76 protein-coding genes, 1 pseudogene and 2 riboswitches (2 of these 79 cut by a window edge) are annotated in these 80,766 nt (G+C 67.9%); of the genes and pseudogenes, 37 read left to right on the forward strand and 40 right to left on the reverse strand.

Annotated features, from left to right (window positions below; translation table 11 throughout):
• The 3 genes in view from KX816_04015 to KX816_04025 are tightly spaced (at most 50 nt apart) and all read left to right on the forward strand, a layout consistent with a single transcriptional unit that may run on beyond the window.
• Window positions 1-253, forward strand: the end of a protein-coding gene (locus KX816_04015) for a ligase-associated DNA damage response exonuclease (protein QXQ07219.1). Its footprint begins 749 nt before the window's first position; 253 of the gene's 1,002 nt are visible here — the last part of the coding sequence; its start codon lies beyond the left edge, outside the window; its stop codon occupies window positions 251-253.
• 50 nt (window positions 254-303) lie between these two features.
• Entirely contained in the window at window positions 304-1,221 is a 918-nt protein-coding gene (locus KX816_04020) for a sulfite exporter TauE/SafE family protein (GenBank protein ID QXQ07220.1), read from the forward strand.
• Window positions 1,218-1,976, forward strand: coding sequence for a TIGR02186 family protein (locus tag KX816_04025; protein ID QXQ07221.1), 759 nt, complete (start codon window positions 1,218-1,220; stop codon window positions 1,974-1,976). Before KX816_04020 ends, KX816_04025 begins: the two co-directional genes overlap by 4 nt.
• 125 nt (window positions 1,977-2,101) lie before the next feature.
• Here the strand turns inward: KX816_04025 and KX816_04030 are convergent, their stop codons facing one another.
• A complete protein-coding gene (locus KX816_04030) occupies window positions 2,102-4,021 on the reverse strand; it encodes a potassium transporter Kup (protein QXQ07222.1) in 1,920 nt (639 codons plus the stop codon).
• A gap of 228 nt (window positions 4,022-4,249) precedes the next feature.
• Between KX816_04030 and ald the strand changes: the two genes are divergently transcribed.
• Window positions 4,250-5,347: an alanine dehydrogenase gene (ald, locus tag KX816_04035; GenBank protein ID QXQ07223.1), complete on the forward strand. Its 1,098-nt coding sequence runs from the start codon at window positions 4,250-4,252 to the stop codon at window positions 5,345-5,347.
• Between the two features lie 60 nt (window positions 5,348-5,407).
• Here ald and KX816_04040 read toward each other — a convergent pair whose 3' ends face one another.
• Complete coding sequence (locus KX816_04040) at window positions 5,408-5,764, reverse strand: hypothetical protein (GenBank protein QXQ07224.1); 357 nt, start codon at window positions 5,762-5,764, stop codon at window positions 5,408-5,410.
• 68 nt (window positions 5,765-5,832) lie between these two features.
• On the opposite strand from KX816_04040, the gene KX816_04045 reads away from it, so the two are divergent.
• Window positions 5,833-6,483: a DJ-1/PfpI family protein gene (locus tag KX816_04045; protein QXQ07225.1), complete on the forward strand. Its 651-nt coding sequence runs from the start codon at window positions 5,833-5,835 to the stop codon at window positions 6,481-6,483.
• 57 nt (window positions 6,484-6,540) lie between these two features.
• Here the strand turns inward: KX816_04045 and KX816_04050 are convergent, their stop codons facing one another.
• From KX816_04050 to KX816_04065, 4 genes and pseudogenes are all read right to left on the reverse strand, one after another.
• The gene (locus tag KX816_04050; GenBank protein QXQ07226.1) at window positions 6,541-6,864 is read right to left on the reverse strand and encodes a hypothetical protein; all 324 of its coding nucleotides are present in this window, start codon (window positions 6,862-6,864) and stop codon (window positions 6,541-6,543) included.
• Between the two features lie 58 nt (window positions 6,865-6,922).
• The gene (locus tag KX816_04055) at window positions 6,923-8,320 is read right to left on the reverse strand and encodes a UdgX family uracil-DNA binding protein (protein ID QXQ07227.1); all 1,398 of its coding nucleotides are present in this window, start codon (window positions 8,318-8,320) and stop codon (window positions 6,923-6,925) included.
• 18 nt (window positions 8,321-8,338) lie between these two features.
• The gene (locus KX816_04060) at window positions 8,339-9,580 is read right to left on the reverse strand and encodes a putative DNA modification/repair radical SAM protein (protein QXQ07228.1); all 1,242 of its coding nucleotides are present in this window, start codon (window positions 9,578-9,580) and stop codon (window positions 8,339-8,341) included.
• Window positions 9,581-9,655: 75 nt separating this feature from the next.
• Window positions 9,656-9,754 (reverse strand): annotated as a pseudogene (locus tag KX816_04065) (VPLPA-CTERM sorting domain-containing protein).
• 839 nt (window positions 9,755-10,593) lie between these two features.
• On the opposite strand from KX816_04065, the gene KX816_04070 reads away from it, so the two are divergent.
• Window positions 10,594-10,959, forward strand: a complete 366-nt coding sequence (locus tag KX816_04070) for a BlaI/MecI/CopY family transcriptional regulator (GenBank protein QXQ07229.1) — start codon at window positions 10,594-10,596, stop codon at window positions 10,957-10,959.
• A complete protein-coding gene (locus KX816_04075; GenBank protein ID QXQ07230.1) occupies window positions 10,956-12,509 on the forward strand; it encodes a hypothetical protein in 1,554 nt (517 codons plus the stop codon). Before KX816_04070 ends, KX816_04075 begins: the two co-directional genes overlap by 4 nt.
• A 419-nt stretch (window positions 12,510-12,928) precedes the next feature.
• Here KX816_04075 and gatB read toward each other — a convergent pair whose 3' ends face one another.
• The 9 genes from gatB to KX816_04120 form a co-directional block, all read right to left on the reverse strand.
• A complete protein-coding gene (gene gatB, locus KX816_04080) occupies window positions 12,929-14,389 on the reverse strand; it encodes an Asp-tRNA(Asn)/Glu-tRNA(Gln) amidotransferase subunit GatB (GenBank protein ID QXQ07231.1) in 1,461 nt (486 codons plus the stop codon).
• A gap of 9 nt (window positions 14,390-14,398) precedes the next feature.
• On the reverse strand, window positions 14,399-14,788 hold the full coding sequence (locus KX816_04085; protein QXQ07232.1) for a GtrA family protein: 390 nt from the start codon (window positions 14,786-14,788) through the stop codon (window positions 14,399-14,401).
• Window positions 14,788-15,438 carry an HAD hydrolase-like protein gene (locus tag KX816_04090; GenBank protein ID QXQ07233.1) on the reverse strand — a complete coding sequence of 217 codons (651 nt, stop codon included), beginning with the start codon at window positions 15,436-15,438 and terminating at the stop codon, window positions 14,788-14,790. Before KX816_04090 ends, KX816_04085 begins: the two co-directional genes overlap by 1 nt.
• Before the next feature lie 155 nt (window positions 15,439-15,593).
• Entirely contained in the window at window positions 15,594-17,141 is a 1,548-nt protein-coding gene (locus KX816_04095) for a DDE-type integrase/transposase/recombinase (protein ID QXQ07234.1), read from the reverse strand.
• Between the two features lie 114 nt (window positions 17,142-17,255).
• Window positions 17,256-18,236 (reverse strand): UbiA family prenyltransferase, encoded by a 981-nt coding sequence (locus KX816_04100; protein ID QXQ07235.1) that lies wholly within the window; start codon window positions 18,234-18,236, stop codon window positions 17,256-17,258.
• A gap of 14 nt (window positions 18,237-18,250) precedes the next feature.
• Entirely contained in the window at window positions 18,251-19,759 is a 1,509-nt protein-coding gene (locus KX816_04105) for a hypothetical protein (protein QXQ07236.1), read from the reverse strand.
• A 58-nt stretch (window positions 19,760-19,817) separates the two neighbouring features.
• Window positions 19,818-21,293 carry an Asp-tRNA(Asn)/Glu-tRNA(Gln) amidotransferase subunit GatA gene (gatA, locus tag KX816_04110; protein QXQ07237.1) on the reverse strand — a complete coding sequence of 492 codons (1,476 nt, stop codon included), beginning with the start codon at window positions 21,291-21,293 and terminating at the stop codon, window positions 19,818-19,820.
• On the reverse strand, window positions 21,293-21,595 hold the full coding sequence (gene gatC / locus KX816_04115) for an Asp-tRNA(Asn)/Glu-tRNA(Gln) amidotransferase subunit GatC (protein ID QXQ07238.1): 303 nt from the start codon (window positions 21,593-21,595) through the stop codon (window positions 21,293-21,295). The genes gatA and gatC overlap by 1 nt, the downstream gene beginning before the upstream one ends.
• Window positions 21,596-21,752: 157 nt before the next feature.
• Entirely contained in the window at window positions 21,753-23,426 is a 1,674-nt protein-coding gene (locus tag KX816_04120) for a D-aminoacylase (protein QXQ07239.1), read from the reverse strand.
• A gap of 455 nt (window positions 23,427-23,881) precedes the next feature.
• Between KX816_04120 and KX816_04125 the strand changes: the two genes are divergently transcribed.
• The 9 genes from KX816_04125 to ppdK all read left to right on the forward strand — a co-directional run bounded on the left by KX816_04125 (window position 23,882) and on the right by ppdK (window position 34,584).
• Window positions 23,882-24,325: a hypothetical protein gene (locus KX816_04125; GenBank protein QXQ07240.1), complete on the forward strand. Its 444-nt coding sequence runs from the start codon at window positions 23,882-23,884 to the stop codon at window positions 24,323-24,325.
• A gap of 527 nt (window positions 24,326-24,852) precedes the next feature.
• Window positions 24,853-25,950 carry an alpha/beta fold hydrolase gene (locus KX816_04130; GenBank protein ID QXQ07241.1) on the forward strand — a complete coding sequence of 366 codons (1,098 nt, stop codon included), beginning with the start codon at window positions 24,853-24,855 and terminating at the stop codon, window positions 25,948-25,950.
• A 28-nt stretch (window positions 25,951-25,978) separates the two neighbouring features.
• The gene (locus KX816_04135) at window positions 25,979-27,127 is read left to right on the forward strand and encodes a DUF3089 domain-containing protein (GenBank protein QXQ07242.1); all 1,149 of its coding nucleotides are present in this window, start codon (window positions 25,979-25,981) and stop codon (window positions 27,125-27,127) included.
• The gene (gene ruvX, locus KX816_04140; GenBank protein QXQ08392.1) at window positions 27,127-27,591 is read left to right on the forward strand and encodes a Holliday junction resolvase RuvX; all 465 of its coding nucleotides are present in this window, start codon (window positions 27,127-27,129) and stop codon (window positions 27,589-27,591) included. Before KX816_04135 ends, ruvX begins: the two co-directional genes overlap by 1 nt.
• A gap of 96 nt (window positions 27,592-27,687) precedes the next feature.
• Complete coding sequence (locus KX816_04145; GenBank protein ID QXQ07243.1) at window positions 27,688-28,029, forward strand: hypothetical protein; 342 nt, start codon at window positions 27,688-27,690, stop codon at window positions 28,027-28,029.
• 4 nt (window positions 28,030-28,033) lie between these two features.
• Window positions 28,034-28,897 (forward strand): glycine--tRNA ligase subunit alpha, encoded by an 864-nt coding sequence (locus tag KX816_04150; protein QXQ07244.1) that lies wholly within the window; start codon window positions 28,034-28,036, stop codon window positions 28,895-28,897.
• Entirely contained in the window at window positions 28,897-31,287 is a 2,391-nt protein-coding gene (glyS, locus tag KX816_04155) for a glycine--tRNA ligase subunit beta (GenBank protein ID QXQ07245.1), read from the forward strand. The genes KX816_04150 and glyS overlap by 1 nt, the downstream gene beginning before the upstream one ends.
• A 13-nt stretch (window positions 31,288-31,300) precedes the next feature.
• A complete protein-coding gene (locus tag KX816_04160) occupies window positions 31,301-31,927 on the forward strand; it encodes a hypothetical protein (GenBank protein ID QXQ07246.1) in 627 nt (208 codons plus the stop codon).
• Window positions 31,924-34,584 (forward strand): pyruvate, phosphate dikinase, encoded by a 2,661-nt coding sequence (gene ppdK / locus KX816_04165; GenBank protein QXQ07247.1) that lies wholly within the window; start codon window positions 31,924-31,926, stop codon window positions 34,582-34,584. The genes KX816_04160 and ppdK overlap by 4 nt, the downstream gene beginning before the upstream one ends.
• A gap of 1 nt (window position 34,585) precedes the next feature.
• On the opposite strand, the gene KX816_04170 is transcribed toward ppdK, so the two are convergent.
• A complete protein-coding gene (locus KX816_04170) occupies window positions 34,586-35,149 on the reverse strand; it encodes a hypothetical protein (protein ID QXQ07248.1) in 564 nt (187 codons plus the stop codon).
• Window positions 35,150-35,267: 118 nt separating this feature from the next.
• Between KX816_04170 and KX816_04175 the strand changes: the two genes are divergently transcribed.
• Genes KX816_04175 through KX816_04190 form a run of 4 tightly spaced genes read left to right on the forward strand, consistent with a single transcriptional unit; the run spans window position 35,268 to window position 39,616 of the window.
• On the forward strand, window positions 35,268-36,908 hold the full coding sequence (locus KX816_04175; protein ID QXQ07249.1) for an MFS transporter: 1,641 nt from the start codon (window positions 35,268-35,270) through the stop codon (window positions 36,906-36,908).
• A gap of 59 nt (window positions 36,909-36,967) precedes the next feature.
• On the forward strand, window positions 36,968-37,831 hold the full coding sequence (locus KX816_04180; GenBank protein QXQ08393.1) for an alpha/beta hydrolase: 864 nt from the start codon (window positions 36,968-36,970) through the stop codon (window positions 37,829-37,831).
• Entirely contained in the window at window positions 37,828-38,931 is a 1,104-nt protein-coding gene (locus tag KX816_04185) for an FAD-binding oxidoreductase (GenBank protein QXQ07250.1), read from the forward strand. Before KX816_04180 ends, KX816_04185 begins: the two co-directional genes overlap by 4 nt.
• 10 nt (window positions 38,932-38,941) lie before the next feature.
• Entirely contained in the window at window positions 38,942-39,616 is a 675-nt protein-coding gene (locus KX816_04190) for a fumarylacetoacetate hydrolase family protein (GenBank protein QXQ07251.1), read from the forward strand.
• 405 nt (window positions 39,617-40,021) lie between these two features.
• Here the strand turns inward: KX816_04190 and rnhA are convergent, their stop codons facing one another.
• The 3 genes from rnhA to ispH form a co-directional block, all read right to left on the reverse strand.
• Window positions 40,022-40,474 (reverse strand): ribonuclease HI, encoded by a 453-nt coding sequence (gene rnhA, locus KX816_04195; protein ID QXQ07252.1) that lies wholly within the window; start codon window positions 40,472-40,474, stop codon window positions 40,022-40,024.
• Entirely contained in the window at window positions 40,467-41,429 is a 963-nt protein-coding gene (thrB, locus tag KX816_04200; protein QXQ07253.1) for a homoserine kinase, read from the reverse strand. The genes rnhA and thrB overlap by 8 nt, the downstream gene beginning before the upstream one ends.
• Before the next feature lie 85 nt (window positions 41,430-41,514).
• Window positions 41,515-42,471, reverse strand: coding sequence for a 4-hydroxy-3-methylbut-2-enyl diphosphate reductase (ispH, locus tag KX816_04205; protein ID QXQ07254.1), 957 nt, complete (start codon window positions 42,469-42,471; stop codon window positions 41,515-41,517).
• Window positions 42,472-42,629: 158 nt separating this feature from the next.
• On the opposite strand from ispH, the gene KX816_04210 reads away from it, so the two are divergent.
• The 8 genes from KX816_04210 (at window position 42,630) to KX816_04245 (ending at window position 50,208) form a co-directional block, all read left to right on the forward strand.
• A complete protein-coding gene (locus KX816_04210; protein ID QXQ08394.1) occupies window positions 42,630-43,211 on the forward strand; it encodes a hypothetical protein in 582 nt (193 codons plus the stop codon).
• Window positions 43,212-43,265: 54 nt separating this feature from the next.
• Window positions 43,266-43,363, forward strand: a riboswitch (glycine riboswitch).
• Window positions 43,364-43,469, forward strand: a riboswitch (glycine riboswitch).
• 38 nt (window positions 43,470-43,507) lie between these two features.
• Window positions 43,508-44,617: a glycine cleavage system aminomethyltransferase GcvT gene (gene gcvT, locus KX816_04215; protein QXQ07255.1), complete on the forward strand. Its 1,110-nt coding sequence runs from the start codon at window positions 43,508-43,510 to the stop codon at window positions 44,615-44,617.
• Complete coding sequence (gene gcvH / locus KX816_04220; GenBank protein ID QXQ07256.1) at window positions 44,614-44,985, forward strand: glycine cleavage system protein GcvH; 372 nt, start codon at window positions 44,614-44,616, stop codon at window positions 44,983-44,985. The genes gcvT and gcvH overlap by 4 nt, the downstream gene beginning before the upstream one ends.
• Window positions 44,982-45,743: a class I SAM-dependent methyltransferase gene (locus KX816_04225; GenBank protein ID QXQ07257.1), complete on the forward strand. Its 762-nt coding sequence runs from the start codon at window positions 44,982-44,984 to the stop codon at window positions 45,741-45,743. The genes gcvH and KX816_04225 overlap by 4 nt, the downstream gene beginning before the upstream one ends.
• Before the next feature lie 4 nt (window positions 45,744-45,747).
• Entirely contained in the window at window positions 45,748-47,106 is a 1,359-nt protein-coding gene (gene gcvPA / locus KX816_04230) for an aminomethyl-transferring glycine dehydrogenase subunit GcvPA (GenBank protein ID QXQ07258.1), read from the forward strand.
• A complete protein-coding gene (gcvPB, locus tag KX816_04235) occupies window positions 47,106-48,653 on the forward strand; it encodes an aminomethyl-transferring glycine dehydrogenase subunit GcvPB (protein ID QXQ07259.1) in 1,548 nt (515 codons plus the stop codon). Before gcvPA ends, gcvPB begins: the two co-directional genes overlap by 1 nt.
• 101 nt (window positions 48,654-48,754) lie before the next feature.
• Window positions 48,755-49,531 (forward strand): NTP transferase domain-containing protein, encoded by a 777-nt coding sequence (locus KX816_04240; protein ID QXQ07260.1) that lies wholly within the window; start codon window positions 48,755-48,757, stop codon window positions 49,529-49,531.
• Between the two features lie 38 nt (window positions 49,532-49,569).
• Window positions 49,570-50,208 carry an HAD-IB family phosphatase gene (locus tag KX816_04245; GenBank protein QXQ08395.1) on the forward strand — a complete coding sequence of 213 codons (639 nt, stop codon included), beginning with the start codon at window positions 49,570-49,572 and terminating at the stop codon, window positions 50,206-50,208.
• Between the two features lie 45 nt (window positions 50,209-50,253).
• Here the strand turns inward: KX816_04245 and KX816_04250 are convergent, their stop codons facing one another.
• The 11 genes from KX816_04250 to KX816_04300 form a co-directional block, all read right to left on the reverse strand.
• On the reverse strand, window positions 50,254-50,502 hold the full coding sequence (locus tag KX816_04250; GenBank protein QXQ08396.1) for a PEPxxWA-CTERM sorting domain-containing protein: 249 nt from the start codon (window positions 50,500-50,502) through the stop codon (window positions 50,254-50,256).
• 1,238 nt (window positions 50,503-51,740) lie between these two features.
• Window positions 51,741-52,127: a PEPxxWA-CTERM sorting domain-containing protein gene (locus KX816_04255; protein ID QXQ08397.1), complete on the reverse strand. Its 387-nt coding sequence runs from the start codon at window positions 52,125-52,127 to the stop codon at window positions 51,741-51,743.
• Window positions 52,128-53,582: 1,455 nt separating this feature from the next.
• Complete coding sequence (acnA, locus tag KX816_04260; GenBank protein QXQ07261.1) at window positions 53,583-56,270, reverse strand: aconitate hydratase AcnA; 2,688 nt, start codon at window positions 56,268-56,270, stop codon at window positions 53,583-53,585.
• Between the two features lie 105 nt (window positions 56,271-56,375).
• Window positions 56,376-57,092, reverse strand: coding sequence for an HPP family protein (locus KX816_04265; protein QXQ07262.1), 717 nt, complete (start codon window positions 57,090-57,092; stop codon window positions 56,376-56,378).
• 91 nt (window positions 57,093-57,183) lie between these two features.
• On the reverse strand, window positions 57,184-58,290 hold the full coding sequence (locus tag KX816_04270) for a glycoside hydrolase family 5 protein (protein QXQ07263.1): 1,107 nt from the start codon (window positions 58,288-58,290) through the stop codon (window positions 57,184-57,186).
• Between the two features lie 175 nt (window positions 58,291-58,465).
• Window positions 58,466-59,023 carry a peptidoglycan-associated lipoprotein Pal gene (pal, locus tag KX816_04275; GenBank protein QXQ07264.1) on the reverse strand — a complete coding sequence of 186 codons (558 nt, stop codon included), beginning with the start codon at window positions 59,021-59,023 and terminating at the stop codon, window positions 58,466-58,468.
• 38 nt (window positions 59,024-59,061) lie between these two features.
• Window positions 59,062-60,387, reverse strand: a complete 1,326-nt coding sequence (tolB, locus tag KX816_04280; protein QXQ07265.1) for a Tol-Pal system beta propeller repeat protein TolB — start codon at window positions 60,385-60,387, stop codon at window positions 59,062-59,064.
• A 117-nt stretch (window positions 60,388-60,504) separates the two neighbouring features.
• Window positions 60,505-61,344 carry a TonB C-terminal domain-containing protein gene (locus KX816_04285; GenBank protein ID QXQ07266.1) on the reverse strand — a complete coding sequence of 280 codons (840 nt, stop codon included), beginning with the start codon at window positions 61,342-61,344 and terminating at the stop codon, window positions 60,505-60,507.
• Between the two features lie 18 nt (window positions 61,345-61,362).
• Complete coding sequence (gene tolR, locus KX816_04290) at window positions 61,363-61,749, reverse strand: protein TolR (GenBank protein QXQ08398.1); 387 nt, start codon at window positions 61,747-61,749, stop codon at window positions 61,363-61,365.
• Between the two features lie 42 nt (window positions 61,750-61,791).
• Window positions 61,792-62,499 (reverse strand): protein TolQ, encoded by a 708-nt coding sequence (tolQ, locus tag KX816_04295; protein ID QXQ07267.1) that lies wholly within the window; start codon window positions 62,497-62,499, stop codon window positions 61,792-61,794.
• Window positions 62,499-62,984 carry a YbgC/FadM family acyl-CoA thioesterase gene (locus tag KX816_04300; GenBank protein ID QXQ07268.1) on the reverse strand — a complete coding sequence of 162 codons (486 nt, stop codon included), beginning with the start codon at window positions 62,982-62,984 and terminating at the stop codon, window positions 62,499-62,501. Before KX816_04300 ends, tolQ begins: the two co-directional genes overlap by 1 nt.
• Window positions 62,985-63,202: 218 nt before the next feature.
• Between KX816_04300 and KX816_04305 the strand changes: the two genes are divergently transcribed.
• Window positions 63,203-64,744: a DHA2 family efflux MFS transporter permease subunit gene (locus KX816_04305; GenBank protein ID QXQ07269.1), complete on the forward strand. Its 1,542-nt coding sequence runs from the start codon at window positions 63,203-63,205 to the stop codon at window positions 64,742-64,744.
• Here the strand turns inward: KX816_04305 and rplS are convergent.
• The 10 genes from rplS to dapF all read right to left on the reverse strand — a co-directional run bounded on the left by rplS (window position 64,741) and on the right by dapF (window position 72,384).
• Window positions 64,741-65,127 (reverse strand): 50S ribosomal protein L19, encoded by a 387-nt coding sequence (gene rplS / locus KX816_04310; GenBank protein QXQ07270.1) that lies wholly within the window; start codon window positions 65,125-65,127, stop codon window positions 64,741-64,743. The two genes, KX816_04305 and rplS, sit on opposite strands and share 4 nt — an antisense overlap.
• 1 nt (window position 65,128) lies before the next feature.
• Window positions 65,129-65,857 carry a tRNA (guanosine(37)-N1)-methyltransferase TrmD gene (trmD, locus tag KX816_04315; GenBank protein QXQ07271.1) on the reverse strand — a complete coding sequence of 243 codons (729 nt, stop codon included), beginning with the start codon at window positions 65,855-65,857 and terminating at the stop codon, window positions 65,129-65,131.
• Window positions 65,854-66,237, reverse strand: coding sequence for a type II toxin-antitoxin system VapC family toxin (locus KX816_04320; protein ID QXQ07272.1), 384 nt, complete (start codon window positions 66,235-66,237; stop codon window positions 65,854-65,856). Before KX816_04320 ends, trmD begins: the two co-directional genes overlap by 4 nt.
• Entirely contained in the window at window positions 66,227-66,499 is a 273-nt protein-coding gene (locus KX816_04325; GenBank protein ID QXQ07273.1) for an AbrB/MazE/SpoVT family DNA-binding domain-containing protein, read from the reverse strand. The genes KX816_04320 and KX816_04325 overlap by 11 nt, the downstream gene beginning before the upstream one ends.
• Before the next feature lie 30 nt (window positions 66,500-66,529).
• Complete coding sequence (gene rimM / locus KX816_04330) at window positions 66,530-67,030, reverse strand: ribosome maturation factor RimM (GenBank protein ID QXQ07274.1); 501 nt, start codon at window positions 67,028-67,030, stop codon at window positions 66,530-66,532.
• A gap of 14 nt (window positions 67,031-67,044) precedes the next feature.
• Window positions 67,045-67,662, reverse strand: coding sequence for a 30S ribosomal protein S16 (rpsP, locus tag KX816_04335; GenBank protein QXQ07275.1), 618 nt, complete (start codon window positions 67,660-67,662; stop codon window positions 67,045-67,047).
• 46 nt (window positions 67,663-67,708) lie between these two features.
• On the reverse strand, window positions 67,709-69,154 hold the full coding sequence (gene ffh, locus KX816_04340; GenBank protein QXQ08399.1) for a signal recognition particle protein: 1,446 nt from the start codon (window positions 69,152-69,154) through the stop codon (window positions 67,709-67,711).
• 271 nt (window positions 69,155-69,425) lie between these two features.
• Window positions 69,426-70,343 carry a signal recognition particle-docking protein FtsY gene (ftsY, locus tag KX816_04345; protein QXQ07276.1) on the reverse strand — a complete coding sequence of 306 codons (918 nt, stop codon included), beginning with the start codon at window positions 70,341-70,343 and terminating at the stop codon, window positions 69,426-69,428.
• On the reverse strand, window positions 70,340-71,581 hold the full coding sequence (locus KX816_04350) for a radical SAM protein (GenBank protein ID QXQ07277.1): 1,242 nt from the start codon (window positions 71,579-71,581) through the stop codon (window positions 70,340-70,342). The genes ftsY and KX816_04350 overlap by 4 nt, the downstream gene beginning before the upstream one ends.
• On the reverse strand, window positions 71,578-72,384 hold the full coding sequence (gene dapF, locus KX816_04355; protein ID QXQ08400.1) for a diaminopimelate epimerase: 807 nt from the start codon (window positions 72,382-72,384) through the stop codon (window positions 71,578-71,580). The genes KX816_04350 and dapF overlap by 4 nt, the downstream gene beginning before the upstream one ends.
• Window positions 72,385-72,471: 87 nt before the next feature.
• Here dapF and ispG point away from each other — a divergent pair, with 87 nt between their 5' ends.
• The 8 genes from ispG to KX816_04395 all read left to right on the forward strand — a co-directional run.
• Window positions 72,472-73,611 (forward strand): flavodoxin-dependent (E)-4-hydroxy-3-methylbut-2-enyl-diphosphate synthase, encoded by a 1,140-nt coding sequence (gene ispG, locus KX816_04360; GenBank protein ID QXQ07278.1) that lies wholly within the window; start codon window positions 72,472-72,474, stop codon window positions 73,609-73,611.
• Entirely contained in the window at window positions 73,608-74,096 is a 489-nt protein-coding gene (locus KX816_04365; GenBank protein ID QXQ07279.1) for a GNAT family N-acetyltransferase, read from the forward strand. The genes ispG and KX816_04365 overlap by 4 nt, the downstream gene beginning before the upstream one ends.
• Complete coding sequence (locus KX816_04370) at window positions 74,093-74,410, forward strand: QacE family quaternary ammonium compound efflux SMR transporter (GenBank protein QXQ07280.1); 318 nt, start codon at window positions 74,093-74,095, stop codon at window positions 74,408-74,410. The genes KX816_04365 and KX816_04370 overlap by 4 nt, the downstream gene beginning before the upstream one ends.
• Before the next feature lie 19 nt (window positions 74,411-74,429).
• Window positions 74,430-75,752, forward strand: a complete 1,323-nt coding sequence (gene hisS, locus KX816_04375) for a histidine--tRNA ligase (GenBank protein QXQ07281.1) — start codon at window positions 74,430-74,432, stop codon at window positions 75,750-75,752.
• A complete protein-coding gene (gene prfA / locus KX816_04380) occupies window positions 75,749-76,822 on the forward strand; it encodes a peptide chain release factor 1 (GenBank protein ID QXQ07282.1) in 1,074 nt (357 codons plus the stop codon). Before hisS ends, prfA begins: the two co-directional genes overlap by 4 nt.
• On the forward strand, window positions 76,815-77,759 hold the full coding sequence (gene prmC, locus KX816_04385) for a peptide chain release factor N(5)-glutamine methyltransferase (GenBank protein QXQ07283.1): 945 nt from the start codon (window positions 76,815-76,817) through the stop codon (window positions 77,757-77,759). The genes prfA and prmC overlap by 8 nt, the downstream gene beginning before the upstream one ends.
• Before the next feature lie 213 nt (window positions 77,760-77,972).
• Entirely contained in the window at window positions 77,973-79,133 is a 1,161-nt protein-coding gene (locus tag KX816_04390) for a DUF4167 domain-containing protein (GenBank protein ID QXQ07284.1), read from the forward strand.
• Between the two features lie 221 nt (window positions 79,134-79,354).
• Window positions 79,355-80,766, forward strand: the 5' portion of a protein-coding gene (locus KX816_04395; GenBank protein ID QXQ07285.1) for a hypothetical protein. It continues 196 nt past the right edge of the window; only the first 1,412 of its 1,608 coding nucleotides appear in the window; it begins with the start codon at window positions 79,355-79,357; the stop codon falls past the right edge of the window.

Below are 80,766 nucleotides of genomic sequence, written 5' to 3' on the forward strand. Positions count from 1 at the left end.
CGACCCGATCACCGCGATGGCCTCCGGCTGGATGCGGGTCCGGCAGCGCGCTGTACAGAAGATGGTCGAGCTGCCGCTGATCATCTCCGACCACGCCGACTGGACCGAGCTGACCGACACCTGCGTCGAGCTCGCGCCGTCGGAGGTGTGGGTCACCCACGGCCGCGAGGAGGCGCTGGTGCACTGGTGCCAGACGCGCCAGATGAAGGCGCGGGCTCTCGACCTGGTCGGACTCGACGACGAGGACGACTGAAGCGGTCGCGAGGGTTACGCGAACCGGTCACCCCCGCTATCGTCCCCATCGTGAACATCTACCTCCCCATCGCCGAGATGTCGGTCAACTGGCTGGTCATCGTCGGGTTGGGCGCGGCAGTGGGTTTCCTGTCGGGAATGTTCGGGGTCGGTGGCGGCTTCCTGACGACGCCGCTGCTGATCTTCTACGGCATTCCGCCCGCCATCGCGGTGGCGTCGTCGGCCACCCAGATAACGGGCGCGAGCGTCTCGGGGGCCCTCGCTTACTGGAAGCGAGGCGGCGTCGACCTGAAGATGGGTCTGGTGCTGACCGCGGGCGGCATCATCGGGGCGGGGCTCGGCGCGGTCGTGCTGACACTTCTCAAGGCCTTGGGCCAGATCGACGTCGTGATCAACGTCACCTATGTCGTGCTGCTCGGCACGGTCGGCGGTTTGATGCTGAAGGAGGCGATCGGTGCCGTGCGGAAGGCCGCATCCGGCACCGCGGGCCGTGGGCGGCTCCATCCGCATCATCCGTGGATAGCGGCGTTGCCGTGGAAGACGCGGTTCTACAAATCCGGCCTGTATATCTCACCGCTCGCACCACTCGGACTCGGTATCTTCGTCGGTATCCTGACCGTCGGTCTCGGCATCGGTGGCGGCTTCATCCTCGTGCCGGCGATGATCTTCCTGCTCGGCATGTCGACCAACATGGTCATCGGCACGAGCCTGTTCAACATCATCTTCGTCACGGCGGCGGCGACCTTGCTCAATTCGGTCGAGGCTGAGACGGTCGATATCGTGCTGGCCATGCTGCTGCTGGTCGGCGGTGTCGTTGGCGCGCAGTTCGGGGTGCGTGCCGCGCAAAAGCTGCCGCCGGAGCGCCTCCGGCTGTTCCTGGCGCTGATCGTCCTGGGGGTCGCGATCCGCCTCGCCATCGGCCTGACGTGGCGGCCTGCAGAGCTGTTCACTGTCTATGGGGCATCGTGAAGCGCATCCTGGCGCTTTTGGTCGTGTGGACCGTGCTCGGCGGAGCCGCGCCGATCCGGCTGATCACCGACATCAGCCAGCGCCGCATCGACATCATCTACACCTTCCGAGGCGCCGAACTGCTGGTGTTTGGTGCGATCCAGTATCCGCGCGGCTCGGTGCCCGACGAGCCCCCGGGCCTCGCGATCATCGTCCGCGGGCCGCCTGTGCCGATCACCGTCCGCAAGAAGGCGCGGGTCGCCGGCATCTGGATCAACACCGATTCGGTGCGCTTCGAAACCGCGCCGGGATTCTACGCCGTCGCTACGTCCGCGCCGATCGCCAAGCTCGTCGATGAGCGCACTGCGGCGATCTACGAGATCGGCGTTTCCAACCTCCAGCTCTCGCCCGCGAGCGGCGACAGCCCCCAGCAGACCAGCGCGTTCGAACAGGGGCTTATTGCGCTGCGCCGGAACAGCGGGCTGTACGCTGAGCACGAGGGCGACGTCGGCGTCACCCAGAACGTTCTCTACCGCGCCCGCATCGCGATCCCGAGCGCCGTACCGGTTGGCGACTATACCGCCGAGATCTTCCTGATCCGTCGCGGCAAGGTGATCGCCCACTCCACGACGCCGATCAGCATCGACAAGTCGGGATTCGAGCGCTGGGTCTTCCTGTTCTCGCGGTCGTACAGCCTGTTGTACGGGCTCGTCGCGGTCGGCGCGGCGCTGCTGCTCGGCTGGTTGTCGGGGCTGGTTGTGCGGACGCGGCGGTAGCTGAATTTTGTCATTCCGGCGAAGGCCGGAACCCAGTTGCCCCCAGAACTCGGTCGGTTGAGCTTGCGACGCAACTAGGTTCCGGCCTTCGCCGGAATGACAAATCGCGCGTGGCTTCCGCCGCGCTAGATCTCGACCTGAGACCCCAGCTCGACGACCCGATTGGTCGGCAGCTTGAAGAACTCCATCGCGGTTTCCGCATTTCGCAGCATCCACGCGAACAGCTTCTCGCGCCAGATCGCCATCCCCGGCCGGTCGCTGGCGAGCAGCGTCTGGCGTGCCAGGAAGAAGCTGGTGTCCATCATCTTGAGCTTGGGGCCGCAGTTCTCGACGGTCTTGAGCACCGCGGGCACGTCGAGCTCCTGCATGAAGCCGTAGCGGATGATGATGCGATAGAAGTCCGACCCCAGGTCGCGGACCTCGAGCCGGTCCTCGTCGTCGACATAAGGCACCTCGTCGATCAGCACGGTCAGGATCATGATGCGCTCGTGCAGCACCTTGTTGTGCTTGAGGTTGTGCAGCAGCGCGTGCGGCACGCCGACCGCCGAGCTGGTCATGAATACCGCGGTGCCCGGTACGCGGGTCGCAGCGGTGGCGGCGGACTTGATGAACACCTCGATCGGCATGGCGCTCTCGCGTAGCCTGAGCATCATCAGGTGGCGGCCCTTGGCCCAGGTCGTCAGGAAGGTGAAGACGATCGCCCCGACCAGCAGCGGGAACCACCCGCCATCGGGGATCTTCGTCAGGTTCGAGCTGAAATACGCGAGGTCGATGATCAGGAAGATGCCGATCGTCACGAACGTCAGCGGCCGGCTCCACTTCCAGACACGGTAGACGAGCACCGACATCATGCAGGTGGTGATGAACATCGTGCCGGTCACCGCGATGCCGTAGGCGGAGGCGAGGTTGCCCGAGTTCTTGAAGGTCACCACGATCAGGATGACCATGCCGAGCAGCACCCAGTTGACCAGCGGGATATAGATCTGCCCGGCGGCGCTGGCGGAGGTGTGGTTGATCTTGAGGCGCGGCAGGAAGCCGAGCTGGACCGCCTGCTGGGTCACCGAATAGGCACCCGAGATGACCGCCTGGCTGGCGATGACGGTGGCCATCGTCGCGAGGATAACCAGCGGCAGCCGGGCCCAGTCGGGGGCCATCAGGAAGAACGGGTTCTGCACGGTCTCGGGGTTGGCGAGGAGTAGCGCGCTCTGGCCGAAATAGTTGAGCAGCAGCGCCGGCAGCACGAAGAACAGCCAGCTCCGCTGGATCGGCTTGCGACCAAAATGGCCCATGTCGGCGTAGAGCGCCTCGGCGCCGGTCACCGACAGCACCACCGAACCCAGCGCCAGGAAGCCGAGCCTCGGGTCGTTCTCGAAGAAGCGGAACGCCCAATAGGGGTTCAGCGCCGCCAGGATCTCGGGGCGGCTGGCGAGCGTGATGGCGCCCATTACCGCGATGACGATGAAATAGACGACCATGATCGGCGCGAACAACGCCCCGACCTTGGCCGAGCCGCGGGCCTGCAGCAGGAACAGCCCGATCAGGATGGCGATCGAGATCGGCAGCACCAGCGGCGCGAGGCTGGCCTGCACGACGATAAGCCCCTCGACCGCCGACAGCACCGAGATCGCGGGCGTGATGATGCAGTCGCCGTAGAACAGGGCCGTCGCGAGCACGCCGAGCAGCACCAGGCCGCGCGACCAGCTCGACCCCGGCGTCATCCGATTGATCAGCGCCAGCAGCGCGAGCGAGCCGCCCTCGCCGCGGTTGTCGGCGCGCAGGATCAGCAGGATGTACTTGATCGTGACGATGATGGTCATCGTCCAGAAGATCAGCGACATGACCCCGAAGATGTGCAGCCGGTCGACGGTCAGCGGGTGATGCCCGACGAAGGTCTCCTTCAGCGCGTACAGCGGGCTGGTGCCGATATCGCCGAAGACCACGCCAATCGCCCCGAGCGCGAGCTTCTGCATGCTCTGCGGGGCGTGATGCCCGGCGCTCTCGCGTGCGGCGGGCGGGGTCGCGGGTAAAGCTGTCGCTGAGGTCATCGTCGCAGCAACGAACGCGGCGTGCGCGCGGGTGCGCTGGGTACGTCGACGATCACGATAACATGGTCCATGGCCCCGGACGCGAAGGCGCGAGCGGTTAGCACCAGCCCGGGAGCATGGCAACGACCGGGGCGTCGCAGCCTGATCGGTGGCGCGACCTTAGCAACGACGCGACAGCGCCGCAGCCCGACGCTATAGCCGCCCCATCCTGAAACGCGGAGCCTAGCCATGCACGTCGGTGTCCCAAAAGAGATCAAGATTCACGAGTACCGGGTCGGTCTGACGCCGTCGTCGGTCGCCGAGCTGACCCACGCCGGCAATCCGGTCACGGTCGAGACCGGCGCCGGCCTCGGCATCGACTTCACCGATGCGGACTACATCGCCGCAGGTGCGCAAATCGCCGGCACCGCCGCCGAGGTGTTCAAGACCGCCGACCTGATCATCAAGGTCAAGGAGCCGCAGCTCCACGAATGCGCGATGCTGCGCGCCGAGCAGACCCTGTTCACCTACCTGCACCTCGCTGCCGACAAGCCGCAGGCGGAAGCGCTGATGCACAGCCACGCGACCTGCATCGCCTACGAAACCGTCACCGAGCGCGCCGGCGGCCTGCCGCTGCTGCGCCCGATGTCGGAGGTTGCCGGCCGGATGTCGGTGCAGGTCGGTGCGCATTATCTCGAGAAGGAGCAGGGCGGCCGCGGCATCCTCCTCGGCGGCGTGCCGGGAGTGGCCCCGGCGCGAGTCGCGATCCTCGGTGGCGGCGTCTCGGGCATCAACGCCGCGCAGATGGCGGTCGGGCTCCGCGCCGACGTGACCATCTACGACATCTCGACCAGCCGCCTCGCCGAGATCGACGAGATGTTCGAGGGCCGGGTCAAGACCGTCTATTCGTCGAAGGCCGCGATCACCGCGATGCTCGAGGGCGCGCATGTCGTCATCGGCGCGGTGCTGATCCCGGGCGCGGCCGCCCCCAAGCTGATCACCCGCGACATGCTCAAGCTGATGAAGCGCGGCAGCGTCCTCGTCGACATCGCCATCGACCAGGGCGGCTGCTTCGAGACCTCGCGCCCGACCACCCATCAGGACCCGGTCTACGTCGTCGACGGCATCATCCATTATTGCGTCGCCAACATGCCGGGCGCGGTGGCGCGGACGTCGGCGTTTGCGCTCAACAACGCGACGCTGCCGTTCGTGCTGCGGCTGGCCAAGCTCGGGCCGCAGGCGGCGATGGCGGCGGACCCGCACCTTGCGGCCGGGCTCAACGTCGCGGGCGGCAAGATCCGTCATGCGGCGGTGGCGGAGGCGCTTGGACTGGAGTTCGTGGCCTAGCGCACTCTCCAAGCCGCGTCATGCTGGCGTTCGCCAGCATGACGCCCCGACGTTTCGCGCTCAGATCAACCGGTCCCACTTGAACAGCAGCACGAACGTCGTCGCGGCGATGGCAGCAAACAGGTGGAGGCCGAACACCACGATCGACATCGCGGCCGTGAAGCGCCAGCCGCGATAAGCCGCCGCCGCCAGACCGAGGGCCGTTAGCTCGGCGGCGGCGAAGGCCAACATCTGCCAGTCGGGGCCGACGAAGATGTAGCGCAAGCGCGTCGCTAGGTAGGCGAGCGACACGGCGGCGACGAGCACGTTGAGGATCAGTAGCGGCGTGATTCGTCGGGTGGCGACGAGGACGACGAGCACGGCGATGTGCGCTACAAGGGTGAGCACCACAAGGATGATGAATTCGCGATTGGTCACCGCAACGACTTAGCATATCGAGCCGTGAACACCGGCGGCCGAAAGTCGGCAGCACCAGGGGACGCTTCATGGCCTACCGCATCGGCTTCCTGCTTTATCCCGACCTCACCCAGCTCGACATGACCGGCCCGGCGCAGGTGCTCCACCGGATGCCCGGCGCCGAGCTGCACTATGTCTGGAAGGACCTTGCGCCGGTGCCGAGCGATTGCGGTCTGGCGCTGGTGCCGACGAGGACGCTCGCCGACTGCCCGCCGCTCGACATGATCTGCGTGCCCGGCGGCTTCGGCTGCTATGCGGTGATGGCGGACGCGGTGGTGCTCGACTGGCTGCGCGCGCAGGCGGCGACGGCGAAGCTTGTCACCAGCGTCTGCACCGGCTCGCTGATCCTTGCTGCGGCGGGCCTGCTCGATAGCTACCGCGCCGGATGCCACTGGTCGTCGGGCGACCTGCTGGCAAGCTACGGCGCGACCTACGTGGCCGAGCGCACCGTCATCGACCGCAACCGCATAACCTCGGGCGGGGTTACGTCAGGCATCGACTTCGCCTTTCGGATCATCGAGCAGCTCCACGGCCGCGACGTTGCGGAAGCTATCCAGCTCGCGCTCGAGTACGATCCGGAACCGCTCGGCGGCGGCACTCCCGCCACCGCGCGGCCCGAGATTTTGGCGCGAGTGCAGGCGGTCTACGCCAAGCGCCGCGCGGCTCAGGCAGCCGCCTGAAACGCAAAAGGCCCGAACCCGATCGCTCGGGGTCGGGCCTCCGACGGATAGGCTAGATCAGAGGATCTTCTTCGGGCGGCCGCGGTGGCCGTTTGCCTTCATGCGGTCGATCTTGTGCGCCAGACGGTCCTGCCGAGCATGGATGATGTTCTTGTCGCGCTGCGAGTAACGACCGTCGCGGGTCAGGGAAGCCTTCTGGGCAGCGATCGCGCGGACTTCGGCACGCAGGCTGCGGGCCTCGCGATGGGTCAGCTTGCCGCTGCGGACACCGGCGTCGATGTTGCGCTCCTGGTTGAGCTGGCGAGCGTTCACCAGCGCGGCGGCGGGCATGGCCGTCGCGACGGTGGCGACTGCGGCGATGGCGATCAGAATTCGATTCATTGTTACGTCTCCGTTGGGGTACCGGCCCTCCCAACACCCCACTGCGACAAAGGGTCCGTCACGCGAGCGCGGCGACCCGTTCCCGGATTGCCTGCAGGTCGGCGACGAAGCGTTCGAATTCGGCTTCGGCCTGGGTTCGGTCCTCGATCCGCAGCAGGAAGCTCGGGTGGACGGTGATCCACAATTCGGACCCATCGGGTAGGGGCAAGGGCCGGCCCCGCTCCTTCGAAATCGTCACGGTCTTGCCCGTCAGCGAGCGCGCCGCGGTCGCCCCGAGCGCCACCGTTACCGCCGGCTTGATCGCTAAGCGCTCGTTGTCGACCCACCAGCGGCAGGCATCGATCTCGGCGGTGCCGGGCTTCGCGTGAATTCGCCGCTTGCCGCGCGGCTCAAACTTGAAGTGCTTGACCGCATTGGTGACATAGGTGCTGCTCCGCTCGATGCCCGCCGCTGCCAGCGCCCGGTCGAAGACCTGCCCCGCCGGGCCGATGAAGGGCCTGCCCGCCAAATCCTCCTGATCACCCGGCTGCTCCCCGACGAACATCAGGCGTGCGTCGGCTGGTCCCTCTCCGAATACCGTCTGGGTGGCCGGGCCGTAGAGCGCGCAGCGGGTACAGACGGCGGCCTCGGCGCGCAGCTCGGCAATCGCACCGGCAGGAGCGGCGTCCCGTGACGGCGTCGCGATCATCCCCCGCGTCCGCTCCGCCGCCCCAGCGATGAGGTCCGGGATCAGCGACGCCTCGGGCAGGTTCTTCCAGTATTTCTTCGGCATTTCCTTGGTCATCGCGTTCACCTTGAGCCGCGCCGGATTGAAGATGTGGGCATAATAGGTCTTCCACGTCGCCTCGATCGGGTCGCCGTCGGGGGCATCCGCCTTGACCGCGCCGGGGGTGAAGCTGAGCTCCTGAGTGTCCCAGTGGACGCACTGCTCGGGTGTCAGGATCGACCAGCGCATCTGGGCGAAGCGGCGGACGAAAAAGCCCGCGTTGAGCCGGACAATGTGGTGCTCGGGCTCGAACCACGCTGCAAAGCGCTCGTCGCCGTAGGGGAGGCCGGGATCCTCGACCTCGCGAAAGCGGACGAACGCGCGCATCTTGTGGACGTCGCGACGGACGCCCTTGTCGAGCAGGTAGAGCCGGTTCACCAGCCGGTCGGCGGTGTCCTCGAGCAGCTTCGGGCGGGTCCGCAGTTGCGCCAGCGCGGCGTGGAGCAAGGCGAAGCGCTCCGGCTCGGCGTTGCACACCACGCGCCGCGCCATGTCGATGAACGCCTTCGGAACGCTGAAGCTCGGCGCCGTGGCGGGGGGCAGCGCGCTGTCGCCTCCGAGCAAATCGCCCGCCTCACCCGCGACGGTCCACGTCACCTGGCTCGGAGGCACGCTGCCAGCAACCAGAGCGCGGGCCGCGTCGCGCCAACCGTCGAAGTCGTCGGGGGCGGCAAGGGTGACGGTCGGCACGAACCCTTCAGTGCTCGGTCAGCCGAACAGTTCCAGCTGCGATCGCTCCGCCTTGACCAGCCGCGGTCGCAGGTCGTCACGCTCGGCCAGCGCCACCGGACGCCAATCGGAGGCGATCAGGAAGGGCCGCAGCTTCTCGATCCCACGCGTCAGCCGACCAATATCGGCGAGGCTCAGCCGCCGCTGCCGCCGCGCCCGCAGCACTGCGTTGACCGCCTTGACGCCGAGGCCCGGCACGCGGAGCAGGTGCTCGCGCGGGGCGAGGTTGACGTCCATCGGAAACTGCTCGCGGTGCTTCAGCGCCCACGCGGTCTTGGGGTCGATGTCGAGCGGCAGCATGCCGTCGTCGGTCGCGCCCTGAACCTCCGCGACCCCGAAGCCGTAGAAGCGCATCAGCCAATCGGCCTGGTACAGCCGATGCTCGCGCATCAATGGTGGCTGGACGAGCGGCAACACCGCGCTCGCGTCAGGGATCGGCGAAAACGCCGAGTAATAGACCCGCCGCAGCCCGAACTTGCCGTAAAGCGACGAGGCACTGGCGACGACCGCGCTGTCGTCGGCGGCATCGGCCCCGACAATCATCTGTGTCGACTGGCCGGCGGGCGCGAACTTCGGCGCGCTGCGGTACTTGGCGCGCGCCTCCTTGTTCTCGGCGATGCCGGCCTTCAGCCCCGACATGGCGGTGCGGATGCGGACCGCGTCCTTTTCGGGGGCGAGCTTGCCGAGTCCCTCGACGGTCGGCAGTTCGACGTTGATCGACAGCCGGTCGGCGTACAGCGCGGCCTGATCGAGCAGCGCCGGGTCGGCGTCGGGGATCGACTTGAGGTGGATGTAGCCGCGGAAATCATGGTCGAGGCGGAGTGTCCGCGCGACCCGGACCATCGCTTCCATCGTGTAGTTCGACGAGCCGATGATCCCCGACGACAGGAACAGGCCCTCGATATAATTACGCTTGTAGAAGCTCAGCGTCAGCCGGACGACCTCGTCGACGGTGAACTTGGCCCGCCGGACGTTCGAGGAGCGGCGGTTGATGCAATAATGGCAGTCGAAGATGCAGCTGTTGGTCAGCAGGATCTTCAGCAGCGAGATGCAGCGCCCGTCGGGCGCATAACTGTGGCAGATGCCAGATCCCTCGGTCGAGCCGAGGCCCTTGCCGCCGACCGAGTTGCGCTTCGCCGTCCCCGACGATGCGCAACTGGCGTCGTATTTCGCTGCATCGGCGAGGATGGCGAGCTTCGCGCGGGTGTCGAGATGAGCCACGCGTTCAGTTTATGTTCCACCACTGGGCGAGGCAAGTGGCGGAGTGTCGCGGTCGATCGTTAGCGCGGTCGGGGTCTAGGCGGCGACCATGAAGGTGCGGCGACGACGGGCTGCGACGCCGACCGCTCCGAAGCCGGCGATCATCATCGCCCAGCTTGCCGGCTCGGGCACGGCACCGTTGATGGAGTCGATCTGGTAACCCTGGCCCCGCGCACCGAGGTAGAGCGTCTCGCCGCCAACCCGCGTCGTGAACAGGTAGCGGGTGTAATAAGTCGTCGGGCTCAACAGGTTCAGGATCACCGTGCCGGAGTTGGCGGCGCTGTAGGTGGCGCTGGCGGCACCGGCGAGGCCGGTCTTGATGATTCCCCCGAAGCCGAGCGCAATCAGCGAGTTGTCGGCATTGACGCCGTACAGCTGCAGGGTGTCGTCACTGTCGATGTAGGACAGCTTCAGGCCACGGATCGAGAAATCCTCGCTGCCGCTGATGAGGATGCCCTCCCGCGCGGTCGGCGTGTTGGTGTCGAGTTGCGGGTCCGAGGCGCCGCCCTTGACGCCGATTCCCGGCACCGCCTGCTGGATCTGTCCCGTGGCACTAGTCTGGCTGAGTGAGGTCAATGTATCCGGCAACGCGGTGAAGCGCAGTGCCGTTGCCGTCAGGGTGACACCGCTGCTGGTCTTGGCGACCGAGGCGACGTTGACGATGCCACTCGGACGACCGAAGTCCCAGGTCAGCAAGGTCGCCGCGGACGCGGGAATCGCCGACGCGAGCGCACAAAGCGCCGTACCCAGATACGCTACACGAACCATTTGCAAACACCCCTACACCCGGTCGTGACACCCCCGTCACGATCACAATCTTCATAACGGCGGCGCGGTTTGAAAGTAAAGACTTCATTAATAAACTTGAACCAAGACGGATGCGATTTCGATCCAGGGCGATAGCAAGCTAGATCGCGCTTGACGACCACAGCTGTAATCGGTAGCGACTACGTGTGTAATCGAGAGGTTGTCGAGTGTCGGAGCGGATCAGCGAAGGCGAGCACGCGATCATGGAAGCCCTGTGGGCCGAGTCGCCACTCGGCGCCGCGGAGGTGGCCGAGCGTGTCGCCGATCGCAACTGGAACGAGCGTACCGTCAAGACGATGCTCGGCCGCCTGCTCACCAAGGGCGTGCTCAGCCACGTCGAGGAGGGGCGGCGCTACCTGTACCGGCCGGCGGTCGAGCGCGACGCCTATGTCGCGCGCGAGTCGGAGCGTTTTGTCGACCGGCTGTTCGGCGGGCGCGCGACGCCTCTGGTCGCTCATCTCGCGGGCCAGAACCGCCTGTCGGACGAGGACATCGCCGGGCTCGAGGCGCTGCTGAAGGAGCTCAAGGCATGAGCGGGACCCTGGCCTGGTTCGGCGGCGCGATGGTCGCGTCGATGCTGCTGATGCTGGTCGTGCTCGCGGTACGGCGGCCGGTGACGCGCGTCTTCGGGCCGACCGTGGCGTACGCGCTTTGGCTGCTGCCGGCGTTGCGGATGCTGTTGCCGTCGCTGCCGGGCGAGTGGATGCCGGGAAACGCGGCGATGGTCTTCGATCCGCCCCGGATGGTCGGGCTGACCAATATGCCGCCACCGCCGCCGGTCGACGCCGGTACCGACTGGGCGGTCGTGCTGCTCGCAACCTGGCTGATCGGCGCGGTCGGCTACTTCGCGTGGCAGCTCGTGTCCCACCACATCTTCATGGAGCGGTCCCTGGAGGGTTCCGCGGCGCTGACCCACGCGGCGGGCATCGAGGTCCGTCAGGGCCCCGGCATCGCCGGCCCGATGGCGGCGGGCGTCCTGCGCCGGCGTATCCTGCTGCCCAACGATTTCGCCGAGCGCTTCACTCCCGAGGAACGCCGCCTCGCACTTGCCCACGAGACTGCGCACCATTGCCGCGGCGACCTCGTGGCGAACCTCGCCGGGCTGGCGCTGCTGTCGCTGCACTGGTTCAACCCGGTTGCGCACTTCGCCTACCGCGCTTTCCGCGACGACCAGGAAGCGGCCTGCGATGCGACCGTGCTCGGGGCCGAGAGCGACGAGCGCCGCTATGCCTACGGCACCGCGATCCTCAAGTCCGCCAGCTGCCGCGTCCCCGGCGCAGCCTGTGCGCTGAACCATGCGGGTACGATGAAACGAAGGATCTTGATCATGATCGACGGTCGGAAAAGTCGCGCCCTGCGCCTCGGCGGGGCGGCACTGGCGGCGGTGCTGGTCGGCGGCGGACTGGTCGCGACGGCATCGACGGTCGCCGCGCCCGCCAAGACGCCGACGCACCACATGACGTTCATCACGGGGACGGGTGACAACATCACCATCACCCATGACGGCCACACCCGCCGCGCCACCCCGGCCGAGCGCCGCCGCATCGAGCACGACGTCGCCCAGGCCGAGGCGGGACGGCGCGTCGCCGAGCGCGGTGCAGAGCGGGCCGAGCGTGAGAGAACGGCCATGCTTGCCGAAATGCCTCGGCCCCCGGCGCGACCCGCTGCACCGCGTGCACCAAACTCGAAGCGTATCGCCGAGGTGCCGCCGGCGCCCGAGGCTCCGCCGGCACCCCCGACACCCCCGGAATATAGGCAGGGTGCCCATGATGTGAGCCTGTCGTGGCAGGCCGAATACCCCATCGATCGGAACGCTATCCGGGCCGAAATCGACGCGGCGATGGCCAGCGCGCGTCAGGCTGTGGCCGACGCCAGTGTCCAGCTCGCTGCGGTCCGCGAGCAGATGACCGCGGCCAGCGAAGCCCAGCGCGAAGCGATGGCGGAGTCGCGTGCCGATCAGCGCGATGCGATGCGCGATGTCGCCCAGGCCCGTCGCGATGCAGCACAAGGCCGCCGCGATGCGGCGCAGGCGGTGCGCGATGCAGAGCAAAATGCAAGACGCGAAGCGGCGACGTCGCTCTGACGCATCGCACTCAGTGGCGCGCTTCGTTGGCGCTGTCCTACAGCTCACCTATCCGGTACAATATGGTCGCGCCGATGTCTCGGGCACGCGGTTTTTCTCATCGCTGAGTGTCAGCCCGGCAGCCGGATTCCTGCAATCCGGCGACGTGACAGCCGAATCGCAGAATACGCGTGGGCATTAACTCTGACAACTCTCGTTCATATTCGACGCTGTCCACACGTCGGTTTGCGCGGTCCTATACGGTAACGACAAGGCTCCTCGACCCTGGAACCCTTAGCGTTCTTCGCGTGAATTCCGGAGCAATCGCCCGGTGGGTCGGCTTAACGAGTTCACGTGAAGGGCGCCAAGTATTGCACGGGCGCGAAGGCGAATGCCGGAGGCTGGTGCGGCCGCGAGTCGGGGCGGTTGACCGGGACGCTCTAGGCGAGTGCCGCCTTCAGCCGCTCGTTGACGACGCCCGGGCTTGCCTTGCCGGCCATTGCCTTCATCGTCTGGCCGACGAAGAAGCCGAACAGCGCCTCCTTGCCGGCCTTGTACTGGGCGACCTTGTCGGTGTTGGCCGCGAGGATCGTGGCGATGGCGGCGTCGATCGCGCCAGTGTCGCTGACCTGGCGCAGGCCGCGCGCCTCGACGATCGCGGCCGGGGCGTCGCCGGTCTCGAGCATGATCTCGAAGACCTGCTTGGCGAGCGGGCCGGACAGCGTGCCGTCGGCGGTCAGGGCGAGGAGCTCGCCCCCGGCGGTGGGGCTGACGGGTGAGTTGGTGATGTCCTTGCCGAGGCGGTTGAGCGCGCCGAACAGGTCGGAGATGACCCAGTTGGCGGCGGCCTTGGCGGGCGCACCGGTGCCCAGCAATGCCTCGAACCAGTCGGCGGTGTCCTTGTCGGCGGTTAGTACGGCGGCGTTGTAGGGGCTGATGCCGAGCCCGTCCTCGAAGCGCGTGCGCTTGGCGGCGGGCAGCTCGGGCAGGCTCGCGGCGCAGTCGGCCATGAAGGCGTCGTCGAGCTCGACCGGGAGCAGGTCGGGGTCGGGGAAGTAGCGGTAGTCGTGCGCGTCCTCCTTCGACCGCATCGAACGGGTGACGCCCTTGTCGGGGTCGAACAGGCGGGTTTCCTGGACGATGGTGCCGCCGGCTTCGATGACCTCGATCTGGCGGCGCGCCTCGAACTCGATCGTCGCCATGACGAAGCGCACCGAGTTGACGTTCTTGGTCTCGGTGCGGGTGCCGAACTCTGCGCCGGGCTTGCGGACGCTGACGTTGACGTCGGCGCGCATGCTGCCCTCGTCCATGTTGCCGTCGCAGCTGCTGACGTAGCGCAGGACCTCGCGCAGGCTCCGCACGTACGCCCCAGCCTGTGCCGGCGAGCGCATGTCGGGCTTGGAGACGATCTCCATCAGGGCGACGCCGGAGCGGTTGAGGTCGACGTAGCTCTCGCCCGGCGACTGGTCGTGGACCGACTTGCCGGCGTCCTGCTCGAGGTGGATGCGCTCGATGCCGATGGTCTTGGGCGCTTCGCCTTCCGGTTCGACGGTGAGGGCACCCTCGCCGACGATGGGGTGGTACAGCTGGCTGATCTGATAGCCCTGGGGCAGGTCGGCGTAGAAGTAGTTCTTTCGGTCGAAGCGCGACCAGCGGTTGATCTGCGCGCCGAGCGCCATGCCGGTGCGGACCGCCTGGCGGACGCACTCGCCGTTGAGGACGGGCAGCATCCCGGGCATCGCCGCGTCGACCAGGCTGACATGCGTGTTGGGCTCGCCGCCATAGGTCGCGGAGGCGCCGGAGAACAGCTTGGAGGCGCTGGTGACCTGGGCGTGCACCTCGAGGCCGACGACGATCTCCCAGTCGCCGTCGCGGCCGGGCAGGGTGTAGGTTTCGCTCATGCGAGGCTTCTACTCCGGCGCGTGACGGAAGACCAAGAGCGCGTTGACCGCGAAGTTGAAGATGAAGGTGACCGCGATGCTGGCGACCTTCGCGGCGACCGGCGGCAGCGGCGTGTGCGCGGCGAGGAACGCGGTCAGCGCGACGTTGAGCACGAGGCCGAGGCTCGCGGCCGCGAGGAACATCAGGTAGCGCCGCAGCGTCGGCTCGCGGTGGAAGACGAAGCGCGAGGTCAGCAGGTAGTTGACCACGGTGGCGACGAGGAAGCTCAGCGTCGCGGCGGGGATCAGCGGCACGCCCGCCGCCAGTTCGAGCGCAAAAATCCCGGTGTCGACGACCGCTGCCGAGCCTCCGGTCAGCAGGTAGCGGCTGCCCTGGCGGCGGAGCTTGACCATGTCCATCAGGCGGTTCCGGCAAGCAGCGGCGCGAACACCGGGTCGGTGAAGTCGGCGAAGGTGACCCGGCCGGCGACCGGCGGGCTGGAGCGCAGCAGGACGCGGACCCCGGCGGCATCGGCGGCGGCCCCGTCGCGCTCGTCGCGGTCGCCGATCATTACTGTGGCGGCGGGCGAGGCACCGGCAGCGGCGATCACGGCGAGCAGGCCACGCGCGCTTGGCTTCATCAGGCCAACGTCGCGGGCGGCGACGATGTGGTTGGCCTCAAGACCCAGCGCGGCGATCTTGGCGACGGCGGGATAGTCCGAGAGCACGCCGATTGTGCGGCCGCTACGGCGCAGGGCTTCGAATAGCGCGGGCGCCCCGGTGACCATGGCGCGACGCAGGTGGGGCAGGGGGCGAGTCTCGATCCAGTCCGCGACGATGCCCTCGACGACCGCAGGGGCAAGGCGGGTGCGGGCAGCGACACCAGCGATAAGCTTGGCGTCGAAGTCCTCGACCCCGTCGTCGGCCAGCGCCTCGCGCTCGCGGCGGTAGTCGGCGAGGACCTTGAGCGTGCGGGGGCTGCGACTGGCAAGAGCATCGCGCGCCAGCATCCTCAGCATCGTCCAGCGCAATGGCTTCTGGCGGTAGAGGGTACCGTCGACGTCGAACACGACGAGCTGCGTGTTGCCTCACGAGAAGATGTTCCCGAGCGGTGATGCCGTTGCCTCACCAGAGTGTTCCCCTACGCCGATCACCAGGCGAGGTCGATTCCCGGTTGATGGGACGCTGTGGAGCGGAGCCGTAGGCGAAGCGGAGCAGCGTCCCATCAACCTTCGACTAGCACCGACACCGGCATCGCCGTATCCGTAGGAGATTCCGCCGCCAGCCCGGAATGAGTGAACACCAGTGCGTGAGCGTATTCGGACCGCCAGACCTTAAGGCGGCGCTGGACGGTACGGATCAGGCCATCGGGATAGTTGTCGGGCCGCTCGACCTGAAGTTTTTCCAGCAGCTCCCTGCCGGTGCGCCACGGCTCGTCCTCGAACCAGCGCTTCAACTGCTCGCTCACCTCGATCAGCGGATCGGGACGGCGACGACCGCGCTTGATGACCGGTTTATTGGATGCAGTCGGTCGCGCTTCACCGCCCTGCCATATCGTTTGCAAGCTGGAGAGGAACGCGTCCAATGGTGGGGCCGCGGGCTGCTCGCTCACCGGTACTGGGCTGACCATGTCGGCAAGGGCGACCAGCCGCTGTTGGGCCGCCCTGATATCGCGCAGCAAGCGGACGGGATCGAGGTCGGCAAAGATCGCACGCACGCGTGTCCGGGTCTTATCAGATACCCGCGGATCGTCGAGCAACCGCTGATAGGGCGTCGCTGGTGCATGATAGCGCTTGCGAACCCGCGCACCGTCGCGGTGCTTCTCGGCCAGCTTGAACGAGGGCTGGAAGAAGTTCACGAACAGGCGCGACGCCGCGTACAGCTCAGCCAGCGCAACGGTCGCCTCCAGCCCCTCGAAGCGACGATAGCCAGCCAGGCGGCGCACGACTGATCCGTTCTTTTGCTCCACCCATGCCTGGTCGTTCTTGCGATAGGGTCGGCAGCGCGTGAACGCGATGTCGGAGGCAGCGCAGTAATCGCGCACCGTCTCGTTGATGAAGACGCTATCGTTGTCAGTGTCGAACCCCAGCAGCGGGAACGGCATCAGCCTGCGCACCTCGCTAAGCACCGCGACGAGCACCGTCTGCTCGCGAACCAGTAGCGGCGCGCACTCAGTCCAGCCGGTCGCGATGTCAGTCAACGTGAACGTCCACGCAAAGCTTCCCTTCGCGACCGGACCGCTGTGCGATACGAGATCGGCTTCGACATACCCCGGTGCCGGATTGTCCCAGTCGTCAAACGTCCTGATCGGTACGCTTTGCCGGAGCGCCGTTCCCGCGACACCACGTCGCCGCGGTTTGCGATTACCGGCCTTTGCGGCGCGAAGCACGCGATCGATCGTTGCCGCGCTCATCTTCGTCAGCTGCGACCTCACCGCCGGCGCCAAGTCCAGATGGCCATGGCGCTCCATCGCCTCCAGCAGGATCGGAATGAGCGGTCGCAATCGCTTGCCGCACAGCCGATCCGCCGCCTCCCAGAGCACGATAAGCGCGGTCCGGGCCGCCTCGTCGTAGATCCGACGCTCGATGCGGACGTTCGCCGTCGTGACCGCGGGGCCCGCCCGCATCAGCCGCATCGCATGCTTGCGGTGAAATCCCGTCACCGCAACGAACTCGTCCAGCACCCGGCCCTTGCTTGCTCGATCAGCCGATCGGTACCGTTCGCTGATCGCAGCGACCAGCTCCGTACGCGTTGCCATGCTCACCGTCCTCATAGCTCGCTCCCGAACAATCTCGAGAGCATTTTAAATGAGGCAACGACCCCCGCCGCGGGAGCAAATCAGGCGAGGCAATGCGGCTGGACCGACGACCAGTCGAAACCGGCCAAGCTACTTGACCAGGATGAAGCTCTGCGTGGTCAGCGCAGCGAGCCAGGGCATGTCGACGAAGGTGCACACCGCCAGTAGCGCGACAAGGATGACGACGACCCCGATCAGGCGCTTCTCGGAGAACAGCCGCTCGGGCTTCTGCGCGACCGATCCGGTCTGCAGCGACAGCGCCATGTACTGCGCGAACAGCGCCGCGAAGGCCGGCAGCGCGAGGACATACTCGATACGGTACTTGACCAGAAAGACCGCGATGAAGAAGCCGCTGAGCAGGGCGTAGGTCAGGCACGCCACGATCAGGCTGGCCTCCGAATAGCCGGCGAAGCTGGCGCGGTAGCGGGTCAGCAGGTCACGACCGTGCGAGGCGGTGATGTCGCGGTACTCGGACAGGCGCTTGGCGGTCATCAGGAAGCCGCCGCCGGTCCAATACGCCAGCAGCACCGATGACGGCGCCAGCGTGTACGGGTCGATCATCGCCCAGCCGATCATCATCCGCAGCGGGTTGTTGATCGCCTCGCTGACGACGTCGAAATAGGGCACGTCCTTCGACCGCAGCGGCCGGACGTTGTAGACGATGCCCTGGCCGGCGAAGACCACCGCGACCCAGAACATGGTCATGCTGGCAAACGCGGCTGCGGTCAGCCCGAGCCCGACGAAGATCACCCATTCGAGGCCGACGAGGCGCGGGTCGAGGGTGACCTGGACCGCGGTCCGTGCCGACTTGGTCGGGTGGAGCGCGTCGAAGTCGCGGTCGAGGTACTCGTTGATGGTGTAGTTCGCCGACGCGATGCAGACCGCGCAGATGAAGCCCAGCACGATGTCGAGCAGCGGGTCGGGCGACTGCACGCCGCGCATCAGGTAGGCGAGCACCATGCCCGGCACGACGAAGACGTGCTTGGTCGCGTGGTCGAAGCGGGCGATCGCGAGATAGTCGCTGAGCCGCGTCGCGCGGGGTGGGGCGAGGGTCGTGTCGGTGCCGGACATGGATGCGGTCCTTATCACGGTTCGCGGGTGGTGGTGGCGGGCGCGGGAAAAATAAGTGCGGCGATTGCGATGATCGCCAGCAGCGGGATCAGCCAGACGACGCGCGCCTGGAACCGGTCGTAAGGCGAGGCCAGGCCGCCGCAGATGAAGGCGTTGGCAACGACGCCGGCAATGATCAGTCCGCCAAGTACCGCAACGCCGCGGCCATCCGCGCGGCCGCGGCGGCGCAGGACGTACAACGCCAACACGAACGCCGGCAGCGCGACGACCACACCGACCTGCTCGACGACCGACAGGAACGACAGCGGGCGGCTGTCCTGCCACAGTCGGCTCGCGTGCACGGCGGAGCGGACGCTGGGCGGAAAGTTGTGGTCGATGTAGTTGGCCTTCTCGCGCGGGGCGAGGTCATCGTACGAAAACGACGCGAGCTGGAGCGCGGCGTCGTCGAGCATCATCATGATGGTCTCGGCAGGTCTCGCGCGCAGCACGGCGAGCATCAGCGGCATGTCCTGCTCGCTGATCGCGAGCTTGTGGTGGGAGCCGGAGGTGGCGAAGGTGCCGATGCCAGGGCGGCTTTCGAATAGGAACGAGGTCCAGACCAGCGGCAATCGTGCCCGATAAGCGCAAACCGCCCAGGCCGGCGACGCTCCCTCGCAGTTGGTTGCCAGAAACTCGGCAAGCACCGGCTTGCCGACGAGATGCGCGGTCAGGTGCGGTAGTCGCGCGGGCGGCTGCCCGGTCACCGACTTGACCGCGACGCCGAAGGCTACACTCGCGACGACACCGATAACGACGACCAGCGCGCCGGTGCCGAGGGCAGGACCGCTGATGCCTTCGCGCCAGCGCGCCGGGATCAGGCGCGCGACCAATGCTGCTCCCGCAACGACCGCGACGCCGAGCGCGAGGTGGCTATCGTGCGCGACGACCGCCAGGGTGGCGGCAGCGGCGAGGAAGATCCGGTCACTGCGCCCGAGGCGGCCCCAGAATGCCAGCAGCATCGACAGGCTGAGGATCAGCAGGCCGCCAAGCAAGTCGGGCATCACCAGGTTGACGAACAGCCCCGCCGATGTGGCGACGGCCATCGCCCCGATCAGCACTGCGAAGCCGCCGTTCGAGGTCAGTCCCAGGCAGCGGTACCAAAGCAGCGCCAGCACGATGCTGAGCAGCACGGCCTGCGCTGCGACGACCGCCCAAAGACCGCCGACGAGGCTAAGCAGATAGGCGGGGATGCCGTAATAGATCGAGCGGCCCGACTTGAAGGTCGAGTCGTAGCCCTTTGCCGCCGGCGGAGTGGCGGGTCCGGCATGCGACGCCGTTGCGACGGTTATGCCGACGCGGCTGAGCTTGGCATGATTGGCCCACTCGCTGTCGATGCCCGCCGTTGCTGCCGCGGCGGTTGCCGGGCGTTCGAGGTAGCTCAGCGTATCCTCGTAGACGAGCGGATAGCCGTTCCAGATCGATATCCAGCAGAACGCCAGCGCCGCCAACAGTCCGGTCAGGTAGGGCCGGGCGCTGTGGCTCACACCGCCCGCGCCCGTTTGTCAGCCTGGACCGCACGGCGCGAGAAGCAGGCCCCGGGCATCACCACCAGCGATCGGGCCGCGCCGCAAACCCTGCGGCGCGCTCGATCGCATGGCCAGCATTTAGCACCGCTGCTTCCGCGAACGCCGGTCCGATGATCTGCAGGCCAAGCGGCAGGCCGCTCGCGGACAGTCCCGCCGGCACGCTCATCGCCGGCAGCCCGGCCATTGAGGCGGGCACGGTGAAGACGTCGTTCAGGTACATCTCGAGCGGGTCGGCCTTGTCGCCCGCAGCAAACGCCGCCGAGGGCGCGGTCGGGGTCAGGAGCAGGTCGCAGGCCTCGAACGCGGTCGCGAAGTCGCGCGCGATCAGCGTCCGGACGCGCTGTGCCTGCTGGTAATAAGCGTCGTAGAAGCCCGCCGACAGCACGTAGGTACCAACCATGATGCGGCGCTTGACCTCGGGGCCGAAGCCCGCCGCGCGGGTCGCTTCGTACATGTCCGCGAGGTTGCCGCCCTCCGGCTGGACGCGCAGCCCGTAGCGGACGCCGTCGTAGCGTGCGAGGTTTGACGACGCCTCGGCAGGCGCGACGATATAATAAGCCGGCAGGGCGTATTTGGTGTGGGGCAGCGACACGTCGACGGTCGTCGCGCCGGCGTCACGGAGCCAGGCCAGGCCCTGCTCCCACAAGGCCGATATGGTCGGGTCGAGGCTGTCGATGCGGTATTCGGTCGGCACGCCGATGCGGACGCCGCGCAGGTCCCCGGTCAGCATCGCCTCGAAGTTGGGCACCGCCATGTCGAGCGAGGTTGAGTCCTTGGGGTCGTAGCCGCACATCGACTTCAGCAGGATCGCGCAGTCGCGGACGTCGCGCGCCATCGGCCCGGCCTGGTCGAGCGACGACGCGAACGCCACCACGCCCCAGCGCGAGCAGCGCCCGTAGGTCGGCTTGATGCCAGCGATGCCAACGAACGCCGCGGGCTGGCGGATCGAGCCGCCGGTGTCGGTGCCGGTCGCGCCCGCGCACAGACGTGCCGCCACCGCCGCCGCCGACCCGCCGCTGCTGCCGCCCGGCACCAGCGGGCGGTTCGAGCCGCGCGCGCGCCAGGGCGACACGACGTTGCCATAGGCGCTGGTCTCGTTCGAGGAGCCCATCGCGAACTGGTCCATGTTGAGCTTGCCGAGCATGCCCGCGCCGTCGGCGAACAGCTTGGCTGTGACGGTCGATTCGTACTCGGGGATGAAGCCCTCGAGGATCTTCGACGCCGCCGTGGTCTGCACACCCTTGGTGCAGAACAGGTCCTTGATGCCGAGCGGAATGCCGCTCAGTGGGCCAGCCGTGCCGGACGCCAATGCGGCGTCGGCGGTATCGGCCGCGGCAAGCGCCAGTTCCGGCGTCTCGACGATGAAGGCGTTGAGCGAGCGCGCCGCGGTAACCGCATCGTTGTGCTCGGTCGCCAGCTCGCGCGCCGAGAACTCCTTGGCGCGCAGGCCCTTCTGCATCGCCGCGATGCTGAGGTCGGTCAGGCCACTCACTATTCGATCACCTTGGGGACCGCGAAGAAGCCGTAGCCCTTCGCCGGCGCATTGCTCAGCACCGCGTCGCGGACGTTGCCGCCGGTGTCCTGGCCGTCGGTGACCACATCCTCGCGCCATTTGAGTTTGATCGGGATCACCGCAGTCATCGGCTCGACCCCGGTGGTATCGACCTCCGACAGTTGCTCGATCCAGCCGACGAGGTTGCTGAGCTCGGCCGCGAGCGGCGCGCATTCGGCGTCGGCAAGCTTGATCCGCGCAAGATGCGCGATACGCTTAACGGTAGCACTATCGACAGACATAGGTCGCGGTTAGCAGGGGCTGGCAGGGCGAACAAGGTGCCCGCGCACGTCATGCTGCACTGCACCCAAATTAGTCGCTGGTTGACGTGTTTTTCGTCGACTAACCAGATAATGCCAATCTTATCAGCCAATCAGGGTTAACTCCCGACTGCTAGGCTTAGGAGCACTTGCCCGCGCCGGGTCCCTTTACGAACCGACCCGCCGCGGCACCGGTCGGCGCGCCGTCCTTCAGCACCTGCACGCCGTTGACGAAGACTTGGGCGACCCCGGTCGCGAACTGCATCGGCTTGTCGTAGGTGGCATGGTCGGCGATCGTCGCCGGGTCGAAGATCACGACGTCGGCGAAGGCTCCCGCCGCCAGCCGCCCGCGGTCCTTGATGCCGAGGTTGCCGACGGGGAAACTAGTCAGGCGGCGGATCGCGTCCTGCAGCGTCGTCGTCTTCTCGTCGCGGACATAGTGGCCGAGCAGCTTGGCAACGTTGCCGTAGGCGCGGGGATGGGTGCTGGACTGGAGGAACACGCCCTCCGGTGCCGAGCCCTCCGCGTCGGAGCCGAAGCCGACCCACGGCAGCGCGGTCTGGCGGCGGACATTGGCCTCGTCCATCAGAAAATAGGCGGTGCCGACGCGGCTGCCGTCCTCGATCACCAGGTCGATGACGGTGTCCTCGGGCGAGGTGCCGCGCAGCTTGGCGACCTCGGTCAGAGTCTTGCCGGTCAGCGGCTTCAGCTTCGGGTTCTTGAAGCCGAGCAGCAGCACCCGGTCAGGGGAACCGGTGGCGAGGAGCAGGTTCTCCCAATCCTTGCCCGGCTGCTTCATCTCGGCGATCACCCGCGCCCGGATCGCGGGATCGCGTAACCGCTCGGCCCATTTGTCGTAGCCGCCGGCCTGAACCCATGTCGGCATTGCGGCGTCCAGCCCGGTCGCTCCGGCGGTGTAGTTGTACATGTCCGCCGTGATCCGGATGCCCGCCGCCCGCGCCGCCTCGACCCGCGCGATGACGGTGTCGATCTTGCCCCAGTTGGCGCGGCCCGCCTGCTTCATGTGGTACATCTCGGCCGGCCCGCCGGACTTGCGCGCGATCTCGATGAGCTCGTCGACCGCCTCGACCAGCCGGTCGCCCTCGGAGCGCATGTGGCTGATGTACATGCCGCCGCACTTGGCGCTCTCGGTCGCCAGCGCGATCAGCTCCGGGGTCTTGGCGTAACTGGCGGGTGCGTAGATCAGCGATGAACCGACCCCGACCGCACCTTCCTTCATCGCCTGCCGAACCAGCGCACGCATCTGGTCGAGCTGGGCCGGTGTCGGGTCGATGTCATCGAAGCCGACGATGTCTTCGCGCACCGTCGTCGCCCCGACGAAGCTCGCGACGTTGGGCGCGATGCCGCGCTTCTCGAGGAAGGCCAGGTATTCGCCGAGCGTCGTCCAGGTGATCGGGTACTTGATGTCCGACTGCTGCTTGAGCGCATAGGCCTTCAGCGCCGGGCTCAGCGGCCCCATCGAATCGCCCTCGCCCATGACTTCGAGGGTGACGCCCTGCTTGAGGTCACTGAGCGCCCGACCATCGGCGATCAGGCTCTCGGTCGACCAGCTCAGCATGTTGACGAAGCCCGGCGCGACCGCGAGGCCGTGCGCGTCGAGGGTGCGCTTCGCGGCGGGCGCCTTGCCGGTGCCGGTCGCCGTGATCCGGTCGCCACTGACCGCGACCCAGCCCTTGTAGGGCACGCCGCCGAGGCCGTCGTAGATCAGGCCGTTGGTGATGACCGTGTCGGGGGAGGCGGCCAGCGCGGAGGTCGCGAGCAGGGTCGCTACTGCCGCCAGCATCATCTTCATCGCGCCGCCCCTTGATTTAGCGGCCGCAGCTTAGAGGGCAAACGCCATGGCGCAAATCGCGCAGAAATTGCCGATCAAGGTGGCGGTCAGATCACTTGATTGCCGACCCTCGGCTCGGCTGTCACCATGCAGCGATGATACAGATCCTCACGATGGCTGCAGCAATTGCTGGCCTTCATGGCACAGATGATCTTCGTGGAGCGGCGGGGGTTTGCATTCGCTGGGACGGGCCTCCCGGTGCCTCGTCCGGCGCGCCGTTGCCCAGCTGCGACCGGCTATGCCGACAGTAGAATTGCGATGGCAACTACCGCCAATCTTGGACCTTCAGCGCGGTCGGCGGCAATCCAAAAGCGGCCATTCGTTCACCTCGCCGGGATGACAGTTTCTGCCCATACTTCGCCATCTTTATGATCCGCCTACCCTGTTAGCGGTTTATCAATCAGGGAGAGAGCGAGATGGACGCATCAAAGTCGGTCGAGATATTTGATCGGAGGGTCGGCTCCACTGGCGTTGAGTTATCCGTCAAGGAGCTATTCGCGGCGGTGATGTCTTTCTATGTCAATTGTCCGGTCGATGGGTTGGTTGAAGAGCGGGGCGACGGGTTGCTATTCGAATTTGGTGCTTACGATTGGGGAGCGGGGCTACGCTTCGAAATTGGCCTGACCAGGCAGTTCATCGAGATCGAACGGGATGATGACGATAACGTGTTTAGCCAATTCCACCTGACAAGCTTCTACAGTCCTTCGAAGGCACTAATTTCTATCGGATCGGGAGAACGTTGGTGCTGGAGCAAGGCCGATCTTCCGGCTTTCTCCGAATGGCTCCTGACTCATCCCGTCCTTGCGGCTGTTGAGCGGCTAACGCCTCTGAAATCAGAAACATGGTGGGAGCTTGTCTAAAGCTGGTGCCGAAAGGCACATTTTGGCATCTTGGCTCGAAGACCAGACAGTCGCCTAACCACCACTAACGGTCACTCGATATGATACTGACTGAAGCCGATCGAGAACATTGTGTCCTACAGATGTGCCGATATGGTACATAGAAGACATGAAACACCAAACGACATTCTCGCGGCTCGCCTGCCTCTTCAACGAGTTGGCGGGTACGGAGCAATTGCTCCGCTCCTGCCGCCGTGTCGCGGCAGGGCGCGCGAAGGCGCTCGCAGCCACCAACCCCTTGAAGAAGGGAGAGGGCAAGCGGTGGTCGCGCAATAAAACTCTCGCTGGGCGTGAACTTGTGTCAACTTTGGACCGCTCTTCGACGAGGAGCGCGCCGCTCGCCGGTTCCTGCAGGTCGCTTTCGGCCTCCTCGCGGCGCTCGCTACCGGGCCGTCGACGATGGCCGGGTTCGGAGCTGTGGCTCAAGACCCTGTCACGACATTGGGCGCGGCCGTTGACCCTCCCGCCGATCCCGCTAGCCTCGCCTCATGCTCATCAGCCTGATTGCCGCCGTCGTCGCCGCTGCCGCGCCAGCCACCACCGCCCCCGCTTCACCCGGTCCGGCACCCGCCGCAACCTCGAAATGGCCGATCACGGAGGCCGACTTCACCGTCCGCAACTTCGCCTTCGCCAGCGGCGAGACGCTGCCCGAGCTGCGCCTCCACTACACCACGCTGGGCAAGCCGCACCGCGATGCCAAGGGCCGGATCGACAACGCCGTCATGGTCCTCCACGGCACCGGCGGGACCGGCAAGCAGTTCCTGCAGCCGCAGTTCGCCGACCGGCTGTATGGACCCGGCCAGCCGCTCGATATCACCCGCACCTACGTCATCCTCCCGGACGGCATCGGCCACGGCAAGTCGTCGAAGCCGAGCGACGGGCTGCACGCGCGCTTCCCGCACTACGACTACACCGACATGGTCGCCGCCAACCACGCGCTGGTCGTCGATGGGCTGAAGATCCCGCAGCTGCGCCTTGTCATGGGCACCTCGATGGGCTGCATGCACGCCTTCGTGATGGGCGAGGCCTACCCCGGTTTCGCCCGCGCGCTGATGCCGCTGGCGTGCCTGCCGGTCGAGATCGCCGGGCGCAACCGCATGTGGCGCAAGCTGTCGATCGACGCGATCAAGGCCGACCCGGCCTATGCGAATGGCGACTACATCCGCCAGCCGGTCGAGGGCATGCGCACCGCGACCGCGCTGACGCTGGTGGCGGGCGGCGCGCCGGTGCGGATGCAGGCCGACATGCCGACCCGCGCGGCCGTCGAGACGTGGCTCGACGGCCGGGTCGAGACGCGGCTGGCGGACGGTGATGCCAACGACACGATCTACCAGCTCGACGCCTCGCGGACCTACGACCCGTCGGCAAAGCTTGCTAGCATCACGGTGCCGGTGGCGTGGATCAACTCCGGCGACGACTTCATCAACCCGCCCGGCCTGCACATCGCCGAGGCCATGGTCGGCAAGATGCCGAACGCGACGTTCCGCCTGATTCCCGAATCTGCCGCGACCCATGGTCACGGCACCCACACCTGGGCACAGTTCTGGAGCGACGACCTAGTGGCGCTGCTGAGACGGAGCGAGTAGGGGCGCGGGCCAACCTGAAAGGTCGAGCTTGTACGCACGCCGCTTCCTGTGGATCATCGCGGTCCTGGTCTTCGTCGGGATTGCCGCCGCGTTCTTCTACGCGCTGAACCCGGTCGCGGTGTACCGCACGGCCTTCACGCCGACGATGAAATTCGAGGCGACGCACCAGGCGAACGGCCCCGACTATTCGACGCCCGCCGGCTGGGACGCGCACCCGGGCCTGCCGCACGGCCCGGCGCAGTGGACACCGCCGGGCTATGCGGTCGCGCCCAAGCCGCGGGTCGCGGTATTCTTCGTGACCCCGACCGCCTACCTCGGCCGCGACCGCTGGAACATGCCGTTCGGCGACAGCGCCACCGACACCCGCATCGCGATCTACCTCAAGGGCGAGGCCTCCGCGTTCAACGGCATCGGCGAAGTCTGGGCGCCGCGCTACCGGCAGGCGGCGTTCGGGGCGTTCTTCACCGCCAAGCCCGACGCGACCCGCGCCATCGACCTCGCCTACCACGACGTGTCGCGCGCCTGGGATGTGTTCCTCGCCGCGCAGCCTAAGGACCGGCCGATCATCCTGGCAGCGCACAGCCAGGGCTCGCTGCACCTGCTGCGGCTGCTGCGCGAGCGGCTCAAGGGCACGCCGGTGATGCAGCGCATCGTCGCCGCGTACATCGTCGGCTGGCCGATCTCGGTCGCTGCCGACCTGCCGGCGCTCGGCCTGCCGGCGTGCAACTCCCCAATCGCAATCGGGTGCATCCTCGCCTGGCAAAGCTTCGCCGAGCCTGCTGACGCCAAAACGCTGCGGGTGATCTTCGACTCGACCCCCGGCTACACCGGCATACCGCGCGACGGCACGCCCGTACTGTGTACCAATCCGATGACGGGCATGTCGGGGGCCGAGCAGGTGCCGGCCTCGCGCAACCTCGGTGCCCTGATCCCCGACGCCGGCCTCGGCAGCGCGACCCTGGTCGTCGGCCGGGTGCCGGCGCGCTGCTCGCCCGAGGGGCTGCTGCTGGTCGGGCCGCCGCCGGTCGGGTTCGGCGATTATGTGCTGCCAGGCAACAACTACCATGTCTACGACTACGCCTTGTTCTGGGCGAACGTCCGCGCCGATGCGGAGGCTCGCGCCGGCGCGATGCCGGCGCCGGCCCCCCAGCGCGTCCGCGCCCGCCACCGCCGGTGATCCTGGACGTCGCTGCCTTTGCGTTGGCGTTGCCGGATGGCGGCCGGCTGGCCGGGCTCGACGTCGGCACCAAGACCATCGGCATCGCCACCTGCGATGCGCAATGGAGCTTCGCCACGCCGCATAGCGTCATCCGCCGGGTCAAGTTCACCCCTGACCTCGCGGTGCTGCTGGCGCTGCTCGACAAGGAGCGCATCATGGGCGTCGTCTGCGGCCTGCCGCTCAGCATGGACGGCAGCGACAGCCCGCGGACCCAGTCGGTGCGCGCCTTCGCCCGCGCCATCGACGGTCCGCTTTGTCGCCCGCTATTGCTGTGGGACGAGCGCTGGTCGACGCAGGCGGTCGAGCGCCAGATGATCGCCGAGGACTGGAGCCGTGCCCGCCGGGCCGCCGCTATCGATGCCCACGCGGCGGCGCATATCCTGCAAGGTGCCCTCGACGCACTGACGCGAGCGCCGCTCTAATACGCGCCTATCCAATGGGTGTAGTTGCGGCCTTTGCTGCGACCGCGTAAAGCCCCCGGACCTTTACCCCCCAAAAGCGAGACTCGTCGAACATCTATGGGCTTCAAGCTACCCGACCATAAAGACCGCCAGGGCGATGCCCTGAAGGCGCGCCAGGAGGCGCTCGCCAAGTTCAAGGCCAAGACCGCCGAGATCGATCCGGCAGCCGTTGCCGAGCGCGCCGCCAGCCGTGCCGCTGCCGAGTCGCGCCGCGTCGCTGCTGCCGCCGAGAAGAAGGCCGCGCAGGAGGCCGCCAAGCTCGCGACTATCGCCGCCAAGGAAGCTGCCAAGCTCAAGGCGGAGGAAGACGCGAAGATCACCGAGGAAATGCGCGAGGCCGAGCGCAAGCGCCTGCGCGACGAACGCTACGCCGCCCGCAAGGCCGCCAAGAAGCGCTGACGGGGTGTATCCCCGGCCGCTCTCGTTCCAAAACCTGATCCTGACGCTCCAGGACTACTGGGGCTCGCGCGGCTGCGTGGTGCTGCAGCCCTACGACGTCGAGGTCGGGGCCGGCACCTTCCACCCCGCGACGGTGCTGCGCGCGCTCGGCCCGAAGCCGTGGAAGGCCTGCTACGTCCAGCCGAGCCGCCGACCTTCCGATGGCCGCTACGGCGAGAACCCAAACCGACTCGGCGCCTATTACCAGTTCCAGGTCATCCTGAAGCCGTCGCCCGCCGACATCGTCGAGCTCTACCTCGGCAGCCTCGAAGCGATCGGCATCGACACGAAACTGCACGACGTCCGCCTCGTCGAGGACGATTGGGAGAGTCCGACACTCGGGGCCTGGGGGCTGGGCTGGGAGGTCTGGTGCGACGGCATGGAAGTCAGCCAGTTCACCTATTTCCAGCAGGTCGGCGGCCACGACTGCGCGCCGGTGTCGGGCGAGCTCACCTACGGGCTGGAGCGCCTCGCGACCTATATCCAGGGCAAGGATTCGGTCTTCGACCTCGCCTACAACGATGCCGGCACGACCTACGGCGACGTCTTCCGCGAGAACGAGCGCGAGTTCTCGGCCTACAGCTTCGAGGCGGCGAACACCGACCTCCTGTTCCAACAGTTCAAAGACGTCAGCGCCGAGTGCCGCGCGCTGGTCGAGCGCGGCCTGCCGCTGCCGGCCTACGACCAGGCGATCAAGGCGAGCCACATCTTCAACTTGCTCAATGCGCGCGGCGTCATCTCGGTCGCCGAGCGCGCCGCCTACATCGGGCGGGTCCGTGACCTGACCAAGGCGGTCTGCGACGCGTACGTCGCCAAGCTGGCGGCCTGATGCCCGACTTCCTCCTCGAGCTCCTCACCGAGGAGATCCCCGCCCGCATGCAGGCCAAGGCCGCCGAGCAGCTCGGCGTCCGCTTCGGCGACGGCATCAAGGGCAAGCTGCCCGGCGGCGACATCGAGACCTTCGTCACCCCGCGCCGCCTGATCCTGATCGCGCGCGGCCTCGGCGCGGCGGGCAACGACACCGAGGAGGAGCGCCGCGGGCCTCGTGCGGACGCACCGGCGCAGGCGCTCGAGGGCTTTCTACGCTCCACCGGCCTGACCCGCGGCCAGCTCGAGGAGCGCGACACCCCCAAGGGCAAGTTCCTCTACGCCACCATCCGCGCCCCCGGGCGCAGCGCCGCCGCGGTCATCGCCGACCTGATCCCGCAGATCGTGCGCGACTTCGACTGGCCCAAGTCGATGCGCTGGGGTGATGCCTCCACCAGCACCGCGAGCCCGCGCTGGGTCCGCCCGCTGTCGTCGATCGTCGCGCTGCTCGACGGCGAGGTCGTGCCGTTCGCGGCCGCGGGCATCCCCAGCGGGCGCACGACGCGCGGCCACCGCTTCATGGCGCGCCAGGCGATCGAGGTCGGCAGCGCAGCAACCTACGCCGACCAGCTCCGCGCCGCGTATGTCCTGATCGACCCCGCCGAGCGCCAGCGGATCATCGTCGACGGTGCCCGCGCCGCTGCCACCGCGCGCGGCCTGACCCTGATCGAGGACGCCGGGCTGGTCGCCGAGAACGCCGGCCTGACCGAGTGGCCGGTGCCGCTGCTCGGCGACTTCGACCCCGCGTTCCTCGACGTGCCGCGCGAGGTGATCCAGCTCACCATGCGCACCAACCAGAAGTATTTCGCCTGCGTGGACGCCGCCGGAGCCCTCGCCCCGGTGTTCGTCTGCGTCGCCAACCTCGATGCGCCCGACGGCGGCGCGACCATCGTCGCGGGTAATCGCAAGGTGCTCGCGGCCCGGCTGTCGGACGCCAAGTTCTTCTGGGACCAGGATCGGGCGACGACGCTGGAAGCGCGCCTGCCGAAGCTGGCGGACATCGTGTTCCACGAGAAGCTCGGGACCGTCGCGGACAAGGTCGAGAGGGTGGCGAAGCTGGCGCGTTGGCTGGTCGAGAGCGGGGCTGTGAAGTCGATCGCGCAGCGTGAGGCCGCTTCTTCTGCCGTCATCCCGGCGAACGCCGGGACCCAATCGGCGCCGGACCGCGATGCACTCGGAATGGGTCCCGGCGTCCGCCGGGATGACGATCTTGAGCAAGCGAGTGTCACCCGCCTCGCCGACCTCGCAGAACAGGCTGCCCGCCTGTGCAAGGCCGACCTCGTCTCCGCCACCGTCGGCGAGTTCCCGGAAGTCCAGGGCATCGCCGGCCGCTACCTCGCGCTCGCCGAGGACCTCGGCCCGCAAGTCGCCGACGCCATCCGCGACCACTACAAGCCAGTCGGGCAGGGCGACGACGTGCCGACCGCCCCGGTCAGCGTTGCGGTGGCACTAGCAGACAAAATCGACACGCTTTACGCGTTCTTCTCGATGAAAGAGTTTCCAACGGGTTCGCGGGACCCGTTTGCGCTTCGCCGCGCTGCTCTTGGCATTGGACGTCTGCTCGCCGAGAACGACATCCGGCTCGCCGTTACGGATGCGATGACGGAGGTCCTCTTGGACCCGCTGTACTCCGACACCTATGAACTGTTTGCCAAAAGCGGCGCTGAAGCACTCGCCTCGACGTTGGTTACCGATCCAAACTCACGGATCGAGTATGTCGATGGTACGCCCCATCTGCTGCTTGGCAACGAGGATATGGGACGATCCAGCGCCGCTCAGATGCAAGCAATTGCGGATCGTGACGAATATCTCGATGGCCTCTGGGACGCACCTTCAAAGGTCGTGGAATTCCTGATCGACCGCCTCAAAGTCCAGCAGCGCGAAGCCGGCATCCGCCCCGACATCATCGACGCGGTCTTCGCCCTCGGCGGCGAGGACGACCTCGTGCGCTTGCTCGCCCGCGTCCGCGCGCTGCAGGCCTTCATCGCCACCGACGACGGCACCAATCTTCTCGCCGGCTACCGTCGCGCCGCCAACATCCTGCGCATCGAGGAGGCCAAGGGTGAGGCCTTCACCGGCGACTACGACCCGTCGCTCCTGTCCGAACCCGCCGAGCAGGCGCTCGCCGCCGCGCTCACGACCACCCTCGCCGATGCCGCCGACGCCGTGGCGCGCGAGGACTTCGAAGCTGCGATGACCGCGCTGAGCCGACTACGGCCGCCTGTCGACGCGTTCTTCGAAGCGGTCATGGTGAACGTTCCGGAACCGGAAGTGCGTTCGAACCGTCTCAATCTACTCGCCAGCTTCCGCGCTGCAGTGCACAACGTCGCGGACTTCTCGAAGATCGTCTGAAAGTAGCCGCGCCATGAGTGCCCCGATCGCCGCCGCTGCTTCAGTCCTGCCCGCCACGCCACTGGTCTGGCGGCTGACGTTGCTGATGGCCCTGGCACTGACGGCCCTCACCGCCGCCGATATCGCGACGACGCTGGTGGCGCTCAGGAACGGTGGTATCGAACTCAACAACCATGTCTCGGACGGCAAGGGCGGCCTCGACATCGGCAAATTGGTGCTGGTCAATCTGGCAGTGCTGAGCCCGCTTGTGATCGGCTATTTCATCGCCATGCGAAAAGCGCACCATGTCCCCGGTCCGGTCCTCGACCATTGGTGGCGGCACGTCTTCGACATCTTCACGGTGTCCCCGCGTAGTGATGCCGGGCGCTCGCGTGCACCGCTTCGCTTGGCGACCGCGGCGATGGTGATGATCGTGCTCAAGGCGCTGATCGTCGGCAGCAATGTCCTCGTCGCACTCCGTATCCAGAACCCGACATCGCTGATCGCCGATATGTTCTCGGCCGCCGGATTGTCCGGCCCGGGCCTGTGGAAGGCCGCTTACGCTGTCCTCATCATCCCCTGCTACATCGCCGCCGTCGGGCTGGCGGCGCTGACCCTGACCGCGGTCCAGCGCGAGCGTACTGTAAAGGCTGTTGCATGAGTCACGTCTACCGGTTCGGCGGCGGCGTTGCCGACGGCGATGCATCGCTGAAGGAAGCGCTCGGCGGCAAGGGTGCGAACCTTGCGGAGATGTCCTCGATCGGCCTGCCGGTGCCGCCGGGCTTCACCATCGGCACCGCGGTCTGCCAGGTCTATTACGACAACGGCCAGGCGTTTCCCGACAGCCTCAAGACCGAGGTCGCCGCCGCGCTCGACCATATCGCGAGCCATGCCGGGATGCGCTTCGGCGATCCCGCCAATCCGCTGCTCGTCTCGGTGCGCTCCGGCGCGCGGGTGTCGATGCCGGGGATGATGGACACCGTGCTCAACCTCGGCTTGAACGACGCGACCGTCGAGGGGCTGGCCGCCGCCTCGGGCGACGCGCGGTTCGCGTGGGACAGCTACCGCCGCTTCATCCAGATGTACGCCGACGTCGTGCTCGGGCTGGACCATTATCTGTTCGAGGACGCTCTCGAGATCGCCAAGGAGGACCGCGGTGTTACCCTCGATACGGAGCTCAGCGCCGACGACCTGCAGCGGCTCGTGGCGCGCTACAAGGCGCTCGTCCTGACCAGCTGGGGCGACGACTTCCCGCAGGACGTCCACGACCAGTTGTGGGGCGCGATTGGCGCGGTGTTCGGCTCGTGGCGGTCGGAGCGTGCGCGCGTCTATCGCCGCCTCAACGACATCCCCGAAAGCTGGGGCACCGCGGTCACCGTGCAGGCGATGGTGTTCGGCAACATGGGCGAGACCTCGGCCACCGGGGTCGCGTTCACCCGCGACCCGTCGACCGGCGAGCACGCACACTACGGCGAGTTCCTGATCAACGCGCAGGGCGAGGACGTCGTCGCAGGCATCCGCACGCCGCAATATCTGACACTTGCTGCGAGGGAGCGCGCCGGTGCGTCGAAGGCCTCGATGCAGGAGGCGATGCCGGATGTGTTCGCCGAGCTGGCGCACGTCTTCGAACTGCTCGAACGCCACTACCGCGACATGCAGGACATCGAGTTCACGGTACAGCAGGGCAAGCTCTGGATGCTCCAGACTCGCTCGGGCAAGCGCACTGCCAAGGCCGCGCTCAAGATCGCGGTCGACATGGCCGACGAGGGGCTGATCACCAGCGAGGAAGCCGTGCTGCGTGTCGATCCTGCGGCGCTCGACCAGCTGCTCCACCCGACGCTCGACCCGAAGGCCCCGCGCGACGTGCTGACCAAGGGGCTGCCGGCCTCGCCGGGTGCGGCGAGCGGTGCTGCGGTGTTCGACAGCGACACCGCGGAGATGCGCGCCGCAGCGGGCGAATCGGTGATTCTGGTGCGCACCGAGACCAGCCCCGAGGACATTCACGGCATGCACGCCGCCAAGGGCATCCTGACCGCGCGCGGCGGCATGACTAGCCACGCGGCGGTTGTCGCGCGGGGCATGGGGCGGCCGTGCGTGTCAGGAGCGGGAACGCTGTCGATTGACCTCAAGGCGCGGACGCTGCGGGTCGGCGGGCGCACCATCAACGAAGGCGACATGCTGACCATCGACGGGTCGACCGGCGAGGTCATGGTCGGGCTTGTCGCGACCGTCGAGCCGGAGATGGCGGGCGATTTCGGGCGGCTGATGGAGTGGGCCGACGTCCACCGCCGGATGCAGGTCCGCACCAACGCCGAGACGCCGCTCGACTGCCGCACCGCGCGCGGCTTCGGGGCAGAGGGCATCGGATTGTGCCGCACGGAGCACATGTTCTTCGACGCGGCGCGCATCACCGCGGTGCGCCGCATGATTTTGGCCGAGGATACCGCCGGGCGGGCCGCGGCGCTCGAGGAACTGCTCCCCGAACAGCGCGCCGACTTTGCGCAAATCTTTGAAATCATGGCAGGATTGCCGGTTACCATCCGCCTCCTCGACCCCCCGCTGCACGAGTTCCTGCCCAGCCACGAGGCCGAGTTCGAAGAGGTAGCAACCGCGATAGGCATAACAATCGATACACTTCGGCGGCGGGTCGGCGAGCTCCACGAGTTCAACCCGATGCTCGGCCACCGCGGCTGCCGCCTCGGCATTACCTACCCCGAGATCTACGCGATGCAGGCCCGCGCCATCTTCGAGGCCGCGGTCGACGTCGCCAAGCGCACCGGCGCGACGGTGGTCCCCGAGGTTATGGTGCCGCTGGTCGCGACGGCGCGCGAGCTCGAGATCACCAAGACGCTGATCGACGCTACGGCTCGCGACGTGTTCGCCGAGCAGGGCCACACGCTCGACTACCTGGTCGGCACGATGATCGAACTGCCCCGCGCCGCGCTGCGGGCCGGCGACATCGCCGCGCAAGCCGAGTTCTTCAGCTTCGGCACCAACGACCTTACCCAGACCGCGCTCGGCATCAGCCGCGATGATGCCGGACGCTTTCTGACCGCCTATGTCGAGCAGGGCATCTACACCCGCGATCCGTTCGTCTCTATCGACGTCGAGGGTGTCGGCGAGTTGATCCGTCTCGCCGCCGAGCGCGGGCGCGAGGCCCGGCCCGGCATCAAGCTCGGCATCTGCGGCGAACATGGCGGCGATCCGTCGAGCATCGCCTTCTGCGAGGAGCTCGGACTCGATTACGTCAGCTGCTCACCGTATCGTGTGCCCATCGCGCGGCTCGCGGCGGCGCAGGCGGCGTTGCGGGGGCGCTAGGCTAGAGCGCCCCGAACCGAGTCTCGTATTCCGTCGTCCGCCCCTCGTGGAGGAGGCGTGCCTGCTCGACCAGCCGGTCGGTGCGGATACGGCCGGCGAACGGCCCGAGCTGCGAGTCGATGACGTCGGCGTCGGCGCTCGACCAGCCCGCGACCTGGTCGATGCGGGTGACGCCGAGCTTGGCCAGGCTGGCGGCGAACTTGTCGCCGACGCCCTTCAGCTGGCGCAGGTCGCCGCCCTCGACGGGGGTATCAGGCATGGGGTCGCTCACGACGCCGTCAACGACGCCCGGCGTGATGACGCCGCGCTTGGCCTCGACGCGCTTCAGGCGGTCGACCTCGGCAGCCAGCGGGCGCAGCCGCTCGTCGAGCGAGTCGCGCTCGAGACGAAGCGCGTTGCGGTCGGCGATCAGCGCCTCGCGCTCGCGGGCCAATATATTGACCTGCTCGTCGAGCCGGACCGCGCGGCGTGCCGTGCCCGAGCGCGCGACGAAGCCGAGCCACAGGCCGATAATCAGCGCGACGATCGCTGCGCCGATGGTGATTGGGTCGATAGTAAAGTGCATGGGTGCTCTCCGGCAGGTCTTGCGGCACTAACGCCACTCCGCGCGAAATGACGCAAGTCCCGGCGGGCGGTTGACGCGATCATTGCCCCGCCGGGCGCGCTCCCCTATCCGCATGCCGATGACCGCGCACGTCTATACAAGCGCCGAGCGCCGCCTTGCGCTGGCGGCGGTATTGATCGTGCTGCTGTTGTCGGCGCTTGACCAGACCATCGTCTCGACCGCGATGCCGCGTATCATCGCGGAACTGGAGGGGCTCGAGCGTATCGCCTGGGTCGGCACCGCGTACCTGCTGACTTCGACCGTCACCGTGCCGATCTACGGCAAGCTCGGCGACCTGTATGGCCGGCGGCCAATCCTGGTGTTCGGGGTCGTCGTCTTCCTGCTTGGCTCAATGTTGTGCGGACTGGCGGGCGAGTTCGGCGCATTGCCACTGGTCGGCGACGGCATGAACCAGTTGATCGTCTGCCGGGCGCTGCAGGGAATCGGTGCCGGGGCGCTGACCACCGGGGCCTTTGCCACCGTCGCCGACATCGTGCCGCCCGCCGAGCGCGGTCGCTACACCGGGCTGTTCGGGGCGATGTTCGGGTTCGCCAGCGTCGCCGGGCCGGTCATCGGCGGCTTCCTGACCGAGCACGCGACGAGCCACGTCTTCGGGCAGGTGATCAGCGGCTGGCGCTTCGTCTTCTACGTCAACCTGCCGCTCGGCGCGCTGGCCTTGTGGGTGCTGGTCAACCACCTGCCGGTCCGCGGCGGTGCCGCACTCGCAGAGCGCCGGGTCGACTGGATTGGCAGCGGGCTGATTATCGCCGCCTTCGTGCCGCTGCTGCTGGCGCTGTCGTGGGGCGGGCACAGTGTGCCGTGGGGCAGCCCACGCATCGTCGCCAGCGTCGCGATCGGCCTCGCGGCGCTGGTCGCGCTGATCCTCGTGTCGCGGGGCAAATCCTATGCGGTCGTGCCGCTCGGGCTGTTCGCCGGCCCGGTGTTCCGGCGCGGCAACGTCGCGCTGTTCCTGATCAACGTCGCCTTCATGGGCGTCGTGATGTTCTTCCCGCTGTACCTTCAGGTGGCGCGTGGTGCTGGCGCGACGGACAGCGGCTTCGCACTGCTACCGTTCATGGGCGGGGTGCTGTCCGGCAGCATCATCGCCGGCGGCGTTGCGCGCCGGACCCAGCAGTACAAGCCGGTGTTGATCGCTGGCGGTGTCGTCATGCTGGTCGGTGTTGTCCTGCTGATGCAGGTTGGGCCAGCGACCAGCCACGGCTTTCTGCTGTTCGGGCTGGCGGTGACCGGTCTCGGCCTCGGCCCGGCGCAGGGCATGTTCACGCTCGCGATCCAGTCGCCGGTCGAGCACAAGGACACCGGGGTCGCAACGAGCTCGGCGCAGTTCTTCCGCCAGATCGGGTCGACCATCGGGGTCGCGGTCTTTGGCGCGCTGCTGACCAACCACCTCGCGGCGGAGCTGCCGCGGCGGGTGCCGGACCTGACGCGCGGCACTGTCGTCGATATCAGCCAGGCGCAGCGGCTGGCGATGGACCGGCCGGCGTTGCAAGCGACACTGGCGGCGCGCGGCGACTATGATCCAGCCTCGGTCGAGCGCACGTCTGCCGGCCTCAAGGACAGTTTCTCGGCGGCGATCCTCGGGCTGTTCCCGATCAGCGCCTTGATCATGCTCGTGGGCTTCGGAGTGACGCTGTTTATGCCCGGCATCCGGCTGCGTGGGCGCGAGGACGTCGCCGCTGCGGACGCGGTCCCGGCTTGAGCGACGCGTTGGACCTGCGCCGCAGCCTGCCCGAGGGCGCGGTGGTCGAGACGCGCACGATGGCCGACGGCTGGCTGCTGCGGACGATGTGCTGGAGTGGCGGTACCCGCGGCTCGATCCTGTTCCTCAACGGCCGTGGCGACTTCATCGAGAAGTACGCCGAGAGCTACCATGACTGGCGGGCGCGGGGCTTCGGGCTGGCGACCTTCGACTGGCGCGGGCAGGGCGGCTCAGGGCGCGTCCTCGCCGACTCGCAGAAGGGCCACGCCGCTGACTTCGGGCCGTGGCTGAGCGACCTTGCCGAGCAGGTCGCGTGGTTCAGGGCGACCCTGCCAGCGCCGCACTTCGCCATCGCGCACTCGATGGGCGGGCACCTGCTGCTGCGTCACCTGGAGACCAACCCGGAGAGCTTCGACCGCGCCGTGCTGCTGTCGCCGATGACCGGGCTGCGCGCACAGCCACTCGGGCCGCTGCTGGCGTGGCTGCTCGCCGGCCTGATGTGCGGGCTCGGCAGGGCGGAGCAGTATGCGCCGGGCGCGGGCCCGCTGGTGCGCGGCTTGGCAGGTTCGATACGGCAGCGACGGCTGACCAGCGACGTCGAGCGCTACGTCGACGAGGCCTGGTGGCTCGACAAGCACCCCGAGCTCGCGGTCGGCGGCGTCACCAACGGCTGGCTCCGCGCCGCCTTCCGCTCGGTCGACGCGCTGCGGGCTCCGGGGGCCTACGAGCGCGTGACGACCCCGCTGATGATCCTCGTCGCCGAGCATGAGGCGCTGGTCGACAACGCCGCGACCGTGCGGGCGGCGGCACGGATGCCCAAGGCGTGGCTGCAGACCGTGCCGGGCGCGGCTCACGAGCTAGTGCGCGAGGCCGATGCGATCCGGTTGCCGCTGCTCGACGGCATCGCGGGGTTCCTCGAATGAAGGTCGTTCCCAAGGTCGTCATCGTCGGGGCCGGCATGGCGGGGGCGAGCCTCGCCTACTTCCTCGGGCAGGACGCGGACGTCGTGCTGCTCGAGGCCGAGGACACGCCGGGCTACCACACCACCGGGCGCTCTGCGGCGTTTTGGGTGCCGAGCTACGGCGGCCCGACGGTGCTGCCGCTGACCGCAGCGTCGCGCGACTTCTTCGTCGACCCGCCCGAGGGCTTTGCCCGGCCGTTGCTGAGGCCGCGCCCGGGCCTCCATCTTGCGCCACCGGGCGATGAGACCGGACTCGCGGCGCAAGCGGCAGAGCTGGTCGCAGTGGGCATCGTGCCCGAGCTGCTCGACCCGGCGGCGCTGGCGGCGCGCTTCCCGATGCTGCGGCCCGAATGGGCGCGTGCGGGCATGCTCGAGGCCGACTGCTGGGACATCGATGTCGCCTCGCTGCATGCCGGCTTCCTCTCGGGGGCACGGCGGGCAGGCACCCGGCTGGTGACCAGCGCACGGGTCGAGGGCCTGCGCCGTGACGGTGGCGGTTGGCACGTCACGACCACCGCGGGTGACTTCGAGGCCGACGTGGTCGTCGACGCGGCGGGCGCCTGGGCGGACGGGCTCGCCGAACTGGCCGGAGCCGCTCCGCTCGGCCTTATCCCACTCCGCCGCACGATCGTCGTGCTCGCCGTCGACCCGGTTCCCGACCCAGAGCTGCCGGTGACCTTCGACGGTGCGGGCAGCTTCTATTTCAAGCCCGATGCGGGCCGCATGTGGGTCAGCCCGCACGACGAAACCCCCGACGTGGCCCGCGATGCGGCCGCCGAAGAGCTCGACATCGCCGTCGCCGTCGACCGCTTCCAGTCCGCCACCCGCTACCGCGTCGAGCGGGTCGAACGCCACTGGGCGGGCCTGCGCACCTTCGCTCCCGACCGCGCGCCGGTATTCGGCTTCGACGCCCACGTGCCGGGCCTGTTCTGGTGCGCCGGGCAGGGCGGCATCGGCATCCAGACCGCCCCCGCCGCGGGTCGGCTGTGCGCCGACCTGCTGCTCGGGCGGGAGCCCGAGGTCGACCCCGTGCCGTTCTTGCCCGAACGCTTCAAAGCCTGAGGAACGCCGCATGAACCTCCCTATCGTCGCCGCCCCGACCATCGCCATCGCCGGCAGCACCGAGCGCTTCCCGGTCCGGCGGATCTTCTGCGTCGGCCAAAACTACGCCGACCACACCCGCGAGATGGGGGGCGATCCCGACCGGCAGCAGCCGTTCTTCTTCAGTAAGCCTGCCGATGCCGTCGTCGCCAGTGGCAGCGAGTTGCCGTTCCCGTCGCACACCACCGACCTTCACCATGAGGTCGAGCTGGTGATCGCTATTGGCGGTGGGGGCAGCAACATCGGGGCGGGCGATGCGCTCGGCTTGGTCTACGGCCACGCCGTCGGTCTCGACCTGACCCGCCGCGACCTGCAGGTGGAGGCGAAGCAGGCCGGGCGGCCGTGGGACATGGCGAAGGGCTTCGACAACTCCGCACCGGTCGGACCGCTGCGGCTCGGCGCACCGCCGGTATCGGGAGCGATCGCGCTGACCGTCGACGGGGCCGTGCGCCAGTCGGGCGATCTGTCGATGATGATCTGGAACGTCGCCGAGGTCATCGCGGCGCTGTCGACCTATGTCGTGCTCGCGCCGGGCGACCTGATCTTTACCGGCACGCCGGCGGGGGTCGGCCCGATCGAACGGGGGCAGACGGTCCGCGGTACGCTGGTCGGGGTCGACCCGATTGAGGTGAGATTCGCGGCGTAAGGCCAGCAGACTTTCTTCTTCGCGCCTTACCCGCCTGCTTCGCGAACTTCGCGTGAGATTCTGGAGTTCCCATTGCGCGGCGGGGCTTTACAGGTTTCACGCAACGCTCGCGAAGGAGGCAGGCAAGGCGCGAAGGTGCTTGAACCGGGGCCGCGTCGCTCTACGGAGCGCATCGCCGGGCTGTCGAATATGAACGAGAGTTGTCAGAGTTTGTACCCTCGCGACGTTTGCGATTTCGCCAACCGAGCATCTCTCTCCCGCCAATCCCAGCAATTCTAGGCTGTCTATCCCGGCGCACCAGCGATGAGAAAGATCAGGCGCCAGCGAGTCCGCCGCGATCCAATTGTACCGGACCGGTGATCTGTAGGACAGCGGCAATCGCGGCGGGGCTTGGAGTCGCCGGTGTCACATCCGTCCGCGCGCCTTGTCGATTGCGGCGTTCGCCAGTGCGTCGGCGCGCTCGTTGTCGGGATCGCCGGCGTGGCCCTTGACCCACTTCCACGTCACTTGGTGGCGGGCAGTGGCGGCAATAAGCTCCTGCCACAGCTCGACATTCTTGACCGGCTTGCCGTCGGCTGTCCGCCAGCCCTTGCGCTGCCAGCCGTGGACCCACTTCATGATGCCGTCGCGGACGTAGTTGCTGTCGGTGGTCAGCGTCACCTTCGCCGGACGCGTCAGTGCCTCCAGCGCCTTGATCGCGGCGGTCAGCTCCATGCGGTTGTTGGTGGTGTGGGCTTCGTGGCCCATCAACTCCTTCTCGGTCGCGCCCATGCGCAGCACCGCGCCCCAGCCGCCGATGCCCGGGTTGCCCTTGCAGGCGCCGTCGGTAAAGATGATGACGTCGGGTAGCTCAGCCACCGAGCACCTGCGCGGCAGTCGCGGCTGCGTACCATTCCAGCCGGCGGGCAAACGCCATCGGGTCTTTCCGGGTCACCAGTGCATCCTTCGGGGTGTTGAGCCAGTCATAGGCCCGGGTCAGGGTGAAGCGTAGCGCCGAGCCCCGGCACAGCACCGGCAGCGCCGCGATTTCAGCGTCGCTGAGGGGGTGCGCCGAGCGGTAGCCCTCGACCAGCGCAGCGGCGCGCGCAGGGTCGAAGCCGCGCCCGTCGTTGCCGAACGCCCACGCCGTGTGGGTCACCGCAAGGTCGTAGGCGCGGATGTCGGTGCAGGCGAAATAGAAGTCGATGATCCCGGTCACCGCGCCGTCGAGCAGCAGAACGTTGTCGGGGAACAGGTCGGCATGGATGTTGGTCCGCTCGAGGTGGCTCGGCCAGTCGCGGGCAAGGGCGGCAACTTCGCCAGCGACTAGCGCCTCGAGGCCGGGCGCAATGCCGTCGAGCTGGCCGGCACAGGACGCCGCGAGCGGGGCCCAGCTGGTTTGCCCGAGACCGTTCGGGCGTTGCCCGGCGAAGTTCGCGGTGGCGGTGTGGAGGCGACCCAGCGCAACCCCGGCGGCGCGGCATTCGGCGGGACTCGGCTCGGTCACCGACACGCCAAGCACGAATTCGATCAGGCAGGCCGGACGCCCGGCCAGCACCTGCAGCGCCTTGCCCTCACGGTCGGGGACCGGGCGCGGCACCGGTAGCCCGGCGTCGGCGCAGTGCGTCATCAGCGCGAGGAAATACGGCAGTTCGGCTGCGTCGACGCGCTTCTCGTAGAGGGTCAGGATGAACCGCCCGCGTGTCGTCTCGACGAGATAGTTGGAGTTCTCGACCCCCTCGGCGATGCCCTTGCAGCTGACCGCGGTGCCGACATCGTAGCGTGCGAGGAACGCCGCCAGCGCGGCGGCGTCGACCGGCGTATAGACCGCCATCAGGCCGCGATCGGACGGATCGCCGTCAGGCGGTGAGCGATCGGAAGGATCGCCATCAGGCGGTGAGCGATCGGAAGGATCGCCATCAGGCGGTGAGCGAGCGCGGCAGCTTGAAGACGACGTCCTCGACCGCGGTCGTGATTTCGCGTGTCGTCACCGTGAAGCGCGTCGCGAGCTGCGACAGCACTTCCTGGACAAGCAGTTCGGGCGCCGACGCGCCGGCGGTCAGTCCGACCGTCTTGGCGCCCGCGAGCCACGTCCAGTCGATCTCGGCAGCACGCTGGACGAGATAGGCGCGCGCACCCTCGCGCTCGCCGAGTTCGCGCAGGCGCTGCGAGTTCGAGGAGTTCGGCGCGCCGATGACCAGCAGCACGTCGCACTCGCTGGTGATCGCCTTGACCGCCGCCTGGCGGTTCGAGGTCGCGTAGCAGATGTCCTCGCCCTTGGGCCCGACGATGACCGGGAAACGGCGCTTGAGCTCCGCCACCATGTCGGCGGTGTCGTCGACCGACAGCGTCGTCTGGGTCAGGAAACCCACGTTGCCCGGGTCGGCGACGGTGATCGTGCGGGCGTCCTCCATCGTCTCGATCAGGGTGATCGTGCCGGGCGGGACTTGGCCGAAGGTGCCGACGACCTCGGGGTGGCCGGCGTGGCCGATGAACAGGATGTGCTGGCCGAGGTTGACCAGGCGCTCGGCCTGGCGGTGGACCTTCGACACCAGCGGGCAGGTCGCGTCGAGATATTCGAGGCCGCGCGCGGTCGCCTCGGCGGGCACCGACTTGGGCACACCGTGCGCCGAGAACACCACCGGCACGCCGTCCGGAACCTCGTCGAGCTCCTCGACGAAGATCGCGCCCTTGGCCTTAAGCGCCTCGACGACGAAACGGTTGTGGACGATCTCGTGGCGCACATAGACCGGCGCACCGAAGCGCTCGATGGCGCGCTCGACGATGGTGATGGCGCGGTCGACCCCGGCGCAGAAGCCGCGCGGCGCGGCGATCAGCACGTTCAGCGGCGGCAGCGGCAGGGTGGTGATGGACATATCCAACGCTGATAACGGGGTTCGCCGGCGAGCGCTACCGCCTCGCTTGCCGCAAGCCCTGCGGGTTTCTATGGTGCGCGCACTCTCTAGGAAGGTTTCAAGTGTCCCAGTCGCGTCGTTTCGCGCTCCCCGTTCTCGCGCTGGCGGCCGCCGCAGTGATGCTGTCGGGCTGTCAGAAGAACCTGCTGCTGGTCAAGCGCTCGTCGTGCCCGGCCGTAGCGGTGCCCTTCTATGCCGGTGACGTAACGCTGTTCACGCCCGGCGACACGACCGGTGACGCGCGCGCCGTCGATGTCGTGGCGACGATCACCGACCTGCGCGGCGACTGCGTCGAGGGCACCGACATGTTGGCCACCGCGGTCAACTTCAAGGTCATCGCACGGCGCAACAACACGATCGGGGCCCGCGCCGTGACGCTGCCGTTCTTCGCCAGCGTCGTCCAGGGCGGCAACCTGCTGGTCTCGAAGCAGGTCGGCTCGGTGACCATCAATTTCACCGACGGCCAGGCCCGCGCCGAGGCTGCCGGTGCCGCCAACGCCCGCGTCGCGCGCTCGGCGGCGGCGCTGCCCCCCGAGATCCAGCAGCGCATTACCCGCAAGCGCAAGGCCACCGACCTCGACGCCGCGACCGATCCGCTCGCCGACCCCGAGGTCCGCGCCGCCGTCCGTGCCGCCAGCTTCGAGGTCCTCGTCGGCTTCCAGCTTGGTGACGACGCGCTGGCCTACAACGTAACGAAGTAGCGTTGACTCCTTCGCTGCACCGCCGCAAAACCTAGGCGTCGTCGGGTTTCGGCCCGGCGCTCGCGCGGGAGAGTGCGGGGGGGTAACCTCCGCCGCCGAAGGAGCAAGCCACCCCCGGCAATCTCTCAGGCACCAGGGACCGCCGGGTGCATCAGCGACGATCTGGAAAGCGGGCGAGCCCAGCGGGGCACGTCCCACCGAAGGTGTAAGCCGGTCCGCCGGTCAAAGCTCTCAGGTGCAAGTGACAGACGGGGGTGCGGGCGGTGGGTTGCACCGCGCTCTGTCACGGGTTGCACATGGCCGACGCCGATAGCCTCAAACTACCCCTCGATGCGCTGCACCGCGACCTCGGCGCGCGCATGGTGCCGTTCGCGGGCTACAGCATGCCGATCCAGTATAGCGGCGCGTTCGGCGGCATCATCGCCGAGCACAACTGGACTCGGACCTCGGCAGGGCTGTTCGATGTCAGCCACATGGGCCAGCTCGAGTTCGCCAGCTACGACGACACCGCGCTGGAGAAGTTGCTGCCCGGCGACCTCAAGGGCCTCGCCCACAATGCGCTGCGCTATTCGATGCTGCTCAATGAGCGCGGCGGCATCCTCGACGACCTGATGGTGACGCGCCGCCCGGGTGACCTGTACATGGTGGTCAACGGCGCGACCAAGCACGACGACCTCGCGGTCTTCCGCGCCGCCGGGCTGGCGCCGCGCTACCGCGACGACCTCGCGCTGCTGGCATTGCAGGGGCCACAAGCGGTCACTGCGCTGGAGCGGCTGGTACCGGGAGTCAGCGCGCTGACGTTCATGAGGGCGGGAGCATTCGACTGGCTCGGCGTCGACCTGTGGATCAGCCGGTCCGGCTACACGGGCGAGGACGGCTTCGAGATTTCGCTCCCCGCGAGCGCCGCCGAGCCCTTCGCCCGGGCGCTGCTGCTGGAGCCCGAGGTCAGGCCGATCGGGCTGGGCGCGCGCGATTCGCTGCGGCTGGAGGCGGGACTGCCGCTGTACGGCCATGACCTGACGCCCGCGATCACGCCCGTCGAAGCGGGCCTGAGCTTTGCGGTCTCCAAGCGCCGCCGCAGCGAGGGCGGCTTCCCCGGCAGTGATATCATTCTCGATCAACTCGCCAACGGTCCCGCCAAGCGCCGCGTCGGCCTCAAGGTCGAGGGCCGCCTGCCCGCTCGCGAGGGCGCGCACGTCGTCGCCGCAGAGGGGCAGGTCGGCACCGTCACGTCCGGCGGCTTCGGCCCGGCGCTGGGCAGCCCGATCGCGATGGCGATGGTCGACGCCGCCTACGCCGCCGAGGGTACGAGGCTCGGGCTCGATGTCCGCGGCCGCATCCTCGACGCCGCCGTCGTACCGATGCCGTTCTTCCCGAAATCCTATGTCCGCGGAGCCGCCACATGACGCGCTATTTCACCAAGGATCACGAGTGGGTCGAGGTGTCTGACGACACGGCGACCTGCGGCATCACCGATTACGCGCAGGGCCAGCTCGGCGACGTGGTCTTCGTCGACCTGCCCGCCGTCGGCCGGGCGCTGGTCAAGGGCGGCGAAGCGGCGGTGGTCGAATCGGTCAAGGCGGCGTCCGACGTCTTCGCGCCGATCAGCGGCACCGTCACCGAGACCAACGCCGACCTCGAGGCCGACCCCGCGCTGGTCAACACCGGGGCCGAGACGGGCGGCTGGTTCTTCAAGGTATTGCTCAACGACGCGTCGGAGCTCGACACGTTGCTGGACGAGGCGGCGTACAAAACCTTCGTGGCCGGCCTGTGAGCAACGCCAACCAGCCCTGGGTGGCGGCCGATTACGCCAAGCATGCGGCCTTCGTGCCCGCACTCGGCGCGCCGGTCGTGGCATTGCTCGACCCGCAGCCTGGCGAGCGGATCCTCGACCTCGGCTGCGGCGACGGCGTGCTGACTGAAAAGCTCGTCGCGGCCGGAGCCTCGGTGCTCGGCGTCGATGCCGAGTTCGACATGCTCGAGTCCGCGCGTGCCAAGGGCCTCGACGTCCGCCTCCTCGACGGCCAGGCGCTCGACTTCACATCCGAATTCGACGCCGTCTTCACCAACGCCGCACTGCACTGGATGCCGGACCAGGCCGCCGTTGCCGCGGGCGTGTTCCGCGCGCTCAAGCCGGGCGCGCGCTACGTCGGCGAGTGCGGGGGCTTCGGCAACATCGCCAAGCTGCGCGCCGGCATCAAGGCGGTCGCGCTGCAGCGCGGCTACACCGTGCCGCCCGAGACCCAGGTCTACCAAACCGCCGAGGCGTTCACCGCCGTGCTCGAAGCCGCCGGGTTTGCCATGATCAACGCCAAGCTGATCCCGCGCGCGACCCCGCTCGCGACCGGCATCACCGGCTGGCTCAAGACCTTCCGATCGGGCTTCCTCGACACCATCGGCATTGCCCCCGCCGACCAGGATGAGTTCGCCCAAGCCGTCGAGGATCACCTCGCCCCGGTCCTCCGCACCCCCGAGGGCAACTGGATCGCCGACTACGTCCGCCTGCGGTTCAGCGCGAAGAAGCCGGAGTAACTCCATGCGCTACCTCCCCCTCACTCCCGCAGACCGGACCGAGATGCTCGGCGTCATCGGCGCGGCCGACATCGATGCGCTGTTCGCCGACGTACCCGAGGCGGCGCGGCTCGCGGGTCCGATCGCGGGCCTCAGCGCCCACATGGGCGAGCTCGAGGTCGAGCGGGTGCTGTCGAAGATGGCGTCGAAGAACCTGACCGCGGGGACGACGCCGTTCTTCCTCGGCTGCGGGGCGTACAAGCATCACGTCCCGGCGTCGGTCGACCACATCATCCAGCGCGGCGAATTCCTGACCAGCTACACGCCCTACCAGCCCGAGATCGCGCAGGGCACGCTGCAGGTGCTGTTCGAATTCCAGTCGCAGGTCGCGCGCCTCACCGGCATGGAGGTCGCCAACGCCTCGATGTACGACGGCTCGACCGCGATGACCGAGGCGGTGTTCATGGCGCGGCGGATCACCAGGCGCGGCAAGGCGCTGATCTCGTCGGGCGTGCACCCGCATTACGTCGCCGTCCTCCGCACCCTGACGCGCTTCACCGACGACGAGATTGTGACGCGTACTCCGGACCTGACCGCCGACGACTATCTCGTCGAGTTGGCGGAGTTGGTCGACAAGGAGACCAGCTGCGTCGTCGTCCAGAACCCCAGCCTGTTCGGCCATGTCGCCGACCTGACCCCGCTCGCGGACGCCTGCCACGCCGTGGGCGCGCTGCTGATCGTCGTCGTCACCGAGGTCGTGTCGCTGGGCCTCGTCAAGTCGCCGGGCGAGATGGGGGCCGACATCGTCGTCGGCGAGGGCCAGTCGCTCGGCAACGGCCTCAACTTCGGCGGGCCTTATCTCGGCTTGTTAGCGTGCCGCGAGAAGCACGTCCGCCAGGCCCCCGGGCGACTGTGCGGGCAGACCGTCGACGCCGATGGCCGCCGCGGCTTCGTGCTGACGCTGTCGACCCGCGAGCAGCATATCCGCCGCGAGAAGGCGACCTCCAACATCTGCACCAACTCCGGACTGTGCGCGCTGGCGTTCACCGCGCACCTCACGCTGCTCGGTGAGTCCGGACTGCGCAAGCTGGCCGCGCTCAACCACGCCCGCGCCGTGCAGATGGCCGAGCGGCTGTCGCGCATCCCCGGCATCGACCTCGTCAGCGAGGTCTTCTTCAACGAGTTCACCGTGCGCCTGCCGGAGGAAGCGCGGCCCGTCGTCCGCAAGCTGGCGGACAAGGGTGTGCTCGCCGGCGTCTCGCTCGGCCGCCTGTTCCCCGGCGTCCGCGACCTCGAGCGCGGGCTTGTGGTCGCGGTCACCGAGACCGTTACCGACGCCGACATGGACGCCTACGAAGACGCTCTCGACGAGGTACTCGGCTGATGCTCGGTCACGCCCGCACCACGGCTCCCGAAGCCGCGAACGACGCCGCCGCCGGCACGACCTTCACCGGCAATCGCGGCCTGATGCTCGAGGAGCCGCTGATCTTCGAGAAGGGCGCAGTCGACCGCTGCGGCGTCGACCTGCCCGAGCCGCCGGTGGTCGCGTCGCGCCTCGGCGGGCTGGAGCGAACAGCGGAAATCGGACTTCCGGGCCTGTCCGAGCCCGACATGGTCCGCCATTACACGCGCCTCAGCCGCCAGAACTACGCCATCGACATGGGCATCTTCCCGCTCGGTTCGTGCACGATGAAGCACAACCCGCGCCTCAACGAGAAGCTCGCGCGGCTGCCCGGGTTCGCCGACATCCACCCGCTCGCGCCGGTCGACACGGTGCAGGGCGCGCTGGAGCTGATCGATACGCTGGCGCACTGGCTGAAGACCCTGACCGGCATGCCCGCGGTGGCGATGAGCCCGAAGGCCGGTGCCCACGGCGAACTGTGCGGCATGCTCGCGATCCGCGCCGCGCTTGAACAGCGCGGCGATGCGCGCACCGTCGTGCTGGTCCCGGAAAGCGCCCATGGCACCAACCCCGCCACCGCGGCCTTCTGCGGCTATGCGGTCGAGAACATCCCCGCCGACGCGCGGGGTCGGGTCGACCTCGCGGCGCTGAAGGCCCGCCTCGGTCCCGACATCGCCGCGGTGATGATCACCAACCCCAACACCTGCGGGCTGTTCGAGCCCGACATGATCGCGATCTGCGAGGCGGTCCACGCCGCGGGCGGCTTCGTCTACTGCGACGGCGCCAACTTCAACGCCATCGTCGGCCGCGTCCGTCCCGGCGACCTCGGCATCGATGCGATGCACATCAACCTGCACAAGACCTTTTCGACGCCCCACGGCGGCGGCGGGCCGGGGTCGGGGCCGGTGGTGTTCTCGGCCGCGCTGGCGCCTTTCGCGCCATTGCCGTTCGTCCGCAAGACCCGCGACCACTACGAGTTGGTCGAGGAGGAGCAGGCGCTGGCGTCCAAGGATCACGACCGCAGCTTCGGGCGCATGGTCGCCTTCCACGGCCAGATGGGCATGTTCGTGCGGGCGCTCAGCTACATCCTCAGCCATGGCAACGACGGGCTGCGGCAGGTCGCCGAGGACGCGGTGATCAACGCCAACTACATCCTCGCCAGCCTCAAGGACGTGTTCACCGCCCCGTTCGCGAGCACCGGGCCGTGCATGCACGAAGCACTGTTCTCGGACGACTTTCTCGAGGGCACCGGGTTGTCGACGATCGACCTCGCCAAGGCGATGATCGACGAGGGCTTCCACCCGATGACGATGTATTTCCCGCTGGTGGTCCACGGCGCGATGCTGGTCGAGCCGACCGAGACCGAGAGCAAGGCGTCGCTCGACCAGCTGATCGGGGCGCTGCGGTCGGTGGCGGAGCGGATGCTGGCGAACCCGGCGGCGTTCAAGGGCGCGCCGTACCTCAGCCCGCGGCGACGGCTGGACGAGACGGCTGCGGCGCGTAAGCCGGTGCTGGCGTGGGCTGGATAGAGAAAACCTGTTTCACGTGAAACACAAAGCCGTTACGAACCGAAACGGCACATTAAGCTAAGAGGCTTGCTGTTCGTTCCAGCGTCGGCCAAACGCGCACCGTGTGGACCGCTCTAATCCTCGCCGGACAGCGGCCCGGCATCGACGCGCTCGCGGCGGCGTTCGGCGAGACGAAGAAGGCGCTGATCCGGGTTGACGGCGTGCCGATGCTGGCGCGGGTGGCGCGGACGTTGCTCGACAGTCCCGACATCGCGCGCGTCGTGATCCTCGCTCAGGATGCTGTGTCGCTTGCCGAGGCACCGGGCTGCGAGTGGCTGGCGCGCGAACCGCGGATCGGTTTTGCCGCTTCCGGCGGCGGCATCGCGACCTCGGTGCTGGCAATCGGCGGGACTCCCGCTGCCCCGTGGCCCGTGCTCGTCACGACTGCTGACCATCCGCTGCTGACGACGGCGATGATTGCGGCCTTCATCGCCGGATCGGCCGACACCGATGTTGCGGTCGGGGTCGTCGAGCGCCGTGTCGTCCTCGCCGCCTATCCCGCAAACCGGCGGACATGGTTGCGCTTTCGCGGCGGCGCGTGGTCGGGGGCTAATTTATTCGCGCTGCAGGGCGGCCGCGCCCGTCCGGCGCTCGAGATGTGGGCCGGGGTCGAGCGCGACCGCAAGTCGGGGTGGCGGCTGATCGGCCAGCTCGGGCCTTTGCTGCTGGCCGGCGCAGTGCTCCGGCTGCTCACCCTCGACGGCGCGGTCGCGCGGCTGGGAACCCGGCTCGGGCTGCGGGCACGGGCGGTGGCGTTGCGCTTCGCCGAGGCTGCGATCGACGTCGACAAGCCTTCCGACCACCAACTCGCCGAACTGATCCTGCGAGCCCGAGCGTGACCGAGCCGGCGAGCCTGACTCCGCTCAGCATCTTCGACATGGACCGCACGATCACCCGCAAGGGCACCTACACGGGGTGGCTATTGTTCTGGGCGCGGCGCGAGGCCCCGTGGCGGCTGGCGCTGCTACCGGTATCAGTGCTGTACGGGCTCGCCTATCTCCTCCGGCTGGTGACGCGCGAGCGGCTCAAGGAGCTCAACCACGCGCTGCTGATGGGCGGGAGGGCTCGGCGGTCAAAGGTCGAGCGTTGCGCCGCCGACTATGCCGCAAAGGTGCTGGAGGGCAGTGTCTTCCCCAAGGCACTCGCGCGCATTGAGGCGGAGCGCGCCGATGGCCACCGCATCGTGCTGGCGACCGCGAGCTACGCTTTCTACGTCGACGCTATCGCGGCCCGTCTGGGCATAGCGGACGTTATCGCGACAAAATCGGTGTGGGACGGCGATCGGCTCCGGCCGCGACTCGCGGGCGAAAATTGCTACGGCGCGGCGAAGCGCCGGATGGTCGAGGCCTGGCTAGAGGCACACGGACTGAGCGGCGCGCCGATCCGGTTCTTCTCGGACCATGTCTCCGATGTGCCGACCTTCGAGCTTGCCGACGAGCGCATCGCGACGACCCCGTCGCCGGAGCTTCGCGCGGTGGCGCGGGCGCGGGGCTGGCGGATCGTCGACTGGACATGAAAAGGGCCGCCTCTCGCGAGGCGGCCCTGATCATCGACAAGAGCGTCAGGCGGTGGCGAGGCCGGTCCGGCGCTGGCGGCGCAGTGCGGTTCCGGCCATGCCGAAGCCACCGATCATCAGCGCCCAGGTTGCCGGTTCCGGGATCGTGCTCGCCGCGTAGATGTCCCCGGTCAGCGCCGCGTAGGTCGGGTCGAGGAACGCGTCGACCGTCGTGTCCCAGCCGATCGCGTTGAACGCCGCGAGGTCGAGCGCGGTCACCGCGAAGTCGCCGTCGTTGCGACCGACCGCGTCCATGATGCCGAGGTAGGGCTGGCCGGCGATCACCGACGAACGCCAGTGCGATGCCTGGTAGCTGTTGGTGTTGAACTGCCCGCGCGATTCGAGGTTGCCGAACAGCGCCGTGGCGCCGCCGTCGACCGAGAAATACGGGTTGGTGTACGCGGCACCGTCAGTGGGGGAGTTGCGGATCGACCAGTCGAGGGTCGGGCCGGCGGCGTGGATGGTGCCGTCGGAGGACAACATGGCGGTCGGGTTCGACGAGTAGCGATACAGGTCGAGCGTCGAGCCCCACCAGGTGTTGTTGGTGTTGATCCCCGAGTAGGCGGTGCAGGCTGGACCGCTCGGGCAGCCGACATAGTCGTAGTCGTCGACCCCGGAGACAAAGCCGAGGGCGTGGCCGAGTTCGTGGATCGCAACCTGGAGGAAGTTGATCCGATCGGGGCTGCTGATGCCGTTGCTCGGATCGAAGTCGAAGCGGAAGTCGCTGTTGAAGGTCACGCTGGCGTCGGACGAGCCATCGTTCCCGATCAGGCCGAGCGCCTTGGCGTTCGCCGTCGTTGTGCCAAGCGCGTAATTGTTCGCGCTGCCGTCGTTGTCGTAGATGCGGGTGCGGGCGTCGATGCCGGTGCTGGCGACAGGATCGACGTAGCCCGGGGTGATGACCTTCAGCGCGCCGATCGGCCCGGTCAGGGTCGGCAGATTCTGCGCGGCCTTGATCGCCAGCGTCGTCTTGGCATTGGCCTTGATACCGGCCTCGAAGGCGGCGGCGCTGTCGACCCAGTAGCTGCTGCCGGTCTGGCCGAGGACGTCCTGTCCGGCAACGCCGAGCGATTTGAAGCCGACATCGATGTTGACGGTAACGTTGTTCTTCAGCTGCGATTCCCAGTAATTCGCGGCGATCCGGAAGTCATGATAGGCAATCGTGCCTTTGGCGGTACCGCCAGTGTCATTGAGATTGATCGTCAAAGCATATGACGGAACCGTAACGAGCATCGCGGTCGATACGGCAAGCAACAGAGCACAACGCTTCATCATTCAGGACCCACCTTATTGTCAGGACCTTTCGAAAGGTCCGGTTTGGCAATAAAGTCGAGATGATACGGCCCGCACAAGTGCGAAAATGTCACGGTCTGAACAATAACGTAAGATATAGAATTCTTGCCCCGGTGATAACGAGGTACGGCGCAAACAACTCGAACGAAAGGCGGGGTTGCAGGAACCCCGCCTCTGTGTCGTGTGCCGCTTCCGCCGGTTCAGGCGGTGGTATAGCCCGCACTGCGGCGACGTGACACCGCGCCGATGAAGCCAAAGCCGACCAGCATCATCGCCCAGGTGCCCGGCTCTGGAACGGTGGTGCCGATGCTGAGCTGCGACACCCACTCGCTCCAGCGCGAGCCGCCGGTTCCGCCCGGATGGCCACCGGCGGCATCGTTATATTCGCGCGCATATTCCCCGGACACCCAGAAGCTGCGCTCGTCGGTCGGATCGAGCGATACGGCGCTGTAGTCGCCCCAGCGCTGGCGTCCGGCGGCGACGAAGCCGTCGGTGCTGCCGTTGTGGTAGTCGTCGACGGCGCTGACCTTGAGCAGCAGCTCGTTGCCGCGGGCACTCAGCTGGCCATCGACACCGGTACTGAACATCTGGGCGAGTACCGAGACACGACCGTCGGCAGGGTCGGAGCCTGAGCGGTTGTAGCCGATAACGACCTGGCCGAAGTCGTTCACCGCAAGCGAGCCTTGATAGTAATCGTGCTTGCCGTCGCCGATCACGCCTTCGTCGAGGATCTGATTGGTTGCAGCATCGACGACGTCATAGCGCACGTACGTGAAGTCCGAACCGATCGGCGTGACGGTATACACCGCATAAATGCGGCCATTAACCTCGTAGACGCTCGAGCTGATGCGCTGGTCGAGGGTGTCGATGACGCGGTCGTTGCTGGTGAACTCGCTGCCGACGGTCGGCAGGTCCGCGACGGTGTTGGGCTGCCGGCCGGGGTTATTCGGTGCGTAGTCCGCGGTGCCGATGTAGACCGTCGGGGTCTTGGCCGCGGTGGCAGTACCGGCGTTGGTGACATCGTAGCGGATGACATCGTCGTAGAACAACGACGCGGCGATGACGTGGCCGGTGGTCGAGCCCGAGTGGCTATTGACCCCCTGGATCGCGAAGCCGCCGTCCGCGCCTCCGGTGGTTGCATTGTAAGGCGTTGTGATGACGGTCCGGCCGGCAATCGTCGGCGACGCTGCGCCAAACAGGCTGGCAAGCGGGATGACGTTCAGCCGCGTCCCGGCGAAATTGCCGCTACCGCTGAAATTGTTGGTGCCGATGTAGACCGCGTTGCCGTCCATCGCGAGCGTCGGATAATCGGCGGTGCCGCCAGTGAAGCCGGTAAAGATGGTCGACTTCCAAGGTCCCGAGGCGTCAGCGGTCTTGGAAACCGCGATCTGGATATCGGAGACGCTGTTACCGAACGCAATCGCGATCCAGCGGTTCTCGGCCTTGTTGAACATCACGCGCGAATCGCCGTTGACGCCCGTACGACCGGCGGCTGCCCAGAAGTCGACGTCCGAAACGAACGAGGTGCGTGCCCCGGTCGCCTTGTCGTTGATCGCGACGCCGCCGTTGGCGAAGGACATGTACTGGGTGGTTCCGACCGCGCCCATCGTGTCGGGGGGGATGAAGTTACGCGCCACCGAAGCGACGTCGTACTGGCTGACGCCCTGGAAGCTCTTGACGAGTTGCGCGCCGACGACGCCCGCGGAAGGCGATCCGAAGACGGTCGCCTCTACGGGTGCTCCGGCCGCATCGCTGGGCTGGAAGGGCACGTACTCCATCCGCTCGAAGTCCTGATACTCGTCCTTGACCTCCGCAGCGACGGCACCGGTCGCGAGGGCGAGTGCCGACACCGCGAGGCCGGCGCACAGGATCGAACGAAATACCATCAGAGTTCTCCCTTATCGTCGGTGTTTCGACACCGTTGTTAAGGAAGGCTCTCCCCGAAACGGGGCCACGGCAACTATTGTATCGGTTCCGTCATCCTCACCGACGAAACACGTTCCCGCATGATGTTATTTTATCACATTCCAGTACCGGAACGGTTACGCCGCAAGCTTCCTCAGGACGTAGGGCAGGATGCCGCCAGCGTAGAAATAGTCGAGCTCCTGCTGGGTATCGATGCGACAGCGGGTCTGGAACTCGCCGGTGGTGCCATCGGCGCGGGTAAAGTGCACGGTGACGTCCTGGCGCGGCTTGAGCGAGCCGACGCCGCCGATGTCGAAGGTCTCGGACCCGTCGAAGCCGAGCGACTTGCGGTCTGTGCCCTCGACGAACTGCAGCGGCAGCACGCCCATGCCGACGAGGTTGGAGCGGTGGATGCGCTCGAACGATTCGGCAATGACGGCGCGGACACCCAGGAGCGTGGTGCCCTTGGCGGCCCAGTCGCGTGACGAGCCGGTGCCGTATTCCTTGCCGGCGACGATCACCAGCGGGGTGCCGGCGGCGCGGTATTGCTCGGCGGCATCGAAGATCGCCAGCTGCTCGCCGGTCGGCACGTAGCGGGTGACACCGCCTTCGACGCCGGGGACCATCTCGTTCCGGATGCGAATGTTGGCGAAGGTGCCGCGCATCATGATCTCGTGGTTGCCGCGGCGGGCACCGTAGGAGTTGAACTCCTGCCGGCTGACCTGGCGGTCGTTCAGGTAGCGGCCGGCGGGCGAGGCTTCCTTGATGCTGCCGGCGGGCGAGATGTGGTCGGTGGTGATTGAGTCGCCGAAGATCGCCAGCGGCCGCGCGCCGGTGATGTCATCCACCCCGACCGCGGTCATCGTCATGCCCTCGAAATAGGGCGGGTTCTGGACGTAGGTGCTGGCGGGATTCCAGCGGTAGGTCGCGCCGCCCTCGACCTTGATCCCCTGCCAGCGCTCGTCGCCGGTGAACACGTCGGCGTAGCGGTTGCGGAACATGTCGGCCGTGACCGAGGACAGCACCATGTCGGTGACTTCCTGGTTGGTGGGCCAGATGTCCTTCAGGAAGACGTCCTTGCCCTCCGGCGTCTGGCCGAGCGGGTGGGTGATCATGTCGTTGCGGATGGTTCCAGCCAGCGCGTAGGCGACGACCAGCGGCGGCGACGCGAGGTAATTGGCGCGCACGTCGGGCGACACCCGGCCCTCGAAGTTGCGGTTCCCCGACAGCACCGAGACGGCGACGAGGTCGTTGGTCGCGATCGATTCGCTGATCGCCTCGGGCAACGGCCCGGAGTTGCCGATGCAGGTCGTGCAGCCGTAGCCGACGAGGTTGAAGCCGAGATAGTCGAGGTCGTCCTGCAGCTTCGACACCGCGAAATAGTCGGTGACGACCTTCGACCCCGGCGCGAGGCTGGTCTTGACCCACGGCTTCGACTTCAGGCCGAGCGCCCGGGCCTTGCGCGCCACGAGGCCCGCGGCGACCAGCACGTTCGGGTTGGAGGTGTTGGTGCAGCTGGTGATCGCCGCGATGACGACGTCGCCGTGGCCGAGGTCGAACTCCGAGCCGGCGACCGAGAAGCGCTCGAGGTTGCCGGCGCCACCCTTCTTGTAGCCGCTGGCGAGCTCGGTTTCGAAGGCCTCGTCGGCCTGGCTCAGCAGGACGCGGTCCTGCGGGCGGCGCGGGCCCGCCAGCGACGGCTGCACGGTCGACAGGTCGAGGTGGAGCGTGTCGGTGAACACCGGGTCGACGCTGGTGTTGTCGCGCCACATGCCCTGGGCGCGGGCATAGGCCTCTACCAGCTCGATGCGGTGCTGCTCGCGGCCCGACAGGCGAAGGTAGTTGATCGTCGCCTGGTCAACCGGGAAAAAGCCGCAGGTCGCGCCGTACTCGGGGGCCATGTTGGCGATGGTGGCGCGGTCGGCGAGGCCGAGGCTGTCGAGGCCCGGGCCGTAGAACTCGACGAAACGGCCGACGACGCCCTTGGCGCGGAGCATCTGGGTGACGGTCAGCACGAGGTCGGTGGCGGTTACGCCCTCCGGCAGCGTGCCGTCCATCTTGAAGCCGACGACCTCCGGGATCAGCATGCTGACCGGCTGGCCGAGCATCGCCGCCTCGGCCTCGATGCCGCCGACGCCCCAGCCGAGCACGCCGAGCGCGTTGACCATCGTCGTGTGGCTGTCCGTGCCGACGAGCGTGTCGGGGTAGGCGTGGAGCTTGCCGTCCTTGTCCTCGCTCGTCCACACCGTCTGGGCGAGATACTCAAGGTTGACCTGGTGGCAGATGCCGGTGCCGGGCGGCACGACGCGGAAGCCCTTCAGCGCCGACGAGCCCCAGCGCAGGAATTCGTAGCGCTCGATGTTGCGGGCGTATTCGAGGTCCATGTTGTCCTCGAACGCCTGGGGCGTGCCGAACTCATCGACCATCACCGAGTGATCGATGACGAGGTCGACCGGGATCATCGGGTTGATCTTGGCCGGGTCGCCGCCGAGCTTGGTCATCGCGTCGCGCATCGCGGCAAGGTCGACGACGCAGGGCACGCCGGTGAAGTCCTGCATCAGCACGCGCGCCGGGCGGTAGGCGATCTCGCGGTCGGAGCGGCGGTCGCTCGCCCACTGCACCATCGCCTCGAGGTCGGTGCGGGTAACAGTCTCGCCGTCCTCAAAGCGCAGCAGGTTCTCGAACAGGACCTTCATCGAATAGGGCAGGCGGCTCGCATCGCCGAGCACGTCGGCGGCAGCGGTCAGGCTGTAGTATTCATAGTCCTTGCCATCGACCGTCAGCGTGCGGCGGGTGTTGAGGCTGTCGTGTCCGATGGCGGTCATGGGGCGTCCCGATTCTTGCTGCGGGTGCGTCCTAGCAAAGGGGTGGGGTGGGGGCTAGGGCGCGAGGTGTCATGGCGGCCATGCGCGACAGTGCGATCCTGCGGATCAGCGGGGATTGGAGCCCCGTTGAGCAGGCTGATTACCCGCAGCCACGGTCCCGTTCGACCTCGCCGCCGCGTGCCGCTCGGCGTGATCGAGCAGCGCATCGAGGTCCTCGCGGCTGATGTCGAAGCTCTCGTGCATGTCCGCGAGGGCCGCGTCGATGTCGGCATGCTGGAACGCCGCCACCTGCGGCGAGGCTTCGGAAACTGTGATCTTGTGGGGGTAGCTGTGGGCCCTGAGCCGGTGGAAAAGCATCGCGAGCCCGACGAGCGCGACGGAGTTGATGCCGACCGGGGCGAAGGCGAAGCCGAAGCCTGCCGCGTGGATGCCCTGGCTGCCGATCACGGCGGTCAGCGCGGCGGCACCGCCGGGGGGGTGCAGGCAGCGCAGCAGCGACATGACCAGTATCGCCCCGCCGACCGCGATGCCTGCGGCCAGCGCCAAGTCGGGGATCAACTGGAATGCGGTGACCCCGACCAGAGTCGACAGGACGTTGCCGCCGATGACCGACCAGGGTTGCGCCAGCGGGCTCGACGGCACCGCGAAGACCAGCACCGCCGACGCCCCGAGCGGCGCGACGATGACCGGCAAGTCGGCAGCCGTGAGCGGCAGCGCGGCGCAAATGACGACGGTCAGGGCGATGGCGATCGCCGCGCCGAGGCACGCGATCAGTCGATCCGGCAGGGTCGCGCCGGCCAATATCGGCCTGAAGAAGTTCAAGGAGGTCTCGCTGCTGGCCCGGCGACGGTCGAAACCGCGCCGGACCAGCCGATATCATCGCACCCCGCTGTCGACCAGCGCGATGCCTTCCTCAGCCCTTGAGCGGCTCCAGCTCGGTCAGCTTGCGGATAAACTCGACCTCGGTCGCGTCGTGCGGCACGCCGGCCTTGTCGAAGATGTCGTGGAACCACGGCTCGCCGCGGTCCACGAGACGGGGATCGGCCCAGCTGTCCCACGGCAAATGCGTCTGGGTCTTGCCCTGGACGAGGCCCCAGCAGAACGCGCCGACCTTGGCCTTCTTCGCGAGCGGCAGGATCGCCTCGAAGGTGCTGCCGACGGGCCTCGCCATGAATTCGGTGCACAATAGCGGGCGGCCCATCGCCTTCAGCCACTTGAGACGCTGGCGGAAGTTCTTCGCGGTGCCGTAATTGTGGAACGAGATCACGTCGGAGTAGCCGGTCTGCGCCTGCTGGATCGGGCTGAGCAGGTCGGGGACCGACCAGTCGCCGAGCCAGATGCCGCTGGTCAGGGGCTGCGTCGGGTGCGCGTCGCGCGCCCAGCCGAACGCGGCGACCAGCAGCGGCACGACGAGGTCCGCCTTGGCCTTGAGCTGGAGCGGATCGCACAGCGCGACCTCGGGGCCGTTGTCAGGCTCGTTCCAGATGTCCCACGCCAGCACGCGCGGGTCGTCGGCGAAGCGCTTCACGATGCCGGTGACGTAGTCCTGCAGGCGGGCGTGATGACGATCGTCGCCGAGCACCGCCATGCCGGGCGACTGCACCCAGCCGGAGTTGTGGACGCCCGGCGTCGGCACGGCCTGCGTGCCGAGCTCGGGGTTCGGGCCCCAGCACGAATCGAACAGCACCAGCATCGTGCGGATGCCGTGCCGGTCCGCGACTTCGAGGAAGGCATCGACGCGCGCCTGGAGACCAATGGGGTCGGCCCACCACAACAGATCGTGGAGATAGACCCGAACCGCATTCATGCCGAGGCCAGCCGCCAGCCCCAGTTCGGTGTCGATCAGCGCGAGGTCGAAGCTCTCGGCCTGCCACATCTCGAGCTGGTTGACGGCCGTTGATGGTGTGAAATTGCAGCCGACCAGCCAGGGCAAAGCCTTGTGCCAAGTATGCGCGGCTGCCGGCGACCAGCGCCGTGTCTCGCTATGTTTCACGAACCCCCCGAGGTCCTTGCCGAGCATCAGAGCTCACCCGCTCCATAGTGCATTGTACGCCCGACGTCCTAACGATGATGCAACGAAATGCGGTGAATCGAGTCGGAGCGTCATCCACGCAGAATGAGCCCCCGGTGGTTACCGGGGGCTGAAGGCCGTGTTGTTCGTGGTTCAGGGAAGGTCGGGGTCAGGCCCCGCGTTGCTACCGCGTCGCGCCGCTGAGCAGCACCGTCACCGCGCGGCGGTTCTTGGCGTAGGCCGCCTCGTCCGAACCTTCGGCTTCTGGGCGCTCCTTGCCGTAGCTGATCGTCGCGATGCGGCTGGCGGCGACGCCCTGAGCGGCCAGGAAGTTCTTGGCGGCGTTGGCGCGGCGGTCGCCGAGCGCCAGGTTGTACTCGCGGGTGCCACGCTCGTCGGTGTGGCCCTCGATGGTGATCTTGACCTGGCCGTAGCGCGCCAGCCACTCGGCCTGCTTGCCGAGGACGCCGCGGGCCGCGTCGTCGAGCTCGTAGCTGTCATAGCCGAACAGCACCCGGTCGCTGCCCGACTGGGCGACGAAGTCCGACAGGCTGCCGGGCAGGTTGGAGTTGGCGACGCCGGTATCGGTCGCGCCCTGGGTGCCGGTGCCGGCGCCGCTGGTGTCGGCCGGCGCGGTCGACTGCGGTGGCAGCGGCGGCAGGTCCTTCTTTTTCTTGCCCGTGCAGGCTGCCGTGGCGATCAGCGCGGCGGCGAGACCGATGTGGAGGATGGGATTGCGCATGATCGGAAGCCTTCTGCTGCGTGGAACGACGATACTTGTTACGGCAATAACGGCGACCATGCCGGATCGGACCCATCGAGGGGAGTCCTGATCTTCCGCTCGTTCTGCCCCGACAGGTCGACCGAATACAAGTCAACCGTGCCGGCGCGCCCCGCGAGGGTCCGGAAGAACAGCACGACGCGACCATTGGGGGACCATGTCGGGCCTTCGTCCTGGTACGAATTGGTGAGCAGGCGCTCGCCACCGCCGTCGGGGCGCATGACGCCAATCCGGAACTGGCCGCCGCCGAGCTTGGTGAACGCCACAAGGTCGCCGCGCGGGCTCCACACCGGGGTCGCGTACCGGCCCTCGCCGAACGAGATGCGCTGCTGGCCGGAGCCGTCGGCGTTCATCACATAGACCTGCTGCGTGCCGCCGCGGTCGCTCTCGAAGACGATCTTGCTGCCGTCGGGGGAATAGCTCGGTGCGGTGTCGATGCCGGGTCCGGTAGTCAGGCGGGTCAGCTTGCGGCTGCCAAGGTCCATCCGATAGACGTCGGTGTTGCCGCCAATCGCCATCGAGAACACCAGGTTCGACCCATCGGGCGAGAAGCGCGGGGCGAAGCTCATGTTGGGGAAGTCGCCGACCGCCTCCTGCTTGCCGGTGCCGATCGTGTAGACCCAGACCCGCGGGCGGTTGTTGGCGAAGCTCATGTAGGTGATCGTCTGCTGGTTCGGCGCGAAGCGCGGCGTCAGCACGAGGCTCTGGCCGTTGGTCAGGAAGCGGTGGCCAGCACCGTCCTGGTCCATTACCGCGAGTCGCTTGATGCGCTTGGTCTTGGGACCGGTCTCCGAGACATACACGATGCGGCTGTCGAAATAGCCGCCCTCGCCGGTCAGCCGGGAATAGACGAGGTCGGCGCACTTGTGTGCGGCGCGGCGCCAGTTGGCCGCGGGCGTGACGAAGCCCTGGCGCGCCAGCTCGGTGCCCGCGAACACGTCATAGGCGTAGCAGGCCAGCGTGATGCCGCCATCCGCGTTCGCAGTGACGCTGCCGGTGATCAGCGCCTGCGCCGCGATCGTCCGCCAGGCCGCGTACTGGGGTGCGGTGGTGTCGGGCATGGTCACCGTCGTCGTGTAGGCGGCGGGGTCGAGCGGGCGGAACAGCCCCGAACTGCCGAGGTCGGCGGCGATGACCTGCGCGACCTGTCCGCCGAGCGCCGCGGTGGTGCCGGCAACCGTCGAGGCGGCGTCGGGCGTCGCGAAGCCGGGCACCGCTATCGGCAGCGGCTGGGCAAGGCCGGTGTTGATGTCGACCCGGATCACGGCCGCCGCGGGCGCGGCGGCGAGGAGGAGGACAAGGAGAGAGGGACAAATCAAGCGCATGGTGAACCCTTACTTGCTTTCGTCATCCCCGCGAAGGCGGGGACCCGATCACCACCAGATGCTGGGGTGATGGGTCCCCGCTTTCGCGGGAATGACGGGGAAGTGGCGGCGGCGACCTCACGTCATCTCGCTCGGGTCGAAATTCAGCTCGAACGATTTCCACGCGTCGAACATGTCGGCGGGCAGCTTGAGGGGCGCGCAACGGAGCACGGCGCGGACGGCAGTGTCGGCGAAGGCCTTGGCATAGCCGGCGTTGCCGCTGGTCGCGCCGGTCTGGCCGAGCACGGTCGGGCGCCCGACGACGCTGCCGTCCTGCGCCAGCTGGATGCCGAGCACGACGGTCATCTTGCCGACGCCGCTGCCGCCGATCGGCGGGTTCCAGCACGGCGCGATCTGGGCGCGGATGGCGGCCGCCAGGCTGGCGGTGGCGCGAGCGTCGAGCTTGGCCGACTTCGGGATCGACAGCGCGATCGACTTGGCGAAGGCGCTGGGGTCGCGGACTTTCTTCGGTGCCTTGGGCAGCGCCTTGTCGATAAGGTTGCTGAGCTCGGCGGTGTCGAGCCGCTCGGGCTTGGGCTCGGCCTTCACCGGCTTGGGCTTTTCCGGCTTCGGCTTTTCGACCGGCTTGGGTTTCTCGACCGGCTTCGGCGGGGTCGGCTTCTCGACGGGCTTGGGCTCGGGCGGCGGCACGGCCTCGGGGACCGGGACGGGCGGGGTCGGCTTCGGTTCGGGAATGTCGGGCTGTGGAGCGGGCGCGGCGGTCTCCTGCGGCGCGGCCGCCTTGGACGGCTGCGGCTTCTCCGTGACGTGCGTCTCGGGAGCGACGTCGACGAGCTCGACCGGGATCGCTTCCTCAATCTGTGCCGGCTGCTTCATCATCGACCAGCCGAGCGACAGCGCCGCGAACAGCAGGATGTGCGCGACACCGGCGCCGATCAGCGCCTGACGTTCGGTCATCGGGCCTTCACCGTAGGGTCACGGGCGGCGCTTGGCCGGCTGGCTGACCAGCGCGACCTTCTTGAAGCCCGACGCCGAGACCTCGCCGACGACGGCCATGACCTTGCCGTAGCCGAGGCCCTGGTCGGCGCGGACATAGACCCGCGCCTCGTCGGTGCGGACGCCCTTGATCGCCGCGAGCTTGGCCGAAAGCTGGTCGGGGGCGATCTTCATCTCGTCGACGAAGACCTCCCCCTTGGCGTTGATCGAGACCTGGATCGGGGCCTCGTCGGACTTGAGCGCGCTCGCCTTGCTGTCGGGCAGGTCGACAGGAACCCCGGTGACCAGCAGCGGCGCGGTCACCATGAAGATGATCAGCAACACCAGCATCACGTCGACCATCGGGGTGACGTTGATCTCGGCCATCGGCATGCGGCGGCCGCGGCGACCGGGCGAGATCATCGACACCTAGCGCTCCTCCATGCCGTCGAGCTGGCGCGACAACAGCCCGTGGAATTCCTCAGCGAACGAGCTGAGCCGTGCCTCGAGCCGCCCGGTGCCGTGGAGCAGGCGGTTGTAGCCGATGACCGCGGGGATCGCCGCGAACAACCCGATCGCAGTGGCGAACAGCGCCTCCGCGATGCCCGGCGCGACGACCGCGAGCGTGGTGTTCTGCGATGCCGCAATGCCGGTGAAGCTGCGCATGATGCCCCACACGGTGCCGAACAGGCCGACAAAGGGAGCGACCGCTCCAATGGTGGCGAGCACGTTGAGCCGGTCGCCGAGCTCCTCGATCTCGCGGGCGATGGCGACGCCGAGGATCGAGGTCAGGCGGGCGCGGACGCCCTCGCGGTCGATCTTGCCGCCGGAGCCGGTGCGGCCGACGCTACGCCGCCACTCGTTCATGCCGGCGACGAACATCTTGGCGGACGGGTGGTGGGCCTTGGCGGCAGGTTCATACAGCGCGTCCAGGCTCTCGGCCTTCCAGAACCAGTCCTCGAACGATTTCGCCTGCGCGTTGATGGCGCGCAGCCGCCGCGAGCGCTCGATGATGATCGCCCAGGACCAGATACTGGCCGCCAGCAGCCCGAGCATGACGAGCTTGACGACGACATCGGCCTGCAGGAACAGCGCCCAGGGGCTGAGGTCGGTGGCGAGCTTGGCGACGGGTTGCATCAGGTCTCCGTATCGGCGGGTGCGGAACTATGATCCGCGGTTTCAGCGTCGACGCGCATTTGTTCGAACAGCGCCGCCCGGTCGGCGGGTTGCCGCTGCGGCCGCCCGTTGCGATCGAGCCACGCCGCGGTGACATGACCCTCGGTGAGCATCTCATCGCCGCGCCAGACTTGCTGCAGGCTTAACACCGCGGCCGCGCGGACCCGGAGGACACGGCTGCGGACCTCGAGGCCATCGCCCAATTTCGCCGGGCGCTTGTAGGCGATACGCAGGTCGGCGACGGCGTAATATCCCCGCCCGCCGCTCATCACCTCGAGCTGGTCGATCCCCGCCAGCGCCAGCATGTCGGAGCGAGCACGCTCCATGTAGCGCAGGTAGTTGGCGTGATAGACCACGCCGGTCAGGTCGGTGTCCTCGAAATAGACGCGCACCGGGAAATGGTGGACGCCGTGGCGGAAATCGCCGGAAGCGGGGAGGGACGGCATCGCCGACCGTCTAGGCGACGGCGGAGTCGAGGGGAAGGGTTAGCGGACTCGTGCGGGCTTGGGGGAGGCGCGCCCGGTCTGTTCGTGGTGATCACTTCATTGTCATCCCGGGCGTGACCCGGGACCCAGCTAACCCAGTGCTCGGACTTCGGGGTTAGCTGGGTCCCGGGTCAAGCCCGGGATGACAATGTTGATCCTGCGGGCCACAACTGGAGCCGATGATCGGCAGCACCCATCCGCCATGCGACCGCGGCATCGCGACTTCAGCGGGCGGCACTGGCAGCACCGACAAGCGGATCCGGAAGCTCACGCTGGCCGCGACGATCCTCGGGTCGAGCATGGCGTTTATCGACGGCTCGGTGGTCAACGTCGCGCTGCCGGCGATCAGCCGGGCGCTGACCGCCGACGCGACCGCGACCGGCTGGGTGGTCAACGCCTACCTGCTGCTGCTCGGCAGTCTCGTGCTGGCGGGCGGTTCGCTCGCCGATCGCTACGGGCGGCGGCGCATATTTATGATCGGGGTCGCTGTGTTCACCGCCGCCTCGGTCGCCTGCGGCCTCGCGCCGTCGATGCCGTGGCTGATCCTCGGCCGAGCGGCGCAGGGAGCCGGCGCGGCGCTGCTGACGCCGGCCAGCCTTGCGCTGCTGGGGGCGGCCTATCCCCCGGAAAGCCGCGGCAAGGCGATCGGCCTGTGGGCCGGGTTCGGCGCGCTGACGATGGCGGCGGGGCCAGTGTTCGGCGGCTGGCTGGTCGATACGGTGTCGTGGCGCGCGATCTTCCTGATCAACGTGCCGCTCGCGATTGGCGCGCTGCTGTTGGCACGCGCGGCAAACGAGAGCCGTGACCCGGCGACCCACCCGCTCGACCTGCCCGGCATCGCGACCGTTGTGGCGGGGTTGGCGGTGCTGACTTGGGCGGTCGGCGCCGGGCCGCGGCAGGGCTGGCTCGGGGCACCCGGGCTCGGCGTCGCCGCCGGCCTCGTGCTGCTCGGCCTCTTCGTCTGGATCGAGGCGCGGCGCGGCGACCGGGCGATGATGCCACTCGCGTTGTTCAAGGTCCGTGCCTTCGCTGCGACCAACGCGCTGACCCTGATGCTGTATTTCGCGCTCGGCGGAGCGCTGTACTTCCTACCGTTCGGGCTGATCCGCATCGGCGGCTATTCGGCCACGCAAGCTGGCGCGGCGCTGCTGCCGTTCGCACTGGTGATGGGGTTTGGATCGCCGCTAGCGGGGGCGCTCGCCGACCGCTGGGGGGCGCGGCTGTCGCTCGGAATCGGGCCGCTGGTCGCGGCGGGTGGGCTGGCATGGCTCGGCGCGACCGATCTTGGCGGTGCTTATTGGACCGCGCTGCTGCCGGCGCTGCTGCTGCTCGCGGCGGGCCTGACGATGACCGTCGCTCCGCTGACCGCGACCGTGATGAGCGCGGTCGGCGACGAGCATGCGGGGACGGCGTCTGGGATCAACAACGCGGTGGCGCGGGTGGCGGGGCTGTTCGCGGTGGCGCTGCTCGGCGTCGTGTTCGCGATGACCTTTTCGGGTGCGCTACCGGCGGCCGATGCGAAGACTGCGGGCGCGACACTCGACGCGGTCATGGCCGGGCGCGCATCGGGAGGCGAGGGCTCTGCCGCCTTCGCCCACGCGCTGAGCATCGTCATGTACGCCGCCGCAGGCTGCGCGGCGGTGGGGGGTACCATCGCAGGTGTGATGCTGCGGAATTCGTCGGGGCCGGCGGTCGTTCCGCCAGCCCCGAAGCGAATTTAGGCCTGGACGACCTTCGCCGGGCGCGGATCGCGCTTTTCGACGATACGTGCCGACTTGCCCGAGCGGCCACGCAGATAATACAGCTTGGCGCGACGCACGATGCCGCGGCGCACGACCTCGATGCTGTCGAGGTTCGGCGAGTACAGCGGGAAGACGCGCTCGACGCCCTCGCCGAAGCTGATCTTGCGGACCGTGAAGTTGCTGCCCATGCCGCGGTTAGAGCGCGCGATGCAGACGCCCTCGTAGTTCTGCACGCGGGTGCGCTCGCCCTCGACGACGCGCACGCCGACACGCAGCGTATCGCCGGCGCGGAACTGCGGGATCGTCTTGGTTTCCATGAACTTGGCGATGTTTTCCGCCTCGATCGTCTGGATGAGATTCATCTCATTCGTCCTTCTTCGCGTGCGCACCAGAGGGCGACCGACCCCGAGCGCTGGAGTAGCGCTCCCACAGGTCCGGCCGCCGTAGCCGTGTGTCCGCTTCGGATTGCACCTGTCGCCAGGCCGCGATCTTCGCGTGATCCCCCGATCGCAACACCTCGGGGATCGCCCGGCCTTCCCAAACGGGGGGCCGGGTGTAGTGCGGATGTTCGAGCAGCCCCGTTTCGAAGCTCTCGTCGTCCCCGCTTAAGGGCGCGCCCATTACACCGGGCAGCAGGCGCACGCAAGCATCGAGCAGGACCAGCGCCGCGGGCTCGCCGCCCGACAGCACATAGTCGCCGACGCTGACCGGCTCGATAGTGCGCCCTTCGAACAATCGTTCGTCGAACCCTTCGAAGCGCCCGCACAGGATTGTTACGCCCGGACCGGCGGCCAGCTCGCGGACCCGCGCCTGCGTAAGTGTAGCTCCGCGCGGCGTCATCGCCAGCACCGGGGTGCCGTCTGCAACACCGTCGAGCGCCGCCGCGACGACATCGGCGCGCAGCACCATGCCCGGGCCACCGCCGGCCGGGGTGTCGTCGACCGAGCGATGCCTGTCGGTGGCGAAGTCGCGGATGTTGGCGGCGCGCAGGCTCCAAGCGCCCTCGGTCAGCGCCCGGCCCGCGAGGCTGACGCCGAGCGGACCGGGGAACATCTCGGGGTAAAGGGTCAGGACGGTGGCGGCCCAAGTCAAAGCGGAAGGGTCCAGTTCTCGACGCGGAGGCCGGGTACGTCGACGAAGTCACGTTCGTTTGCCGTGACGATAGTCAGATCGAGCGACAAGGCGTGGGCGGCGATCAAGCGATCAAAGCTGCGGTGCTTAAACGGCAGGCGACCATAGATCTCGGCGGCGTGCTGACCAAACTCGACGACGGCAATATCGGCCAGCATCCTTGCCAATCCAGCCTTGTGATCGGGCGTCGATTTTACCAGCATCTCCGCGAGGCAGATCGAAGAGGTCACGACTTCGCCGAGATCGCACGATGCCAAGCGCGCCTGTGCCGAGGGAGTAACACCGTCGAGAAGATAGATACCAATGTTGGAGTCGAGCAGGAAGCGTGGCTCAACCGCCATTGCTCTCACGCTCCAATCGTTCCGATGGTCGCTCTTCAAACGTTCGATCGGTAATGTGCCCGATGCCTGGGCATGATCCATAGAAACTTGCGACGTCGATCTTGCGCGGTTTCTCAGAAAGGGCTTCGACGATCCACCGGCCCTGCTCCTCACGAACCTCGACAACGGTCCCTGGGACCGCGCCGAAGGAAGCCGGAAAACGTACCGCGGTCGAGTTCCCCGATTTGAATATCTTGGTCGTCACCGACTTCGTCGCGGCCATCGCTGCCTCCGTATATACAGCACGTATATACTAAACGATGAAACTTGGGTCAATCACCACAGCCTCGCCGACCTCGGGCACGACCTCGGGGTTGAACGGGACCATGAAGGTTTTGCCATCGGGCCGCGCGACCTCGATGATGTCGCCCGCGCCGAAGTTCTCGACAGCGACGACGGTACCGAGCGGGGCCCCCGCCAGGTCGACCGCGGGTAGCCCGATCAGGTCGTCGACGTAGAATTCGCCATCGTCGAGTGGCGGCAGTTCGGTGCGCTCAACGGTCAGGGAGATGCCGCGCAGGCCCTCGGCGGCGGTGCGGTCGCCGATCTCGGCAAACTTGGCGACGGCGACGCCGCTCGCCATGCCCGGCTTGTCGGGGCGGACGCGGACCATGGTCAGCGTGCGGCCACCAGCCTCGAACACCTTGTGGCGTTCGAGGCTGGTCAGCGATTCGGCGAACAGCTTCAGGCGAACCTCGCCGCCGATGCCGTGTGCACCGGCGATTGCGGCGAGGGTGACGCGGGCTCCGGCCACCCTCGTTGGTCCGCTTAGACCGCCGGACCGGCGGGGCTGGCGTCGGTCTCGGTCGCGGCTTCGAGGTCCGAAGCCGGCTCAACGGCTTCCGGAGCGGCTTCGGCCTCGACGGCCTCACCGGCAGGAGCGTCGGCCTCGACAGCGGTTTCGGCGACGGCCTCGGGTTCTGCGGCGGCAGGAGCGGCCTCTTCAACGGCAGCGGTCTCGACCTCGGGAGCTGCCTCAGGCTCGACGGCCTCGACTTCCGGCTCGGGAGCCGGAGCGGCGGCGAGGGCGGCAGCGGCCTCCTCACGCTCGGTGGCCTTGGTCGCCTTGACCTCGGTGCGCTCCTTGGCGTTGGCGCCGGGCTCGCCCTTCTTCAGGTTCGACTTCGCGGCGCGGGTTCGGATGCCCATCGCATCGAGGAAGCGGGCGACCCGGTCCGACGGCTGGGCGCCGACCGACAGCCAGTGCGCGGCGCGCTCGCCGTCGAGCTTGACGCGCTCGGCCGAATCCTTGGGCAGCAGCGGGTTGTAGGTGCCGAGCTTCTCGATGAAGCGGCCGTCGCGCGGCTGGCGCGAGTCCGTGACGACGATGCGGTAGTGCGGACGCTTCTTCATGCCGCCACGCGCGAGGCGAATTGCCAGTGCCATTAGTTCGTTCCTTGGTTGATCTTCGTAGATTGGTTGCGTGTAGTTTCTAGCGTTTCGTGAACTTGTTGAAGCCGGCCGGCATGTTGCCCATGCCACCGCTCCCGCCGCCGAGCAGCTTGGTCATGTCGCCGAGGCCACCGGCACCGCCGCCGCCCATCTTGCCGAGCATCGCCGCCATGCCCTTCATGCCGCCCATCTTGCGCAGCTTCTTCATCGCACCGGCCATCTCGAGGTGCATCTTGAGGACCTTGTTGACCTCCTGCACTGTCGTGCCGGCGCCGTTGGCGATGCGGATGCGGCGCTTGGCGGTGATGATCTCCGGCTTGGCGCGCTCCTTGGGGGTCATCGAGCAGATCACCGCTTCCATGCGGCCGAGGACCTTGTCGTCGACGGCGCCGTTCGCCATCGCCTGCTTGGCCTTGGCGAGGCCGGGGATCATGCCCGCGAGCGCGCCGAGGCCGCCCATCTTTTTCATCTGGCCGAGCTGGGTGCGCAGGTCATCGAGGTCGAACTGACCCTTGGCCATCTTGGCGGCCATCTTCTCGGCCGCCTCGGCTTCGAAGGTCTCCGCGGCGCGCTCGACCAGGCCAACGACGTCGCCCATGCCGAGGATGCGCCCGGCGACGCGCTGTGGGTCGAACGCCTCCAGCGCATCGAGCTTCTCGCCGGTGCCGGCGAACTTGATTGGCTTGCCGGTGACGGCGCGCATCGACAAGGCAGCGCCGCCACGGGCATCGCCGTCCATGCGGGTCAGCACGACGCCGGTCAGCGCGACCTGGCTGCCGAACGCGGTCGCGACGTTGACGGCGTCCTGACCGGTCAGAGCGTCGACGACGAGCAGGATTTCGTCCGGCGTACCCTCGCGGGCGACCGCCTGCATCTCACCCATCAGCGCGTCGTCGACGTGAAGACGACCGGCGGTGTCGAGCATCAGGACATCGAAGCCCTGGAGCTTCGCCGCCTGCCGGGCGCGCCTGGCGATATCGACGGGCTGCTGGCCCGCCACGATCGGCAGCGTCGCGACCTTGACCTGTTCGCCGAGGATGCGGAGCTGTTCCTGAGCCGCCGGGCGCGCGACGTCGAGCGACGCCATCAGCACCTTCTTGCCGTGCTTCTCGGTCAGGCGCTTCGCCAGCTTGGCGGTGGTCGTGGTCTTGCCCGAGCCCTGCAGGCCGACGAGCATGATGACCGCGGGCGGCGTGACGTCGAGCTTGAGGTCCACAGCCTCGTCGCCAAGCATCTCGACGAGCGCGTCATGGACGATCTTGACGACCTGCTGGCCCGGCGTGACCGAGCGAATGACCTCGTGGCCGATGGCGCGCTCGGTGATCTGGTCGATGACGGTCTTGACGACGGGCAGGGCGACATCGGCCTCGAGCAGCGCAATCCGCACCTCGCGCATGGCAGCGCGCACGTCGAGCTCGGTCAGCGCGCCACGGCCGCGCAGCTTGTCGAATACGCTCCCGAGGCGGTCGGATAGGCTGTCGAACAGGGTGCCGTCACTCCAGTTGGTCGGGCGATGGCCTGCGCCGCCGCCCCAAATAGTAAAGCGCCGGTGGGCGAATACTCGCTGACCGGCGTGCGCCCTCGGACGCTTCGCTCCCCACCGGGGAACCGGCGGCTAGTAGGTCAGGTGGGTAGGTAAAGCAAGTGAGAACCCTCTCCCCAACCCTCCCCCAGAAGTGGGGGAGGGAGCAGAGGCGCCTCGTGCTGCTCCCTCCCCCACTTCTGGGGGAGGGTTGGGGAGAGGGTTCTATCTTAACCTATCCCGCCAGCGCCTTCGCGAAATCCCCCGCATCGAAACTCCGCAAGTCCCCCATGCCCTCGCCGACCCCGACCGCGTGGATCGGCAGCTTGAACTTCTCCGCTGCCGCGACCAGCACGCCGCCGCGTGCGGTGCCGTCGAGCTTGGTCATCACGAGGCCTGTCACACCGGCGATGTCGCGGAAAACCTCGATCTGGTTGAGCGCGTTCTGGCCGGTGGTCGCGTCGAGGACGAGGACGGTGTCGTGCGGGGCGGTTACCGACAGCTTCTTGAGAACGCGACGGATTTTCGCCAGTTCGTCCATCAGTCCGGCCTTGTTCTGGAGCCGGCCCGCGGTGTCGATGATCAGCACGTCGGTGCCGGCCTTGCGCGCTGCCTCGAAGGCATTGAACGCCAGCCCCGCCGCGTCGCCGCCCTCGGGCCCGGCGATCACCGGCACCCCGGCGCGCTCGCCCCAGATCTTGAGCTGCTCGGTTGCGGCCGCGCGGAAGGTGTCGCCGGCCGCGAGCATCACCGTGTAGTCCTGCTCGGCAAAGCGGTGCGCGAGCTTGGCGATGGTGGTGGTCTTGCCGCTGCCGTTGACGCCGACGACCAGGATCACCTGCGGGCGCGGGAAGGCGGTCACCGCCAGCGGTTTTGCGACCGGGGCGAGTGCCGCCTCGATCTCGGCGGCGACGGCAGCGCGGATGCCCGCGTCGTCGATCGCCTTGTCGAACTTTTCGGCGCGAAGCCGGTCGGCGACCCGCGACGCCACCGCCACGCCGAGGTCGGCCCCGATCAGCGCCTCCTCGATGCGCTCGAGAGCGGCCTCGTCGAGGCGCGTCGTTGCCAGTACGCCGAGGCCGGCCCCGAGCTTCTCGGAGCTGCGCGACAGACCGCTACGCAGTTTGCTCAGCCAGCCAGCCGGTTCGATCATGCGCACTCCAGGATACCGTCGACCACGGCGGTCGCGGTGACGGTGACGATGCTGCCGGGCCGGGCCGGGGGAACGCGGGCGGGCAGATAGGCTTCGGTGCGCCCGCGGGTGCCCGACCGCTCGACGAGGATGCGCTGTGGTTGGCCGACCGCGGCGGTAAGGGCGGCGGCGGTCCGCGATTCGCCGAGCGCGCGCAGCCGTGCGGCACGTTCGCGCGCCACGCCGGGCGCGACCTGCGGCATCCGCGCGGCGGGGGTGCCGGGGCGCCGGCTGTAGGGGAAGACGTGAAGCGCGGTCAGGCCGCAGGCGTCGACGAGGGCGAGCGTGTTCTCGAACATCGCCTCGGTCTCGGTCGGGAAGCCGGTGATCAGGTCGGCGGCGAAGGCGATGCCGGGCCGCCGGGCGCGCAGGTCGGCGCAGAAGCGAATCGCATGGTCGCGCCCATGGCGCCGGCGCATGCGCTTGAGGATAAGGTCGTCGCCCGATTGCAGCGACAGGTGCAGCTGCGGCATGAGGCGGGGTTCGGAGGCGACGGTGTCGAGCAGCGCCGGGTCGGCCTCGATGCTGTCGATCGAGCTGAGGCGCAGGCGGGGCAGGGCGGTGCGCGACAGGATCGCCTGCACCAGCGTGCCGAGCGTCTCGCCGTTCGCGGCGTAGCTGGTCAGGTCGACCCCGGTCAGGATGACCTCGTTGCAGCCGGCGTCGACAAGGCGGGCGATGCCGTCGACCACGTCGGCGAGGGGGGTCGACACCGACGGGCCGCGGGCGCGGGCGATGATGCAGAAGGTGCAGGCGTGGTCGCAGCCGGTCTGGACGGGGACGAAGGCGCGGGTGTGAATTGCTCCCCTCCCTCCTTCAGGGAGGGGTCGGGGGTGGGTGCCGCCGGCTTCGGTGGCTTGCGCTGGACGGTCGGAGGGCTCGCCAAGCGGCTCGCACCCACCCCCAGCCCCTCCCTGAACAGGGAGGGGGGCTAGGTACGACCGCGCCTCGAACTTGCCGAGCCGCCCGACCGTCCTGAACCCCGCAAAGGCTCCAGCCTCGACCTCCGCCGCGCATCCGGTAACCACCACCCGCTTGCCGCTCCGCCCGGCCCGCCGCGCCGCCTGCGCCGACTGGCGCACCGCCTCGCTCGTCACCGCACAACTGTTGACTATCACCAGCTCGGGATCGCTCGACAGCCGCGCCAGCATCGCCGACTCGGCGATATTCAGCCGGCACCCAAAGCTCAGCACGTTCATGCGAAATCGTCCGGATCGACCGTGCCGGTGAACACCGTTACCGCCGGGCCGCTGAGCACCGCATGGCCGTCGGCGCGCCACTCGACGCCGACATCGCCGCCCGGCAGCGACACGGTCACGCTCCGGTCGAGCAGCCCGCGCCGCATCCCGACCAGCGCCGCCGCGACCGCTCCGGTGCCGCACGCCCGCGTCAGGCCCGCGCCGCGCTCCCAGACGCGCAGCTTGACGTGGCCCCGGTCGATGACCTGCGCTACGCCCGCGTTGACCCGCTCCGGGAACAGCGAGTCATGCTCGATCTCGGGGCCGAGGACGTCCAGCGGCACGGCGTCGATATCGCGCGCGAAGAACACGACGTGCGGATTGCCGACGCTGACTGCGCCCGGGCGTTCGAGATCGCCCCAGCCGACCGGCATGTCGAGCGTGTCCATCGCGTAGGCGAGCGGCACCGCGTCCCATTCGAACGCCGGGCGCCCCATGTCGACGCTGGCCGCCGCGTCGCCCGCCTCGGCGCTGAGCAGCCCGGCGACGGTCTCGATAACCGGCGAGCCGCCGAGCAGCGCCGCGACGCAGCGCGCGCCGTTGCCGCACGCCGAGACTTCGCCACCGTCGGCGTTCCAGATCCGCATGAAGACGTCGCCCCGCGTCGACGGCTCGAGCACGAACAACTGGTCGCAGCCGATGCCGGTATTACGGTCGCACAGGCCCCGAACCTGCTGCGCGGTCAGGCTCAGCGGCTCGGCGCGCGCGTCGAACACGACGAAGTCGTTGCCGAGGCCGTGCATCTTGGTGAAGGGGCGTTGCATGAACGCGGCGATGTAGCGGGTCGATAGCGGGATGACGAGGGCGGCCCGCGCGTCTATATCGCGAGCCATGCACACCGGAGCCGTCCAATGAGCGTCCGCCCCTGGCGCGATATCACGCGCCGCACTTCGCGCCAGATCATGGTCGGCAAGGTCCCTGTCGGCGGCGGCGCGCCGATCGCCGTGCAGACCATGACCAACACCCCGACCGAGGACGCCAAGGCGACGATCGAGCAGATCCGCCAGTGCGAGGAGGTCGGCGTCGACATCATCCGGGTATCGTGCCCCGACGTCGAATCAACCGCGGCGATGAAGCAGATCGTCCGCGCCGTGAAGGTGCCTATCGTCGCCGACATCCATTTCCACTACAAGCGCGCCCTCGAAGCCGCCGATGCCGGCGTCGCCTGCCTCCGCATCAACCCGGGCAACATCGGTTCGCAGGAGCGCGTCCGCGAGGTCGTCCGCGCCGCCAAGGCCAACGGCTGCTCGATGCGGATCGGCGTCAACGCCGGCTCGCTGGAGCGCCATCTGCTCGAGAAGTACGGCGAGCCGTGCCCCGAGGCGCTGGTCGAAAGCGCGCTGGAGCACATGAAGATGCTCCAGGACGAGGACTTCCACGAGTTCAAGGTCAGCGTGAAGGCCTCCGACGTGTTCCTCGCGGTTGCCGCCTACAACGGGCTGGCGGAGGTCTGCGACTACCCACTCCACCTCGGCATCACTGAGGCGGGCGGGCTGATCGGCGGCACGGTCAAGTCGTCGATCGGCCTCGGCATGCTGCTGTGGGCGGGCATCGGCGACACTATCCGCGTGTCGTTGAGCGCCGATCCGGTCGAGGAAGTGAAGGTCGGCTACCACATCCTGAAGTCGCTCGGCATCCGGGCGCGCGGCGTGCGGGTGGTGAGTTGCCCGAGCTGCGCGCGGCAGGGCTTCAACGTCGTCAAGACGGTGGAAACGCTGGAGAACGCGCTCGCCCACGTCGTCACGCCGCTGTCGCTGTCGGTCCTCGGCTGCGTCGTCAACGGCCCCGGCGAGGCGCGCGAGACCGACATCGGCATTACCGGCGGCGGCGGCGGCAAGCATATGGTCTACCTGTCCGGCGTCACCAGCCACCACATCGACGAGCCCGCGATGGTCGAGCACATCGTCATGCTCGTCGAGAAGAAGGCCGCCGAGATCGAGGCCGCCAAGGCGCTGGCCGAGAGCGGCGGGATGATGGTCGCGGCGGAGTGAGTCCCGGGTTTGCGATCCGCCCCGCCACCCCCACCGACGTCGGCCAGATCCTGCAATTCATCCGTGACCTCGCCGAGTACGAGAAGTCCCCGAACTCGGTCGTCGCCACCGAGGCGTCGTTGCACGAGGCGCTGTTCGGCGAACGGCCGCCGGTCGAGGCGGTAATCGCCGACGACGGTGGCAAGCCGGTCGGCTTTGCGCTGTTCTTCCACAATTATTCGACGTGGACCGGGTGGCGCGGCATCTACCTCGAGGACCTGTACGTCGCGCCGAAAGCGCGCGGCTCGGGCACCGGCAAGGCGCTGCTCAGCCATGTCGCACGGCTCGCGGTCGAGCGCGGGTGTGCGCGCTTCGAGTGGGCGGTGCTCGACTGGAACACCCCGGCGATCGGGTTCTACAAGAAGCTCGGGGCCAAGCCGATGGACGAGTGGACGGTGATGCGGCTGACCGGCGACGCGCTGGCCAAGGTCGCGGCGGGAGCGTGACCGCCTGGCTCGCGCTCGTCGTCGGCGGGCTGTTCGAGGTCGGGTTCACCACCTCGCTGCGCTACGTCGACGGCTTCCGGAACTGGCCGTGGGTGCTCGCCTTCCTGGTCTCGGTGACGCTGAGCATGGGGCTGCTCGAGTACGCCTCGCGGTCGATTCCGCTTGGCACCGCCTATGCGGTGTGGGCGGGAATCGGTGCGGCGGGAACGGCCGCGGTGGGCATCTTGGCGTACCATGACCCGGCGAGCGTGCCCCGGTTGCTGCTGCTCGGCGGGCTGATCGGCTGCATCGTCGGGTTGAAGCTGCTGCACTAGCGCCGTACACGCCGCGGCTATGGCCGAAAAAGTACAACGGGTGCGGGGGACGCAGGACCTCTTCGGCGAGGACATCGCGCGCTTCGATCATGTCGTCGAGACCTTCAACCGCGTCCGCAAGCTGTACGGCTTCCGCCGCGTCGACGTGCCGGTGTTCGAATTCACCAGCGTCTTCGCGCGCTCGTTGGGCGAAACCACCGACGTCGTGTCGAAGGAAATGTACACGTTCGAGGATCGCGGCGGCGAGTCGCTGACGCTGCGGCCCGAGTTCACCGCCGGCATCGCGCGCGCCTATATCTCCAACGGCTGGCAGCAGCACGGCGTCCTCAAGCTGGCGGCGCACGGCCCGCTCTTCCGCTACGAGCGCCCGCAAAAGGGCCGCTACCGCCAGTTCCACCAGCTCGACGCCGAGATCATCGGCGCCGCCGAGCCTGCCGCCGACGTCGAGGTCATCGCGCTCGGCGCGCAGGTGCTGAGCGAGCTCGGGCTGAGCGACAAGGTCGTGCTGCAGCTTAATACACTTGGCGATGCCGAGACGCGGACGGCGTGGCGCGAGGCGCTGGTCGCGCACTTCACCGCGCACCAGGGCGCGCTGTCGGGCGAGAGCCGCGACCGGCTGGCCAGGAACCCGCTGCGCATCCTCGATTCCAAGGCCGAGTGCGACCGGCCGATCGTCGACGCCGCGCCGGGCATCGACGCACACATGACGAGCGAGGCATGCGCATTCTTCGAGGCGGTGCAGAAGGGTCTGCAGGCGGCTGGAGTGGATTTCGTGCGGTCGGCGTCGCTGGTGCGGGGCTTCGACTATTATCGGCACACGGCGTTCGAGTTCGTGACGGATCACTTGGGCGCGCAGGGCACCGTGATCGGGGGCGGGCGGTATGACGGGCTGATCGGGACTATGGGTGGGCCTGAGACGCCTGCGGTCGGCTGGGCCGGCGGGATCGAGCGGTTGGCTATGTTGGTGGCTGAGTCGAAAGCGGAGCTGACAGATTTCGAGGTGATACCGATCCGACCAGATTATGAATCGTCGGCGCTGGAAATTCTCACAGAGCTAAGGAAAGCTGGGATAAGCTGCGAAATGGCTTTTCGCGGAAATATGAACAAAAGATTTGAGCGCGCCAAACGACTGAACTTTCGTTTCGCGCTGTTTGTGGACTTGGATACTAAGTCGCCAGAGATTGCAGCACTGCTGGAGGTGAAAACTTTTCAGAAGGGCAGCGGTAGCGCGCAAGAGGCTATTCGCCGCGTTGCCTCGGCACTAAGCGACCGCTTCAATACACGCATCGATGAGCCAGACGGCCCGTGGGACGTCATGGTTCTGCGCCCCGAATTACTATGATCGCCATCTCCCCCGACCGCATCGCGCAAATCGAGCGGCGCCACGCCGACCTCGCGTCGCGCATGGGCAACCCGGACCTGGCCTCGGACCAGTTCGTGCAGCTGTCGAAGGACTATGCCGAACTCACGCCCGTCGCCGAGGCCGCGGCCACCGTCCGCAAGCTGCGGGACGAGCATGCCGACCTGACCGCGCTGCTCGCCGATCCCGAGATGAAGGAGATGGCGGAGGCCGAGATCGGCGCGGTCGCCGACGCTATCCCGCTCGCCGAGCGCGCGCTGGCGCTCAAGCTGCTGCCGCGCGACACCGCCGACGACCGGCCGGCGATGCTCGAGATCCGCCCCGGCACCGGCGGCGACGAGGCGGCGTTGTTCGCCGGCGACCTGTTCCGGATGTACTCGCGCTACGCCGAAACCCAGGGTTGGCGGGTCGAGACGATCAGCGCGACCGCGGGCGAAATGGGCGGGCTGAAGGAGATCGTCGCGAGCATCACTGGCGCCCAGGTCTTCGCGCGCCTCAAGTTCGAGGCCGGGGTCCACCGCGTCCAGCGCGTGCCCGCGACCGAAACCCAGGGCCGCATTCACACGTCAGCCGCGACCGTCGCGGTCCTGCCGGAGGCCGAAGAGGTCGACGTGACGATCGACGAGGCCAAGGACCTCCGCATCGACGTGTTCCGCTCGTCGGGGCCGGGCGGCCAGTCGGTCAACACCACCGATTCGGCGGTGCGGATCACCCATATTCCGTCGGGGTTGGTCGTCATCCAGCAGGACGAGAAATCGCAGCACAAGAACAAGGCCAAGGCGCTGAAGGTGCTGCGGACCCGGCTGTACGAGCAGGAGCGCGCCAAGCTTCACGACGCGCGCGCCGCCGACCGCAAGTCGATGGTCGGGTCGGGCGACCGCTCGGAGCGCATCCGCACGTATAATTACCCTCAGGGGCGGGTCACCGACCACCGCATCAACCTGACGCTGCACCGGCTGCCCGAGATCATGGAGGGGCCGGGGCTCGAGGAACTGGTCAGCGCGCTGATCGCCGAGGACGAGGCGGCGCGGCTGGCGGACCTCGATGCCTGACTCCCCTCCCCCCTTGAGGGGGAGAGACAGGTTGCCACTTGGCGACCAGGGAGAGGGTAGTTCTGTCCAGCCGCGGTCGATCGAGCCCCACCCCCTCTCCCTGGCGCACAAGGGTGCGCCGGTCCCTCCCCCCCGAGGGGGGAGGGTAGGGAGTGAGCTTCGTGCCGCCGCCCTGCGGATCGACCGCCTTGATGCCGAGGTGCTGCTCGCCCACCTGCTCGACACCCCGCGCCTTTCGCTCCTCCTCGACCCCGAGCGCGCGATCGACGCCACCGCCTTCGCTGCGCTCGTCGACCGCCGCGCCGCACACGAGCCCGTCGCCTACATCGCCGGTGTCCGCGAATTCTGGTCCCTCGACCTCCACGTCGCCCCCGGCGTCCTGATCCCGCGCCCCGACTCCGAGACGCTGATCGAGGCCGCGATCCGGCATTTCCGCGACCGCTCCCCCGCTACCATCCTCGACCTTGGCACAGGTTCCGGCGCGCTTCTGCTCGCGGCGCTCAGCCAGTGGCCCGCCGCGATCGGGGTCGGCATCGACGCGTCACTCGCCGCGCTCGCGGTCGCCGCCGCGAACACCACGCGTCTCGGCTTCGGTGACCGTGCTCGCATTCTTGCCGGCGGCTGGGAGGGGACCGGGGCGGCGTTCGACATAGTCCTGTGCAACCCGCCTTACGTCGAGAGCGGCGCCGAACTCGCCCCCGACGTCCGGGACTGGGAGCCGGCACAGGCGCTGTTCGCCGGCGCCGACGGGCTCGACGCCTACCGCGTGCTCGCGCCGCTGTTGGGCGCACAGATCGCCGAGGGTGGCGTCGCGTGCATCGAGATCGGCAGCGGGCAGGGCGTGACCGCGGCGGCGCTGTTCGAGGCCGAGGGACTCAGCGTTCGACTCGAACGTGACCTCGCGGGGTTGCCGCGTTGTCTCGTCGTCACCAAATAGAGCTTGGAGCGGGGCAAGAATGCCGCTAGGGCTGGTGCCAAGGCGAGGTGGACCCCACGAAGTCCCTCGCTCGACCGACCTTTCCGGATAAATGCTAACCGTCCGGACTGGCGCGACCATGGGCAACTATGTCCAGCGGCGCGGACGACACGGGTCGGCACCCTCATCGCGAGCAGCGCAGGATCGCCTGCGCCGCCTTACGGGGACAGACACTTGATACGAAACAACAATAACCAGCAGAATGGCCGGCGTCGCGGGCGCGGTGGCGGCGGACAGGGCGGCGGCGGCGGTGGCGGCATGCCGCCGCGCGCCTCCGGTGGCCAGAATTATGGCAATAACAACCGCCTCGATATCCGCCAGCGTGGCAACGCCACCCAGCTGCTCGACAAGTACAAGACGCTGGCGCGCGACGCCGCGCAGCAGGGCGACCGGGTCGCCTCCGAATATTATCTCCAGTACGCCGACCATTATTTTCGCGTCCTGAACGAGATCCGCGAGCGCCAGCCGGAGCATCAGCGCGGGCCGCGTCCCGGCTACGATGCCGACGAGGACGGCGAGGACGTCGGCAACGGCTATAATCCCGGCTACGCCGCCGCGACCGCCGACGCCGCTCCCGCCGAGGACCGCGACGACCAGGCCGGCAACCAGCGCTACGACAACGGCAATAACGGCAACGGCCAGCGCGAGGAGCGCCAACCGCGCCAGTACGACAACCGCATCCAGGAGGGCCGTGCGCCCGAGAGCCGCGACCAACAGGGTCGCGACCAGCAGGATGACCGCCAGCAGGACGGGCGCCAGCAGGATGATCGTGGCCAGCAGCGGGAAAACCGCCAGCAGGACAACCGGGGCCAGCAGGACAATCGCCAGCAGGAGGGGCGGCAGCAGGAAGGCCGCCAGCCGGACAACCGCGGCCAGGATTCGCGCCGCGACGACGGTCGGGAAACCCGCCGCGACCGGGGCGAGCCCCGTGCCGAGCGCAATCCGAACGGCAATGCCCGCTTCGAGAGCGCTCCGCGCCCGGAAGGCAATGCCCGCGCCGACAGCGAGCCGCGTCCCGAGGCTCGGGAAGTTCCGCGTCGCGAGCCGCGCGCTCCCCGCGCGCCGCGCGAGGACTATCGCGACGAGCGGCCCCGCGCCGCCGAGCCGACACGGCGCGAGCCCGCTCCCGAGCTGGCGCTGGCCGATGACGAACCCATGATCTCGGGCCTGCCCGGTCCGGCGACTCTCGCTCCCGCAGCTCGGGCTCCTGCCCCGGTCCAGGTTGCGGCCATCCCCGATGATGTCGCGGTTATTACCGAGGAACCGCCCAAGCGCCGTCGTGGCCGGCCCCGCAAGGTTGTCGAAGAGACTCCAACCGGCACTGTCGACGCCTGACGAAACTGCCGCCGAACGCGGCTTTCTGCACTGAATAGGCCCCGGTCAGTATCTCTGACCGGGGCTTTTTCATGAGAAAGCGCGGATGGCCGGGCGTGGCAGAATGGCAACGCTCGCGAGTTCGCTGCACGCGTTAGCGCCACCGCAACGAGATTGTCATGGATGTGTCACAAACCCCCACTAGGCGCGGCGCAGACGAGAATGGATTTCAGGGGTACCCGATGAAGACGACCAAGATCACCGCGACGCTGCTCGCCGCGACGGCGCTCGCTGCCTTCGCTGCCGCGCCGGCGTCCGCCGCACCTGCAAAGCATCACCGCAAGGCTGTCGCCAAGCACGCTGCACCGAAGTCGCACGAGGCCGAGTTGCGCGCCCTGATCAACGCCCAGCAGGCGAAGATCGACCAGCTTTCCGCGCAGGTTGCCGCGATCAGCACCACCGCTGCCGCTCCGGCCGCTCCGACCGAGGCCGAAATCGCAGCGCGCGACGAGGCCGCCGCCAATTCGGAGTTCCTCAAGGCGCAGGTCGACTCGCTGCAGACCCAGCTCGAGGGCATCAAGACGCAGACTGCCGCGAATGCTCCGACGTGGGGCGGCTCTCCGCAGTGGAAGGGCTCGGGCTTCTCGTTCAAGCCGTCCGGCGAAATTCAGTATGACGCCGGGTATGTTTCGAACCCGGGCAATCATATCAACACGCCGAACCTTGGCTTCAACAACCGCGCGCGCCGCCTGCTGATCGGTGCCGCCGGCGACCTGCCGGGTGACTTCAAGTACTCGTTCCAGTTCAACTTCGCGCAGGGCATCGTCGACTACGAGGATCTCGTCCTCTCCTACGAGCCCAAGGGCAAGCCATGGAACGTCACCATCGGCTATTTCTACCCGTTCAACACCCTCGAGAACATGACGTCCAACAAGTTCACCTCTTTCGTAGAGCGCGCGCAGATGACCGACGCGTTCGGCGAGGGTCGACGCCTCGGCATCGGCTTCGGCTACGTTGCGGGCGATCTGCGCTTTAACGCCGGCGCGTTCGGCAACTCGATCAACGGCGGTACCGGCACCGCCGCGACCTTCGACAACAATGACTACGAGCTGTCGGCCCGCATGCTGTACGCTCCGCAGGCGCTCGGCGGACAGCTGCACTTCGCGGTTGCCGGACAGTACCGTCACTTCAAGACCAGTTCGTTCGGTATCCAGTACCGGGCACGCCCGTTCGTCCAGACGACCGACCAGCGCTTCGTCAACGACGTCGGCGTTGCCGGCAAGTCGGACTACATCCTCGGCGTCGAAGCGCTCGGGATCTTCGGCCCGCTGCACGTCGCGGGCGAAGGCCAGTACGTCAAGATCCAGGGCATCCAGCCCGGTGATAGCCTCGACAACGGCGAGGTCGCTTCGGGCGCCCGCCTCGCGTCCGATCCGAAGTTCTTCAGCGCCTACGGCGAAGTCGGTTACTGGCTGACCGGCGAGACCCGCGGCTACAAGAACGGCAAGGTCGACCGGACCAAGATCCTCAACGGGTTCGACAAGGGCGGTTGGGGCGGCTTCCAGCTCGTCGGCCGCGTCGACTACCTCGACATGCGCGACCGCGTCGGTGGTCCGAATGTCGGCACTCAGGTCGTCAACGGCATCCTGAACGG

The sequence above is a fragment of the Sphingosinicellaceae bacterium genome (genome assembly GCA_019285715.1).
In the GTDB taxonomy this organism is placed as follows: Bacteria; Pseudomonadota; Alphaproteobacteria; order Sphingomonadales; family Sphingomonadaceae; genus Glacieibacterium.

Coding starts and splice junctions, on each gene's coding strand:
- KX816_04145 (QXQ07243.1), top strand. CDS start 27,688: ATGGGCTTCAAGCTACCCGACCATAAAGACCGCCAGGGCGATGCCCTG.
- rplS (QXQ07270.1), bottom strand. CDS start 65,127: ATGAATCTCATCCAGACGATCGAGGCGGAAAACATCGCCAAGTTCATG.
- dapF (QXQ08400.1), bottom strand. CDS start 72,384: ATGCAACGCCCCTTCACCAAGATGCACGGCCTCGGCAACGACTTCGTC.
- KX816_04270 (QXQ07263.1), bottom strand. CDS start 58,290: ATGCTCGGCAAGGACCTCGGGGGGTTCGTGAAACATAGCGAGACACGG.
- gcvPA (QXQ07258.1), top strand. CDS start 45,748: ATGCGCTACCTCCCCCTCACTCCCGCAGACCGGACCGAGATGCTCGGC.
- KX816_04245 (QXQ08395.1), top strand. CDS start 49,570: ATGGACCGCACGATCACCCGCAAGGGCACCTACACGGGGTGGCTATTG.
- tolQ (QXQ07267.1), bottom strand. CDS start 62,499: ATGCAACCCGTCGCCAAGCTCGCCACCGACCTCAGCCCCTGGGCGCTG.
- KX816_04210 (QXQ08394.1), top strand. CDS start 42,630: ATGCTGTCGGGCTGTCAGAAGAACCTGCTGCTGGTCAAGCGCTCGTCG.
- prfA (QXQ07282.1), top strand. CDS start 75,749: ATGATCGCCATCTCCCCCGACCGCATCGCGCAAATCGAGCGGCGCCAC.
- KX816_04050 (QXQ07226.1), bottom strand. CDS start 6,864: ATGAATCGAATTCTGATCGCCATCGCCGCAGTCGCCACCGTCGCGACG.
- KX816_04255 (QXQ08397.1), bottom strand. CDS start 52,127: ATGTTCAGTACCGGTGTCGATGGCCAGCTGAGTGCCCGCGGCAACGAG.
- KX816_04190 (QXQ07251.1), top strand. CDS start 38,942: ATGAACCTCCCTATCGTCGCCGCCCCGACCATCGCCATCGCCGGCAGC.
- ispH (QXQ07254.1), bottom strand. CDS start 42,471: ATGTCCATCACCACCCTGCCGCTGCCGCCGCTGAACGTGCTGATCGCC.
- KX816_04075 (QXQ07230.1), top strand. CDS start 10,956: ATGAGCGGGACCCTGGCCTGGTTCGGCGGCGCGATGGTCGCGTCGATG.
- ald (QXQ07223.1), top strand. CDS start 4,250: ATGCACGTCGGTGTCCCAAAAGAGATCAAGATTCACGAGTACCGGGTC.
- KX816_04095 (QXQ07234.1), bottom strand. CDS start 17,141: ATGAGGACGGTGAGCATGGCAACGCGTACGGAGCTGGTCGCTGCGATC.
- KX816_04300 (QXQ07268.1), bottom strand. CDS start 62,984: ATGCCGTCCCTCCCCGCTTCCGGCGATTTCCGCCACGGCGTCCACCAT.
- KX816_04180 (QXQ08393.1), top strand. CDS start 36,968: ATGGCCGACGGCTGGCTGCTGCGGACGATGTGCTGGAGTGGCGGTACC.
- KX816_04170 (QXQ07248.1), bottom strand. CDS start 35,149: ATGCACTTTACTATCGACCCAATCACCATCGGCGCAGCGATCGTCGCG.
- KX816_04160 (QXQ07246.1), top strand. CDS start 31,301: ATGAGTGCCCCGATCGCCGCCGCTGCTTCAGTCCTGCCCGCCACGCCA.
- KX816_04045 (QXQ07225.1), top strand. CDS start 5,833: ATGGCCTACCGCATCGGCTTCCTGCTTTATCCCGACCTCACCCAGCTC.
- KX816_04325 (QXQ07273.1), bottom strand. CDS start 66,499: ATGGCCGCGACGAAGTCGGTGACGACCAAGATATTCAAATCGGGGAAC.
- KX816_04030 (QXQ07222.1), bottom strand. CDS start 4,021: ATGACCTCAGCGACAGCTTTACCCGCGACCCCGCCCGCCGCACGCGAG.
- acnA (QXQ07261.1), bottom strand. CDS start 56,270: ATGACCGCCATCGGACACGACAGCCTCAACACCCGCCGCACGCTGACG.
- ftsY (QXQ07276.1), bottom strand. CDS start 70,343: ATGATCGAACCGGCTGGCTGGCTGAGCAAACTGCGTAGCGGTCTGTCG.
- KX816_04305 (QXQ07269.1), top strand. CDS start 63,203: ATGATCGGCAGCACCCATCCGCCATGCGACCGCGGCATCGCGACTTCA.
- KX816_04130 (QXQ07241.1), top strand. CDS start 24,853: ATGCTCATCAGCCTGATTGCCGCCGTCGTCGCCGCTGCCGCGCCAGCC.
- hisS (QXQ07281.1), top strand. CDS start 74,430: ATGGCCGAAAAAGTACAACGGGTGCGGGGGACGCAGGACCTCTTCGGC.
- KX816_04250 (QXQ08396.1), bottom strand. CDS start 50,502: ATGGACGCGGTCGGTCGCAACGACGGCGACTTCGCGGTGACCGCGCTC.
- gatB (QXQ07231.1), bottom strand. CDS start 14,389: ATGAGCGAAACCTACACCCTGCCCGGCCGCGACGGCGACTGGGAGATC.
- KX816_04185 (QXQ07250.1), top strand. CDS start 37,828: ATGAAGGTCGTTCCCAAGGTCGTCATCGTCGGGGCCGGCATGGCGGGG.
- gcvH (QXQ07256.1), top strand. CDS start 44,614: ATGACGCGCTATTTCACCAAGGATCACGAGTGGGTCGAGGTGTCTGAC.
- rpsP (QXQ07275.1), bottom strand. CDS start 67,662: ATGGCACTGGCAATTCGCCTCGCGCGTGGCGGCATGAAGAAGCGTCCG.
- gcvPB (QXQ07259.1), top strand. CDS start 47,106: ATGCTCGGTCACGCCCGCACCACGGCTCCCGAAGCCGCGAACGACGCC.
- KX816_04100 (QXQ07235.1), bottom strand. CDS start 18,236: ATGTCCGGCACCGACACGACCCTCGCCCCACCCCGCGCGACGCGGCTC.
- KX816_04085 (QXQ07232.1), bottom strand. CDS start 14,788: ATGGACATGGTCAAGCTCCGCCGCCAGGGCAGCCGCTACCTGCTGACC.
- KX816_04320 (QXQ07272.1), bottom strand. CDS start 66,237: ATGGCGGTTGAGCCACGCTTCCTGCTCGACTCCAACATTGGTATCTAT.
- glyS (QXQ07245.1), top strand. CDS start 28,897: ATGCCCGACTTCCTCCTCGAGCTCCTCACCGAGGAGATCCCCGCCCGC.
- gcvT (QXQ07255.1), top strand. CDS start 43,508: ATGGCCGACGCCGATAGCCTCAAACTACCCCTCGATGCGCTGCACCGC.
- tolB (QXQ07265.1), bottom strand. CDS start 60,387: ATGCGCTTGATTTGTCCCTCTCTCCTTGTCCTCCTCCTCGCCGCCGCG.
- KX816_04350 (QXQ07277.1), bottom strand. CDS start 71,581: ATGAACGTGCTGAGCTTTGGGTGCCGGCTGAATATCGCCGAGTCGGCG.
- tolR (QXQ08398.1), bottom strand. CDS start 61,749: ATGGCCGAGATCAACGTCACCCCGATGGTCGACGTGATGCTGGTGTTG.
- pal (QXQ07264.1), bottom strand. CDS start 59,023: ATGCGCAATCCCATCCTCCACATCGGTCTCGCCGCCGCGCTGATCGCC.
- prmC (QXQ07283.1), top strand. CDS start 76,815: ATGCCTGACTCCCCTCCCCCCTTGAGGGGGAGAGACAGGTTGCCACTT.
- thrB (QXQ07253.1), bottom strand. CDS start 41,429: ATGGCGGTCTATACGCCGGTCGACGCCGCCGCGCTGGCGGCGTTCCTC.
- ppdK (QXQ07247.1), top strand. CDS start 31,924: ATGAGTCACGTCTACCGGTTCGGCGGCGGCGTTGCCGACGGCGATGCA.
- KX816_04120 (QXQ07239.1), bottom strand. CDS start 23,426: ATGAAGATGATGCTGGCGGCAGTAGCGACCCTGCTCGCGACCTCCGCG.
- KX816_04125 (QXQ07240.1), top strand. CDS start 23,882: ATGGACGCATCAAAGTCGGTCGAGATATTTGATCGGAGGGTCGGCTCC.
- ispG (QXQ07278.1), top strand. CDS start 72,472: ATGAGCGTCCGCCCCTGGCGCGATATCACGCGCCGCACTTCGCGCCAG.
- KX816_04175 (QXQ07249.1), top strand. CDS start 35,268: ATGACCGCGCACGTCTATACAAGCGCCGAGCGCCGCCTTGCGCTGGCG.
- gatC (QXQ07238.1), bottom strand. CDS start 21,595: ATGTCTGTCGATAGTGCTACCGTTAAGCGTATCGCGCATCTTGCGCGG.
- KX816_04285 (QXQ07266.1), bottom strand. CDS start 61,344: ATGACCGAACGTCAGGCGCTGATCGGCGCCGGTGTCGCGCACATCCTG.